Annotated in this window: 103 protein-coding genes and 1 pseudogene (2 of these 104 cut by a window edge); 56 read left to right on the forward strand and 48 right to left on the reverse strand. The window is 70.6% G+C overall.

Annotated features, from left to right (window positions below; translation table 11 throughout):
* Positions 1-239 carry the start of an NAD(P)/FAD-dependent oxidoreductase gene (locus tag OG246_RS27550; protein WP_266469246.1) on the reverse strand. 979 nt of this gene lie to the left of the window's left edge, so 239 of the gene's 1,218 nt are visible here — the first part of the coding sequence; it begins with the start codon at positions 237-239; its stop codon lies off the left edge, out of view.
* A gap of 224 nt (positions 240-463) precedes the next feature.
* Here OG246_RS27550 and OG246_RS27555 point away from each other — a divergent pair, with 224 nt between their 5' ends.
* The 6 genes from OG246_RS27555 (at position 464) to fabG (OG246_RS27580) (ending at position 4,722) form a co-directional block, all read left to right on the forward strand.
* Positions 464-1,333: a 4'-phosphopantetheinyl transferase superfamily protein gene (locus OG246_RS27555; protein WP_266469248.1), complete on the forward strand. Its 870-nt coding sequence runs from the start codon at positions 464-466 to the stop codon at positions 1,331-1,333.
* Positions 1,314-2,036 carry a response regulator transcription factor gene (locus OG246_RS27560; protein WP_266469250.1) on the forward strand — a complete coding sequence of 241 codons (723 nt, stop codon included), beginning with the start codon at positions 1,314-1,316 and terminating at the stop codon, positions 2,034-2,036. Before OG246_RS27555 ends, OG246_RS27560 begins: the two co-directional genes overlap by 20 nt.
* 18 nt (positions 2,037-2,054) lie before the next feature.
* Complete coding sequence (locus OG246_RS27565) at positions 2,055-2,657, forward strand: TetR-like C-terminal domain-containing protein (protein WP_266469252.1); 603 nt, start codon at positions 2,055-2,057, stop codon at positions 2,655-2,657.
* A 321-nt stretch (positions 2,658-2,978) separates the two neighbouring features.
* On the forward strand, positions 2,979-3,371 hold the full coding sequence (locus OG246_RS27570) for a PaaI family thioesterase (RefSeq protein WP_266470948.1): 393 nt from the start codon (positions 2,979-2,981) through the stop codon (positions 3,369-3,371).
* A 15-nt stretch (positions 3,372-3,386) separates the two neighbouring features.
* Positions 3,387-3,920 carry a flavin reductase family protein gene (locus OG246_RS27575; protein ID WP_266469255.1) on the forward strand — a complete coding sequence of 178 codons (534 nt, stop codon included), beginning with the start codon at positions 3,387-3,389 and terminating at the stop codon, positions 3,918-3,920.
* Positions 3,921-4,017: 97 nt separating this feature from the next.
* Positions 4,018-4,722 carry a 3-oxoacyl-ACP reductase FabG gene (gene fabG, locus OG246_RS27580; protein ID WP_266469258.1) on the forward strand — a complete coding sequence of 235 codons (705 nt, stop codon included), beginning with the start codon at positions 4,018-4,020 and terminating at the stop codon, positions 4,720-4,722.
* A gap of 81 nt (positions 4,723-4,803) precedes the next feature.
* On the opposite strand, the gene OG246_RS27585 is transcribed toward fabG (OG246_RS27580), so the two are convergent.
* The 6 genes from OG246_RS27585 to OG246_RS27610 all read right to left on the reverse strand — a co-directional run bounded on the left by OG246_RS27585 (position 4,804) and on the right by OG246_RS27610 (position 9,381).
* Entirely contained in the window at positions 4,804-5,919 is a 1,116-nt protein-coding gene (locus OG246_RS27585; RefSeq protein ID WP_266470952.1) for an LLM class flavin-dependent oxidoreductase, read from the reverse strand.
* Between the two features lie 19 nt (positions 5,920-5,938).
* Positions 5,939-6,676, reverse strand: coding sequence for a beta-ketoacyl synthase chain length factor (locus tag OG246_RS27590; protein ID WP_266469261.1), 738 nt, complete (start codon positions 6,674-6,676; stop codon positions 5,939-5,941).
* Between the two features lie 54 nt (positions 6,677-6,730).
* On the reverse strand, positions 6,731-7,924 hold the full coding sequence (locus OG246_RS27595; protein ID WP_266469264.1) for a beta-ketoacyl synthase: 1,194 nt from the start codon (positions 7,922-7,924) through the stop codon (positions 6,731-6,733).
* Positions 7,914-8,195 carry a hypothetical protein gene (locus OG246_RS27600; protein WP_266469267.1) on the reverse strand — a complete coding sequence of 94 codons (282 nt, stop codon included), beginning with the start codon at positions 8,193-8,195 and terminating at the stop codon, positions 7,914-7,916. Before OG246_RS27600 ends, OG246_RS27595 begins: the two co-directional genes overlap by 11 nt.
* Positions 8,192-8,470, reverse strand: coding sequence for an acyl carrier protein (locus tag OG246_RS27605; protein WP_266469270.1), 279 nt, complete (start codon positions 8,468-8,470; stop codon positions 8,192-8,194). The genes OG246_RS27600 and OG246_RS27605 overlap by 4 nt, the downstream gene beginning before the upstream one ends.
* A gap of 95 nt (positions 8,471-8,565) precedes the next feature.
* Positions 8,566-9,381 carry a 2-amino-3,7-dideoxy-D-threo-hept-6-ulosonate synthase gene (locus OG246_RS27610; RefSeq protein WP_266469278.1) on the reverse strand — a complete coding sequence of 272 codons (816 nt, stop codon included), beginning with the start codon at positions 9,379-9,381 and terminating at the stop codon, positions 8,566-8,568.
* Between the two features lie 303 nt (positions 9,382-9,684).
* On the opposite strand from OG246_RS27610, the gene OG246_RS27615 reads away from it, so the two are divergent.
* The 14 genes from OG246_RS27615 to OG246_RS27680 all read left to right on the forward strand — a co-directional run bounded on the left by OG246_RS27615 (position 9,685) and on the right by OG246_RS27680 (position 23,140).
* On the forward strand, positions 9,685-10,803 hold the full coding sequence (locus OG246_RS27615; RefSeq protein ID WP_266469282.1) for a 3-dehydroquinate synthase II: 1,119 nt from the start codon (positions 9,685-9,687) through the stop codon (positions 10,801-10,803).
* A gap of 17 nt (positions 10,804-10,820) precedes the next feature.
* Positions 10,821-12,230 carry a class I adenylate-forming enzyme family protein gene (locus OG246_RS27620; protein WP_266469291.1) on the forward strand — a complete coding sequence of 470 codons (1,410 nt, stop codon included), beginning with the start codon at positions 10,821-10,823 and terminating at the stop codon, positions 12,228-12,230.
* Positions 12,227-12,661: a MaoC family dehydratase N-terminal domain-containing protein gene (locus OG246_RS27625; RefSeq protein ID WP_266469294.1), complete on the forward strand. Its 435-nt coding sequence runs from the start codon at positions 12,227-12,229 to the stop codon at positions 12,659-12,661. Before OG246_RS27620 ends, OG246_RS27625 begins: the two co-directional genes overlap by 4 nt.
* A complete protein-coding gene (locus OG246_RS27630) occupies positions 12,661-13,458 on the forward strand; it encodes a MaoC/PaaZ C-terminal domain-containing protein (protein WP_266469297.1) in 798 nt (265 codons plus the stop codon). The genes OG246_RS27625 and OG246_RS27630 overlap by 1 nt, the downstream gene beginning before the upstream one ends.
* Positions 13,455-14,234, forward strand: coding sequence for a thioesterase II family protein (locus OG246_RS27635; RefSeq protein WP_266469300.1), 780 nt, complete (start codon positions 13,455-13,457; stop codon positions 14,232-14,234). The genes OG246_RS27630 and OG246_RS27635 overlap by 4 nt, the downstream gene beginning before the upstream one ends.
* 93 nt (positions 14,235-14,327) lie before the next feature.
* Positions 14,328-15,854: a DHA2 family efflux MFS transporter permease subunit gene (locus tag OG246_RS27640; protein WP_266469303.1), complete on the forward strand. Its 1,527-nt coding sequence runs from the start codon at positions 14,328-14,330 to the stop codon at positions 15,852-15,854.
* A gap of 290 nt (positions 15,855-16,144) precedes the next feature.
* A complete protein-coding gene (locus OG246_RS27645) occupies positions 16,145-17,002 on the forward strand; it encodes an arylamine N-acetyltransferase (RefSeq protein ID WP_266469306.1) in 858 nt (285 codons plus the stop codon).
* Positions 17,002-17,742: a 3-oxoacyl-[acyl-carrier-protein] reductase gene (gene fabG / locus OG246_RS27650; protein WP_266469308.1), complete on the forward strand. Its 741-nt coding sequence runs from the start codon at positions 17,002-17,004 to the stop codon at positions 17,740-17,742. Before OG246_RS27645 ends, fabG (OG246_RS27650) begins: the two co-directional genes overlap by 1 nt.
* 59 nt (positions 17,743-17,801) lie before the next feature.
* Positions 17,802-18,056 (forward strand): acyl carrier protein, encoded by a 255-nt coding sequence (locus OG246_RS27655; RefSeq protein WP_266469311.1) that lies wholly within the window; start codon positions 17,802-17,804, stop codon positions 18,054-18,056.
* Between the two features lies 1 nt (position 18,057).
* The gene (locus tag OG246_RS27660) at positions 18,058-19,266 is read left to right on the forward strand and encodes a beta-ketoacyl synthase (protein WP_266469314.1); all 1,209 of its coding nucleotides are present in this window, start codon (positions 18,058-18,060) and stop codon (positions 19,264-19,266) included.
* Positions 19,263-20,402 carry a beta-ketoacyl synthase N-terminal-like domain-containing protein gene (locus tag OG246_RS27665; RefSeq protein ID WP_266469317.1) on the forward strand — a complete coding sequence of 380 codons (1,140 nt, stop codon included), beginning with the start codon at positions 19,263-19,265 and terminating at the stop codon, positions 20,400-20,402. The genes OG246_RS27660 and OG246_RS27665 overlap by 4 nt, the downstream gene beginning before the upstream one ends.
* The gene (locus OG246_RS27670; protein ID WP_266469319.1) at positions 20,399-21,124 is read left to right on the forward strand and encodes a 2-hydroxychromene-2-carboxylate isomerase; all 726 of its coding nucleotides are present in this window, start codon (positions 20,399-20,401) and stop codon (positions 21,122-21,124) included. Before OG246_RS27665 ends, OG246_RS27670 begins: the two co-directional genes overlap by 4 nt.
* Before the next feature lie 236 nt (positions 21,125-21,360).
* Complete coding sequence (locus OG246_RS27675; protein ID WP_266469320.1) at positions 21,361-22,113, forward strand: AfsR/SARP family transcriptional regulator; 753 nt, start codon at positions 21,361-21,363, stop codon at positions 22,111-22,113.
* Positions 22,114-22,324: 211 nt separating this feature from the next.
* Entirely contained in the window at positions 22,325-23,140 is an 816-nt protein-coding gene (locus OG246_RS27680; protein ID WP_266469322.1) for a DUF899 family protein, read from the forward strand.
* A 49-nt stretch (positions 23,141-23,189) separates the two neighbouring features.
* Here OG246_RS27680 and OG246_RS27685 read toward each other — a convergent pair whose 3' ends face one another.
* On the reverse strand, positions 23,190-25,175 hold the full coding sequence (locus OG246_RS27685) for a serine/threonine-protein kinase (RefSeq protein WP_266469324.1): 1,986 nt from the start codon (positions 25,173-25,175) through the stop codon (positions 23,190-23,192).
* 186 nt (positions 25,176-25,361) lie between these two features.
* On the opposite strand from OG246_RS27685, the gene OG246_RS27690 reads away from it, so the two are divergent.
* A complete protein-coding gene (locus tag OG246_RS27690; RefSeq protein ID WP_266469326.1) occupies positions 25,362-26,537 on the forward strand; it encodes a cytochrome P450 in 1,176 nt (391 codons plus the stop codon).
* 13 nt (positions 26,538-26,550) lie between these two features.
* On the opposite strand, the gene OG246_RS27695 is transcribed toward OG246_RS27690, so the two are convergent.
* Positions 26,551-27,525, reverse strand: a complete 975-nt coding sequence (locus OG246_RS27695) for an ABC transporter substrate-binding protein (RefSeq protein WP_266469330.1) — start codon at positions 27,523-27,525, stop codon at positions 26,551-26,553.
* Positions 27,526-28,065: 540 nt separating this feature from the next.
* On the opposite strand from OG246_RS27695, the pseudogene OG246_RS27700 reads away from it, so the two are divergent.
* Positions 28,066-29,531 (forward strand): annotated as a pseudogene (locus OG246_RS27700) (tannase/feruloyl esterase family alpha/beta hydrolase).
* A gap of 22 nt (positions 29,532-29,553) precedes the next feature.
* On the opposite strand, the gene OG246_RS27705 reads toward OG246_RS27700, so the two are convergent.
* The 6 genes from OG246_RS27705 to OG246_RS27730 form a co-directional block, all read right to left on the reverse strand.
* Complete coding sequence (locus OG246_RS27705; protein ID WP_266469335.1) at positions 29,554-30,519, reverse strand: PDR/VanB family oxidoreductase; 966 nt, start codon at positions 30,517-30,519, stop codon at positions 29,554-29,556.
* Positions 30,520-30,562: 43 nt separating this feature from the next.
* Positions 30,563-31,999, reverse strand: a complete 1,437-nt coding sequence (locus OG246_RS27710) for a glutamine synthetase family protein (RefSeq protein ID WP_266469337.1) — start codon at positions 31,997-31,999, stop codon at positions 30,563-30,565.
* Between the two features lie 5 nt (positions 32,000-32,004).
* Positions 32,005-33,357: an aromatic ring-hydroxylating dioxygenase subunit alpha gene (locus tag OG246_RS27715; RefSeq protein WP_266469339.1), complete on the reverse strand. Its 1,353-nt coding sequence runs from the start codon at positions 33,355-33,357 to the stop codon at positions 32,005-32,007.
* Positions 33,358-33,429: 72 nt separating this feature from the next.
* The gene (locus tag OG246_RS27720) at positions 33,430-35,376 is read right to left on the reverse strand and encodes a primary-amine oxidase (RefSeq protein WP_266469342.1); all 1,947 of its coding nucleotides are present in this window, start codon (positions 35,374-35,376) and stop codon (positions 33,430-33,432) included.
* Positions 35,373-36,926, reverse strand: a complete 1,554-nt coding sequence (locus OG246_RS27725) for a gamma-glutamyltransferase (RefSeq protein ID WP_266469345.1) — start codon at positions 36,924-36,926, stop codon at positions 35,373-35,375. The genes OG246_RS27720 and OG246_RS27725 overlap by 4 nt, the downstream gene beginning before the upstream one ends.
* Complete coding sequence (locus OG246_RS27730; protein WP_266469349.1) at positions 36,923-37,576, reverse strand: cyclase family protein; 654 nt, start codon at positions 37,574-37,576, stop codon at positions 36,923-36,925. The genes OG246_RS27725 and OG246_RS27730 overlap by 4 nt, the downstream gene beginning before the upstream one ends.
* A 137-nt stretch (positions 37,577-37,713) precedes the next feature.
* On the opposite strand from OG246_RS27730, the gene OG246_RS27735 reads away from it, so the two are divergent.
* On the forward strand, positions 37,714-38,418 hold the full coding sequence (locus tag OG246_RS27735) for a GntR family transcriptional regulator (RefSeq protein ID WP_266469353.1): 705 nt from the start codon (positions 37,714-37,716) through the stop codon (positions 38,416-38,418).
* Between the two features lie 32 nt (positions 38,419-38,450).
* Here the strand turns inward: OG246_RS27735 and solA are convergent, their stop codons facing one another.
* The 17 genes from solA to OG246_RS27820 form a co-directional block, all read right to left on the reverse strand.
* Positions 38,451-40,886 (reverse strand): N-methyl-L-tryptophan oxidase, encoded by a 2,436-nt coding sequence (solA, locus tag OG246_RS27740; protein ID WP_266469356.1) that lies wholly within the window; start codon positions 40,884-40,886, stop codon positions 38,451-38,453.
* Complete coding sequence (locus OG246_RS27745) at positions 40,883-42,340, reverse strand: aldehyde dehydrogenase (protein WP_266469360.1); 1,458 nt, start codon at positions 42,338-42,340, stop codon at positions 40,883-40,885. The genes solA and OG246_RS27745 overlap by 4 nt, the downstream gene beginning before the upstream one ends.
* A gap of 176 nt (positions 42,341-42,516) precedes the next feature.
* Positions 42,517-43,365 carry a creatininase family protein gene (locus tag OG246_RS27750; protein ID WP_266469363.1) on the reverse strand — a complete coding sequence of 283 codons (849 nt, stop codon included), beginning with the start codon at positions 43,363-43,365 and terminating at the stop codon, positions 42,517-42,519.
* 29 nt (positions 43,366-43,394) lie between these two features.
* Positions 43,395-43,853 carry a cytidine deaminase gene (locus tag OG246_RS27755; RefSeq protein ID WP_266469366.1) on the reverse strand — a complete coding sequence of 153 codons (459 nt, stop codon included), beginning with the start codon at positions 43,851-43,853 and terminating at the stop codon, positions 43,395-43,397.
* Positions 43,850-44,614 (reverse strand): amidohydrolase family protein, encoded by a 765-nt coding sequence (locus OG246_RS27760; protein WP_266469368.1) that lies wholly within the window; start codon positions 44,612-44,614, stop codon positions 43,850-43,852. The genes OG246_RS27755 and OG246_RS27760 overlap by 4 nt, the downstream gene beginning before the upstream one ends.
* Positions 44,611-45,615 (reverse strand): ABC transporter ATP-binding protein, encoded by a 1,005-nt coding sequence (locus OG246_RS27765; protein WP_266469370.1) that lies wholly within the window; start codon positions 45,613-45,615, stop codon positions 44,611-44,613. Before OG246_RS27765 ends, OG246_RS27760 begins: the two co-directional genes overlap by 4 nt.
* Positions 45,612-46,664, reverse strand: coding sequence for an ABC transporter ATP-binding protein (locus OG246_RS27770; RefSeq protein ID WP_266469373.1), 1,053 nt, complete (start codon positions 46,662-46,664; stop codon positions 45,612-45,614). The genes OG246_RS27765 and OG246_RS27770 overlap by 4 nt, the downstream gene beginning before the upstream one ends.
* Entirely contained in the window at positions 46,661-47,350 is a 690-nt protein-coding gene (locus tag OG246_RS27775; protein WP_266469375.1) for an alpha/beta hydrolase, read from the reverse strand. Before OG246_RS27775 ends, OG246_RS27770 begins: the two co-directional genes overlap by 4 nt.
* Positions 47,351-47,355: 5 nt before the next feature.
* The gene (locus OG246_RS27780) at positions 47,356-48,438 is read right to left on the reverse strand and encodes an ABC transporter permease (RefSeq protein WP_266469377.1); all 1,083 of its coding nucleotides are present in this window, start codon (positions 48,436-48,438) and stop codon (positions 47,356-47,358) included.
* Complete coding sequence (locus tag OG246_RS27785) at positions 48,435-49,343, reverse strand: ABC transporter permease (RefSeq protein ID WP_266469379.1); 909 nt, start codon at positions 49,341-49,343, stop codon at positions 48,435-48,437. The genes OG246_RS27780 and OG246_RS27785 overlap by 4 nt, the downstream gene beginning before the upstream one ends.
* On the reverse strand, positions 49,336-50,979 hold the full coding sequence (locus OG246_RS27790) for an ABC transporter substrate-binding protein (RefSeq protein WP_266469381.1): 1,644 nt from the start codon (positions 50,977-50,979) through the stop codon (positions 49,336-49,338). Before OG246_RS27790 ends, OG246_RS27785 begins: the two co-directional genes overlap by 8 nt.
* Positions 50,980-51,124: 145 nt before the next feature.
* Positions 51,125-51,919 carry an N-acyl homoserine lactonase family protein gene (locus OG246_RS27795; RefSeq protein WP_266469383.1) on the reverse strand — a complete coding sequence of 265 codons (795 nt, stop codon included), beginning with the start codon at positions 51,917-51,919 and terminating at the stop codon, positions 51,125-51,127.
* A 167-nt stretch (positions 51,920-52,086) separates the two neighbouring features.
* A complete protein-coding gene (locus OG246_RS27800; protein WP_266469385.1) occupies positions 52,087-54,144 on the reverse strand; it encodes an RICIN domain-containing protein in 2,058 nt (685 codons plus the stop codon).
* Between the two features lie 90 nt (positions 54,145-54,234).
* A complete protein-coding gene (locus tag OG246_RS27805; protein WP_266469387.1) occupies positions 54,235-56,277 on the reverse strand; it encodes a beta-galactosidase in 2,043 nt (680 codons plus the stop codon).
* Between the two features lie 50 nt (positions 56,278-56,327).
* Positions 56,328-57,665, reverse strand: coding sequence for an ABC transporter substrate-binding protein (locus tag OG246_RS27810; protein WP_266469388.1), 1,338 nt, complete (start codon positions 57,663-57,665; stop codon positions 56,328-56,330).
* 79 nt (positions 57,666-57,744) lie between these two features.
* Positions 57,745-58,701, reverse strand: a complete 957-nt coding sequence (locus tag OG246_RS27815; RefSeq protein ID WP_266469390.1) for a carbohydrate ABC transporter permease — start codon at positions 58,699-58,701, stop codon at positions 57,745-57,747.
* 4 nt (positions 58,702-58,705) lie between these two features.
* Positions 58,706-59,629, reverse strand: a complete 924-nt coding sequence (locus OG246_RS27820) for a carbohydrate ABC transporter permease (RefSeq protein ID WP_266469392.1) — start codon at positions 59,627-59,629, stop codon at positions 58,706-58,708.
* 199 nt (positions 59,630-59,828) lie between these two features.
* Here OG246_RS27820 and OG246_RS27825 point away from each other — a divergent pair, with 199 nt between their 5' ends.
* The 13 genes from OG246_RS27825 (at position 59,829) to OG246_RS27885 (ending at position 74,612) form a co-directional block, all read left to right on the forward strand.
* Positions 59,829-60,914: a LacI family DNA-binding transcriptional regulator gene (locus OG246_RS27825; protein WP_266469393.1), complete on the forward strand. Its 1,086-nt coding sequence runs from the start codon at positions 59,829-59,831 to the stop codon at positions 60,912-60,914.
* Between the two features lie 620 nt (positions 60,915-61,534).
* Entirely contained in the window at positions 61,535-62,386 is an 852-nt protein-coding gene (locus OG246_RS27830; RefSeq protein WP_266469395.1) for a hypothetical protein, read from the forward strand.
* A gap of 183 nt (positions 62,387-62,569) precedes the next feature.
* Complete coding sequence (locus tag OG246_RS27835) at positions 62,570-63,001, forward strand: heme-binding protein (RefSeq protein ID WP_266469397.1); 432 nt, start codon at positions 62,570-62,572, stop codon at positions 62,999-63,001.
* Positions 63,002-63,305: 304 nt separating this feature from the next.
* Positions 63,306-64,316, forward strand: coding sequence for an ABC transporter substrate-binding protein (locus tag OG246_RS27840; protein ID WP_266469399.1), 1,011 nt, complete (start codon positions 63,306-63,308; stop codon positions 64,314-64,316).
* Between the two features lie 60 nt (positions 64,317-64,376).
* On the forward strand, positions 64,377-65,183 hold the full coding sequence (locus OG246_RS27845) for an ABC transporter ATP-binding protein (RefSeq protein ID WP_266469401.1): 807 nt from the start codon (positions 64,377-64,379) through the stop codon (positions 65,181-65,183).
* 16 nt (positions 65,184-65,199) lie between these two features.
* Positions 65,200-66,039 (forward strand): ABC transporter permease, encoded by an 840-nt coding sequence (locus tag OG246_RS27850; protein WP_266469403.1) that lies wholly within the window; start codon positions 65,200-65,202, stop codon positions 66,037-66,039.
* A 135-nt stretch (positions 66,040-66,174) separates the two neighbouring features.
* A complete protein-coding gene (locus tag OG246_RS27855; protein ID WP_266469405.1) occupies positions 66,175-67,623 on the forward strand; it encodes an MDR family MFS transporter in 1,449 nt (482 codons plus the stop codon).
* A gap of 284 nt (positions 67,624-67,907) precedes the next feature.
* Positions 67,908-68,978: a substrate-binding domain-containing protein gene (locus OG246_RS27860; protein WP_266469406.1), complete on the forward strand. Its 1,071-nt coding sequence runs from the start codon at positions 67,908-67,910 to the stop codon at positions 68,976-68,978.
* A gap of 78 nt (positions 68,979-69,056) precedes the next feature.
* A complete protein-coding gene (locus OG246_RS27865; RefSeq protein WP_266469407.1) occupies positions 69,057-70,145 on the forward strand; it encodes a mandelate racemase/muconate lactonizing enzyme family protein in 1,089 nt (362 codons plus the stop codon).
* Positions 70,142-71,215 carry an ABC transporter permease gene (locus OG246_RS27870; protein WP_266469408.1) on the forward strand — a complete coding sequence of 358 codons (1,074 nt, stop codon included), beginning with the start codon at positions 70,142-70,144 and terminating at the stop codon, positions 71,213-71,215. The genes OG246_RS27865 and OG246_RS27870 overlap by 4 nt, the downstream gene beginning before the upstream one ends.
* Positions 71,212-72,291 (forward strand): ABC transporter permease, encoded by a 1,080-nt coding sequence (locus OG246_RS27875; RefSeq protein WP_266469410.1) that lies wholly within the window; start codon positions 71,212-71,214, stop codon positions 72,289-72,291. The genes OG246_RS27870 and OG246_RS27875 overlap by 4 nt, the downstream gene beginning before the upstream one ends.
* Positions 72,288-73,841, forward strand: coding sequence for a sugar ABC transporter ATP-binding protein (locus tag OG246_RS27880; protein WP_266469412.1), 1,554 nt, complete (start codon positions 72,288-72,290; stop codon positions 73,839-73,841). The genes OG246_RS27875 and OG246_RS27880 overlap by 4 nt, the downstream gene beginning before the upstream one ends.
* Positions 73,842-73,886: 45 nt before the next feature.
* Entirely contained in the window at positions 73,887-74,612 is a 726-nt protein-coding gene (locus OG246_RS27885; protein WP_266469414.1) for a GntR family transcriptional regulator, read from the forward strand.
* Positions 74,613-74,656: 44 nt separating this feature from the next.
* Here OG246_RS27885 and OG246_RS27890 read toward each other — a convergent pair whose 3' ends face one another.
* Genes OG246_RS27890 through OG246_RS27915 form a run of 6 tightly spaced genes read right to left on the reverse strand, consistent with a single transcriptional unit; the run spans position 74,657 to position 81,401 of the window.
* Positions 74,657-75,859, reverse strand: a complete 1,203-nt coding sequence (locus tag OG246_RS27890; protein WP_266469416.1) for a VWA domain-containing protein — start codon at positions 75,857-75,859, stop codon at positions 74,657-74,659.
* Entirely contained in the window at positions 75,856-76,755 is a 900-nt protein-coding gene (locus OG246_RS27895) for a MoxR family ATPase (protein WP_266469418.1), read from the reverse strand. Before OG246_RS27895 ends, OG246_RS27890 begins: the two co-directional genes overlap by 4 nt.
* On the reverse strand, positions 76,752-77,675 hold the full coding sequence (locus tag OG246_RS27900) for an XdhC family protein (RefSeq protein WP_266469421.1): 924 nt from the start codon (positions 77,673-77,675) through the stop codon (positions 76,752-76,754). Before OG246_RS27900 ends, OG246_RS27895 begins: the two co-directional genes overlap by 4 nt.
* Positions 77,672-80,026 carry an aerobic carbon-monoxide dehydrogenase large subunit gene (locus tag OG246_RS27905; protein ID WP_266469423.1) on the reverse strand — a complete coding sequence of 785 codons (2,355 nt, stop codon included), beginning with the start codon at positions 80,024-80,026 and terminating at the stop codon, positions 77,672-77,674. Before OG246_RS27905 ends, OG246_RS27900 begins: the two co-directional genes overlap by 4 nt.
* Positions 80,023-80,505 carry a (2Fe-2S)-binding protein gene (locus tag OG246_RS27910; protein ID WP_266469424.1) on the reverse strand — a complete coding sequence of 161 codons (483 nt, stop codon included), beginning with the start codon at positions 80,503-80,505 and terminating at the stop codon, positions 80,023-80,025. The genes OG246_RS27905 and OG246_RS27910 overlap by 4 nt, the downstream gene beginning before the upstream one ends.
* 5 nt (positions 80,506-80,510) lie before the next feature.
* Positions 80,511-81,401 carry a xanthine dehydrogenase family protein subunit M gene (locus tag OG246_RS27915; protein WP_266469425.1) on the reverse strand — a complete coding sequence of 297 codons (891 nt, stop codon included), beginning with the start codon at positions 81,399-81,401 and terminating at the stop codon, positions 80,511-80,513.
* Positions 81,402-81,626: 225 nt separating this feature from the next.
* Here OG246_RS27915 and OG246_RS27920 point away from each other — a divergent pair, with 225 nt between their 5' ends.
* The 5 genes from OG246_RS27920 to OG246_RS27940 all read left to right on the forward strand — a co-directional run bounded on the left by OG246_RS27920 (position 81,627) and on the right by OG246_RS27940 (position 86,967).
* On the forward strand, positions 81,627-82,586 hold the full coding sequence (locus OG246_RS27920; protein WP_266469426.1) for a LysR family transcriptional regulator: 960 nt from the start codon (positions 81,627-81,629) through the stop codon (positions 82,584-82,586).
* Between the two features lie 117 nt (positions 82,587-82,703).
* Positions 82,704-83,435, forward strand: a complete 732-nt coding sequence (locus OG246_RS27925; RefSeq protein ID WP_266469427.1) for an SRPBCC family protein — start codon at positions 82,704-82,706, stop codon at positions 83,433-83,435.
* Between the two features lie 158 nt (positions 83,436-83,593).
* Positions 83,594-84,961: an FAD-dependent oxidoreductase gene (locus tag OG246_RS27930; RefSeq protein WP_266469428.1), complete on the forward strand. Its 1,368-nt coding sequence runs from the start codon at positions 83,594-83,596 to the stop codon at positions 84,959-84,961.
* An 84-nt stretch (positions 84,962-85,045) separates the two neighbouring features.
* Entirely contained in the window at positions 85,046-86,296 is a 1,251-nt protein-coding gene (locus OG246_RS27935; protein ID WP_266469434.1) for an MFS transporter, read from the forward strand.
* A 38-nt stretch (positions 86,297-86,334) separates the two neighbouring features.
* Entirely contained in the window at positions 86,335-86,967 is a 633-nt protein-coding gene (locus OG246_RS27940; RefSeq protein ID WP_266469436.1) for a dihydrofolate reductase family protein, read from the forward strand.
* A 60-nt stretch (positions 86,968-87,027) separates the two neighbouring features.
* Here OG246_RS27940 and OG246_RS27945 read toward each other — a convergent pair whose 3' ends face one another.
* The gene (locus OG246_RS27945; RefSeq protein WP_266469438.1) at positions 87,028-87,639 is read right to left on the reverse strand and encodes a TetR/AcrR family transcriptional regulator; all 612 of its coding nucleotides are present in this window, start codon (positions 87,637-87,639) and stop codon (positions 87,028-87,030) included.
* A gap of 174 nt (positions 87,640-87,813) precedes the next feature.
* Between OG246_RS27945 and OG246_RS27950 the strand changes: the two genes are divergently transcribed.
* From OG246_RS27950 to OG246_RS27965, 4 genes are read left to right on the forward strand one after another with little or no spacing between them, the layout of a single operon-like run.
* Positions 87,814-88,371, forward strand: coding sequence for a 2Fe-2S iron-sulfur cluster-binding protein (locus OG246_RS27950; protein ID WP_266469441.1), 558 nt, complete (start codon positions 87,814-87,816; stop codon positions 88,369-88,371).
* A complete protein-coding gene (locus tag OG246_RS27955) occupies positions 88,368-89,360 on the forward strand; it encodes a xanthine dehydrogenase family protein subunit M (protein ID WP_266469443.1) in 993 nt (330 codons plus the stop codon). The genes OG246_RS27950 and OG246_RS27955 overlap by 4 nt, the downstream gene beginning before the upstream one ends.
* A complete protein-coding gene (locus OG246_RS27960; protein ID WP_266469445.1) occupies positions 89,357-91,486 on the forward strand; it encodes a xanthine dehydrogenase family protein molybdopterin-binding subunit in 2,130 nt (709 codons plus the stop codon). The genes OG246_RS27955 and OG246_RS27960 overlap by 4 nt, the downstream gene beginning before the upstream one ends.
* On the forward strand, positions 91,479-92,678 hold the full coding sequence (locus tag OG246_RS27965) for an XdhC family protein (RefSeq protein WP_266469447.1): 1,200 nt from the start codon (positions 91,479-91,481) through the stop codon (positions 92,676-92,678). Before OG246_RS27960 ends, OG246_RS27965 begins: the two co-directional genes overlap by 8 nt.
* A gap of 39 nt (positions 92,679-92,717) precedes the next feature.
* On the opposite strand, the gene OG246_RS27970 is transcribed toward OG246_RS27965, so the two are convergent.
* The 4 genes from OG246_RS27970 to OG246_RS27985 all read right to left on the reverse strand — a co-directional run bounded on the left by OG246_RS27970 (position 92,718) and on the right by OG246_RS27985 (position 95,430).
* The gene (locus tag OG246_RS27970; protein WP_266469449.1) at positions 92,718-93,413 is read right to left on the reverse strand and encodes an HAD family phosphatase; all 696 of its coding nucleotides are present in this window, start codon (positions 93,411-93,413) and stop codon (positions 92,718-92,720) included.
* A 66-nt stretch (positions 93,414-93,479) separates the two neighbouring features.
* Positions 93,480-93,956 (reverse strand): Lrp/AsnC family transcriptional regulator, encoded by a 477-nt coding sequence (locus tag OG246_RS27975; RefSeq protein WP_266469452.1) that lies wholly within the window; start codon positions 93,954-93,956, stop codon positions 93,480-93,482.
* 97 nt (positions 93,957-94,053) lie between these two features.
* Positions 94,054-94,488: an ATP-binding protein gene (locus OG246_RS27980; RefSeq protein WP_266469455.1), complete on the reverse strand. Its 435-nt coding sequence runs from the start codon at positions 94,486-94,488 to the stop codon at positions 94,054-94,056.
* A 51-nt stretch (positions 94,489-94,539) separates the two neighbouring features.
* Positions 94,540-95,430, reverse strand: a complete 891-nt coding sequence (locus OG246_RS27985; protein WP_266469456.1) for an RNA polymerase sigma factor SigF — start codon at positions 95,428-95,430, stop codon at positions 94,540-94,542.
* Between the two features lie 221 nt (positions 95,431-95,651).
* Between OG246_RS27985 and OG246_RS27990 the strand changes: the two genes are divergently transcribed.
* The 5 genes from OG246_RS27990 (at position 95,652) to OG246_RS28010 (ending at position 102,048) form a co-directional block, all read left to right on the forward strand.
* Positions 95,652-96,017, forward strand: a complete 366-nt coding sequence (locus OG246_RS27990) for an STAS domain-containing protein (RefSeq protein WP_266469458.1) — start codon at positions 95,652-95,654, stop codon at positions 96,015-96,017.
* Positions 96,014-96,949 carry an anti-sigma factor RsbA family regulatory protein gene (locus OG246_RS27995; RefSeq protein ID WP_266469460.1) on the forward strand — a complete coding sequence of 312 codons (936 nt, stop codon included), beginning with the start codon at positions 96,014-96,016 and terminating at the stop codon, positions 96,947-96,949. Before OG246_RS27990 ends, OG246_RS27995 begins: the two co-directional genes overlap by 4 nt.
* A gap of 369 nt (positions 96,950-97,318) precedes the next feature.
* Positions 97,319-98,827 carry an FUSC family protein gene (locus tag OG246_RS28000; RefSeq protein ID WP_266470954.1) on the forward strand — a complete coding sequence of 503 codons (1,509 nt, stop codon included), beginning with the start codon at positions 97,319-97,321 and terminating at the stop codon, positions 98,825-98,827.
* A 983-nt stretch (positions 98,828-99,810) separates the two neighbouring features.
* Entirely contained in the window at positions 99,811-100,941 is a 1,131-nt protein-coding gene (locus OG246_RS28005; protein ID WP_266470956.1) for a nitric oxide synthase oxygenase, read from the forward strand.
* A gap of 60 nt (positions 100,942-101,001) precedes the next feature.
* Positions 101,002-102,048, forward strand: coding sequence for a lactonase family protein (locus tag OG246_RS28010; RefSeq protein ID WP_266469463.1), 1,047 nt, complete (start codon positions 101,002-101,004; stop codon positions 102,046-102,048).
* Positions 102,049-102,125: 77 nt separating this feature from the next.
* Here the strand turns inward: OG246_RS28010 and OG246_RS28015 are convergent, their stop codons facing one another.
* The 4 genes from OG246_RS28015 to OG246_RS28030 form a co-directional block, all read right to left on the reverse strand.
* Complete coding sequence (locus OG246_RS28015; RefSeq protein WP_266469464.1) at positions 102,126-103,049, reverse strand: sirohydrochlorin chelatase; 924 nt, start codon at positions 103,047-103,049, stop codon at positions 102,126-102,128.
* A gap of 95 nt (positions 103,050-103,144) precedes the next feature.
* Entirely contained in the window at positions 103,145-104,158 is a 1,014-nt protein-coding gene (locus OG246_RS28020) for an N-acetylglucosamine kinase (RefSeq protein WP_266469465.1), read from the reverse strand.
* Complete coding sequence (locus OG246_RS28025) at positions 104,155-104,832, reverse strand: uracil-DNA glycosylase (RefSeq protein ID WP_266469466.1); 678 nt, start codon at positions 104,830-104,832, stop codon at positions 104,155-104,157. The genes OG246_RS28020 and OG246_RS28025 overlap by 4 nt, the downstream gene beginning before the upstream one ends.
* Before the next feature lie 181 nt (positions 104,833-105,013).
* Positions 105,014-106,099 carry a sialidase family protein gene (locus OG246_RS28030; protein WP_266469468.1) on the reverse strand — a complete coding sequence of 362 codons (1,086 nt, stop codon included), beginning with the start codon at positions 106,097-106,099 and terminating at the stop codon, positions 105,014-105,016.
* Positions 106,100-106,370: 271 nt separating this feature from the next.
* Here OG246_RS28030 and OG246_RS28035 point away from each other — a divergent pair, with 271 nt between their 5' ends.
* The 6 genes from OG246_RS28035 to OG246_RS28060 all read left to right on the forward strand — a co-directional run bounded on the left by OG246_RS28035 (position 106,371) and on the right by OG246_RS28060 (position 114,655).
* Positions 106,371-106,958 (forward strand): DUF3592 domain-containing protein, encoded by a 588-nt coding sequence (locus OG246_RS28035; RefSeq protein WP_266469470.1) that lies wholly within the window; start codon positions 106,371-106,373, stop codon positions 106,956-106,958.
* 348 nt (positions 106,959-107,306) lie between these two features.
* A complete protein-coding gene (gene efeU, locus OG246_RS28040) occupies positions 107,307-109,370 on the forward strand; it encodes an iron uptake transporter permease EfeU (RefSeq protein ID WP_266470958.1) in 2,064 nt (687 codons plus the stop codon).
* A 73-nt stretch (positions 109,371-109,443) separates the two neighbouring features.
* Positions 109,444-110,727, forward strand: a complete 1,284-nt coding sequence (gene efeB, locus OG246_RS28045; protein WP_266469472.1) for an iron uptake transporter deferrochelatase/peroxidase subunit — start codon at positions 109,444-109,446, stop codon at positions 110,725-110,727.
* 58 nt (positions 110,728-110,785) lie between these two features.
* Positions 110,786-111,322 carry a GNAT family N-acetyltransferase gene (locus tag OG246_RS28050; RefSeq protein WP_266469474.1) on the forward strand — a complete coding sequence of 179 codons (537 nt, stop codon included), beginning with the start codon at positions 110,786-110,788 and terminating at the stop codon, positions 111,320-111,322.
* Positions 111,323-111,384: 62 nt separating this feature from the next.
* A complete protein-coding gene (locus OG246_RS28055) occupies positions 111,385-112,884 on the forward strand; it encodes an ABC transporter substrate-binding protein (RefSeq protein WP_266469476.1) in 1,500 nt (499 codons plus the stop codon).
* A gap of 7 nt (positions 112,885-112,891) precedes the next feature.
* Entirely contained in the window at positions 112,892-114,655 is a 1,764-nt protein-coding gene (locus OG246_RS28060; RefSeq protein WP_266469477.1) for an ABC transporter permease subunit, read from the forward strand.
* A 32-nt stretch (positions 114,656-114,687) separates the two neighbouring features.
* On the opposite strand, the gene OG246_RS28065 is transcribed toward OG246_RS28060, so the two are convergent.
* A protein-coding gene (locus tag OG246_RS28065; RefSeq protein WP_266469479.1) for an NADH:flavin oxidoreductase/NADH oxidase crosses the window boundary here: on the reverse strand, positions 114,688-115,343 show its 3' portion. It continues 424 nt past the right edge of the window; 656 of the gene's 1,080 nt are visible here — the last part of the coding sequence; its start codon lies off the right edge, out of view; it ends in the stop codon at positions 114,688-114,690.

Here is a 115,343-nt window from a genome sequence, read left to right on the forward strand (position 1 = left end):
TGGCCGTCCTGGACGAGAGCGTCCTCGATGCCCTCGTCGGCGAGCAGACCGAGCGTCGGAGGGGCCAGCAGGGGAGAGATTCCCGCCCCCGCGGGCTCGAACTCCGCCTGGGGCGAGACCAGTACGACCGACTGGCCGGAGCGTGCGCACAGCAGCGCCGCGAAGAGTGCCGTGGCGCCGCTGCCGACCACGCACACGTCCGCCTCGATGTCAGGCCTGGGCCGACCGTCTGTAGTCACTGCTGCTCCTCCTGCTTGCTTCAACAGAGTCAGCAGCATCCTCACGCCGCCCGATCACCTGCCGGGTGTCCGCCCGGACCGTCCGTTCGGAGTCGGCGCGCGGAACCGTTCGGGCTGCCCGTTCGGGTACGGCAGCGGGAAAGGGCTTTCGATGAGGTTCCGCTTTACCGGCGTCGATCGACGCGGCGGTCGGCTACAGAGAAAGTACAGCGACGCCGTGTTGCATGGAGCACGAGCCGCAGTGGATCGGAATCCTTTCAGCGCGGAGGGGCTTCCGATGGACCCGCGGCCCGAACGGGGAGGTAAGTGATCTTGAATTTGACGTCCGCAAGACCCGCACCGATGAATTGCCCACTGCTCACATGCGGCTGTCCATAGCCGAAAAGGTGGCAGTGTGGTCCGGGCGGGCCACTGGACACCTTGTCCCAGATGACATCGATATCCTTTCGCCGGAAGAAAGGCAGAGATTCTCTGCCTTCCGTGATCCGGTGCGTGCCGCGAACTTTGCCACCGCGCACGCCGAAGTGCGGCGCTGCCTCGCTCAGGTGCTGGACCTCGACCCGGGCGCGATCCGGTTCGGCCGGCACCCGTGCGCCGGCTGCGGCCGGTCCGTGCACGGACGCCCCTACATTCAACACCCGCATACCGACTGGGAGTTCAGCCTCTCACGGTCCGGTCCCTACTGGCTCTGCGCGGCCGCCGCCGGGATGCGGGTGGGCGTCGATCTCGAATGCGTGCGCCGGACGGACTTCGGCTCGCTCGCATCCGTCGTGCTGAGTGAAAATGAACGGACGTACTTCCAGGGTGTCCCCGCGGGGCGCCGCGACGCGGAGTTCATCCGTTGCTGGACCAGGAAAGAAGCAGTTGTCAAGGCGAGTGGAATCGGAGTCGAGGCCACTCTCGGAAATATCGACGTGGGGCCGGGCCGCCGAGCCGCAGTGGTCTCGCACAGTGCCGCCGGATGCGAGGTCGACACCTGGCTGGTGACGGACCTGCCGACCGGGTCCGATTACTTCTCGGCCCTCGCCGTTCCGGCTTTCGAAGAATTTACTTTCTTTTTGGGGGAGAAATCAAGTGTCCACCCGATTGGATGAGAGCGACCTGAAGATCGCGCTGATTCTGGAGAACGAAGTCCGCCGGTACGGGGTCGAGGGGATGCTCCGCTGTCTCGGGGGCATCAGCGGCGTCACCTGCTTCGGCAGTGGCGACGAGGCCCTACGGGCGGGCGGAGCCGCCGCGTTCGACCTGGTCGTGATCTCCGCCGCCGAACTCGCGGCGACGGAGGACCCTGCCGTCGCGGAGCAGCTGAGCGCGCACGACGTACGGCTGCTGCTGCTCGTCGACGGGGCCGACGGCGTCGAGGTACCGCAGAGCACCCACTCCTGTGTCCATGCGCTGGTCGACTGGTCAGGGCTGACTCCGAGGGTCTTCGGTGACGCCGTCTCCGACATCATGGCGGGCAAGTTCTATGTGTCGGCCACTCTCGCCCGGCGGGTGCTGCGGCAGGCGGGGCCCCTGCCGGCCGAGTCACGCCCCTGGGGGCCACCGGGCACGATGCTCACCCCCCGCGAACTCCAGGTGCTGCACCTGGTGGCCGAGGGGCTGAGCAACAAGCAGGCGGCCAGGCGGCTGCAGATCTCGGAGCACGGGGTGAAGCGGCTGGTGGGCAATGTGCTGGCCAAGCTGAACTGCCCCAACCGCACGCTCGCCGTGGTCCGGGCCATCGAGGACGGCCTGTTGGCGGGGCCGAGCCGGGACGCGGGCCGAGGGGTCCACTCCGCAACATCTGTTGCCTAAGCGGTGTAGGCTGGGCAGATGTCCGAATCGACCGCAGAGATTGTGGCGAGGCGCACCGACCCCAGGGTCCTGCGGACCCGCGCGCTGTTGCGGGCCGCAGCGTTGGAGCTCGCCGCCGAGCGGGAACTGCACAGCATCACCATCGCCAACGTCGCCGAACGGGCGACGGTCAACCGCGCCACGGTCTATCAGCACTACCAGGACCTGGACGAGTTGATGCTCGACGCGATGGAGGACGAGCTGGCGGGCCTGATCGGCCTGGCGGCCCGCTGCCCCCTCGTCGTACTGCCGGCCGAGATGCCGCAGGGTTTCCTCGACATGTTCCGGCACGTCGAGACCGAGGCCACGCTCTACCGGCGGATGCTCGGGCCCTGCGGCTCGCCCCGCTTCGTCAACCGGCTGCGCCAGCTGGTCGCCGAGCAGGTCGCTCTCCAGCTGGTGGAGGCCGGAGCCGGACGGGCCGACGAGGCAGGTGTCGAACTGCGGGCGCACTGCTCCGCCGGGGCGTTCATCGGCCTGGTCACCTGCTGGCTGCTCAGGCCCGACTGGCTGCCCGCCGAGGAAGCCGCGGCGCACGCCTGGCAGGGACTGCACCTGGGCGGCGGCAAGACCGCCGGGTAGCACCGTCGGAAGCGGATCGCGGGCAGCGGGCAGCACCGTCAGAAGCAGACAGGAATCCCACCTCTGGGCCAGAGGTGGGATTCCTGCATTTCCGGCACTCCACAAGTCGGCTCACCCTGGCCGAACGGTCAGCCCCGCACGCGCCGATCGGGCGGAAAACGGCTACCTGGAAGGGGCCTTGGCCTGTCGTCCGGCTGCCGAGATCGTGGTGGTCAGCACCGCTGAGATCCGGTGCCGACCACCACAGGAGAGGGACACATGGAGAGCAAGCGTCTGACGGCCGACGAGCCCGGCTCGGCAGCGGACGTGCCCGTTCGCAACATGCTGTCCGCGCCACCGTCGCTGGTCGACGAGCAACTGGCCACGCGGATGGGCATCGAGGTCATCTCCATCGAACCCGAGCGGGTGGTCGCGACCATGCCCGTACGGGGCAACATGCAGCCCTTCGGCTGGCTGCACGGAGGAGCGAACGCGGTACTGGCGGAGACGCTGGGTTCGGTTGCGGCCGGCCTCTGGGTGGCGCCGCGGGGCGCCGTGGCAGGGCTCGAACTGTCCTGCACCCACCACAAGTCGGTGCGCTCGGGTCTGGTCACCGGGGTCTGCACGCCGCTGCATCTCGGCAGCCGGGTGGCCACCTACCAGATCGAGATCACCGACGAGAAGGGGCGGCCCACCTGCACGGCACGCCTGACCTGCCTGGTGCACAAGCGCTGAAGGAGGCGTGGACCAATGTCTACGGACGTAGTTGGAGCGGACGGTGTCACGGTCTGGGACAGCCCGAACGCGGAGGCGTTCCGGGGGGCCATGGGCCTCTTCCCGACGGGCATCGCCGTCATCACCGTCGGCCAGGGACCCGGTACGGAGGCGATGACCGCCAGCTCGGTCACCTCCATCTCGCTGGAACCGACCCTCGTCCTGGTGAGCGTCAACGCCGCCGGCCGGCTGGTCGCCGCCATCGACAGCGCCGGGGGCTTCGCGGTGAACGTCCTTGCCCAGGACCAGACGGAGCTCTCGCAGCGGTTCGCCGCACGTGACCGGCCGAGCGGCCTGGTCGCGCAGGAACTGCTCGGCTCCGTCGCCGGGCGCAGCGGCCACCTGGTGGTGCCCGACGCTCTGGTGTCCCTGGAGTGCACCACCGAGTACCGGTACCCGGGCGGGGACCATGTGCTCTACCTGGGCCTGGTGCGGGGGATGAGGGTGGCGGACCCGGTACGGCCCCCGCTGGTGTTCCACCGCGGGGCGTACACCCGGCTGCCGGGCTGAACCGAAGCCTTCCGATGCCCGGCCGGCGGATACCCGCACGACCGACCGACGACTGATGCCCGGCCGATCGGCCGGGCCCACAAATGAGGTGTGTTTCATGGCACGTTCGGTGCTGGTCACCGGCGGAAACCGGGGCATCGGCCTGGCCGTCGCCCGGGCGTTCCAGGCGCAGGGCGATGCGGTGGCTGTCACCCACCGCGGCTCCGGTGCGCCCGAAGGGCTGCTGGGAGTGGAGTGCGACGTCACCGATCCGGACCAGGTGGCGCGGGCGTTCGGTGAGGTGGAGGCCGTACAGGGGCCGGTCGACGTGCTGGTGTCGAACGCCGGGATCACCGACGACCGGCTGATGCTGCGGATGACCGACCCGCAGTTCCTGCGGGTGCTCGACACCAACCTGGGCGGTGCGTTCAGGACCAGCCGGAAGGCGGCCGCGGCAATGCTGCGCAAGCGGCAGGGGCGGGTCGTCTTCATCTCCTCGGTCGCCGGACTGCGCGGCTCCGAGGGGCAGGCCAACTACGCGGCGAGCAAGGCCGGGCTGGTCGGCCTTGCCCGATCGCTGGCGCGCGAGCTCGGCTCGCGGGGCATCACCGTCAACGTGGTCGCGCCGGGTCTGGTGGAGACCGACATGACCGCGAAGCTGCCCGAGGCACGGCGGGCACAGATGATCGGGGACGTACCGCTGGGCCGGATCGCCGACCCCGCAGAGATCGCGTCCGCGGTGGTCTGGCTCGCCTCGCCCGGGGCGTCCTATGTGACCGGCGCCGTCATCCCCGTCGACGGAGGCCTCGGCATGGGGCACTGACCCCGGCCACCGTGACCGCAAACAGCTGATCCGCCGTCAGGAGGCCTCTCCTGGCGGCGGATCAGTCTTGTCGGGGCCGTGCTACTGGCCCGCGCCCTGCCTGGCGAAGAACGCCCGGGCCTGCTCGCCCGTCCACTCGTAGGAGTCGGTGACGCCGCGGAGCGCGCCGTTGAAATGGGGAGCCACAAAGCGGGCGAGCAGCTCGAAGCTCCGCTTCATCTGCTCCCGCTGCGCCCAGTCCATGACGGTGACAAGGAGCCGGCCGAAGCCACCAGTGGCCTCCTGGATGTCCCGGACGGCCTGGACGCACTCGTCGACCGAGCCGATGATCGCGCTGCGCCGGTCGATCGCCTCCTCCAGCGCCTTGCGGGCCTCCGCACGGGAGTGCACCGGCGGTGCGCCGACCAGAGCCCAGTACTCGTTGCGGTAGCGCATCCAGCCGTCGACGATCTCGTCCAGTGCCTGGGAACGGCTCTCCGACACGTGCACGGCCAGCGTCACCCGCCAGTCGGCCCGGTCGATCGTGCGGCCGTGCTCGGCCGCCGCCTCCTCCGCGTGCTGCCACTGGCCGACGAGGTCGCCGATCTGGCTGCCAGGGCGGGGCGGGATACCGAAGGAGATCGGGCTGATCCCGTGCTGGCCCGCAAGGCGCATACCGAACGGGGAGGTGGCACTGGACACCGCCAGCGGCAGCCCGGTCTTCGCGTACGGACGCAACTGGAGCCGTGCGTCGCGGAGTTCGAACCAGTCGGTGCGGGCGGTGACCGGCTTCTCGCCGTCCAGCAGCTGAAGGATCACCTCCAGCGACTCCGCCGTGCGCCGACGCGTGTCCGCCGGGTCGATGCCGAGGAAGTGCATGTCCGAGGGGATGGAGCCGGCTCCGACGCCGAGGGTGAACCGTCCCCGGGTCAGCTGGTCCAGCTGTACGGCCCGCGAGGCGACCATGAACGGGTGGTGGTACGGCAGGCTGACCACCCCGGTGCCGAGCCTGATGTGCCGGGTGCGCTCGGCCGCGGTGGCGATGAACAACTCGGGCGAGCTGACGGTTCCCCAGCCGGCCGAGTGGTGCTCGCCGACCCAGAGTTCGTCGAAGCCGAGTTGGTCGAGCCACTCGGCCAGCTCGAGGTCCCGCCACAGCGACAGGGCCGGGTCCTCGCCCAGCGGGTGAAGGGGTGAAAGGAAGGCGCCGAAGCCCATCCGGTCCAATTGAGGCTCCTCACAAGGTCGTTGACGTACTCGATGACAGGTCGCAGGCGGTGCAGAGCTCGACCAGCGGGGCCAGCCAGCCGTACGCGGGCCACTGCGGCACGGTCGGCTCCGCGGCGGGCAACCCCGGCGAACCGTCCGCGCTCCCGCGGCGCAGCAGCAGCGCCACGGCGGCGTCGCCCTGCGGCAGCGGCCCGAACAGCCGTGCCGAGCCCACGCGTTCGCGCACCCAGTCGACGCGCTCATTGGCCGCGGTCTCGACGCCGATCACCAGCACCTGCTCCACCTCCTCCTCGTCCAGCAGGAGGTCCGCCAGCTGCAGCGCCTCGGCGGCCGGGTCCGTGCCCGCCGAGATACAGCTGATGGGGCCGGTGATGCCGTACCGCTTGGTCAGATGGCCGAGGATCGACGTGGTCACCGACTGGAAGAACAGCAGCGGGCTGTGCACCTGGCCCGCGACCAGCCGCTGGGTCGCGACGTCGGACGTGGTGGTGTCGCCGTAGGTGGTGGCCAGCACGATGGCGGTCCGCCCGGGGCGGCCCGCGGTCAGATCGTGCTCGGTCCCCGGATCGCCGAGACAGGCGCCGGCGACCTCGGCGACCAGCGGGCTGAACCGCGACAGCACAAAGCCCGGAACATTGGGCAGTTCGGCGGGCGCGGCGCCGGGCAGGCCGTCGGCGGCCTCCCCCCAGGGCGCCCGGCAGGCCGCCGCCACGATCGAGCGCGGCTGTGCGAGCAGCGTGGTCATGCGATTCCTTTCAGGGTGCGGACGCGGAACACGGCGGTGACGTGGAGACGCCGCTCACGCCCGCTTCAGGACAAGTGCCGCGTTCACCCCGCCGAACGCGGCGTTGAGGGAGAGCGCGTGCGTGACGGCAGCACGGCGGGCCTCGCGCGGCACGTAGTCCAGGTCGCAGCCGGGGTCCGGCTCCTGGTAGCCGACCGTGGGCGGCAGGATGCCGTCGCGGAGCGCGAGCAGCGTGATCACCGCCTCCACGGCCCCGGTGGCCTCGAGCATGTGTCCGGTGCTGCCCTTCGTCGAGCTCACCGGGACGGCCGGCGCGTGCGCGCCGAAGATCCCGTGCAGCGCCGCCGTTTCCGCGACATCGTTCAGCGGGGTGCCGGTGCCGTGCGCGTTGACGTACCCGATCCGCTCGGGCGCCAGCCCCGCGCTGCGCAGCGCGGCGCGGGCGGCCCGGGCCAGCCCCTCACCCCGCGGGTGCGGCTTGATGACGTGGTACGCGTCGGCGGCCATGCCCCAGCCCGCCACCTCGGCGAGCACCTCGGCACCGCGTGCCCGTGCGCGCTCGGCCGACTCCAGGACCAGCACGGCCGCGCCGTCGCCCTGGAGAAGACCCGCCCGGCCCGCCGCGAACGGCCGGACGACACCCTTCCGGCTCAGCGCCTTGCCGGAGTCGAACTTCGCGAACACATCCTCGGTGACCAGGTACGCGCCGCCGCAGACCACCGTGTCGGCCGCCCCACGCCTGATCAGCGCGGCGCCGTGCGCGATCGCGTTGGTCGAGGCGACGCAGGCGTTGACGAAGGCGAGCCGCGGACCGTCCAGGCCGAAGGCCTCGCCGATGCCGTGCGGCAGCCGGGCAGGCATGCTGTCCAGCGTCCGCCGGTCCCCGGGGTCCCGGCCCGCCGCCATGTCCGTCCAGAAGGACCGGCTCGCGGAGTGATCGCCGTTGGTGCCGAGGAGCACCGGCGCACCCGTCGCCTCGGTGCCCGCCATCCGCAGCGCCTCCGCGGTGCACGCGTGCAGCACTTCGGCCTGCGTGGGGGTGTAGCCGGGCTTGACCGGTACCCCGGGGATCTCGGGCCCGTGGCCTTCGTAGGTGGCGGCTTGCTTCGCGTGGAAGGGGGTGGTGTCGAAGCGGGTGACCGGGACGAACCCCGGCCGGCCCGCGAAGACGCCCTCGCGCAGTGCCTCGGCGCCGAAGCCGAAGGCGGTGAGTACTCCGTAACCGGTGATCGCCACCTCAGGACGCATGCCGGGCCTCCGTCCCACTGGCCGCGCTCGCCCCGCCGGCCCCGTCCGGCAGCAGCCGGACCAGGTTGCGGTGCAGCGAGCCGATCGTGTCGCTCGCGGCCAGCTCGTCCTCGTCCTCGGGACCGACGACGATCCCGTGGCGTTCGTCGAGCAGGTGGACCAGCCAGACGAAGGTCAGGGAATCGAGGGCGAGTTCGGTCCCGGTGTCCCAGTCCTCGAGCAGCTGACCGCTGTCGCGCAGCAGCTGTGCCACATCGGTTTCGGTGATCACTGGGCCGCGCTGCCCGCCGCAAGCGCCGACCGCCGGTCGACGACCGCGTCCACGAACCGGCCGAGGTTCGGGACCAGTTGCGGTTCGAGGTCCTCCTCGGGCAGGTCGATGCCGTACTCACCCTCGAGCTGCAGCACCAGCTCGATCATGGCGAGCGACTCGAGCCCCAGCCCTTCCTCGCCGAGCGGGAGGCCGTCCTCGACCTGCGCGGGCAGCGGGAGATTGATGACGTCCCTGATCACCGTCAGGATGAACTCTCGGGTCTCTTCATGCATGGCGTCTCCGTACGTGGTTGTCCGGCCCGATGGGCCGGGCATGGCTGTTGATCCTGCTCACCGCGGTCCGCCTGACGGCAGGCCCGCAGGGCCGCTCAGCGGACCGGGACCCGCTGGACCGCGCCGAGCCGCTCGGTGAGCCGCGGGGTCTCGTGCACCGCGGCCGACAGGGTGCGGATCACGCTTGCGGGCGTGCTGCTCTCGAAGAAGCTGCGTCCGACCGCGAGACCGCTGCAGCCCGCCGCGATCACACCGGCGGCGTAGTTGGCCAGGTCGGCGTCGCTCCTGCTCGGGCCGCCGGCGACCAGTACCGGGATCGGGCAGCTCTCGACGACCTCCGACATCCGCTCCAGCGGCGCCGACCAGGTGGTCTTCACCATGGAAGCGCCAAGGTCCGCCGCCACGTTGACGACGTGCGAGAGCAGCCGGGGGTCGTGCGGGTCGGTGATCCGCGGCCCCCTCGGGTACACCATGGCCAGCAGCGGCATACCCCACCGCCGGCAGGCGTCGGCCACCGAGCTGAGATCCGTCAGCTGCCGGCTCTCGGTGTCGGAGCCGATGTTGACGTGCACACTCACCGCGTCCGCGCCGAGCTGGATCGCCTCTTCGACGTCGCCGACCAGAACCTTGGCGTCGACGTCGGTGGCGTGGGACGTGCTCGCGCTCAGATGCACGATCAGTGCGCAGTCGCGGAGCAGCCCCGGATCGACGGTTGCCGCGCGCCCCTTGTGCACCACGATGGCGTCCGCGCCGCCCGCCACCGCCGTGCGGACCAGCCCGTTGAAGTCTCTGGCGGCGACGATGGGACCGTCTCCCACCGAATGGTCCATCGGCACGAACAGATAACGCCCGTCGCTGTGCCGGGACAGCCGTGACAGGCGCAGCGCCATACCACCGGACCTTGCTGTCATGATCCACCCCTCGTCACCTGGAAGTCTGATTCGGTGACCGAGTCTCACCCCGCGCGCGGCCGCCGCTACCCCTCGAACGGAGTGCCTCTGCGAGTGCGCGCGGCGGCGCCGATCGAGGTACCCGACCGGCCAGCCCCCGCCCTCCGTCCGACCGCCCATCGAGCAGCCCTTTCGCGGCTGTTGGGCCGTGGGTCCGCGCTGACATCGTGCTGATCGGGAAGTCCGGCCGGGGTACGCCGCCGGCCCGGTACGCCTCCGGCAGCGGTACGCCGGAAACAGCCACTCAGCGTAGGGATGGTCAACGTGAAGTTCGCCTGGATCGACATCCGTTCCGTCGAGAAGAACCAGCGGGAGGCGGTGGTGGACGCGGCGATCCACGCCGGTCTCGCCGGGTTCGTCGACGACCGCCTGGAGCTGCTGGCCACTCTGCCGCCGACCGTGCAGAAGGTACTGCTCGCCGCTCCGGACGCGACACTGCCCCCGGAGGCGGCCGATGTCGCCGACGTCGTCCTCACCGCGGTCCGCACGACCGCCGAGCTGGACAAGCTGAAGCTGGTGGCTGCCGAGGCCCCGGCGCGGCACGGCGCGTTCGTCGACGTCGTCGACGACCCGTCGCTCCGGCTCGCCTGCGCGGCCGCACAGGAGCTGGAGCACACGGTGGTGAAGTTCCGCGACCCCACCAAGATCCCGCTGGAGATCGTGATCGCCGCCGCCGACAAGAGCCCCGGCCGGCTCATCTGCGAGGCCGGTGACCTGGAAGAGGCCGGCATCATCGTGGACGTACTGGAGAAGGGCTCGGACGGGCTGCTGCTCGCGCCCAAGGACGCCAACGACATCTTCGGTCTGAACGCCCTGCTCCAGTCCTCGACCCAGGACCTCGAACTGTCCACGCTGACAGTGGAGTCGATCGAGCACAACGGTCTCGGCGACCGGGTGTGCGTCGACACCTGCACCCACTTCGAGAAGGACGAGGGCATCCTGGTCGGCTCGTACGCCCACGGCTTCGTGCTGTGCGTCAGCGAGACCCACCCGCTGCCCTACATGCCCACGCGGCCCTTCCGGGTGAACGCCGGTGCGCTGCACTCGTACGTCATGGGCGCCGACAACCGCACCAACTACCTCAGTGAGCTCAAGGCCGGCAGCACCGTCCTCGGTGTGACGGCGGACGGCCGCACCCGGCGGATCGTGGTCGGCCGGGTCAAGCTCGAATCCCGCCCGCTGCTGACCGTCAGGGCCAAGTCCGAGGAGGGCGTCGAGGTCAGCCTGACGCTGCAGGACGACTGGCACGTGCGGGTGCTCGGTCCCGGCGCCGCCGTACTGAACTGCACCGAGCTCAAGCCCGGCGACAAGCTGCTCGGCTACATCGCCACCGACAAGCGTCATGTCGGCTGGCCTGTGGGCGAGTTCTGCATCGAGAAGTGACGGAGGCGGACAGCGCAATGGCTTCACCGACGGATTTCGACTCCTGGCTCGCGGCATGCCTGTCCGACACCGACCGCGACGCCGAGCTCTGGGCCCATGGCGAACAGGAGGTGACACGCGAGCGGTTGCGGTACGAGACCGGTCGCGCGGCCGGCCGGCTGGCAGCCCACGGCATCCGCGCAGGCAGTACCGTGGCCGTTCAACTGCCGCCCGGTTTCACCCTGTTGTGGTCGGTGTTCGCCCTGTGGAGTTCGGGCGCGCAGGTCATGCTGCTCGATCCGCGGCTGACCCGGGCGGAGACCACCCGGCTGATCGAGGTGTGCGAGCCGCAGTTCCATCTCACCTCGGGCGAGGAACCCCTGCGGGTGGCCGCGTTCCGGGACGAGTGCGAGGTGGTGGTGGAGTCCCGCCCGCAGGGGCGTGCGGCCACCACCGGGCACCGGCTCGTGCAGTTCAGCTCCGGTTCCACGGGTCTGCCCAAGGTGATCGGCCGCACCGGGAAATCGCTGCTGGCCGAGATCGACCGCTTCGCCCACCTCGCGGACATGCCTCGGCCCGGCGAGAGCGTGTTGCTGCTCAGCTCCCTGGTGCACTCCTTCGGGCTGATCGGCGGCGTGCTGCACGCGCTGAACACCGGCGTGGCCCTGCACTTCGCCCGCCGGCCGCACCGCAACGAGCTGCTCCGGATCCTGGTGGACCGTCATGTCGCCGCGGTGTTCGGCGTCCCGGCGCACTTCGATCTGCTGAGCCGGATCGAGGGGCCCGCCGTGCCGGCCACGCTGCGGCTCGCGGTCTCCGGCGGGGAGATCCTGCCCGCCGAGATCTACCAGCGCTTCGAGGAGCGGTATGGCGTACGCATAGGCCAGGCGTACGGCATGACCGAGACGGGCATCATCGCGACCGATCTGACCGGGGCGTACCCGCCGCCGGCCGTCGGTGTTCCGGCGCCGGGGGTCCGCACCGTGATCAAGGACGGCACCCTTCGGGTCAGCCTTCCGGAGAACCCCTATCTGCACGGGGACCACGAAAGCCGTTTCGTGGGCGGCTGGCTCAACACCCATGACCTGTGCACGGCCGGGCCGGACACCGGAGTCCTGGAGATCACCGGCCGCGTCGACTCGGTGGTCGCGATCGGCGGGCTGAAGGTCGATCTGACCGAGGTGGAGTCGGTTCTGACCTCACACGCGGCCGTCACCGAGGCGGTGGTGGTCTACGGGGACGCGATCGAGGCCCATCTGGTCGTGTCCGGCCGGGTGTCCAACGCCGAGCTGCTCGCCTGGTGCCGCGAACAGCTCAGCCCGTACAAGATCCCCAAGGCCTTCCACTTCCCGGCCGTGCTGCCGCGCACCTCCAACGGCAAGCTGATCCGCAACCGTGAACTGCTGCACGCGGCAAGGGAACGGCAGCGGCAGGTGGTGGCCCGGTGATCGACCGCGACTTCGTGGGTGCCGTCCTGGCCCCGTACACCGTCGCGGTGGAGCGCGACCGGCTGCGCCGCTATGCCGCAGCGGTCGGGCTCCCCGGCGCGGTGTTCACCGACGAGACGGCGGCGCGGGCGGCCGGGCACCCCGATCTGCCCGTGCCGCCCGCGCTCCTCGCCGGTCTCGAGCGGCAGGAGCCGGGTGACTTCCTGGCCGACCTGGGGGTGCGGCTGAGCGATGTGCGCCATGTCGAGCAGGGGTTCGTCCATCACCGGACGGTGTACGCCGGAGATCTGCTCACCTTCGCGCCGGTGATCACCGACATCCGTACGCGGCGCGGGCTCGACTTCGTCGTCCGTGACACGGCGGTCACCCGCGACGACGGGCTGGTCGCCGAGCTCCACCAGGTCATCCTCGTACAGCCAGGAGGGAAGTGATGAGCGGGTTCTCGCTCGCGGCGGCGGAGGTCGGCGCGGAGCTGCCCGAACTGCTGCCGGAACAGATCGACCGGGCCACACTGGCGGCCTTCGCCGAGTCGTACGGCGACCTCAACCCGATCCACCTGGACCCGCAGGCGGCCCGCGCGGCGGGACTGGACGATGTGATCGCCCACGGCATGCTCTCCATGGCACTGCTGGGACGGCTCCTCGTCGAATGGGCGCCGGTGGAGGACGTGTTGTCCTTCCGGGTGTCCTTCACCGCCGTCACCACGGTGCCCGCACGGCTCCGCTGCACGGCGCGCGTCAAGGCGATCGAGACGGTCGCCGGGGGGCGGGCGGCGAGGCTGGCACTGGCGGTGCGCCGGGTGGACGGACCGCTGACGGTGCGGGGGGAGGCGCTGGTGCGGATCCCGGCGGTGCCGGCTCCGGGAGCGCGGGCGTCGAGTGTGCGGGCGCCGGGTGTGTCGGCTGTGGCCTCGGGTCCGGCCTCGGGCTCGGCCCCGGTTGCGTCGGCCGCGGTCTCCGTTCCGGCTACCGCCTCGGTGTCGGCTCCGGGCTCCGTGTTGGCCCCGGTTCCGGGCTCCGTGGCGGGTGGACCGGCTGCGGGTCCCGCCTCGGTTGCGTCGGTCCCGGCTTCCGTTTCGACCCCGGCCGTGGTCTCTGTTCCGGCTCCCGCCTCGGCCTTGGTTCCGGGCTCCGTGGCGGCGCCGGTTCCGGGCTCCGTGGCGGCCGTTCCGGCTGCGGGCGCCGCCCCGGTTGTCCCGGCCCCGGCCCCCGCCGCGTGGTCCGTATGAACCGGCCGCGCGATCCATGGATCCGGCCTGCTGCCAAGGGGGAGTCGGAGGCGCCGGTCCGGCTGTTCTGTCTGCCGTACGCGGGTGGTGGTGCGACCGTTTTCCGTGACTGGCTGCGCGATCGTGATCTCGGGCGGCGCGTCGAGGTTCTCGCCGTGCAGCTGCCGGGGCGCGGGAACCGGATCGCCGAGCCGGCGTTCGACGACGCGCGGCTGCTCGCCAAGGAACTGACCGGGGTGCTCGCGCCGTACCTGGACCGTCCCTATGGCATCTACGGGCACAGCATGGGCGGACTCGCCGGACTGGCCCTAGCGCGCGAGCTGGCCCGGTCGCCCGGGCTGAGGCAGCCGGCCGGACTCTTCGTAGGGGCGAGCGTGGCGCCGGGCTCGGTGCGGCCGCAGGCGGTGTGGCGGGGATCGGACGCCGAGCTCACGGAGTGGCTCCGGCGGACCGGTGGCACCCCGGCCTCCGTACTGGCCAAGCCCGCGCTGCTGGAGCTCCTGCTGCCCGCGCTGCGGGCCGACCTCGCGCTGGTGGCGGGCTACCGCCGCCAGCCGTCCGAGGAACTCGCCGTCCCCATCAGGGGGTTCGCGGGCGCCTCGGACCTGCTGACGCCCAGCGGGGCGATGCGCGGCTGGGCCGCGGAGACCGCGGCCGGCTTCACCCTGTCCCAGGTGCCCGGTGGCCACTTCTTCCTCGCCGAATCGAGCCGGGCCGTACTCGAGGCCATCACCGGGCAGTTGCTCGCCGCGGACGGACCCGGCCGGGGCCGGTGAACGTTCCCCAGTTTCCGACACCTGTTGTACAAGCAACACTTGTTGTGGAACGATTGCGCTGCTGAGTTCAAGAGCGAAGGGGAACGAGCAGCTGTGAGTACTGACCAGGCGCCGGCCGAGACGGATGACTCCGGCCGCATTACGCCCGAACTGTGGTGGCTGAGCGGGATCATGGCGTTGGGCGGTTTCGCCAGCCTGCTCGACAGCACCATCGTCAATGTCGCGGTCGGACCGCTCGCCAGGAACTTCGACGCCGAGATCTCCACCGTGCAATGGGTGGTGACGGGCTATCTGCTCGCGCTGTCGGTGTCGATCCCGCTCAGCGGATGGTCTGCCGCCCGCTTCGGCGCGAAGCAGATGCTGATCTTCTCGCAGGTGGTGTTCCTGGTCGGTTCGCTGCTTGCGGGGCTGGCCTGGTCGGCGCCCAGCCTGATCGCCTTCCGACTGCTCCAGGGCATCGGAGGCGGCCTCCTCGTACCGATCGGGCAGGCGCTGCTGGCCCAGGCGGCCGGGCCGAAGCGGCTCGGCCGCCTGATGGGCATCGTCTCGATTCCGGCGATGTTCGCCCCGCTCATCGCCCCCTCGCTCGGCGGTGTGATGGTCGACTACCTGAGCTGGCGGTGGCTCTTCTTCATCAACGTGCCGCTCTGCCTGATCACCGTCGTGCTGGTCCTGCTGAAGGTGCGGAACGTCGTTGAGCCCTCCAAGGACGCCAAGCTCGACGTGCTGGGCATGGTGCTGCTGATGCCCGGTCTGGCCGCGCTGCTCTACGGCCTGTCCGAGGCCGGCTCGGCGGGCGGCTTCGGCGACGGGAAGACGGTCGGCGGCCTGGTGATCGGAGTCGCATTCCTGGCGGCCTTCGCGGTGCGTGCCCTGCGCACCCGGCTGGAACCGCTGGTGGATCTGCGGCTGTTCCGCCGCAGCGGCTTCAGGAACGGCACGCTGGCGAACATGCTGCTGAGCATGGCGATGTACGGCGTGATGATCCCGCTGCCGCTCTACTTCCAACTGGTGCACGGCGCGAGCGTGCTGGAGTCCGCGCTCCTGCTGCTGCCGCAGAGTCTCGGCTTCTTCGCCGGGGTCGTCATGATGAACCAGCTGACGGCGATGCTGGGCGTACGGAACCTGACCCTGCTCGGCATCCTGCTCGCCGTGCTCGGCACCATTCCGTACGCCCTCATCGACGCCGATCCGAACGCGGTCGTGCTCGGACTCGCGATGGTCGTACGCGGCTTCGGCCTCGGCGCCTCGATGCTGCCGACCATGACGGTTGCCTTCGGCAGTGTGCCCAAGGAACTCGCGCCGAGCGCCACCAGCGCCTTCAACGTCTTCCAGCGGGTCAGCGCCTCCCTGGGCACGGCGGTACTCGCGGTGGTCCTGCAACAGCAGATCGAGGACCGGCTGCCCACGGGCGTCGGATCGGTCGTCCAGGTGCTGCCCGGCAGCGATGTCGCCAAGGACCTCGCGACGTCCTTCGGTCCCCCCTTCTGGTGGGCGCTGGTGATCACCGCGCTCGCGGTGCTGCCGAGCCTCTTCCTGCCCGGACGCGAGCCGGCTCCCGTACAGGCGCCGGACGCCGCGCCGTCCAGGGAGGGGGAGTCGGCGCTCAAGCCCGGCTGACGCTTCCCTCCCACTGGCCCCTTCCCATCGGTCCCTCCCACTGACGCCCCATCAGCCGTGTGGCGGCGCATGGTCAACCATGCGCCGCCACACGGCTTTTCGGTCTGTCCATGACGTCTGCCCGCGACGACGGCCGGCGCGGCGGGCCGCTGCCTCGGGCCGCTGCGTCGGGGTGGACTTTCGAGCAGGGCGGTCGGGCCTCCTGAGACCGCCCGGGACCGCCGAGAATTCAAGCCGGATCGAAAGCCGGGACCTGCCCGGGCCCCCATCGCAGCAATCCGGAGGATGTCTTGGAGACGGAGTCACTGCCGTGGCGGGAATATCTGGAACGCATTGGTTATCAAGGCTTGTTGAATAACTCCCTTGAATGCCTGCGCGAGCTTTACACGGCACATCTGCGGTCCGTCCCCTACGAGATGCTCGACTCCTTCGACGGAACGCCGCCGGTGCTCGGCCACGCGGAATCGTTCGCCAAGCTGGTGCACCGGCGGAGGGGTGGCAATTGCCTTGAATCGACGCCCTTGTTCGGTGAATTCCTGCGTCAGGCCGGCTTCGAGGTCCGGTTGGTCCCGGCGCAGATCTGGAAGGTCAGCGGCGAGTGGTGGGACGCCTGGGACCATCTGCTGCTGATCGTGACCGTGGACGGCGAGGACTGGCTGCTCGACGTGGGCTTCCTGATGCTGACCTTCGCCGAGCCGCTGAAGGTCACCGAGGGGCCGCAGGAGCAGTCCGGCTGGCGGTTCCGGGTCGCCGCGGAGGAGGGCTTCCCAACCGTTTCGCACCAAGGGCCGGACGGCACCTGGACGGCGGTCTACCGGTACCGGGACGAGCCGCAGCAGCGCGCCGACTACGAATGGATCATCGATTTCCACAAGTCGGCCGAGGATTCGCCGCTGGTCGGGACGCTGCTGTGCTCCCGGAACGTACCGGACGGAAAGCTGATCATGATCGGCGAGAACCTTCTGCACGCGCGGAACGGTCGTGTGAGCGCCGAGTTCATCGAGACCACGAGCCGTGCCGAAGAACTCCTCCGCGTGATCTTCGCAGGCCATGAACACATGGTGGAAAGCGCGGTGCGGACCTGGGAGAAGGCACGCGCCGACCGGTCGACGCGACGAAGCCTGGTATATCGAAAGGCGGAACAGTGATGCCGGACAAGCCGATTGCGCTGGTCACGGGCGCTTCCCGGGGGATAGGCCGCGGTATCGCCGTGCGGCTCGCCGAGGAGGGATACGACGTCGCCTTCTGCTTCCGGTCCGGCAAGGAGGCGGCCGACGAGACCCGCGAGGCGGTGGAGCGGGCCGGGGCGCGCTGCTTCCACGACCGCTGCGACGTGACGGACATCGCCGACGTCAAGGCGTTCGTCAGCAACGCGGAAGCCGCCCTGGGCCCGGTCGAGGTGCTGGTGAACAACGCCGGGATCACCCGGGACAACCCGCTGGTGCTCATGCCGCCCGAGGACTGGAACGAGGTCATCGGGACCAACCTCACCGGCACCTACAACTTCAGCCACTGCGTGGCCTTCGGCCAGCTGAAGCGCCGCAGCGGCGTCATCGTCAACATCTCGTCCGTGGCCGGTGTGTACGGCAACGCGACACAGTCCAACTACGCCGCCTCCAAGGCCGGCGTCAACATCCTGACCAGGTCCCTTTCGCGGGAGCTGGGGCCCTACGGGATCCGCGTCAACGCCGTGGCACCGGGCTTCATCGAGACCGACATGACCGGCCACCTCTCCGAGAAGGTGCGCAAGAAGGCCCTGACGACCATCCCGCTGCGCGAGTTCGGGGCCGTCTCGCACGTCGCCGACCTGGTCTCCTTCCTCGTCTCGGACAAGGCCTCGTACATCACCGGCCAGATCGTCCAGGTGGACGGCGGGTTCTCGCAGTGAGCCCGACAGCCCGGCCCGACCCGACAGCACAGATCAATCGCCCGACCGGAGGAGACACCATGCCCGTTACGCAGCAGTACATAGACGAGATCCGCGAGATCGTCGCAGAGGCGCTGGAGATCGAGCCCGAGGAGATGACCGAGACGAGTTCCTTCGTCGACGACCACGACGGCGACTCGCTCCGCGCGATCGAGATCCTGGCCCGGCTGGAGAAGAGGTACGGCGTCGAGATCCCGCAGTCGGAGCTGCCGAAGATGGGCAATCTGCGCGCCGTGTACGACGTGGTCGCCGAGCGCGCCAACTGGGACTCCTGACATGAAGCGCAGGGTCGTCATCACGGGGCTCGGCCCCGTCTCGAGCATCGGCACCGGGGTCGAGGCCTTCGCCGAGGCGCTCCAGCAGGGGCGCAGCGGCATCTCGCCGATCTCCTCCTTCGACGCCTCGGGCTTCCCGTACAGGATGGCCGGTGAGGTGCCGGGCTTCTCGCCGCACGACATGCTGCAGGCCATCAAGCCCGAGGAGTGGGGGCGCAGCAGCCAGTTCGCCGCCGCGGCGGCCCGCCTCGCGGTGGCGGACGCGGGGATCGACCCGGAGCTGCTGGCTGCGGCGCGGTCCGGCTCCGTGATCGGTACCACCGGGGGCGAGGCCGGCGCGGTCGAGCAGCTCTCCGAGCAGGAGGTGGCGGGCGGCTTCGAGAGCTGGCAGGCGGACCTCGCACAGCAGGTCCCGTCCTCCCGGCTGGCGGTCGCGGTCAACCGCGAACTCGGCCTCACCGGCGAGGCGGTGACCATCTCCACCGCGTGCTCGGCCAGCAACTACGCGCTGGGCTACGCGTATGCGGCGATCGCGGCCGACGAAGCCGACTACATGATCGCCGGTGGCTCGGAGGGCGTCTACCGCTGGGCGCACGCCGGCTTCTACCGGCTCGGGGCGATGGCCGAGGACCACTGCTCGCCGTTCGACCGCGACCGGCAGGGGATGCTCACCGGTGAGGGCGGGGCCGCGCTCTTCCTGGAGCCGCTCGAGAGCGCCGAGCGCCGCGGTGCCGAGATCTATGCCGAGGTGCTCGGGTACGGACTCAACTGCGATGCCGGGCACATGGTGGCGCCGGATCCGGTGAGCATCGCCGAGTGCATGCGCAGGGCGCACAGCAGGGCCGGCGTCACGGCCGACCAGGTCGACTACATCTGCGCGCACGGCACCGGCACGCCGGCCAACGACGCGGCGGAGACCCGTGCGGTCCGGGAGGTCTTCGGCGATTCCCCGCCGCCCATCAGCTCCATCAAGTCGATGCTCGGTCACACGATGGGGGCCGCGAGCGGCTTCGGCGCCATCGCCTCCGCCCTCGGTATCGCCCGCCAGTTCATGCCGCCGACGATCAACTTCCGGAACATCGACCCGGACATGCCGGGGATCGATCCGGTGGCCAACCAGGCACGCCCGGCGCGTCTGCGGGTGGTGCAGAACAACGGGTTCGCCTTCGGCGGGAACAACGCCATCACCATTCTGGGGGAGGTCTCATGACGACACGTCAGACACATCTCGCGACGACACGTCAGACGCCTGAGGTCGCTCCTGACGCGGTCTACGTCACGGGCTGGGGAGTCGCCTCGCCGCTCGGTATGGGGGCGGCCGACTTCAGCAAGGCGTTCGTCGAGGAGCGTGACGCCCTCGCCGATGTCACCGCGATGTTCGAGGAGAAGCTGCCCGCCGACCGGGCCTTCGCCATCCCGGACTTTCAGGTCCGCGACCATCTCGGCCGCAAGGGAACCCGCTTCTTCGACCGCTCCACCGCCCTGGCCCTGGTCGCCTGCGACCAGACGCTGCAGGACACCGGGTTCGCGGTGACGGACGAGAACCGCGGTCAGGTCGGTCTGATCCTCGGCACCACCAGCGGCAGCGTGAAGTCGACCAGCGACTTCAGCCGCGAGACCATCACCGAGGATCGCCCCTACCTGGTCAACCCGGTGCTCTTCCCGAACGCGGTGATGAACTGCGCCGCGGGCCAGGCCGCGATCTGGTACGGCCTGAAAGGCGTCAACACCACCATCGCAGGCGGCCGGATGGCCGGTATCGCCGCTCTGCGGTACGCCTCCCGCAGCCTGCGCTGGGGAGACGCGGACGCCCTGCTGGTCGGCGCGGTCGAGGAGTTCAGCCCGCACAACGCCTGGCTGACGCACCTGCCCGGCGGTTCGGCCCCCGCCGGCGAGGGAGCCGCCCTCTTCATGCTGGAGAGGGGGGAGGCCCTGCTTGCGTCGGGCCGTCGTCCCGATGCCGAGATCATGGCCGTGGCCTCCGCCTCGGCCGACCCGGCCGACCGCCCTGCCTTCGTCGAGGCGTTCGCCGACTGCGTGCGCCAGGCCCTACGGGAGGCCGGCGTCGGTCCGGGCGACCTGTGGGCGGTGGCGCCCGGGTCCGGCCCGGAGTCCGCGATCGAGACCGCGACTCTGGAGGCCGGACTGGGCGGGGACACCGTCCGGCGGCTCCCCGTGGCGCGACTGGTCGGTGAATGCCACGCCGCCCAGGGGGCGTTGCAGCTGGCCGCCGTGCTCGCCCACCACCGGCAGGACGCCGCACTGGACGGCAGGCCCGCCCTCATCACCTCCTTCACCCCGGAGGGCGGGGTCGGCGCCGCCGTGGTCAGGGGGTGGCAGCGGTGAGCCGTAAGCCCGCGAAGCCCGTCCTGTACTTCTCCTTCCGCAGCCCGTACAGCTGGCTGGCGCTGCGGCAGTTGGAGGCGCGCTTTCCCGAGGCGCCCGAAACCGTCGAGTACCGCCCGTGGTGGGAACCCGACGAGCGGACGCGGAAGGCGCTGGACGGGCGCGGGGCGCCCTTCCCGTACATCCCGATGAGCAAGGCCAAGCACCTGTACATCCTCCAGGACGTCAAGCGGCTGTCCGAGGGCATGGGTTACAAGGTGGCCTGGCCCATCGACATCGACCCGTGGTGGGAGGTGCCGCATCTGGGCTGGCTGGCGGCCCGCCGGAGCGGGCAGGACCGGCAGCTGCTGGCCGCGCTCATGTCGGCCCGGTGGGAGCGCGGCGCCGACATCTGCGATCAGGACGTGCTCCGCGCGGTCGCCGAGGACGCGGGGCTCGATCCGCTGCCGATCGTGTCCGCGGTGGACGACCCGGACATCAGGGCCGAGGGGCTGGAAGCTCTTGTCCGGGTGTACGAGGACGACGCCTTCGGCATCCCGTACTTCAAGATCGGCCGTTTTCGGTACTGGGGTCTGGACCGGCTTGACGGGTTCCTCCAGGAGCTGTCGGCGGCGGGGCTGCGGACGGACGACGCCGCAGCCGCGGAGGACGACGTAATTCCCGTTGCCATTGCGGACCGAATCGGCGCCTACGATCACGACACAGCCGGAGGATGCGGATGAATGTAGGGTACACATGTTGCATCCTGTACTTCCGTGAAAGCCCTTTCAATGCAGGGCTGTAAGGGGCCGCTGGAGCGCTGACTATCGGACAAATATCCGCCGTGACTTCCGATGGCGACTTCCTCTTGCGAAGATCGCTATACGGGGGTCAACGGGGGGAAGTCGCTGAGCATGGCCGCGCTCAGATGCCGCCCGACAACCGCGAACACCAAGAGCTGCGAGCGGAGTCGAGACAGTTGAACGAATTCAGGATGCTCGGGACGTTGGAGATCTTCGACGGACACAATTGGAAACCGGTTGAAGCGCCCAAGATTCGGACCGTACTGGCAGTCCTGCTGACCGCCAACGGCCGTGTCGTCTCGCTGGCGCGGCTCATCGACGAGCTCTGGTACAACGGCCCGCAGCAGAAGAGAGACCAGCGCAATCTGGTGCAGCAGTACGTGATGAAGCTGCGGCGCAGGCTCGGCGACCGGAACCACAGCGTGCTCGTGACCAAGGCGCCCGGCTACTGCCTGAACTTCGAGCCGGCCCAGCTCGATGCGCGCAGGTTCGAGGAGCTGCACGCCGAGGGCCAGGAGCTGTTCGCCGCGGGAGTCTACGAGCGGGCGTTCAACGTACTCGGCGACGCGCTGGACCTGTGGCGCGGTGCCCCTCTGGAGGGCGTCCCGGCCTCGCCGACCGTGCTCGCCGAGGCGGAGCGCCTGGAGGAGGCCCGGCTGGCCGCGGCCGAGATGCGGATAGACGCCAGCCACCACAACGGCGGATACGCCGCGACGCTGGCCGAACTCCGCACGCTCCGCGACGCCAACCCGCTCAGGGAGGGGCTCTGGATGAAGGAGATGATCGCCCTCCGCGAGTGCGGCCGCCGCGCCGACGCCCTCGAGGTCTACCAGCGGGCCCGCCGCACGCTCCGGGAGGAGCTCGGCCTCGAGCCCAGCGTCGACCTCAGAGACCTCCAGCAGCGCATCCTCGTCGGATTCCACGGCTGAATCGACGTAAACAGCGCCGAAGAGGCCGCCGCACCTCGGGTGCGGCGGCCACTTCCTACTGCCCGGCCGCCCTTCTTGGGGCGGACTGTCGTATCGCGGCGGGATCTCTCAGCGCGCCGCGATGAGTTCCGGCCGGGCCGTGAGTCTGTTCTGGTGGGCGTCGCAGCACGTCGTGCGACGCTGCCCGGCACGAGACATCACGGAGGACAACATGACGACCACGTCCGGCCACGCGAGCAGCGACCTCCCCGGCAAGCCGCCGGTCGTCGACCTGGCCACCTGGCAGGCGGCGCGCGAGAAGTTGCTGGTCCGCGAGAAGGCGCACACCCATGAGGGCGACGCGATCGCCGCGGCCCGGCGACGGCTGCCGATGGTGGAGCTCGACGGAACGGTCGAGGTCGTCGGACCCGAGGGCCCGGTCCCGTTCCTGGACCTGTTCCAGGGCCGCGACGAGCTCGTGGTCTACCAGCACATGTGGTACGACGGCGCGCCGCACCAGGGGCAGTGCGAGGGCTGCACCACCACGGCCTGGCATGTGAAGGACGCCGTCTACCTCAACGCCCGTGGCGTCTCGTTCGCCGTCCTGACCTCGGGCTCATGGGACGAGGTGGCTCCCTACGTCGAGTTCATGGGTTACACCCAGCCCTGGTACTCGGTACGGGGCGTGGAGGCGCCGGTCGGCGGAGGAATGGGCCACCTCGCCTGTTTCCTGCGCGACGGCGACCGCGCGTTCCTCACCTACTCCACGACGGGCCGTGGCAACGAGCCGGTCAACGGGTCCCTCAGCCTGCTCGACATGACGCCCTACGGCCGCGGCGAGGCGTGGGAGGACAACCCCGAGGGCCGGCCCGTGATCGGCGATGTCCGCGAGGGGCATCCGTCCGTGGGCGGCCAGGCCTGCTGGTACTGGCGCGCGGACGCCGACGGCGTAGCCGACTGGGGCCCGACCAGCCGCCCCGTGCCGCAGTGGACCCGCCCCGGCGCGACCCCCGTGAACACCCTCGGCCGACAGGGCCACCACCACTGACGGCGTACTGATCCGCGCGGCGACCCGGCAACGCCTGTGCCTGCGTGGGCTATTGGGCCGCGTTGCGCCATACCTTCACGTCCAAGGTGGCGTACGTCGTCCCGGACGAACCCTGGTACGTCACGAGCCCCACGTGCCCCGTCCCGCTGATGACGCACATCTGCTGGCCGACGGTGAGGTCCTTGACCCAGATGTAGCTCTTGTAGCCGGTCGCCGCCTTGCACGCGTCCAGGCTTCCCTGCCGGCCCGCCGGCAGCAGGGCGAGGGAGCTGCCGGAGTCGGTGCCGGGGGCGAGGACCGCGCCCGAGGAGTAGACGGCGTAGGTCAGGTCCTCGTCGGAGGTCCCGGTGTCCGCCTTGGACCGCACCGGAGTGTCCGCCAGATACAGGTCGTGGCTCTTGGTCATCTGGATCCCGGAGTACGTCACCGGGACAGGGGTCGTCGGAGCCGCGGGCTCGCTGGACGCGGCGGTCGGGGGCGCCGAGGTCGCGGTCCGCGTGGGCGTCGGGGGCCCCGAAGGGCTCGCGGGCAGAGCGGACTTGACGGGCTTGGGCTTCTCCGAGGCCCGGGCGGACGGGGAGCCGGACGTCGACGGCGACGCCTTCTCGGCAGTGGCCGACTGTGAAGCGGCCACCTCCTGCGCCTGGGGGTCGCTCTTGTCGCCGTCCCCCGGAACGAGCAGCAGGGCGGCGGTCGCCCCACCGGCGACGAGCACGACGGCGGCTGCCGACAACACCCAGCCCCGGGCCTTGCGGCCCTGGCCGCCCGAGTCGGCCGAGTCGACCGAGGAGGTCTGCGCGGCGGCAGACGACTGAGGCTGCGGCTGCGACCAGGGAGGCGGGGCGCCGTACGGACCTGGCGTGGGCCCTGCCCCCATCACGAAGGGCCCGGGCAGCGCGGCGTGGGACGGGGAGGTGGGGGAGTAGGGCGTCGGGTACCCGTAGCCGCCGGAGCCGGCCGGTCCGAAGCCGCCGGATCCCGCGGACTCCGCAGCGCTGGAGCCGGCAGGCCCGAAACCACCGGAACCCGCAGACCCAAAACCACCCGAACCCACAGGCCCGAAGCCGCCGGAAGCGTGAGCGCCCGGAGCCGCCCCCGCCCGGGCCTGATCGGCGCCTTCGGCGCGAGCCGCGATGCCCGCCGCCAGTTCACCCGGCAGCCACGCGCCGGACGTGAACCGCGCTTCGTCACCGCGGTTCGTCTGGATCGTCGATACGGAGCGTATGACCTCCTCGACGGAGGGCCGCTCGGCGGCGGGCTTGCGCAGACACCGGGCCACCAACTCCCGTATCTCCATGGGCACACGGCTGAGATCGGGCTCCTCGTGCACCACCCGATAGAGCACCGCGTGCGGGTCGCCTTCGCCGAAAGCCGCGACGCCGGTTGCCGCGAAGACGGCGGTCTGCCCAAGCGCGAACACGTCGGCCGAGGCGAGGGCCTCGCCACCGAGCACCTGCTCAGGCGCCATATAGGCGATGGTGCCGAGGGCCGTGCCGCTCTGCGTCACCGACGTGGTGTCCGCGGCCCGCGCGACACCGAAGTCGATGACCCGCGGGCCGTCCGCGGCGAGCAGCACGTTCGAGGGCTTGAGGTCCCGGTGCACGATGCCCTCGCGGTGTACCGCCTGCAGGGCCTCCGCGACACCGGCGATCAGCCGCAACACGGTGTCGACGGGCAGCGGCCCGTGGTCGCGCACCGCGTCGGCGAGGGACGGCCCCGGTACGTAGGCGGTCGCACACCACGGCATGGATCCCTCGGTGTCGCTGTCCACGACCGGCGCCGTGTAGAGCCCGTGCACCCGGCTCGCGGAGGCCACCTCGGCCCGGAACCGCTTGCGGAACTCGGGGTTCTCGGCCAGCTCCGGCCGGATCACCTTGACCGCGACGGCCCGCCCACCCGGCGTGTGCGAGAGGTACACGCGCCCCATGCCGCCGGCCCCGAGCCGCGCCACCAGCCGGTATCCGCCGACGACTTGAGGATCACCGTCCTCCAGTGGCTGGAAACTCCCCGTATCGGGCCCACCGTTGCTCAACACGCGCCACTCCACCCCGTGATCCGCTCTCTGGTTCCCCATTGCATCACGGGCCCCTCGCGTCGCGCCCGCTGGTGGAGTACTCGTGGAACCCGCGGAGACCCGGACCGCCCCGCCCTTGGCGGGATTGTTAGCCTTGACCGTGATCGATTTCCTCATAGACGGTCGGATACACGGCCAAGGCTCGCGATGAGCGTCGTCGACTCCTTCCCGCTCGGTGCCGCGACCACGCTTGCCGAACTCGCCCGGGACCCGCATCCACGACTGGCACTTCTCCGCGTGCAGGAGCCCGTCTCCTGGCTGCCCGAACTGAACGGCTGGCTGGTGACCCGCCGCGACCTCGCGTTGGGCGTGATGCGGGACGCCGAGACCTTCACCGTCGACGACCCCCGGTTCTCCACCGCACAGGTCGTCGGCCCGAGCATGCTGTCCCTGGACGGTGACCAGCACGCCCGCCACCGCGAGCCCTTCACCGCTCCCTTCCGCCCCCGGGAAGTGCGTGAGGGTTTCGCCTCGTTCATCGAGCGGGAGACCGACCGGCTCATCACCGCACTGGAACCCGCGGGCGCCGTCGAACTGCGACGTGCCTTCGCCGGCCCGCTGGCGGTCGCCGTCGTGACCGAGGCACTCGGTCTTGTCGGCACCACCGCGGCCACGGTGCTCGCCTGGTACGACTCCATCGTGGGGGCGGTCTCGGACATCACCGCCGGACACGAGGTGGGACCGGCCGGCCCGGCGGCGTACGCGCAACTGCGGGCCGCGGTGGAAGCCACCGTCGCGGACCGGGGCGCCGCCTCGCTCCTTGGTTCCGCCGCCGGGCGGCTGACGCTGCCGGAGGTGGCGTCCAATGCCGCGGTGCTGATGTTCGGCGGCATAGAGACCACCGAGGCGATGATTACCAACGCGCTGCTGCACCTGCTGCAACGCCCCGATCAACTCGTCCTTGTCCGGGCCGACTTCGGTCTGCTGGACGGCGCGATCGAGGAATCCCTGCGCCTCGAACCCGGGGCGGCGGTCGTCGACCGCTACGCCACCCGTGACACCGTCCTCGGCCCGGCCACGATCCGCCGAGGCGAACTGGTCACCGTCTCCCTGACGGGCGCCAACCGCGACCCGGCCGTCTTCCCCGACCCCGACCGGTTCGATGTCCGCCGTGAGAACGCGCGCCTCCAACTGGCCTTCGCACACGGCCCGCACTACTGCCTCGCCGCGCACCTCGCCCGCCTGGAGACCCGCATAGCTCTGCAGCGACTGCTCGAACGCCTCCCGGCCCTGCGCCTCGACCCGGACCGCCCCGCCGCTGCGCACGGACTGGTCTTCCGAAAGCCCCCGACTCTGCATGTGCTGTGGGACGGTCCTGCCTGACCGGCCGGCGGTGTCATTGGAACAGGGCGTCCAGGTCCGGCTTCTTGTCGCCGAAGATCCCGTCCTGCTCACCCAGGGAGGCCAGCTTTTCCAGAGAGGGCATGTCGATCTGTGTCGGCCAGTCGGGCAGCGTCAGCTTCTCCATCACCTCGCTGTCGATCTTGGTGTAGACGGTGAGGATCTGGCGTGCTTCCTCCGGGTGTTCGGAGGCGTACTCCAGTGACTCGGTCATCGCCTCGGTGAACTTCTTCACCAGGTCGGGGTTTTCCTTCGTCAGCCTGGTCGTCGTGAAGTACGTCGCGAGAGTGAGCCGGGGGTCGGTCTCGGCGAACGGTGACGCCACGACGCGCGCGCCTTGGGACTTGGCGATCGTCTGTGCCGGTTCGCCCATCCAGGCGGCGTCCACCCGGCCGCCGTCCAGAGCGGCAGGCATCTGGTCGAACGGTAGCTCCACGAACTTGACCTTCGAGGGGTCGCCGCCGTCCTTGCGTACCGACTCGCGCACCGTGGTGTCCCCGATGTTCTTCAGGGTGTTCACCGCCACTGTCCTCCCCGCGAGGTCCTTGGCCGACCTGATCGGGCTGTCCTTCCTGACGGCGACACCGGTGACGTCGGTGGTGGTGTTTCCGGTGGTTGTCGCCCCGTTGACCACCGACTTGACCGGCACTCCCCGGGTCTGAGCGACCATCAACGACGTGGTGTTGCTGAACCCGAACTGGAACTGACCGCTCACCACACCCGGAATGATCGCGGCACCGCCCTGGGCGCTCTCCATCTCCAGCTCGATGCCGCGGCTGCTGAAGAAGCCCTTCTTCTGGCCCAGGTAGAGCGGTGCCACATCGACGATCGGGATGATGCCGACCTTGACCTGTGCCGTCTTGTTCCCGCCCGAGGACGACGAACCATCGGTCCCGGATGAGGATCCGCATCCGGCCGCACAGGCGACCGTCAACACTGCTGTCACAAACCCGAGAATGCGCCTTTGCATGGGGCCCCTCCTGACAAGTCCTGACAAGAACGAGGATGAGTGTGTGCGTGTCGCGCCAACACGTATGCAGAGCAAGGGAGTTGAGCGGAAAGCTGCTCCCTGAAGGTGCAATGGGGCGATCACCCGCGGTGGTCGCCCGAGCGGCTCGCTGATCGCGACGACCCATGTTGTGCAGCATGTTGACGGCAGTAACGTACACGCCTACTTTCGCGGTGTCATGCCCCCGGACACAACGGCGGACGAGAGGCACCCCATGGCACCCTTCCCCCTTCGTGCGGCGAGAGGCGGTACCACGTGAACCGCACCAGACAGTCCTTACGAAGGCGCCGGCCGACCCTGGTCACGGTCGCGGCGCTCCTGCTGACACTGACCGGCCTGAGCCCCGCCGCCGGTGGCACGGCCGCCGCCGCGGAAGCACGGCAGGCGAACGGCGGCCCCATCCTGCCGGTGACAGCCTGCGCCGATCTCGCCACCGACGGCGCGACGGCAAGCGACCTGTCGGCCGTCCCGGACGCACCGACCCGGATCACCTCCGCGACGGTGGTCGAGGCCACCGCGACCGTACCGGCGTACTGCTTCGTCAAGGGCTATGTCGCCCCCCAGGTCAACTTCGAGCTCAAGCTGCCGCTCAGTACCTGGCAGGGCCGCTACCTGCAACAAGGCTGCGGCGGGCTCTGCGGGTACATCTCCGCGACCACCTTCCCGACCGCGCCCGACCCGGCCTGCGAGGCCCAGGCCGGCGGGGACTTCGCCCTCGCCGCGACGGACGACGGCCACACCTCTCCGGGCCCCTTCAGCGCCGAGGGGTGGGGTCAGGACCGGCAGCTGCGGATCGACTTCGGGTACCGGGCGGTCCACGTGGTCTCCGTTGCCGCAAAGGCGGTCATGAAGGAGTACTACGGGACGCCTCCGAGGTACTCGTACTTCAACGGCTGTTCGGACGGCGGCCGCGAGGGACTGATGGAGGCCCAGCGCTACCCGGAGGACTTCGACGGGATCATCGCCGGTGCCCCGGCCGCCTACATGCCCTTCCTCGCGAGCGAACACACCGCCTGGGTCGCCCGCGCCAACACCGGTGCGGACGGCCGCCCCGTCCTCACCGCGGACAAGCTCCCGGGTCTGCACTCCGCCGTCCTCACCGCCTGTGACGGCGACGACGGCCTGGTCGACGGCCAGATCGACGACCCGCGCACCTGCGACTTCGACCCCGCGTCGATCCAGTGCCCCACCGGCGTCGACCGGACCGACTGCCTCACCCCCGCCCAGGTCACCGCTGCCCAGAAGCTGTACGCGCCGCCGACGGACGAGAACGGCCAACTGCTCTACCCCGGAAGGGAGGAGCCGGGCTCGGAGATCTCCTGGGCCGGCCCGCCGGTTCCGTGGATCACCGCGCCCCCGGGCACCCCCACCTTCGCCCCCGTCACCGCGGACAACTACCTGCGCTACCTGGCGTTTCCCGTCGGACAGCCCGGAGTGCCGTTGGCCGACTGGGAGTTCACGTCGCAGAACTTCGCCGAGCTCCTGCCGGAGCAGCGCACCATCGCCGCGCTCGACCCCGATCTGAGCGAGTTCCGGGACGCGGGCGGCAAGTTGATCCTCTATCACGGGTGGGCCGACACCCTGATCCCGCCGACCGGCACCACCAACTACTACCGGGCAGTCCAGGGCACCATGGGCGGACCGGCGGCCACCAACCGCTTCGCCCGTCTCTTCAGTTCCCCGGCCTCTACCACTGCACGGGGGGCGGGCCAGGACCCGACAACTCCGACCTGGTCCACCAACTGGTCGGGTGGACCGAGCGAGGAGCGGCACCCCAGAAGATCATCGCCACCCGGGCCGAAGCCAACGGCGACACCACCCGCACCCGGCCCGTGTACCCCTATCCCATCGTCGCCAGGTACAAGGGCACCGGCAGCATCGACGACGCCGCCAACTTCGCCCCGGCGCCGCCGACTACCCGGCCCGACGACCACGTCGACTGGCTCGGCAACGACCTGCTGAAGTAACCGTCCCGACCCGTTCGGATGCCTACAGATCGAGCGTCAGCACCCCGGAAGCCGATCGGCTCACGCAGATCATCATGGTGGTGGCGGTGGGGCGTTCGGACGGGTCGATCACCGTGTCGCGGTGGTCGGGGAGCCCTGCTGTCACCGGTGTCTCGCAGCTGCCGCAGTAGCCCTCCTCGCAGGAGTAGGGCACGTCCGGCAGCTTCTCCCGGACGACCTCCAGCACTGAGCGGTCCGCGGGCACCGTCATCCGCAGCCCCGAACGGCTGAGCACCACCTCGAACTCGCCACCCCGCGCACCGAGTTGATCCGGTGGACCGGAGGCGGCGGTGAAGCGTTCCAGGTACGGGGTCCTGGGCCGGCCGGCCGTGCGGCACAGGGCCGTCACCGCGTCGAGCATCGGCTGCGGGCCGCACGCGTAGACGGCGTGCGCGGGCGGGGCGGCCGAGATCTCGGCCGCCAGGTCAGGCAGACCCGCCTCGTCCTGCGGCACGAGCAGCACCCGGTCCCCGCCCAGCGCCACCAACTCCTCCGCGTACGCCAGACGCGACCGGTCGCGGGCGCCCAGGACCAGCCGCCAGGGCAGACCGCGGGCGGTGAGTTCACGGGCCATCGGCAGCAGCGGGGTGACGCCGATACCGCCTGCCAGCAGCAGATAGCCCGCCGCAGGGACCAGGGGGAAGCGATTGACCGGCCCGGTGACCTCCAACTCCCGCCCCACAAGCGCGGTTTCGTGGATCTCCCGCGACCCGCCGCGCCCATCGGGCACCCGATGCACGGCGACCGTCCATGCCTCGGTGTCCGCCGCCTCTCCGCACAGCGAGTAGGCCCGCCGCAGCCCCGACGGCAGGGTCAGCTCCACATGCGCCCCGGGCTCCCAGGACGGCAGGGCGCCGCTGCGGGGCCGCGTCAGCCGCAGTTCCAGCACGTCATGGGCGACCCAGCGGGCCTGCCGGACGAGCAGACGGTGAGTGGCCGACGACGTCATGGGCCCTCCGTGGGCGTCCGCTGTCATGGGCCCTTCGTAAGCGTCAGAAGACACGGAAGTACTCCCGCTGTTCCCAGTCGGTGACCTCCTGGCCGAAGCGGGCGAGCTCGGCACGCTTGATGCTCGCGTAGTACGCCACGAAGTCCTTGCCCAGCCGGTCGGCCAGCGCCTGGTCCGCCTCCAGTGCGTCAAGGGCCTCGCCCAGCGAACGCGGCAACGGTTCGGCCCGGGTGGCATACGGCTCGTCGGCTGCCGGGCCGGGGTCGAGATCGCCGGCCACGCCCTCGAGCCCGGCGGCGAGCTGGGAGGCGAGATAGAGGTACGGATTGGCGGCGGGCTCCCCGATCCGGTTCTCCAGCCGTGTCGATGACGGACCGTCACCGACCACGCGCACCATCGCCCCGCGGTTGTCGCGCCCCCACACCGCGCGGTCCGGGGCCAGCGACAGCGAGCGGAACCGTTTGAAGCCGTTGAGGGTCGGCGTGGAGAACGCGCTCGTGGCACGCGCGTGCCGGAGCAGCCCGCCCAGGAAGGCGGTCCCGAAGGGCGACAGCGGTGGGCCGGACTCCGAACTTCCCGCGTGCTCGGGGGCGAAGAGCGCTACGCCCTCCCGCAGCACGCTCTGGTGCAGATGCCAGCCGCTGGAGAAGACCCCGGTCAGATGGGGGCGGCACATGAAGGTGGCGTGGTGGCCATGGCGGGCGGCGACCTGCTTGACGGCACTGCGCAGCAGCACCATCGCGTCGGCCGTGCCCAGCCCGTCGGCCGGCTGAAGGGTCAACTCGACCTGGCTCGGACCGAATTCGACCTCCATGCTGCGCAGCGGCAGCCCCAGGCCCTCGATGTTCGAGCGCAGGACGTCGAGCATGGGGTCGAGTTCGTCGTAGCGCAGCTCGCTGAGGTACTGGTAGCCGTGATTGAGCATGCCGACCTCGGGCGCGGCGCCGGGCTGGCCGAGATCGCCGGGACCCAGGCGGGGGTCGTCGAGCCGGAAGAGGTGGAACTCCACCTCCAGGCCGGTGCGGTAGGTCAGCCCGCCCGCCTGGTCGAGGACCGAGCGCAGCAGCCCGCGTGTGCACAGCGGGACCGGCCCTCCGGAGGTGAAGCGCAGGTCGCAGAGCAGCCAGCCCGTCCCCGGCGACCAGGGCAGCATCCGGAAGGTGAGCGGGTCGGGCACCATGACCATGTCGGCGGCGCCGCGCAGTTCGGGCAGTCCGAGCGGCGTCTCCTTGGTGAACAGCGGGAACACGGTCCGCCCGGAGGTGTCCTTGGCGAGGAGTGACGAGGCGATGCCGGTGCCCTCGCGCAGCACGTTGGGCAGTTCGCCGACGGTGACGGTCTTGCCGCGCAGCAGACCATGCTGATCGGCGAAGACCACCCGTACCGCTGTCATCCCGCCGGACTCGGCGCGAGCGAGTATCTCGCCCGCCGCAGCGGTCTGTTCGGCGCTCCACAGGCCATGGCGTTCGATGAATCCCATGCCGTTCAGCCGTCCGTTCCCAGGGGGTGCGCCCAACTGCTTTCGGCGCGCTGCTTGGCGGTGACGGTCGTCCAGTGCTCCTGCCAGGCGTCCGTGGGGCCGATGCCGTCGAGGGTGACCGGACCCTGGATCCGCCCGGCCTCCTCGGGGGGCAGCACCAAGGGCGGGTCCTCGCCGCGTTCGACGGCGGAGACGGCCTCGCCGAGCATCCGGCGGTACATCACGATGACCTTGTCGGAGCGGCCCAGGTGCTCGCGGGTGCGGTCCTGGATCGAGCCCTGCCCCTCCACCGCCCACTGGTCGTGCACGTTGATGTCGGTGCCGAGACCGGTGTACGTGGTCGTGCGCTGTTCCGCCGGGTCGTAGCCGTAGTTGTTCGCGCGGCCGAAACGCGGCCGGTAGTCGGGCAGGGTGACCGCGTCGACCCGCTGGCGGCGCATCTCCTCCCGGTCCACCGGACCGCCGACGCTGGTGAACGACGCGAACCAGTAGCAGGAGGTGTCGTCGATGGGCACGTGCCACTGGGTGATCGCCGTCTCCGCGTCGAGCGGGATGTGGAAGGCGTGCGGGAACACCTGGTGGGTGATGCGGACATGGGTGCGGCTGCCGTCCATCGGCAGGCCCTGGGTGTCGGTGCCGTCGAGGGTGCGCAGCGCGGTGATGCGGATGCCGTACGGGGTGCGGACGGCGTCGATGTCGGGCCGGCCGTACTCGCGAAGGATCTTCGTCATCGGCAGGTCGGTGCCCTGCGAGGCGGCGCGGAACTGCTTGCCGTAGCCGTCCTCGGGATCCTCGTCCTGGAAGAAGCGGTGGAGGTAGGAGGCGTGGGCCGGGTCGATGCCGACTTCCAGGGCCTGGAGCCAGTTGCAGTCAAGGAGGCCCTTCCAGGCGAAGGCGTGGTCGGCTGGCGCGCGGAAGCAGTCCAGGGCGGGCAGTTCGGGTGGTTCGCCGGGACCGAGGTAGCCCCAGACGATGCCGTTGATCTCGCGCACCGGGTAACTGCCCAGCCGGACACGGGACTTGAGCGGGCTGCCCAGAGGCTCGGCGGGCGTGTCCAGGCAGGAGCCGTCGCGGCCGAAGAGCCAGCCGTGGAAGCAGCAGCGCAGTCCGCCGTCCTCCAGCCGGCCGAGCGCCAGATCGGCGCCGCGGTGCGGGCAGCCGCGGTCGACCAAGCCGAGCTCGCCGCTGTCGTCACGGAACAGGACCAGGTCCTGGCCCATGACTTTGGGCGCCACCAGGGGCCGTACGCCTGCCAGTTCCTCGGTCAGGGCGATGGGCTGCCAGTAGCGGCGCATCCATTCGCCTGCCGGGGTGCCTGGCCCGGTCCGGGTGAGCCGTATGTTCTCTTCCTCGCGCATGGGACGCCCTTCTTTCGCCGGGAGAGGTTGATCAGCCGCAGCAGTGGTCCGGGCTTTCGCCTGGAGAGGTGTTCAGCCGCAGCAGTGGTCCGGCGCGTTGGGCACCGGCGTGTGACAGGAGACGGGCGCCGGCACATCCAGCGCCGGATTGCGGTCGAAGAACCCGTCGGGCTCGAGCCGGAGCCGCGCCCTGGCCACCGGCATCACCGGCCACTCCTCGGGGCGCGGGAAGTGGTGCGAGCCGACCGTGGCCCACAGCACCAGATCCGTGCCGTCCAGCGAGCGGTCCTCCTCCTGCCACTTGTGCACACCGTCCGCGCCGGGTTCGGCCTGGTTGGGGTACTCACCGGCGACGAACCGCCGGTCCGCGTCGTAGGCGGTCGCCCACAACTGCCGTCCCACGAACGGGGCTCGGCGGGCGCACACGCTGTCCTCGCGCACCGGCAGCACCGCCGTGTTCTCCAAGTGGACGCGGTAGGCGGTCGGTTCGCCCATCCGGTTGCGCGCCTCGGTGCTCTCGACCCGCCAGTGCAGCGCGCGCGACGGATCGGTGCGCCGGCCGCCCTCCGCCTCGCTGAGGATCGGACGGAGAACCGTCCGGGCGGCGTTGCCGTACGGGTCGAGCTCAGGGTCGGTCTCGTGCTCGGCGGTGACCTCGACGAGCCGGTTGCGGGGGCCGTCCACCGCCATGTCGAGGCGGACGCTGAAGAAGTGCTGGTGGTTGGTGACCGCGACGTTCGGGGCGACCCGCCGGGCGTACGGGGTCTCCTCGCCCTCCGCCACACCGGTGGCGGAGAGGATGCCGGTCATCTTGATCTCCAGCATCACCGAACCGTCCTGGTACAGCGACCAGTAGAAGCCGTAGTCGTAGTTGGCCACGGTGGCGAACGCGGAGATGATCAGACGGCGGGAGCGGCGCACCTCGGTGCGGCCGGTGCGGCCGTCGTGGTGCTTCCACAGGATCCCGTCGTCCTCCTCGTGCACGCAGACGGCGTTCGGAATGAGCCGGGGGACACCGTCGCCGCCGAGCACCGCGGCATCGAAGTACTGGATGACGCCCAGACAGTCGCAGCCCAGGGCAAGGGAGTTGGTGAGCGGGCCCGCGCCGTACTCGCCCCAGTCGAAGAAGTTCTTGCGGTACTGAGTGGAGGCGGTGTCGAAGTAGGGGACGTACATCTCGTTGACGGCGGCGCGCCGGATCACCTGGCGCGGGCCCTTCCCGGCCGCCTCGAAGGCCAGGTCGTGCAGCACGAGGCCCTCGCGGTGGCTGAAGCCGACCCGCACCGACCAGCCCTGCCAGTCGATCCGCTGACCGGTGACGGTGAAGCTCGGCCCCTCGGGCTGGACGACCTCCAGCGGCTTCAGGCCCGCCCGCTCGGGCACCACTCCCGCGGCGAACACCCCGGACTCCTCCGACAGCGGGACCACACCGTGGTCCTCGATGTGCAGGATCTCCATGGTCTCCATGTCGATGATCGGCACCACGCCCTGCACCGGGCGGGCGTAACCGTTGTCGTCCTCGGAGGTGCGGTGCCAGACGCTGCCCCAGGTCAGCCGGCGGCCCGCGTACTCGGGCGGTTCGAAACCGCCGATCGACTCCGGGTCCACCATCACCAGCGACACGTCGTGGATGCCGCGCAGGGCCAGCGCTTCCCGGAAGCGCGGGTCCGCCCGGCAGGCGGCCGCGGCCTGCCGCGCCTCCTCGGAGGAACAGCCCGGACTGCGCACGTCCAGCTCGAGCCAAGTGGTGCTCCTCGCCTTGTCGCCGAGTTCGAGGCCGACCTCGTAGGCGATGCGCGCGGAGGGGCAGATCACGACCGCGCGAGCGCGCCGGGCCTCCCCGGGGGCGGCGACACGGGCGTGGTCCTCGTCGAGGGTCACGCCCCAGAAGCGCGCGTCCTCGGTGACCCGGGCGTCGGACCTCAACACCTTTGCCGCGGTGGCGAGTTCGGCTGTGGTGAGGGGGTCGAGCTGGTGCGGCGCGTCGGCGGGTACGGGTTCGGGGGCGAGAGTGCTCACAGGGTGTTTCCTTCCGGGAGGTGGAGCTCGGTTCCGCCGTCGGCGCGTGGATCGGCGGCACCGTCGAGGCGGCCGTCGGCGGTCAGCCGTACGGCCTGGGTGTGACCGGCGAGATCGGTGCGGCCGGGCGCGACCACGACCGGCACCGCCGACGGGAACGCGGTCGTGGCGGCCGGGACGGACCCGGGCTCGGCCAGCAGGGTCCCCGTCTCGTGGCCGATGTCGCGGGCGCCGGTCACCCAGCGCGGGCGGTCGAGGACGGAGGACGGGTCGGCGTCGGGATCCATCAGGTCGGGCACCGTCTGGGCGAGGATCTGCGGCTGGGCCCGGCCACCCTGGCAGCCGGCCGCAAGGAGCAGGCCGGCGGACCGGCCGAGGACGGGGCACAGCGTGTGCGGGGGCCGCAGCCCGGGCCCGATGAGGGCCGGATGACCGGGCAGCAGGCTGAACGCCGAACCCCGGTTGTGGAGCACGATGCCGGTGCCCGGATCGCAGATGCCGGAGCCGAAGGTCTGGTAGACGCTCTGGATCAGGGAGACGGCCAGTCCGGTCGAGTCCACGGCGGTGATCGCGACGGTGTCCCCGGCCGGCCGGAAGGGCGGTTCGGGTGGCTGCGCGCCCGCGAGCGGCGCCGGGTGGAGCAGCCCGTCCAGGTCGGGCGTGCCACGGCGTGGATCGCCCAGCAGCCGGTCACGGGCCGCCGAGGCGTCCTGGCAGCGGGCCACCAGGACACCGGTCCGCTCCGGCTCGGGGAGTTTTGCGGCGGCGTTCGCGGCCTCCAGTACGGCCAGCAGGCTCGCGCCCTGGCTCGGCGGGGGCGCGGCCCACCAACGGGTACCGGCCACGTCGAGCACCAACGCCTCGACGCTCTCCGCGCGGTGGGCCGCGAGGTCGCCCGCGGTCAGCGGGCTGCCGGCCCGGCGCAGCCCGTCCGCCAGGGCCTCGGCGACCGCTCCCCGGTAGAAGGACGACGGATCGTCCGCGAGTTCTCGCAGTACGGTGGCCAGGCGCGGTTGCGGGAGTGGATCACCCTCGTCGAGCGGCGCCCCGCCGGGGCCGGTCAGCAGTGCGTCGAGCCCGGGATCCTCGCCGATCCGCCCGGCCCGCTCGCGTACGGCGCGCGCCAGACCCGCCGAGACGGTGGCACCCTCGTCCGCCAGTGCGGCGGCGTCCCGCAGGGCAGCGGCCAGGGCGCCCGGTGTGCCGTACGCCTCGGCGAGCGCGGTCCAGCCGGCCACCACGCCCGGCACGGTGACCGTCTGCGGGCCCTGCGCGGGCATCCGTCCGTCAGCCGCGCGCAACGCGTCGACGTCCACGTCCTGTGCGGCGGCCCCCGCCGACAGCACCGCCCGCACGCTGCCGTCGGGGGAGTGGACGAGGGCGATCAAGTCGCCGCCCAGGGAGCACTGGTGGGGGTAGACGACGGTGAGGGCGGCGGCCGCCGCGAGTGCCGCGTCCACCGCGTTGCCGCCCCGCCGCGCCGCCTGCCGGGCGGCCGTCAGTGCCGCCGGGTGCGGTGCGGCCACGATCAGCCCGGAAGGGGTGGTCATGCCTCGTCCCTCGGCAGGAGCACGGTGCGCGAGGGGGCGGCCTCGGCGCCCTGCAACGGCAGGGGGAGGGAGAGCATGTCGTACACCCCGGCCGGTGTGTGCAGCAGGTCGACCACTTCAAGGATCAACACGTCCGCGCCGCACAGCAGTTGGTGGGTCTCCCAGTGGGTGGTGTAGGCCACTGCCTCTATGCTCAGGTAGTCGATGCCCGCGGTGCGCACCCCGGCCTCGATGAGGCGTTCCGCGCCGTCCGGGGCCAGTCCGACCCACTGCCGGGCCTTCCACGGGCTGCGCAGTACGCCCTCGGAGTTGCTGGTGCGCAGCAGTACCCGTTCCTCGTCGCCGAGACCGGCCGCGTCGAGGTCGGCGGCAGTGATCTGCTCTTTCACATGGGTGAGGTCCAGCACTCGTGCGGTGCCGTTGAGCGCGGACAGGTCGAGCCGGTCGACCGTTTTTCCGCCGTCGATGAAGTGGGCGGGGGCGTCGATGTGGGTGCCCGTGTGGGCGCCGATGCGCCAGCGGCTCACGTTGGAGGCGTCGCCGGCGGTGCGGGACTCGACGATCTCCACCTCGGGGCGGCGGCCCCAGTGCAGCATGCCGGGGTGGATCGGGACCGACACGTCGATGGCCTTGGAGAAGTCAAGAGTCATGCATTGCTCCCATTGGATGCGGATATCATGGAAGTGGATCCAAAATTGAACGGCTCAGGATGCCGGCGGGCGCGTGGCAAACTGCTCCACCACCGCGCACCCTCCGACCGACCCCGAGAAGGGCTTGACCGACTCCGATGACCCCCCAGACTGACGACGGCGCCCTCGTCGACGACATCGCGGCCCGTATCCGCGCGCGGATCATGAACGGTGAGCTGGCGATCGGCAAACCGCTGCGCCAGGCGGCGCTGGCCACCGAGTTCGGGGTCAGCCGCACGCCGGTGCGCGAGGCGCTGCGTCAGCTGCAGAACGGCGGGCTGATCGAGATGCAGCCCAACCGCGGCGCGGTGGTCCGGGTGCCCGCCCCCTGGGAGGTGCGCCAGGCCTACGAGGTGCGCGCCGAGCTGGAGGCACTGGCGGCCCGGCGCGCAGCTTCGCGTGTGACGGAGCGTCAGCTCACGGCGCTGCGCGAGCACAACGCCGTCCTGCGCGAGGCCGCCGAGCGTGCCGTCGGCGAGCAGACGGCCGGTGGCAGTCCCGCCACCACGGCTGCCAACGACTGCTTCCACACGGTCGTCTGCGAGGCGGCCGACAACCCCTGGCTCAGCCGGATGATCGACCGGATCAACGAGACCTTCCCGCGCAATGTGTCCTCGCTCGCCCTCGCCGGTGACGAGCGCCACCGCCAGCTGAACATCCGTGAACACGAGGCGCTCATCGACGCGTTGACCGCCCACGACGCCGACCGCGCCCAGGAGGTCATGCGCGAGCACGTCATCAACGCCGGCGAGCATCTGACGGCCTGGTACGAGCGCCGCTCCCAGACCGTCTTCCACGGCTGAGCGGAGTCCCGGTGACCCCCCGGTGGTGCCCTTCACCGGGCGCTCCCGGGAAACAGCCGGGCCGGGGACAGGAAGTCCAGGTCCGGGCGAGCGGTCCCGCACACGAGATCGGCCAGCGCCTCGCCGAGCGCAGGACCGAACTTGAAACCGTGCCCCGAGCAGGCCGAAGCCACCAACACCTGGGGCACGCCCGGTACTTCGCCGACCACGAAACGCCGGTCGGCCGTCATCGTGTAGAGACACGTCAGGCTCTCGGTCACCGGACCGGCCCCGGGCAGCACCTGTGCCACCGCCTCGGCGAGCAGGGCGAGTTCGTCCCCGGTCGCGGGTGGGCGCGTGGCGTCCGGATCCCAGGCCGGGCCGCTGTCAAGGCCCGCCTTGAGACCGCGGCCGTCGGCCGCCGGGAAGCCGTACAGCAGCCCCTGCGGCAGATCCACCGAGAAACTGCCCAGGCCGGACCTGCCCAGCCGGCCCGCCGGGTCGGCGGCGAAGTAGGCGTTGATGATCCGAGTGACCGTCAGATGTGGTGCGAGCGACGGGACTTGGGCAGCCATCCAGGGACCGGTGCACAGCACGAGACGCCGGGTACGCAGCACACCGTCGGCGGTGCGCACCACGACCTGATCGCCGTCGGGCTCCCAGCCGATGACCGGGGTGCTGTCCCAGATGGCGGCTCCTGACCGTTCAGCCAGGGCGAGTTGGGCCCGCAGCGCCTCCTGTGCGTCGATGATCCCGGCCCGCGGATCGTGCACCGCACCGAATCCGGCGGGCAGCCGCAGCCCCGGGAAGACCCGTGCCGCCTCCTCGGGACCGACCAGCCGGCAGCCGGGGCCGCGCAGCGGATCGGGACGGTCCACCGGCGCCGCGTACAACCCCCCGGTGATGTCGACCAGTTGGGTCTTCGCGGCCTTCTCGAGTTCCTCCCAGGCCTGGTACGCGGTGTCCACCAGACCGTCCCAGTCGGGGTGCGGATAGGCGCGCCGGATCATCCGGGTCGCCCCGTGCGAGGAACCCAGATCGTGGCCCAGGGCGTACTGCTCCAGGCCCAGGACGTCGAGTCCGCGCGCCGCAAGACCGCGCAGGGCGGCACCGCCGTGCACCCCGAGACCGACCACGATCGCGTCATGGAGCCGGGATTCGGGGCGCGCCGAACGGGGTGTGGGGGCGTCCGCGGGCGACGCCGTTGCGGAACCGCTGCTCTGCGAGGCGGTGCCGTGACGGTTGGCGATCTCGTGCACCGCCTCGACCAGGGCGTCCACGTCGGCGTCGTCGTTGTAGACGTGCACCGAGGCCCGTACCACCTTGGTCAGGCCCCGGGGGTCCATGTCCCAGCGGCCGTGCGCCGCCGGTACGGCGATCAAATGGACCCGACGGCGGGCGAGTTCGCGCTGTACGTCGGTGGGGTCAAGGCCGTCGACCACGAAGGTGACGATGGCGCCGCCGGCGGCCGGCGGGTCGGTGACGTGGACGCCCGGCAGCGCGGCGAGGCGTTCCCGCAGTGCCGCGGTGACCGTCGCCAGGTGCCGGGCGACGGTGTCGACGCCCAGGGCGCTCAGGTCGGCGAGCGCTGCCCCCAGGCCCAGGCGCAGGGCGTGCGCGGCTTCCCACAGCTCGAACCGTTTGGCGTCCGGCACCAGTTCCCAGCTGCGCTCGGCGATCCACCGGGCACCCCGGACATCGGGCGCCTCGGGGGCGAGCCGGTCCAGGAGGGGACGGCGGACCGCGAGCACCCCGGTGCCGCGCGGAGCGCGCAGGAACTTGCGGCCGGTCCCGACGAGCAGGTCGCAGCCGAGGGCGTCCATGTCGACCGGCAGCTGGCCGAGCGACTGCGTCGCGTCCAGCAGGAAGGGCACTCCGTGGGCCTGGGTCAACGCACCGATTCCGGCGGCGGGTTCGACAAGACCGGAAGAGGTGGGCACATGGGCCGCGGTCACCAGGGCGGCGGGACCGGTGCGCAGCGCCGTCTCCAGCGCCTCCAGATCCACCGCGCCGTCCGGGCCGTTGGGCAGCAGCTCGACCCGGACACCGTGGTCGCGTTCGGCCGACAGCAGGTGCAGCGCGCTGCTGACGTAGCTGGAGCGGGCCGCCAGCACCCGGTCCCCGGGGCGGAGCCGCAGCGCCGACACCGCGCGCTGCCAGCCGGCCGTCGCGCTCTCGACGAGGGCGACCTCCTCGGGCCGGGCGCCGAGGAGTTCGGCGACACGCGCGTAGACGGCGGCCAGGGCGGGAGCGGCGTGCTGTGCGGCCTCGTAGCCCCCGGACAGGCTCTCGGCCCTGAGGTGGTCGATGACCGCCTCGACCGTGCCGGTGGCGAGCAGGGCCGCGCCGGCGGCGTTGAAGTGGTGGCCGGTGAAGGAGCCCGGCGTGCGAGCGCGCTCGGCCGCGACGTCCAAGGGGCGGGACGCCGGGAGAAGGGGCCCCGATGCCGGGTGCGAGGAGGTGGTCCGGGTCGTCACAGGGGCGCTCACAGGGCGATGGTGATGCTCTTGAGCTCGGTGAACCCGTCGACGGCGGCGTCACCGAGGTCCCTGCCGAGGCCTGACTGCTTCATCCCACCGAAGGCCACGGCGGGGTCGAACTCGTTGTACGTGTTCACCCACACGGTCCCGGCCTCCAACGCGGCGGCGGTGCGGTGGGCGCGGGCCAGGCTGCCCGTCCACACACCGGCGGCGAGCCCGTACTCGCTGTCGTTGGCCAGCGCGATCGCCTCCTCCTCGCTGTCGAAGGGGATGACCATGACGACCGGGCCGAAGATCTCCTCCCGGGCGATCCGCATGTCGGGGGTGACCCCCGTGAACACCGTCGGTTGCACGAACCAGCCGGGACCGGTGAGCGGTTCGCCGCCGGCGGCCACCTCGGCGCCCTCGGCGCGGCCCAGTTCGACATAGCCGGTGACCCGGTCGTACTGCTCCTGGGACACCAGCGGACCGATGTTGATGCCGCCCTCCAGACCCGGGCCGATTCGCAGCGCCTCCACCGCCGGAACGAGCCGGTCGAGCAACTCCTTCACGACCGTGCGCTCCACGAGCAGCCTGCTCCCCGCCGTGCACATCTGCCCGGAGTGGCCGAACACCGCGCGTACCGCGGCCGGGACCACCGCGTCCAGATCGGCGTCCGCGAAGATGATGTTGGGCGACTTGCCGCCCAGTTCGAGGGTGAGCCGCTTCACCGAAGGCGCCGCCGCGGCCATGATCAGCCGCCCGACCTCGGTGGACCCGGTGAAGGACACCTTGGCGACATCGGGATGCGCGACCAGTTCCGCACCCGTACGCCCGTCACCGGTCACCACGTTGACCACCCCCTCGGGAACGCCCGCCTCCAGGCAGAGCGCGGCCAGCCGCAGCGCGGTCAGCGGAGTCTGCTCGGCCGGCTTGACCACGACCGTGCAGCCGGCGGCCAGGGCGGGGGCGACCTTCCACGCGGCGATCATGAAGGGGAAGTTCCACGGCAGGACGGCGGCGACCACGCCGACCGGCTCACGCACGCTGTAGACGTGCCGGTCCGCGGCGGCGGCATGCACGGTGCCCGTCAACCGGGTCGGGGTGCCGGCGAAATGGCGGATGGCCTGCAGGCCCAGCTCCACGTCGCCGCGCGCCCGCTCGATGGCCTTGCCGTTGTCCAGGGTGTCCAGGACCGCCAGTTGTTCGGCGTCACGCTCCACCAGGTCGGCGAGACGCAGCAACACGTCGCGGCGCTGGCGGGGCGGCAGCCCGCGCCAGCGGCGGTCGCGGTGCGCGGCGGTGGCGGCGGCGACCGCCGCGGACACCTCCTCGGGTCCGGCCTGGGCGATGGTGGTGAGCTGCTTCCGGGTGGCGGGGTCGAGCACCGGGATGCGCTCCCGCGCGCTGCCCGTGGTCCACTCGCCGCTGATGAGCATGGGCTCGCAGTCCGGCAGGTCGGGGAGCGTGTTGCTGGGGTCCAAGATGTTCTCCTTCTGGGTCGGATCGCCGCCCTGCGCCGGGGAGTTGAGCCGAACCGTTGCCTGGGGAGCAGCGACGGACGGCCGGCCGGAACCGACGATCGCGCCCGGCGCCGTGGACTCGAGCCGTGGCGTCGCGCCCGGCGCCGTGGACTCGGCTGTCGTTTCCGGTCCCGCCGTCACGCGTGGCGGCCGGGACGGTGGGCCGGATCCGGCCACGGTTCGCGGACCGCCGCGGAGACCGCCCGGGCGGTGGTGAGGACGCAGCGGTCGAACTCCGCCTCGCCGTGCTTCGCGTCGGCGTCGGTCACGTCCCGGCCCCAGACCCCGGTTTCGCTGACCTGGTCCATGCGGTAGTCCCAGAAGGAGTCGACGTCGACATGGGAGGTGGCCCGTTCCATCCGGACCAGCTCCGGCGCCAGATGCAGCATCACGGAGGTCTCGAAGAAGTTGGCGTGCATCAACGCCCGCCCGTAGGTGACGTGTCCGTCGACCTCGGGCCCCGGGTACATCGTCACGTACCCCAACGCCCGGACCCTGGCGTCGCGGTGACGGACCCTCAGTTTCTCGGCCGAGACATCGAGCGCGCCGTTGTTCCAGATGTGTCCGTTGAGCAGGATGAACTGCCGTACCCCGGAGGCGTACAAGGAGTCGATGACGTCCTCCACCACGGCGATCATGGTCTCCGGGCGCAGCGCAACCGTCCCGGCGAAGCCGCCGTGGGACGCGGACACCCCGAAGCTCAGGGGCGGCAGGACGGGTACGCCGGTCAGGGCGGACACCCCCAGGGCGACTGCCTCACCGATCCGGGTGTCCACCGAGAGCGGAAGATGGGGGCCGTGCTGCTCGGTGGCGCCGACGGGGATGATGACGGCGTCCTGGGCGGCGGCGGTCGACTCGGCCTCGGGCCAGGTCAGCTCCTCCCACAGCACCGGGGAGCCGGTTCCGCCCAACTGGGCGGTGAGTCCGGGGACGTCGAGGCCAGTGGGTACGGTGCGACCGTAGGGCCCGGGAATGGTTGCGGGCATGGTTCTCCTCTCCTGGGGGCCGGTGGCGCTCACCACTGGCGTCGGCTCTTCTCGGGCAGCAGGTCGAGGGCGCGCAACGGGACGGGTTCGTCGCCGTCGACCGTGGTGACCCACACGGTGGCGTCCGGGCAGTAGTCACTGATCAGCTCGCGGCACACCCCGCACGGTGCGATGATCCGGAACCGGCCCGCCGGCTTGATCTGCACCGAGACCACCGAGGTGATGCTCAACGGCTCCCCGGCGGGCAGGGCACCGCGGGCGGTCCCCATGGCCACCCCTTCGGCACAGATCGAACTGCGCCGGCAGGAGCCCTCCACATGGACGCCGGTGTGCACACTCCCGTCCGCCGTCCGCAGCGCGGTCGCCACCTCGTGACGGCCCGACTGCCAGACCCGGGTCAACAACTCCTGGGCAATGGCGAGGAGTTCGGCGTCCGCCGCGCTCATCGACAGCGGAGTGGGCACGGGCCGGACGTCCGTGGCGCTCATGCCGGCAGGCCCAGCAGCCGGGCCATGTTGCCGCCCTCGATCAGCGCCCGGTCCTTCTCGTCCACGACCGCCTTCGCGATCTTCATACGCTCCAGGTCGAAGTCCGAACCGGGCCACTCACTGCCCATCAGGATCTTCTCGGGCCCAAGGCGTGCGTAGGCCCGCTTCACATCGCTCATCAGGGTCGCCGAAGTCTCCAGGTACACGTGCGGCTGCCGCTCGGCCACGATGATCGCCTCCGGCACGTTCCACACCGCCCCCATGTGCGCGATGATCGTCGGCACCTCCGGGTGGTCCCGGGCGATCTCCTCGATGGCCAGCGGCGCGCAGAACGCGTCGTCGAGCGCGTTGATCAGGACCAGCAGTCCGCGCCGGGCACACGCCTCGAACACCGGATCCAGGAGCCCGTGGTCGGCGACGTGGTAGCCGTGCAGACTCGGGTGCAGCTTCAGCCCCACCAGGCCCGCGTCGGCCATCCGGTCGATCTCGTCGAGCGCGTCGTCGGCCTGCGGCATCACCTGCCCGAAGCCGAAGAACCGGTCCGGGTACGCGGCCACCAGCGAGGCGATGAAGTCGTTCTCGATGCGCTGGGCGAGCGAGCACACCATCGCCATGTCCACCCCCGCGGCGTCCATCCGGTCGAGGATGCGCCGGGGCTCGAAGGGCGTGTACGGCGGCGGGGCCTGGCCCTTGCGCGCTCCGGTCAGGTAGTCCGAGCGACCGCGGACGTCCTGCGTGGTGTTGTACGCGTCGATGATCAAAGCGTTTCGACCTCACTCACTGGACTCGGGGACCGGGTGGACTCACCGGTCACCAGGGGCAGATGGCAGCGCACGCTGCGCCCGGGCGCGATCTCGCGCAGCTCGGGCCTGCTGATCCGGCACTCCTCCGTCGCGAAGGGGCACCGGGTACGGAACAGACAGCCCTCCGGCGGATTCGCCGGATCGGGCAACTCGCCCTCCAGGACCCGCTGTTCACGGGGCGCTCCCGGCCGCAGCACGGGAACGGAGGACAGCAGAGCGCTGCTGTAGGGGTGCGCGGGCCCGGAGAAGAACGCGTCCCGGGAGGCGATCTCCACGATCTGGCCCAGATACATGACGGCGATCCGGTCGGCGATGTGCCGTACGACGCCCAGGTCGTGCGAGATGAACAGCATCGTCAGGCCCCGGTCCCGCACCAGGTCCGACAACAGGTTCAGCACCTGCGCCTGGATCGACACGTCCAGCGCCGAGACGGCCTCGTCGGCCACCACGAACTGCGGAGAGGAGGCGAGCGCCCGTGCGATGCCGATGCGTTGACGCTGACCGCCGGAGAACTCGTGCGGCCTGCGCCGGCCAGCTTCCGCGCCGAGCCCGACGAGATCGAGCAGCTCGGCCACCGCCTTCGCAGCCTCGGCCCGGGTGGCGCCCCGAGCCCGCAGCAGCGGTTCGGCGACGATGTCGGCGGTCCTGCGGCGCGGATTGAGCGAACCGAACGGATCCTGGAAGACCATCGCCAGCTCGGCTCGCGTACGGCGCAGCCCTCGTCCCCGCAGCCGGGTGAGATCCAGGCCGCCGAACTCGATCCGCCCCGAGGTGGGTTCGATCACCCGCAGCAGGGCCCTGCCCAGCGTGGACTTGCCGCACCCCGACTCGCCGACCAGACCGAGGGTCTCGCCCTGGAGGATGTCGAGGTCGATGTCGCGCAGCGCCCTGACGCGGCCGCCGGCCCGCCCCGGGTACTCGACGCGCAGCCCGCGGGCCTTGACGAGCGCGGCGGTCATGCGCTGCCTCCCTGGGAACGAGCCGTGGCACGGCCGGCGGCGGGCAGCGCGCAGGCGTCGAGATGCCCGTCGGCGCCGTGCCGCTGCCGCAGCTCAGGGCGTTCGGCGCACGCGGCGTGGACGAACGGACACCGGGGCGCGAACGCGCAGCCTGTAGGACGGTCCACGCCGGTCAGCGGACTGCCAGGGATGGTGGGCAGCCGTCGCAGGACCGGCCCGTCGATCGGTGGCACCGAACCGAGCAGCCCCATCGTGTAAGGGTGCTGAGGACGGAACAGCACCTCCTCCCGGGGCCCCTGTTCCACGATCCGCCCCGCGTACATGACGGCCACCCGGTCGGCGACCTCGGCCACGACTCCCAGGTCATGGGTGATCAGCAGTACGGCGGTGCCGTGGTCGCGCTGGACCCGCTTGAGGACCGCGAGGACCTGGGCCTGGATCGTGACGTCGAGTGCGGTGGTGGGTTCGTCGGCGATCAGCAGCGCCGGGTCGTTGGCCAGGCCCATCGCGATCATCACGCGCTGCCGCATGCCACCGGACAACTGGTGCGGGTAGGCGCGCGACGCGCGCTCCGGGCCGGCGATGCCGACCTCGCCGAGCAGTTCCACGGCACGGGCCGTCGCCTGCGCGCGCGGCACGTCGCGGTGGGCGCGGATCATCTCGGAGACCTGGGCGCCCGCCCGGTGCAGGGGGTTGAGAGCGGCCAGCGCGTCCTGGAAGACGACCGCGATCTCCTTGCCCCGCACGCCACGCAACTCCCGCTCCGACGCCGCGACGAGGTCGCGTCCGCCGAAGTCCGCCGTGCCGCTGATGTGGGTGCGCGGGCCGCGGTTCAGTCCGACCAGACTCATCGCCAGGGCCGACTTGCCGGACCCCGACTCGCCGACCAGCGCCAGGACTTCGCCCTGCCGCAGGGTCAGATCCACTCCGTCCACGGCCGGCAGACGGCCGGCCCCGACCTCGAACTGGACGTGCAGACCGCGGATTTCCAGCACGGGCGCGGACTCGGGGGTGGTCGCGTCCGGGGTGTGCTGCAGAGCGGCCGTCACGAGTCGGCACCCACGGCGACAGCCGCCGTGTGGATCAGGTCGGCCACGCGCCGCGGCCACACCAGAGTCGTGTAGTGACTGCCCGGCACATGCTCGACGGTCGCCTTCATCCGCGTCGCCATGTCGTTCTGGATCTCCGGGCGCAGCGTGCGGTCGTCGTCGGCGACCAGGTACCAGCTGGGCAGGGTGCGCCAGGCCGGGGGACCGGACGGCTCGGTGAAGATCAGGTTCTCCGCCTTGCGGCCCTCCGCCTCGACGACGGCCCGCTGTTCGGCGGAGAGGTCGGACCCGATCTCGGCCCAGAACTCCTCGCTCGGCTCCGACTTCCACTCACCGTTCGGGCCGCGCCGCATGTACTTGGAGATCTCGGCCGGCTCGTACCGCTCGACGATCTCGTTGACGGTCTCGCCCTCGTCGGGACCGAACGCGGCGATGTACACCAGGCCCTTGACCCGCGGGTCGCGGCCGACGTTGCTGATGACCGCGCCGCCGTAGGAGTGCCCGGCCAGCAGCACGGGACCCGTTGTCTCCGCCAGGGCGGCCGCGGTGTTGGTGACGTCGTCCGACAGCGAGGTCATCGGGTTGGTGACGGTGTACAGCCGGTGGCCGAGGGCGGTGAGCAGGGGCGCCACCGCCGACCAGGTCGTCGGCCGTCCGCCGGCACCGTGGACCAGCACGATGTCCATACGGGTCATCCTTTCCGTAGCCGCGGGTCGAGGACCGTGTAGAGCAGGTCCACCGCGTGGTTGACCAGGGTGAACAGCAGGGCGATGGCGAGTGCGGCGCCCTGGACGACGGGGTAGTCGCGCTGGAGCACGCCCTGCACCAGCAGGCGGCCGACACCGGCGTACGAGAAGACCGTCTCGGTGATCACCGAACCGCCGAGCAGGGACCCGAACTGGAGCCCCAGGACGGTCACGATGGGCAGCCAGGAGTTGCGCAGCACGTGATGGCGGATCACCACGCCCTCGCTCAGGCCCTTCATCCGGGCGGTCCTGACGAAGTCGTCGTCGAGCACCTCCAAGACCGAGGCGCGCACGATCCGCGTGATGAACCCGGCCATCGACAGCGCGAGGGTGACGGCGGGCAGGATCAGATGCTGAATCCAGGGCCACACCAGCTCGGGGCGGTCCTGCAGGATCGCGTCGAGCAGCACGAAGTTGGTCGTCGGGTGGTAGTCGAGCGAACTGGGCAGCCGGCCCAGGACCGGCAGCCAGCGCAGCCAGACACCGAACACGACGATGCCGAGCACCCCGAGGGCGAACCAGGGCAGCGAGAAGCTGACCGTGGCCACGGCCCGGGTCGCGGTGTCGACCCAACTGCCCTTGCGCAGCGCGGCGATCACACCTGTGACGACTCCGAGCAGGACGGCGATCGTCATCGCCGCGAGTGTCAGCTCGATCGTGGCCGGAAGGGCGTCCCCGAGCAGCCCCAGAACACTGTTGGACCCGAAGAACGAGGTGCCGAGCCGCAGATGGACCAGATCGTTGAGGAAGGTGCCGTACTGGGTGAGCAGCGGCTGGTCGAGCCCGAGTGCCTGGTTGACGCGCTCCTCGTTCGCGGACACCTCGGCCGCGGACAGACCGTTCCCGCCGCCCGCCGCGAGCGAGGTGGCGGGCGAGCCCGGCAGCAGGCGCATGGCGAGGAACACCAGGCTGGCCAGCGCGAACAGCACGAGGGGGATGACCGCGAGGCGCCGCAGGACCAGCATGGTGACGCCCGTGGCCCACTTGGGCATGTGCAGAAACGGGGCGGCGCTCGTGGAGGCGCTCATGCGGCCCCCCGCGGGTCGAGCGCGTCACGCAGGTCGTCGCCGACGAAGTTGCAGGCGACGACGAACAGCAGGGTGAACGCCGCGGGCAGGATGACCAGTCGGGGCGCGGAGTAGAGGAACTCCTGTCCCGCCTGGACCATGTATCCCCAGTCGGGCTGCGGCGGCTGGATGCCCAGGCCGAGATAGGACAGGCCCGCCGCGAAGCCGGCCGCCACCGAGAGTGTCATGACGACCTGGGCGAGCATCGGTCCTGCGATGTTCGGCAGCAGCTCCCGCGCCAGGATGCGCGGGGTGCGGGTGCCGCCGAGCCGGCAGGCGACGACGTAGTCGCGGGCCGCCTCGCGTGCCGTCAGCGCGCGGGCCAGCCGGGCCAGACCGGGTGCGAGGGAGACGCCGATGCCGAAGACCAGGCTGACCGTGCCGGGACCGGCCACCGCCACCAGCAGGATGACGAGCAGGATGGACGGGAAGGCGAGGGCGAGATCCACGAGGCGCATCAGGATCTGTTCGACGACACCGCCGGCGTACCCGGCGATGAGCCCGATCCCGGTGCCCGCGACGGCGGCCAGCGCGGTCGCCGCGAACGACACGAGCAGCAGCGGGCGGGCGCCGTGCACGAGCCGGGCCAGCTCGTCGCGGCCCAGGTCGTCCGTGCCGAGCGGATGGCCCGAGGAACCCAGGGGCAGCAGCGCGGACGGGGTCTGACGCAGCGGGTCGGCCTGGACCAGGAGAGGGCCGATGGCCGCCACGAGGACCAGAGCGATCAGGACGAACCACGCCAGCATGGCCGGCCAGGACCGCGCCACCCGGCGACGGCGCAGTACGGCGAGGACGGCACGCCGCGGCGCGGGGGACGGGGGCTCGGGAGGTGGCACGACCCTGGTCGGAGCCGCGGTGTCAGACACTCGCTTTCTCCATGTAACAGCGGTGGTTGGACAGCGCGCTGGTGTTCATGTTCTTCACGTTCGAGCCGCTCACCACGAGGTTGGCGAAGCAGGCCAGCATCGAGAGCACCATGTAGTCCTCCGCCCAGCGACGCTGGATCCTGGTGTAGGCGGCCGTGCGCTGCTTGCCGTTGGGGAGGTTCTTGGCCGTCTCCAGGTCCGCCGCGAGCGAGTCGACACCGTCGAGGGTGTCCATGCCGGTGATCGTCGCGCCGTACAGCCCGGTGGGGCTGGCCATGGCGCCGACCATGTCGTTGGCGTCGGGCACGTAGGTGTTGCGCTCCCAGATCATCAGGTCGTGGTAGTCGTCGTCGCCGTCGAGCAGACGGGTGAAGTAGGTCGCCGGGTCGACGGAGGTGGTGGACACCTTGAACCCGACGTCGGTGAGGTTCTGGGCGACGATCTGCGCGGCCTTCGGGTGCCAGGAGTCGCTGGCCGCCATCAGCCGGATGCTCCGGCCCCCCGCGCCCGCCTCGGCGATGAGCTTCTTGGCCTGGGCGGTGTCCTGGGCGCTCAGGTCGGCGAGGCTGGCGTCGTAGTCGCTCTGCGCGGGCGGGATGGCGTAGCCCCCGGGCAGGGCGCCGACGCCGTAGAACGCCTGGCTGAGGATGGCCTTACGGTCGATGGCGAGGTTGATGGCCTTGCGGACCTTGAGCTCGGGGATGCGCCGGGCGTCGATCATCATGATGGCGTTGGCGCTGTACGGCGTCTTGTAGACGGTCACCGAGTCGTCCGCGCGCAGCTGGGAGGCCGCGGAGTACGGGGTGAACTGGGTGGCCGATATGTCGCCGCTGAGCAGCGAGCTGACGATGGTCGACGGGTCCTGGACCTGGCGCAGCACCAGCCGGTCTACGGGCGGTCTGCCGAGCCGGAAGCCGTCGAAGGCCTCCAGGGTGATGGACTGGCCGGAGGTGGCGGCGGAGAAGGCGAAGGGGCCGGTGCCGACGAGGTGCTTGCCGATGTCGGCGCCGTACTTCTTCAGCGCGGCCTTGGAGATGATGCGGCCACCGATGTCGGACAGCTGGCCGAGCGTCGTCCGGTCCGGCTTCTTGAGGACCATCTTGACGGTGAGGTCGTCCGGGGCGGTCAGCGAGGCCACGTTCGCGCCGAGGTCGGACAGCGGCCGGGTGGCGCCCTTGGGAAGTGTCTTGTCGTTCTCGTCGAACTGCCGGCCCAGGCTGGCCAGGACGTCGGCGGAGGTCAGCGTGGTGCCGTCGTGGAACTTGACGCCCTCGCGCAGGGTGAAGGTGTAGGTCAGCTGGTCGCCGGAGATCGTCCAGCTCTTGGCCAGGTCCGGGGTGGGCTCGTTGGTCTCGAAGGAAATGAAGGTCAGGCCCCGGCAGATGCAGTCGACGGCCATCCAGTCGCCCAACGAGGTGTAGAACGCGGGGTCGTTGACGGCGCTGGTGGCGTCGATGGCGAGCGTCAGGGTGCCGCCCTCGCCGCTTCCCCCGGCGTCGTCGGCCGCGGCACCGCAGGCGCTCAGCAGGGCGGGGAGCCCGAAACCGACTCCCACTCCGAGGAGCCCCGCACCGCGGAGCATGGTGCGGCGGGACACCGCGGGTGATCCATGTGACTGGTCCGGCTGGTCCGGCATGTGGCCCTCCTTGGGCACCGATCCTCAAAGAGTGGATCTCATATTCGCGAAATTGGATCCAATGTCATGCTCGGTGGTCGCAGATTCCTTCTCGTGTCCCACGCGTTAAAGGCGTGTGAACCGAGCTGTGGGAGCGCGCCGCCCGTCAGCGGTCGTGGCGGCGCATCAACTCCGGCCAGACCACGGGGTCATGACCGGGAACGAGTTCGTAGCCCCGTGCGGCGGCGATGCTCTTGAGCCTGCGGATGGGCTCCACCGTCCGCGCAGGATCGACCCCGATGGATGCGCCGATGGCACGCTCGTGCTCGATGTTCTCGGTCAGGTCGGCGGCGTCGAAGGCGAACACGAAGCCGCCGCCGTCCGCGAGGTCCACCACGAAACTCTGATGTCCAGGTGTGTGCCCGGCGGTCAGTACGGCGGTCACCCCGGGGGCGATCTCCACGTCCCCGTCGGCCTGTTGCCAGTCGATACGGGGATCGTCGAAGTCGACCCGGAAGATCGAGTGGCGCTCCACCTCCGGCTGCCCCGAGAGCCCGTAGGCCAGCTCCGCGCGCTGCACGTGCACCGGCACCCGGCCCGCGAAGTGCTTCAGCCCGCCCGCATGGTCGGCGTGCAGGTGGCTGACGGCGACCGCGTGGATCGAGTCCATCGCGATGCCGGCCGCGTCAAGGGCTTCCTCCAGCGGCTCGCCCGGGCCGGGCAGGATGGGCCGGTAGGCGGGGGAGCCGTAGAAGCGGCGCCGCAGCGCGGGGTCCCGGATCAGCGCCGTGTTGAACCCGGTGTCGAGCAGCAGCCAGCCGCCGTCGCACTCCAGGAGAACGGCGGGCACCGGTTCGCGCAGCCGCTCCTCGTACGGGGCGCCGTGCACCGAAACCGACTTGGGGAGTTCCTCCCAGCCGAGCAGCAGCGGCACGATCCGCCGCACACCTCGTAGTGTCACGTGTAACTCCCTGCTGGTAGACAGGATCAGGCACCAGGAGAACTGGACTTCAGGATCCATAATCTAGATATTTGGATCCCAAAATGGGTTGCCGACAAGTAACAACGCCCGCACACGGCAAACGCCTCCGTGCCCCGGGGGAGCGGGGGCACGGAGGCGAGCGATGACTACGACGCGGTCTGGCCGCTCACGTCGGTGATCCTCCACCGTTGGTTGGACCCGGAGTTCGGGATCCACATCGTGACGGCGGATCCGTCGGCGGTGGCCTGTCCGCCCACTTCAAGGAGCCTGCCGGTGGCGGCGTTGACCAGGGTGAAGGTGCCGTCGCCGGTTGTCGACGCGATCCACTGGACGGCCTTGTCGCACGGGCCGGTATCCGCTTCCAGTACCGGGGCGCCGTCACGAACCGCCAGGCGCTTTCCTTCCGTCGGGTTGGTGACCACGTACCGCTGCCGGTTGCCGGTGTCGCCGCCGATCGGGCGCAGCTGCCACTGCTGACCGGTGCCGGCCGCATCCGAGCCCGCGGTCCTGATGACCAACTTGGTGCCGTCGGCCGCCACGGTGAGCGCCTTGCCGCTCTGCACGCCGGTCAGCTCGTAGGTGTGGCCCTTCCGCAGCAGGGCGGCATCCTTCGCCACGCCCGACACGCCCTTGACGAGGAAGGAGGTCACGGACTGCGCGGGCACGGTGATGGTGGCCTGCCGGCCGCTGACCGCGACGGGGGTCTGCCGCGCGAGCTTGCCGTCGGCGCTCGTCACGACGGGCGTCACGGTGGCGTTGCGGGCGATGTGACCGAACTTGGACAGGTCGATCGTGACCGCGCGGGACTCCGTGGTGCTGTTGACGTGGACGACGGTCGCCGCGTTGCCCTTCTTGGCGACCGCGGCGGTGCTGGAGGTGTCGTCGGTCTTGATCAGCCGGTCGCCGGGCTTGATGAAGTGCGTGAAGTTGCGGGCGGTGTCGAACTTCGTGTTGGTGTAGATCGGGCAGGTGGCCAGGGTGTCCGCGGAGGTGCAGCTGAACGACAGCTGGACGCTGCCCCAGTTGCCGCCCTTGGCCGACTCCCCGCCGGGCTTCATGTTGTCGTAGTCCTCGACGGGCTGCCAGAACACCCAGGCCTTGGGCTCGAGTTCACGCAGGTCGTTGACCATCTGCTGGGCAAGGCCGAGACCCGGCCGCATGTCCGTGAAGCTCTGCCCGTCGCCCCAGTCGCCCTCGACCTCGCTCATCCACAGCGGCTTGTCCGCCGCCTTGGCCAGGTCGCGCACGGTGGTGCGCTGACCGGTGCCGTAGGTGTGGACGTTCATCTGGCCGACGAGATCGCGTACTTCCTGGGGGTAGCTGTTCCAGTTCTGCGCGAAGAGGCTGGAGTTGGTCTCGTCCATCGCGGAGATGTCCGTGCCGGTCTTCGCCTTCTTGAGGGCGGGAGCCAGCGCGTCGATGACCTTCTGCTGGAGCTCGGGGCCGATGTGAGCCCCTTCCTGACGGCCGCCGACGGGCCGGCCGTCGGCACCCAGACGCGTGCTCCAGTAACCCGTGTTGGGCTCGTTGAACGGGTCGAGGGTGTCGACCTTGATGCCGTGCGCCTTCTCCAGCAGTTTGGTCGCGCCCGCCAGATAGGCGGCGAAGTCGTCGACGGAGTCGGCCTTGAGCTGGTCGGCGTTGGCGTTGAACCCGCCTGACACATAACCGCTGTTGGTCATGAACCAGGGCGGCGAGTTGCTGAACGTCTCCCAGTGGGTGATGTCCTTCTTGATCCGGTCCACCCACCAGCGCTGCGTGGCATCGGCGTCCGGGTTCCAGTCGGCCGCGTCGTCCGCGCTCCACCAGTCGGTGTCCTCACGCGTGGTGCCCGCCGGGGCCTGCCACCAGCCCTCGACCGCTCCGCCGGCGCGCAGGTAGTCCTGCACGTCCGGTGCGTTGCCGCCGCCTATGTTGTAGCGGGCGATGTTGAGCGCGAGGCCGTCGTCGCCGAAGAGGAGGTCGGCCAGCTTCTCCCGGATCTCCGGCGGGTAGTCGCCGGTCGCGTTGGCGAACCAGACCAGGCTGGTGCCCCAGCCCTCGAAGCTCTCCGCCTTGTACGAGGGGTCGGGCTGGACGGTGACGGCGGCCGCCGCCACCGTCTCCGCGCTCGTCGGTGGGGCGGTGACCAGGGCGGCCCCGGTGGCCAGTGCGGTGACTCCGATGGTTCCCAGTAGCCGTCTTGTGCGGGTACGGCGTGCCAAGGTGTGCTCCCAACTCATAGATGGTCGCTTCAACGGACCGCCGTGCCCCACGGGCACAGGGCACGACGGTGTGCCCCTCGGATCAGGGGGTCAGAGGGCGGGCTGTCGCAGTACGGCGACCTCCCGCGGCGGCAGAACGAGCGCACCGTCGGCATCCGCGCGGCCGACCAGCACGTCCCCGGCGAGCCCGGGCAGCGGCACCGGCTCGTCGGTCCGGTTGACCAGGAAGAGATAGCGGCTGCCGCTGCCGCTCCGTACGGCCAACTCGACGCGTCCTTGGGCGACTTCGGGCAGTTCGCTGTGCACGCCCGCGTGGGCGAGCAGCCCCGGCAGCAGGCCGGTCAGGCCGTCCGCGCCGAGCCGGGTGGAGATGTACGCGGCCGAACCCCCGCCCACCGCACGGCGGGTGATCGCGGGGCGCCCGGCGTACGTACCGCTGCGGTAGTGGGCCAGCACCTCCGCCTCGGGGTCGGTGACGCTGATCCGGTCGGTCCACAGGGTGCCGGTGGCAGCGCTGTCGAGTTCGACCGATTCGCCGTCGAGCAGCGGACCGAACTCCTCGATGCGGATGCCGAGCAGGTCGCGCAGGGCTCCGGGGTAACCGCCGAGCCAGATGTGGTCGTTCTCGTCGACGACGCCGGAGAAGTACGTGGTGACCAGGTGGCCGCCGTGCTCGACGTACCGCGTGAGTTCCTTGGCCAGCGCCGCGGGGACCATGTGCAGCACGGGTGCGATCAGCAGCTCGTAGCGGCCGAGGTCGGCCTGCGCGGTGACGACGTCGGCCCGGATGCCGAGGGCGAGGAGGGCGGAGTACCAGTCGAGCCCCTCCCGGCGGTAGTCGAGGAGGGCGGTGGGGTGGGAGTCCTGCTCGCTCGCCCACCACGACTCCCAGTCGAAGACGATTCCGACGCGGGCCGGCTCACGCTCGGTCCCGGCGACCGGAGCCAGCGTCCGCAGGGTCTGCCCGAGGCCGGTCACCGCGCGGAAGACGTCGCTGTCGGATCCGGCGTGGGGCACCATCGCCGAGTGGTACTTCTCGGCGCCGGCCGCCGACTGGCGCCACTGGAAGAAGCACACGGCGTCGGCGCCGTGCGCGACGTGCACCAGCGAGTCACGGGCCAGGTCGCCCGGGCGCTTGGCCACGTTGACGGGCTGCCAGTTGACGGCGCTGGTGGAGTGCTCCATGAGGAACCACGGGTGTCCGCCGGAGATGCCGCTGACGAGGTTGGCGGAGAAGGAGAGCTCGTCCCGGTCCTGGGGGCCGGGCATGACGTAGTGGTCGTTGGAGACGAAGTCGATCTCGCCCGCCCAGTCGGCGTAGTTCATGCCCTTCGTGCCGCCCATCACCATGAAGTTCGTGGTGACCGGAACCCCGGGCGTGATCTCGCGCAGCAGGTCCCGCTCCGCGCGCAGATGCTCCTTCAGCGCGTCGGAGGAGAAGCGCTTGAAGTCCAGCTGCTGCGTGGGGTTCGGGTGGGAGGCGGCAAGACGGGGCGGCAGTATCTGCTCCCAGTCGCTGTACTTCTGGGACCAGAACGCGGTGCCCCAGGCGTGGTTGAGGCCTTCGAGCGTGGTGTAGCGGGCGCGCAGCCAGTCGCGGAAGGCGCGGGCCGCGTCGTCGGAGTAGTCGTAGACGTTGTGGCAGCCCAGCTCGTTGGAGACGTGCCAGGCCACCAGCGCGGGATGGTTCGCGTACCGCTCGGCCATCTTCCGCACCAGGCGCAGCGCGTGGGTGCGGAAGACGGGCGAGGTGGGACGCCAGTGCTGCCGCGCCCCCGGCCACACCGTCTCACCGGAGGCGGTCACCGGGAGTATCTCCGGGTGTGCCGTGGTGAGCCAGGGCGGCGGGGACGCGGTGGCGGTGGCCAGATCGACCCCGATGCCGCCCGCGTGCAGCAGGTCCATGACCTCGTCGAGCCACCCGAAGTCCCACTCGTCCTGGGCCGGCTGGATGCGGGCCCAGGAGAAGATCCCCACGGAGACGACGTTGACGCCGGCTTCGCGCATCAGCCGTACGTCCTCCTCCCACACCTCACGAGGCCACTGCTCGGGGTTGTAGTCGGCGCCGTAGGCGAGGCGGGGGGTGGCGTCACCGTCCGGCCCGTGCAGCTGGGACAGGAGGGTGGAGATCATGGTGGTCCTTCCGGTGTTTCGCGCGGGGGAGGCGTGCGGGCGTACGTCGACTACTCGACGGTGAAGCCCTGCTCCTTGCCGTACTTGATGGAGGCGTCCTGCCAGGACTTCAGGCCGTCGATGAGCTTCGTGTCGGAGATGTACGCCTTGCCGACGGTGTCATTGAAGATCGAGTTGGCGTACTGCTGGAAGGGCAGGTACGACCAGTCGGCGGCGACGTTGGCCGCGGAGTCGGCGAAGATCTCGTTGGCCTTCTGCCCGCCGAAGTACTCGAACTCCTTGTTCTGGAACGCGGAGGCCTGCAGTTCCGCCTTGGTCGCCGGGAAGGCGCCCTCGTCGATGCGGGTCTGCACGCCGGCGCCGGAGTTGGCGTACTCGACGAAGGCGTAGGCGAGTTCCTTGTTCTTGCCCAGCGTGGGCAGGGCCAGGGAGCTGCCGCCGTTCTCCGCGCTCGCCTTGTCGCCCTTGGTCCACTGCGGCATCGGAGCCGCGCGCCAGTCGCCGGCGGCGTTCGGCACGCCGGTGACGAAGTTGGCGGGCATCCAGGCGCCCGTGGTCAGGGTGGCGATGGTGCCGTCACCGAGACCCTTGTACCAGTCGTCGGTCCAGCCGTTGATCGGCGAGACGAGCTTCTCGTCGATGAGCTGCTGCCAGGTGTCGGTGTACTTCTTGGCGCCCGCGTCGTCGAAGTTGATCGTCACCTTGGTGCCGTCGACCTTGTAGGGGCGCGAACCGGCCTGCCACAGCATGCTGGTGGTGAAGCCCGCGTCGCCGGCGTCGTTGGCGATGTAGACCTTGGGGTCGGCCTTGTGCAGCTTGCGGGCCGCGTCGACGTACTCGTCCCAGGTGGTCGGGACCGCGATCTTGTACTTGTCGAAGACCTTCTTGTTGTAGAACATCGCCATCGGGCCGGAGTCCATCGGCAGGCCATAGACCTTGTCACCGTCGCTCACGGCGTTCCACGGACCCGGGGTGTACTTGGAGGCGAGCTTGTCGGCGCCGTACGGGGCCAGGTCGCTGAGGCCCTTGGTGAGGGAGTACTGGCTCAGCGCGAAGTACTCGACCTGCGCGATGTCGGGCACGCCCTTCCCGGCCGAGATGGCGTTCGACAGGGCGGTGTAGTGCTTGTCGCCGGACCGCTCGCTGACGAGGTTGATCTTGACCTTGGGGTACTTCTTCTGGAAGTCGGCGGCAACCGTCTTGAGCGTGGGCTCCCAGGCCCAGACCGTGACCGTGCCGCCCTTCTTGAGGGCCGCCTGGATGTCCGAGGCGGAGACCGGCCCCTGGCTGGAGCTGTCGTCGTCGGAGCCGCCGCAGGCGGTCGCTCCCAGGGCGAGGACGGAGAGGAGGGCGATGCCGCGCATCAGGCGGCGAGTCGTTCTGCGCATGGTGCTTCCACTTCTTCGTGGGCGGGACAGGGCGAGGGTGAATGAGGTGCGGTTGAAGCGGTGTGGGGCCTGAGGGTGGTTATTCCTTGACGCTTCCGGCGGCGAGCCCGGACTGCCAGAACCTCTGCAGCAGCAGGAACGCGGCGATCAGCGGCACGATGGTGAGCAGCGAACCGGTGATCACCAGGTTGAAGATCACGTCGCCGCCGATCGTCTGGGCCTGGTTGTTCCAGGCGTCCAGGCCCAGGGTCAGGGGGTACCAGTTCGGATCCTTGAGCATGATCAGCGGCAGGAAGTAGTTGTTCCAGGTCGCGACCGTGGTGAACAGCAGGACGGTCACGGTGCCTGGGGCGAGCAGCGGCATGGCGACCTGGAAGAAGGTGCGCACCTCGCCCGCTCCGTCGATGCGGGCGGCCTCGAGCAGTTCGACGGGGATGGCCTCGGTCGCGAAGACCCACATGAGGTACAGGCCGAAGGGCGAGACCAGCGAGGGGATGATGACCGCCCACGGGGTGTCGGTCAGGCCCATCTTGCTGAACATCAGGAAGGTGGGCACCGCGAGGGCGGTTCCCGGGACGGCGACGGCACCGATGACCACGGCGAAGACGGCGCGCTTTCCGGGGAAGTTGAACTTCGCGAGTGCGTAACCGCCCAGGATCGCCAGGAGGGTTGCGCCGCCGGCGCCGAGTACGACGTACAGCAGGGTGTTCAGCAGCCAGCGGACGAAGATGCCGTCGTGGTACGTGAACGTCTGGCTGATGTTGTCCCAGAGGGCGAAGTCGTTGCTGAACCACAGTCCGGAGGAGTTGGCCAGTCCGTCCATGGTCTTGGTGGCGCTGATGACCAGCCACACCAGGGGCACCACGGTGTAGAGCAGGATCAGGCCGGTGAGCACGGTCAGCAGCACACTGCGCTTGCGGCGCCCGGGGGTGTGCTTGCGGGGCGTGCGCAGTCGGGGCGCGCTCTTGGTGGCGCCGGCGGCCGGGACGGATGCGGACTGGGAAGCGGTGGTGACAGGGCTGCTCGTGCTGCTCATTGGGTCACGCTCCCTTGCGCATGCCGCGGAGCTGCACGACATAGGCGATGACCATGGTGATCAGCCCCATGATGATGGCGACCGCCGCGGAGTAGTTGTGCTGCTGGCCGTTGAATGACAGCGAGTACGTGTAGTAGTTCGGCGTGAAGTCCGTGGTGATGGCGTTGCGCGCCAGCGGCCGCAGGATGCTCGGCTCGTTGAAGAGCTGGAAGCTGCCGATGATCGAGAAGATCGTCGCGATGACGAGGGCGCCGCGGATGGCCGGGAGCTTGATCGCGCTGATGATGCGGAACTGCCCGGCGCCGTCGATCTCCGCGGCCTCGTACAGCGAGTTCGGGATGACCCGCAGCGCGGAGTAGAAGATCAGCATGTTGTAGCCGATGAACTCCCAGGTGACGATGTTGCCGATCGACGCCAGGACCAGGTCGGAGGAGAGCGGGTCGGGCAGGCTGACGTCGAAGGCCGAGTTGATGTCGCCCACCAGCCCGTACTTCGTGCCGTACATGAAGCCCCACATCAGGGTGGCGACCACGGCGGGCACGGCGTACGGCAGGAAGATCGTGATGCGGAAGAAGTCCGTGCCGTACAGGCGCCCGCTGTCCAGGGCGAGGGCGATCAGCAGGGCGATGCCGAGCATGATCGGCACCTGCACGGCCAGGAACAGCGCCACCCGTGTGAGGGAGGACCAGAACTGGTCGTCCTGCAGGGCCTGTTGGTAGTTGTCCAGACCGACGAAGCTCGTGCCGCCGATCAACTGGTCCCTGAAGAGGCTGAGGTAGATCGAGTACACGATCGGCGCCAGGAACACCAGGGCGAACACGGCCACGAAGGGCCCGATGAACCCCCACCCCGTCCAGGAACGGCGGTCCCGTTTCGCCGGCGGCCGGTCGTGTCCTGATACCGCCGCAGGGGGCTGAAGCGTCGTCATGTCGTTCCTCGCTCGTCCATCTCGGAACCGGCGTCGCACGGCGCCGCGATGTTTGCGTAAACATCTCGCCCCGGGATGAGCCGTGGGCTGTTATGTTTACGTAAACATCTGATGGCGGCATGTCTACACTGCCCCAATGTCGGTGGTCAAGAGTCGTCTGATGTAACGGCAATTGCGACTTGGGTAACAAGGGAGACAGGTGGATACCGCGGACAGCGCCTCGGCGAGTACGGATCGGATACGCGTGCGCGCGGAGCAGCGGGCCGGGCGTCGCACTCAGCGGGTGTCCATGGCTGATGTCGCCCAGCTGGCAGGCGTCTCCTCGCAGACCGTCTCCCGGGTGTCCAACGGTTACGCGGGCGTCAACGAAGAGACCCGGCGCCAGGTGCTCGCGGCCATGAAGGAGCTGGGCTACCGGCCCAACAGCGCCGCCCGGGCCCTCAAGCGCGGCGAATTCCGCACCATCGGTGTCATCACCTTCAACCTCTCCACCACGGGCAACATGCGCACCCTGGAGGCGATCGCCACCTCCGCGGCGCAGGAGGGCTACGCCGTCACGCTCCTGCCCGTCGCCGTGCCCACCCAGGACGAGGTGCGCGGCGCCTTCTCCCGGCTGGGCGAGCTCGCCGTCGACGCCGTCATCGCCATCATGGAGGTGCACCTCCTCGACGCGGCGACCATCTCCTTGCCACCCCACGTCCAGGTCGTGGTCGCGGACTCGGACGCCGGTGACCGCTACAGCGTGGTCGACACCGACCAGGCCGGGGGAGCGCGTGCGGCCGTACGACACCTCCTGGACCTCGGGCACAGCACGATCTGGCATCTCGCCGGCCCCGAGGAGTCCTTCGCGGCGCAACGCCGTGAGGATGCCTGGCGCGCCGGACTCACCGAGGCGGGCTGTGTGCTGCCGCCCGTCGTGCGAGGCGACTGGTCGGCGGAGTCCGGCTACCGCGCGGGACTGCGGCTCGCCGACGAGAAGGCCTGTACGGCGGTTTTCGCCGCCAACGACCAGATGGCACTGGGCCTCTTGCGGGCCTTGCACGAGCGCGGCCGGAGAATCCCCGAAGACGTCAGCGTCATCGGCTTCGACGACATCCCCGAGGCCGGCTCCTTCCTGCCTCCCCTGACCACCGTCCACCAGGACTTCGCCGAAGTGGGACGTCTGTGTGTCGAGGGTGTTCTGCGGCGGATGCGGCACAAGGGGGCGGAGCACGGCACCACGCTCGTACCCACGAAACTCGTGGTGCGCGACAGTACGGCGCCGGCTCCCGCTCCCGCTCCTTAGTGTGGGGTGCGCCGCCGCGACGCTGAAGTGACGCTCGTGGCGGCTGTTTTGATGGAGTGTCAGGGCGGCTGGGGTCGGTCTTGGGCGTTGTGCCGGCCGGAGCCCGCGAAGGGGGCGAAGCGGCTGACGGTCGTCCGGAAGTTGTCCGGAGGCCGAGCGGAACGGGTGCGGGGCGGCGGTGCGTCGACATTGCCGCTGCCCCTGCCGCGGCTCTGACGTGGCGGTGAGCCCGCCGCTCCTTCCGCCGCGGTGAATCCCCGGCTCGCACCGTCGCCCGCTATCTGAAGCCGGTCATCGCTCGGTCGCCCATCGCCGCGAGGGCGGTGGCCGGTTCGGGGGCGCCCCTATGCCGCGAGCCCCTTCAGGCGTGCCTGACAGTGTCCGCCGCCCCCGGGTAAAGAGCCCGTCATGAAATACGCGTCACCTACCTTGACACCATACCTACTAAGAAGGTTTCTTGGTCTCAAGGGCGACCGGACGTGAAAAGGGAACATTCCGCAACGGGACCGCGGAAGAGCCTCGCTTCGGCCGATCGCACACATCCTTCACGCCCCGCTCCGCACCAGCCCGTCGACCGGGCGGTCGTGCACGGTTGGGCACCGGACAACGGAGGACCCGCGATGAAGATCGCTCCGTTCGACGAGAACGCGTTCAAGATGGACCACCCCAGGGGGACGGTCTCGTTCAACTACCTGCTCATGGGCGACCGGAGCAGGCCCATGGACAACTACCGCTACATCCTGGGCCGTCAGGAGGCCGATTTCCTGATGCCCCGGCACTGCCACACCTTCGAGCAGATCCGTCTGCCGCTGGTCGGCGACATGAACCTGGGCGAGCAGGGCATCCTGCGCGAGGGCGAGGTCGGCTACTTCCCCGAGGGCCAGACCTACGGCCCGCAGGACGACCCGCTGACCGACCCCAAGCAGCTGCAGCTCGTGCTCCAGTTCGCCGGCGCCTCCGCGCTCGGCATGGGCGCCGGCCGGGGACGCGGCCCGGACAACAAGGAGGCCCAGGCCGAACACCGCGCGGTCCGCGAGCAGCGGTTCCCCAAGCCGCGCTACAACGGCGTGGTCATCAGCAACCCGGACCACCTCAACTGGCTGCCGCTGGCGGGCTGGCCGGGCGTCAAGCGCAAGCCCGTCGGCACCTACACCGAGCGGGAGTTCTGGATCGAGTTCCTCAAGATCGACGCCGGCGCCGAATGGGTGTCGCAGAGTGAGGACGCCCGCCGTCTGACAGTCGTCCTGTCGGGCGCGGGCACCATCGAGGACACCCCGGTCGCCAAGCTCGGCGCGGTGGACGCCGACCCCGGGGACAAGGTCCGCTTCACGGCCACCGAGGAACTGATCCTCTTCACCGTCGGCCTGCCCCCGATCCAGCAGCCCGTCGAGCCCGACGACGACAAGTTCGTCACCTCCTACACCGACGGCGGCATCCGGTTCGAGAACCCGAAGGACGCCGCCGACGGCTGAGTCCGGCCGCACGCCGACGCAGGCCGAAGGCACTTTCACCGCCTCTTGAGAACCCACCTCCGATGTGGCGAACACCGTCCTCCCCCGGTGCGCGCGTCGGGAAGGCGCTCGCCTCCCACGCGAAGAGCGCCCCTGCTCGATCCCACCACTCCCCTCACCGGCAAGACACAAGGAGCGACAGACATGAGTGGACTGAGCGTGACCCAGGCTTCGGAAATCGTGGACGCGGCACTGAGCCACGCACGTGAGCTGGGCCTGCGTCCCCTGACGGTCACCGTGCTCGACCTGGGCGGTCACCCGAAGGTCGTCAAGCGCGAGGACGGTGCGGGCATCCTGCGCCCGCAGATCGCCCACGCCAAGGCATGGGGCTCCCTGGGCACCGGCCAAGGCGGCGCCGTCGGAGCCCGCCACGCCACCCGCGACCCGGCCTTCTTCGCGGCGCTGGCCTCGATCTCCGAGGGGCGGATCGCCTCGTCCAAAGGCGGCGTGCTGATCCGGGACGAGCACGGCGAACTGCTCGGCGCGGTCGGTGTCAGTGGCGACCGGCCCGACAACGACGAGGCCGTCGCCGTCTTCGGCGTGGAGAAGGCCGGCCTGGTCGCCGACGCGGGCTGACCGCACTGCCCCTGGCCGGGCGCCCCATATCCCGACGGCATCGAACTCGCCGTACGAACCACGCCTTTCGGCAGTGAAGAGAAGTTCTAACCGCCTCTTGCTCGGCCCACAGGGCACCACTGGCTTCCATGACCGGCAATTTCAGGGGAAGTGCCGCAGGTCGGGGTTCCGAATTCCTCGAATTCCGAACCAAGCCGTGTGGGAGTCCGAGAGCCGCGAGACCGGGACCTGAAGAGTCGCGAGATAGGGACCTGAAATGAACAACCGAAGCAGCGTCGCTTCATCGAAAGTACTGTCCGGCACCGTGAGACGGCGCATGGGCGGGATCACGGCGGCGATCGCGCTGACGGCGGCCGCGGGTTGCGCGGGCAACACCAATCCCGGTGCGGGTGAACAGATCACCGTGTCGGTCTCGATAGCGGCGCCTGCGAATGCCCCGATCTTCCTTGCCGACGAACTCGGCTATTTCGAGGACGAGGGCCTCGACGTCAAGGTGCAGATCATCGCGAACGCCAGCCTGCAGATCGCCACCGGCAAGGTGCAGTACGGCGCCGTCAACACTTCCACGGTGATCCAGGCGGCGGCGCAGGACACCAAACTGCAGCAGATCTGTGTGACCCAGGTGGACCCCTCCTACATCCTCGCGGTGAGCGACGTGGCATGGGAGCGGAACAACATGAACGACTCCATGTCGCTCAAGGAGATGCTGGCGGCCCTGGAGGGCGAGAACATCACGGCGATCGGCGGCCGCACCGTCAATCCCGGTGCGAAATTGCTGGAGAGCCTGCTGAAGAAGGAGGGCCTCCCCGCGGAGTCGATCGGCGTGCTCTCGCAGGCCAGCACCGCCGCGTCGACAGCCGCGTTCCAGAAGGGCCAAGTGGGCCTGGTCTTCCAGCCGCAGCCGATCCCCGACCAGGTTCTCTCGGTGGCGCCCGGCCGCATCATCTACGACACCGGGAGCTCCGATCTCTTCTCCGAACTGAACGGGGTCTCCTGGTCGGGAATCGGTTCCTCGACGACCTACGCCGCCGAGCATCCCGACATCAGCGAGAAGATCTGCAACGCCATCGGCAAGGCCAACAACTACCTGGACGAGAAGCCCGAAGAGGCCGCGAAGACCCTGCACAAGGACATGAACTCCTTCGACGAGAAAGTCCTCGCGGACAGCATGGAGACCTACAAGTGGGCCAAGGACGCGGCCATGAGCGAGGAGCAGTTCGCCAAGAGCGTCGAAGTCCTCGCCGAACTCGGCATGTTCGAGCAGCCGTCCGCGGAAGTGCTCGACGGTGCCTACACGGCGGACTACCAGAAGTGAACCGGTGCGGAACGTCCGCACAGTTTGTGCTGACGCCGGGACAGGGACGAGTCGGAGGAAATGATGCAGGATCTCGGTACTGAGCGGCCGGCGGTGATCCTCGGAGATCTCACGCACCGGTTCGTGACTCCGGGTGGAGAGATGATGGACGTCCTCCAGGACGTGTCCGTCACGGTCCGCGAGAAAGAGTTCTTCACGGTCGTCGGACCCAGCGGATGCGGAAAGAGCACCCTGCTGAACATCGCGTCCGGTCTGCTCCAGCCGACCGACGGGACCATACGGTGCCTCAAGGGCGACCGGGAGTTGCAGAAGCTGGAGATCGGATACATCACCCAGGACTCCAATCTCTTCCCCTGGTTCACCGTGATCGAGAACATCATGATGCCGCTGGAGATCCGCAGGATTCCCAAACCGGAGCGGGTCGAGCGCGCCAGGGAATGGATCAAGATCGTCGGCCTGGAAGGCTTCGAGAACCACTATCCGCGGCAGTTGTCCGGCGGTATGCAGAAACGCTGCTCCATCGCCCGCACCATGGTCTACGAGCCCGAAGTACTGCTCATGGACGAACCCTTCGGCGCGCTCGACGCGATCACGAAGCAGACGATGCAGAAGACCGTTCTGGACCTGTGGCAGCGCCGTCAGACCTCGGTCATCTTCATCACCCACGACCTGACCGAGGCGATCGCCCTCTCGGACCGCGTCGCCGTCATGACGGGCCGCCCCGGCCGGATCCGGCGGACGGTGGACATTCCCCTCGCACGGCCCAGGGACGTCTACAACATCACGGACCAGACGGGCTTTCAGGAACTGCGGCAGGAGCTGTGGAGCCTCCTCGAATCCGACATCGAGACCGACCTCAAGGCCTGAGCAGAAGGAGAGCACGATGGCTGTCGTCGGCGATCACGAACCACTCACCATGCGAGGGGGCCGGGTGGTCCGGCCGAAGAATTCCAAGGGGCGTCCTCGCGGACGTCACGGCACGAAGATCATGCTCGGGCAGTTCGGCATCGTGCTGCTGTTCCTGGGGGTCTGGCAGCTCCTCAGCGGCCGCGTGATCGACTACTTCCTCATCAGCAACCCGGTCGACGTCGTGGTCAAGCTGTACAACGTCCTCGGGGACAGTGCGATGCACGGCCACATCATGGCCACCGCCCAGGAGTTGGTGCTGGGGTGGGCGCTCGGCGCGTCCGCGGGTGCCGTGGTGGGCTGGGCCCTCGGCGCGGCCAAGACCGCCGGCGAGATCATGGAGCCGATCCTCAACGCGATCAACGGGATCCCCAAGGTCGCCCTCGCACCGATGATGCTGCTCTGGTTCGGTCTCGGCATGGGGTCGAAGATCGCGATCGCCAGCATGATCGTGTTCTTCCTCGTCTTCTTCAACGTTTACGCGGGCATGCGTAATGTGCCGAAACCGCTGGTCGAGGTGGCTCGCGCCATGGGCGCGTCGCGCATGTTCGTGGTGCGCAAGGTGGTTCTGCCCTCCGTCAGCGTTCCGCTGTTCGCCGGGCTGAAGGCCGGTGTGTCGTTCGCGATGATCGGCGTCATCGCCGGCGAGTTCATCTCGGCGGACAAGGGCCTCGGCTACTACTCCATGACCTCGACCCAGCAGTTCGACCCGTCCGGACTGTTCGCCGCGCTGGTGATCATCGTGGCGATGGTGGTGTTCGGGAGTTCGCTGATCGGTGTCTTCGAGCGCCGGGCGCTGAAGTGGCAGCGCGACTGACCGGGTGACGCAGCCGAGGGAGCCCGGGGGCCGTGGAGCGGCCTGCCGGGCTCCGACAGGGCCCGTAGGGAAGAACACAGAGACACTGGGAGAGGGTCGTATGCCTTCCTGGGCGCCGAGTTGCGGGGGCGCGGAATGAGTGGCCGCGGCATCGTCGTCAAACAGACGACGGCCGTCAGCGTGGTCTACGTCGCCGCTGTCTTTCTCAACGTGATGGACACGACGATCGTCAATGTCGCCCTGCCGAGCGTCGGCCGCGCGTTCTCGGTCCCGTCCACCTCCGTCGACGCCGTCTCCATCTCCTACCTCGTCAGCCTCGCGGTGTTCATTCCGGCGTCCGGCTGGCTCGGTGACCGGTTCGGCGGGAAGCGGATCCTGCTGACGGCCCTGACTGTGTTCACACTGGGGTCGGCTCTGTCCGGGCTCGCGACGAGCCTCGGCGAACTCATCGCCTTCAGACTGCTCCAGGGGGCGGGGGGCGGCATGCTCGTTCCGGTCGGCATGGCCATGATGCTGCGCAGTTTCCCGCCGGGGGAGCGCGTGCGCGTCTTCGCCGTACTCAGCATGGCGAACGCCGTCGCCCCGACGATCGGTCCGTCGCTCGGTGGTCTGCTGGTGACGGAGTTGTCGTGGCGCTGGGTGTTCTTCGTCAATGTCCCGGTCGGCTGCGCGGCGCTCGTGTTCGGTGCGCTGTTCCTCCGCAACTCCGTCCAGGAGGAGCTGGGACGGTTCGACCTCCTGGGGTTCCTGCTCGCGGCGGCGGGTCTGGGCCTGGCGATGTACGGGCTGTCGCAGGGACCCGATCTGGGGTGGACCGCCCGGCCTGTTCTGGTCGGCCTCGTGGTCGGTGCGGCGCTGCTGGGAGTTCTGGTGGTCGTCGAGTTGCGTTCCCGCGCGCCGCTGATCGACATCCGCCTGTTCCAGGACCGGCTGTTCCGCTCGGGGAGCGTCGTCATGGCGCTGGAATCGGTCGCGTTCCTCGGTGTGATCTACACGGTGTCGCTGTATCTCCAGGACGGGCGGGGACTCAGCCCGCTGGCCTCCGGCCTGAGCATCCTGCCGCAGGCCCTGGGCGTCATGACCGGTTCCCAGGTTGCCAGCCGGTTGCTGTACCGGCGGCTCGGACCGCGCCGGCACCTTGTGGTCGGCGTGCTCGGGTCGAGCCTGTCCATGGCCTTGCTGGCGGTGTTGAGCGTCCACGGCCCCCTGTGGCAGGTGTGGGTCACCCTCTACCTCGTGGGTTTCGGGGTGGGCCAGGTGTTCGTGGCGACCCAGGCGGCGTCGTTCGCGACGGTCTCGGCCGCCGCGTCCGGACGGGCGGCGACGCTGTTCAACGCCGGTCGGAGGCTCGGCGGTGCGGTGGGTATCGCCGTGGCCACCACCGCCCTCGTTCTCGTGGGCGTGGACTCGCCCGCCGACGGGCAGCCGGCCGGCGACGGCGCCGCCTACCGGGTGGGGTTCCTCGTTGCCGCGGCGGTCAACCTGCTTGCCCTTCGGGCGGCTTGGGTGGTCCGCGACGCCGATGCGGCGAGCACCGTACCGGAGGCGCGTCCGCGGCGCCCACGCCGAGCCAGGTCGGGGTGAAGGACAGCCGGGACCACACGTGACCTCTGCCGCGCTGGTCAGGCAGCAGCCCAATTTCCTATGGGATTGTGACCGTTGAGCCTCGGTCCGCTCGCGCGGCAACCGTGCCGGGCTGCGCCGTCAAAAGTCTCTGGACGTGCCAAGACAGGCCCTCGAAAGCCCTCAAGTCGCCTACTTTTGTCGGATGTCTTGACGCGGATCGGTGCCTGAAGGAGCATCTCAGCGCCAATATCCTATGGAATTCGGGTGGAGTTGTGACGCCATACCTCCGTATCGGGCCCCTCTTGTCCAGTACCGTCGCCGCGGCGGTGCTCGCCGGTGCCTTGACGGGATGCACCCTGAAGAACTCCGGGGAACCGGCCGCCGGGAGCACGGCCACCGCGGCGGGTACGGGGAACGGGTCGGCCGAACTGGCCGACGGATCCGCAGTCAAGGTCGCACTCGTCCCCGGTGGCGCCCACCCGTACTTCCAGGTGTGGAAGACGACGGGAGCCACCGCGGAGAAGGAGTACGGGCTCGGGGACCTGACGTTCAACGAGACCGCCGAGTGGGACCAGCAGAAGCAGAACAACCTCCTGTCCACGCTCGCGGCACGCGGGTACAACGCGTTCGGCGTCTTCGGTGTCTCGCCGACCGACATCAACAGCACCTTCGCCGACCTCAAGTCCCAGGGTTTCGCGGTGGCTTCACTCGCCTCGTGCCCGGCCGGTGACGTGAACGAGGCGGACTTCTGTCTGTCCACGGACGTCGAGGTCGCGGCCTACAAGGCCACCCAGGCCACGATCGAGGCCATGGGCGGCAAAGGCGCACTGGTCCACCTGACCGGCAACAACGTCGACGCCAACACCCAACTCCGCATCAAGGGCGTGGAGAAGGCGGTGCAGGAGACCAAGGGCAAGGTCACACTCCTGCAGACGGTCACCGACATCGACAAGGACCTGCAGACCGCTCAGAAGGCGGTGTCCGACCTGCTGGCCGCCAAGGGCAACGAGATCCAGGGCATCGTCACCACCGCGTACAACCCCGCGGTCGCCGCGGCCGGAGCGGTCCAGAGTTCGGGATCGAAGGCGAAGGTCGTGGCCATCGACGACGACGCCAAGATCATCGGTGCGATCAAGGACGGCTCCGTCAGCGCCACGGTCGTACAGAACCCGGTGGGGCAGGCGGACGTGGGCACTTGGGTGCTCGCGCTGCTGCAGAGCAAGCAGTGCGTGATGCGTGATCCGGGCGTGGTCGTCGACTCCGGATCCTTCGTGGTCACCAAGGCGAATGTCGTCGGCTACGACAAGGAGCGGCAGAGCAAGACCGCCGACCTCAAGAAGCAGTTCGCCGACGAGCTCCTCAACTGCGGCTGACCCGAACGTCGCCACTCAGCCGCTGTGCCAACACGGCCACCGACCAAGGCCTTTGACCAGGGAGACCCGGACACCCCCATGAGCATCATCACGACCGCCACGGCCAGGCTGGCCGACATCCCCGTGGAGCAGAACCGCACCGACGCGGTCCAGGCGTTCATCAAGCAGGAGACGATATTCGTCGACCTCGCCACCGACGACGGCCTGGCCGGCATGGGCTACAGCTACACCATCGGCACCGGCGGCTCCTCGGTCCTGGCGCTGCTGAACGACCATCTGCTCCCCGCCCTGCCCGGCCAGGACGCCCGTAACGTCGAGGCCCTGTGGCAGCGGCTGTTCGCCCGGACACGGGCGACCGCCGTCGGAGCCATCACCTCGCTGGCCCTCGCCGCGGTCGACACCGCCCTGTGGGACCTGCGATGCAAGCGGGCCGGCGAGCCCTTGTGGCGGCTGGCGGGCGGCCACCGCCAGGAGATACCGCTGTACGACACCGAAGGCGGCTGGCTGCATCTGAGCACCGAGGACCTGGTCAAGTCGGCCGTGGCCGCCCGCGACGCCGGGTGGGCCGGAGTAAAGATCAAGGTGGGCAAGCCGCACCCGGCGGAGGACGTCGAACGGCTGCGCGCGGTCCGCGAGGCCGTCGGGCCCGCGCTGCACATCATGACGGACGCCAACCAGTCCCAGACGCTGTCCTCGGCCGTGCGACTGGCCTCGGCGCTCGAACCCCATGGACCGTTCTGGTTCGAGGAACCGATGCCGGCGGACGACGTGAGCGGCCATGCGCGCCTCGCCCGTGCCACCAACGTGCCGATCGCGGTGGGGGAGACCCTCTACTCGCTGGGGCAGTTCCGCCAGTACCTGGAGGCCGGAGCCGCCTCCGTGGTGCAGGTCGACGCGGCCCGCGTCGGCGGCATCACCCCCTGGCTGAAGGTCGCCCACCTGGCAGAGGCGTACAACGTCATGGTCTGCCCGCACTTCCTGATGGAACTGCACGTGAGCCTCGCGGCGGCCGTGCCCAACGGCATGTACGTCGAGTACATCCCGCAGCTGAGGGCGATCACCCGCACCGAACTGACCGTGCGCGACGGCCGAGCGGTGGCGTCCGACGAACCGGGCATCGGCATCGACTGGGACCACGACGCGATCGACGACCGGAGGGTGGCATGACCACGACCTCGTCACCTCCCGCGGACACCGACCGGCCACCGGTGTCACAGCGCCGGACTCCCCGGCGCCGCATCCTGGCCCCCCAGCAACTGGGCCTGCTCGGGCTCGTCGTCGCGCTCGTCATCGTCTTCGGCCTGCTGCGCCCGGCCTTCTTCGACGCCAGGCTCGTCCTCTTCCCGCTGCTGCGCGACATCTCGACGCTGACCGTGGTGGCACTGGCCCAGATGGTCGTCCTGTCCGTCGGGCACATGAACCTGGCCGTGGGCCGCATGGCCGCGTTCGGCGCCCTGTTCGCCGGGTTCGGCTATGACCGGCTCGGACTGCCGCTGTCCGTGGGCCTGTTGGTCTGCCTGGTGGCGGGAGCCCTGATCGGTGCCCTGACCGGATGGATCATCGCCCGTACCGGCGTGAGCTCCTTCGTCGTGACGCTCGCCATGGACTTCGCCCTCCTCGGGCTGGTGTCCCTGCTGTACTCCGCGCTCACCGAGAACGCCGCCTTCACCAGCACACCGTCCGGGATGACGGAGCTTCGCCAGTACTCGCTTGCCGACATCTGCGTCGGTCCCGTCTGCGGTTCACCGGCGATTCCGCAGCTGGCCCAGTTCACCGTCCTGGCCCTCGTCGGACTCGGCTTCCTCTACCGCTACACCCGTACTGGCAGGGAACTCCTGCTGACGGGCGCCAACCCGGCCGCCGCGGAATTGTCGGGCATCCCCACCGCCCGCCGCGTCATCACCGCACACATGCTGTCGGGCCTGCTGGCCGCGCTCGCCGGATTCATGGCCGCCGTCAGCACGGGAACCTTCCGCGCCTCCATCGGGGACGACTTCATGCTGCCGTCGTTCCTCGGAGCCGTGCTCGGCGGCACCCTGCTCACCGGCGGCGTCGTCTCGGTCATCGGCGCTCTGCTGGGCACCTCGCTGGTCGGCGTCATCCGCAAGGGCCTCGACCTGCTCGGCGTGGGGTTGGAGAGCCTCAACATCTACCTCGGCTGTGTGCTGCTGCTCGCCCTGTCCGCCGACCGGGTGCGCCACATCGTCAGCTACCGAAAGGTGGTGCGCTCGACATGACGACCTCCGCAACTCCCCCTGCCTGGAAGGCCGAAGCCCTCTCCTCGCTGCGACGCTTCTCCCGCTCCACCTCCCTGACCCTGCTCTGCGTCGTCGTGGCCGGGTACATCGGTCTGGGTGTGGCGTCGTCGGGTTCCTTCTTCGAGGGCAACTCGGTCCGGACCTTCCTGCAGTACCTGGCGACCCCCATCCTCATCGGTCTCGCGCAGATGGTCTGCCTGTGCGTCGGACAGCTCAACCTCGCGGTCGGCGCCCTGGGCGGATTCACCGCCTGCGCCATGGGCGTCCTCATGGCCGACGCGGGTATGCCGGCCGGCCTGGCCGTCCTGATCGGCGTGCTGATGGCCACGGCGATCGGCGCTCTCACCGGTGCGTTCATCGTGGTGACCCAGATCAACGGGTTCATCGTCACCCTCGGCACCATGACCATCCTGCTGGGCGCGCAGTACCGGCTGGCCGGGACCCGTACCGTCGACGGCTACTCCGCCACCTTGCGCGATCTGGGCACGGCCGCGCCCGCGAACATCCCGCTCGTCCTCGTCACGGCACTGGTCGTGGCCGCTCTCCTCGCCGTGTTCATGCACCGGGGGATCGCGGGACGGCGACTGCTCGCGGCGGGCGGCAATCCGCTGGCCGCACGGCTCTCGGGCATTTCCACCGACCGCCAGATCGTCCTGGCGCACACGCTGTCCGGCCTGCTGATCGGAGTGGCCGCACTGATCGCGACCGCGTCGCTGCCCGGCGTCAACCGCAGCGTCGGCGGCGACTGGCTCCTGCCCAGCTTCGCGGCCCCCATCATCGGCGGTGTGGCCCTGACCGGCGGGTCGGTGGCGATTCTCGGGACCGTGCTGGCCGCCTTCGTCATGCGGCTCATCGACAGCGCACGTGCCGAGTTCTCGCTCGATCCGAGCTGGGTCAACTTCCTGATCGGCGTCGTCGTCCTCGCCACGGTCGTCGGAGGCCGCCTCCACCAGTCGCACCTCAGCACCGCACGCCCGCACAAGGATGGGCAACCACCCACCGACAACCGGGCGGCGCCCGCCACCGCCCTGCCGAGCACCGGGGGTGCCCAGTGAGCGACGTACTGCTGGAGTGCGAGGACATCGTCAAGGTCTTCCCCGGGGTGCGCGCCCTGGACCAGGTGGCCCTGCGCCTGACGGCGGGAACCGTGCACGCCCTTCTCGGTGAGAACGGCGCGGGCAAATCGACCCTGATCAAGGTTCTGACCGGGGTCCACGCCCCGGACGGCGGTCGTCTGCTGCTGCGCGGCAGCGAGGTGCATCTGCGGACCCCACTGGACGCCACCCGCGCCGGCATCGGAGTGGTGCACCAGGAGCGCAATCTGATTCCCGCCTTCTCCGTGGCGGAGAACATCACGCTCCTGAAGCCCCCCTCACGCCGCGGCCTCATCGACCGCGGGGCCATGACCGGCCCGGTGGAACACTGTCTCCGGGAGGTCGGGCTCGACCTGGACCCGCACACGGTCGTCAGTGAACTCTCCGTCGCCCAGCAGCAGTTGGTCGAGATCGCCAAGGCGCTGCACACCGACAGCCGGGTACTCCTGCTGGACGAACCGACCGCGTCCCTCTCGCCGCAGGAGGCCGAGCGGCTCTTCGAGGTGATCCGGCGGCTGACGGCCCGCGGCACCTGCGTCGTCTTCGTCAGCCACAAGCTGGAGGAGGTGTTCGCGGTCTGCGACACCGTCACCGTGCTGCGCGACGGGCACTCCGTCCTGCGGTCGGTCCCGCTCGCCGAGCACACGCACGACGAGATCGTGAGCCTGATGGTGGGCCGCACCCACGAGGCCTCCGCACTCTCCCCGCGGACGGTGGACCGGACCGCGGAGCCGGCGCTCTCCCTCACGGGTGTCGCCACCGCGGCGGGCCACGCCGACATCAATCTTGATGTCAGGCCCGGAGAGATCGTCGGGCTGTACGGTCTCGTCGGCGCCGGCCGCAGCGAACTGGTCCGGGCCGTCCTCGGCCTCGAACGCGTCACGGCCGGCGAAGTCCGTGTGTACGGCGAGCCGGCGAAGATCTCCTCCCCACGGCAGGCACTCCACGAGTACGGAATCGGCTATCTCACCGAGAACCGCAAGGAGGAAGGCGTCTTCCTGGAACAGCCGATTCTGCGGAACATCACCGTCACCGTGTGGAAGAAGCTGGCGCAGGCCCTGGGGTACGTCTCCGACAAGCGGGAAAGAAGCGTCGCCGAAGACCTTGTCGAGCGGCTCGGCATCCGCATCGCCTCACTGGAACAGAACGCCGGTGAACTGTCCGGCGGCAACCAGCAGAAGGTGAGCCTCGCCAAATGGCTCGCGGCGGACACCCGGCTGCTCGTCGTCGACGAACCGACCGTCGGTGTCGACGTCCGCACCAAGCACGCCTTCCACGAACTGATCTGGGAGCTCGCCCGTGACGGCCTGCCCATCCTGCTGATCAGCAGCGACCTCGGAGAGATGGTGACGCTGGCCGACCGCATCGTCGTCATGGCGGACTACCGGATCCGGGGAGAGACCAGGAACGAACACGACTACGAGCGGATGAGCGGCCAGGTCATCCGCCTCATCCACGGACAGGGGAACGCGACGAGGGACTCGGACCGCGACTCGCAAATCCCTATATGATTCACAAGCGTTACCTGGACCGGAATGCTCAAGGGGAGGCGGGACATGCTGTCGGAAGAGCCTCACGCGCCGGACGGTGCGGCCACCGAAGCGGTCCCGCCGCCCCGGGTCCCGCCTCAGCGCCAGGTCCTGGCGGACAGTGTGTACGAGGCCATCAAGGCGATGGTGATGGACCACAAGATCAAGCCGGGGGCCCGGGTGGGCATCGAGGCGCTCGCCCGCTACCTCGAGGTGTCACCCACGCCGGTACGCGAGGCCCTCGCCCGGCTGGAGGCGGACGGCCTGGTTACCAAGCGGTCCCTCGCCGGCTATCGCACCACCGACCTCCTCACCGTCGAGGGCATCGAGGAGCTCTTCGAGATGCGGCTGCTGCTGGAACCGCACGCCGCGGCGCTGGCGGCCGAGAGGGCCGATGAAGCCCAACTGGACCGGATAGAAGCGCTCATGGACGAGATGCGGGGCGAACCCGAGGAGGGCGGGAGCTATGCCGTGTACGGCCGGTTCGCCTCCCTCGACCAGCAGTTCCACGACGCGCTCGCAGCGGCGTCCGGGCACGGTCTGCTCGCGGACGCCGTCGAGCGGCTCCACGCGCATCTCCACATCTTCCGCCTCAGCGCCATCGCGGGTGCGGGCCCGGCGACGGTCGCCGAACACGACCGGATCCTGCGAGCCGTACTCAGGCGCAACGCCGACCGCGCCGCACAGTCCATGCGGGAACACCTGCAGAGCAGCCTGGAGCGCCAGCTGATCTGCTTCCGCGAAGGCAACTGAGCCGGCGGAGGCCCTTCTGCGAACAGGCACCCCATCAGTACGCGTCAGTCCGCGATCGCCGCGGCCACCTCGGTGAGAGCCGCGAGGCTGTGGCCGCTCACGAACGTGTCGCAGTAGGGGAGCGCGGCGGCCATGCCACCGGCGCGCGGGGCGTAACCGGGCGCAGCCTTGCGGGGGTTGACCCAGACGATCCGATGCGCGAGCCGCGCGAGACGGGCCATCTCACGTCCGACGGCTGCGGGATCCTCGCCCTCCCAGCCGTCGGAGAAGATCACCACCACGGCGCCGCGCGCCATGCCCCGGCGGCCGAACCGGTTGTTGAACTCGGCCAGCGCGTGGCCGATCCGCGTGCCGCCCGACCAGTCGGACACGGTGGCGCCCGCTCGTCGCAGTGCGGCGTCCACGCCGGCCGGGCCGGTGTGCCGCAGCAGCGGAGTGAGCCGGGTGAGCCGGGTGGCGAAGACGAACGCCTCGGCGGCCACCCCGGCCGCCGCGCGAGGGAAGAGACGCAGATAGGCGCGGGTGTACGGCTCCATGGAGCGGGAGATGTCGCACAGCAGCACCAGCCGTCGCCGCCGCATACGGTTGCGGCTGCGGGCCAGCGGCACCGCCTCACCGCCGGTGCGCTGCCCGGCGCGCAGGGTGCGGCGCAGGTCGATGCGGCGACCCCGGCGGTCCGCCTCCCGGCGGCGGCTGCGGCGCAGCGGCGCGTTCACCACCAACAGGGCGAGCAGCCGGTTCAGTTCGGCCAGTTCGCCGGGTTCGAGGGCGGCGAAGTCCTTGTGCGCGAGGACCTCGGCCGCGCTGCCCGCCGTACGCAGCTCCTCGGTTCGCCGGTCCTTCGTACGGTCGCGGTCCGACACTCCGCCGAAACTGCCGTGCGGCACCCGCGAGTTGGCCGGATCCCGGCCGATTCCCGACGGCACCGAGACCCGCCCGGGCTCGGGACCGTACTCGGCTCCGGGCAACGGCCGGGGTTCCCGGCGGACGGCGACCGAACGCGGAACCCCTGCGAAGAGCGCATCGAAGACCCGGTCGAACGGCGCGATCTGCTCACGACCCGTCACGAAGGCCAGGCGTGCCGCCCAGTACAACGCCGTACGGTCGACCGGCGGCAGCAGCCGCAACGCCTCCAGGAACCGCACCGACCGCTCCGGCGTCACCGCCACCCCGGCGCGCCGCAGTTCCTCGCCCAGCCGGCCGCCGAACTCGGCCCGGTCGAAGAGCGGAACGGCACCGGGGTTCACGGGTGCCGGTCCGCGACCAGCCAGTCCAGGCCGCGTTCCCGTGCCAGCTCCTGGTCCTCCCGGTACTTGAGCAGGGAACCGAGGGTGCTCCGGGCGACATCGGCGTCGAGGCGGGGCACGCCAAGGAGGTTCAGCGCGGAGATCCAGTCGATGGTCTCGGCGATGCCCGGAGCCTTCTGCAGCTCCAGAGTCCGCAGCCTTCGTACGGCGGCCGCGACCGCGGCCGCCAACTCCCGCGAGGTCCCGGGCACCCGGCGGCGCACGATCTCGACCAGCCGCTCGGTGTCCGGATAGTCGATCCAGTGGTACAGGCACCGGCGCTTGAGCGCGTCGTGCAGATCACGGGTGCGGTTGGAGGTGAGCACCACGACGGGCGGCACGGTGGCCCGGATGGTGCCGATCTCGGGGATGGTCACGGCCGCTTCGGCGAGCACCTCCAGGAGGAACGCCTCGAAGTCGTCGTCGGCGCGGTCGATCTCGTCGATGAGGAGGACGGCGGGTGCGGGCCCGGGGTGGGTGAGCGCGGCGAGCACGGGGCGTCGGAGGAGGTAGTCCTCGCTGAACAGGTCCGCCTCGGAGAGCTGTTCGTGCCGGGCCTCGGCGAGGCGGATACCGAGCAGCTGGCGTGGATAGTTCCACTCGTACAGCGCCTCGGCGGCGTCCAGACCGTCGTAGCACTGAAGCCGGATCAGCGGGCTGCCCAGTATTCCGGCCACCGCCTTGGCCGCCTCCGTCTTTCCGACGCCCGCCTCGCCCTCCAGAAGCAGCGGTTGGGGGAGCCGCAGGGCGAGGAAGAGGGCGGTGACCAGACCGTCGTCGGCGAGATAGCCCAGTGAGTCCAGCGCGGCGCGCAGACTTCCCACGCCCGGCAGACAGCGCTCGACGAATTCGCTCACGAGGCGTCGGCCTCCGGGTAACGGGAGGGGTCCTTCTCGTACGTGGCGCGGCAACCGGTGCAGCAGAACCAGCGGCGGTCGCCGCCGGCTTCGGAGTACGGGGTGTTGTCCGCGACGGCGACCGTCATGCCGCACACGGGGTCGACGGCCGTCAGAGCCTCCTCCGCCTCCGGAGACCGACCGCCCACCGCCTGGATGACCTCCGCCAGGATCGACACGGCGACCTCGCCCGGTGTGCGGGCGCCGATCCACAGTCCCGCCGGGGTGCGGATCCGCGCGCGCTGCCCAGGGTCGAGATCAAGCCCGGCCAGCACCGCGGCCCCACGCCTGGGGCTGGCGACAAGACCGATGTACGGCACCTCCGCCCGCACCGCCGACAGCAACACCGGCTCCTCGTCCCGGCCGTGCGAGGCGATCACCACCGCCTGGGTCCCGGCCAGCGAGTCCGGGGTGATCCCGTCGACGCCGGCCGACGTGATGTCGTAGCCGAGCGCCGGCCCGAAGGCAGCCACGGAACGGGCGATGGGCGAGTCACCCACCACGACCACGCGCGGCGCGGGCCGCAGCGGCTCCAGGAAGATCTCCAACTCCCCTCCGGACAGGCATGGGTTGGCGACGAGCAACGCCCCCTCCTCGACAACCGGCTCCCCGGTGCCGTCCGTTGTTGCCTCCGGCGAGATGCGGAGCAGCAGCGACTCGCCGCTCCGCAGGGTCCGCAGCGCCTGGACCCGGACCGTTGCCTCCGCGCAGACGCCTCCGACGAAGCCCTCGATACGGCCGTCCGCGAGGACCAGCGCGATGTCGCCCGGCCGCGCGCTCGCCGGACGGCGGGCACGCACCACGGTGGCTTTGACGAACGGCACATGACGTCCCGTCAGCTCGGCCATGCGTGCCTCGAGCAGTGTTGCGACGGGGCTCATTGGGGCGCCTCCACCTCGCCGTGCCGCATCGCCTGCCACACTCGGCCCGGCGTCAGCGGCATGTCGGCGTGGCGTACGCCGATGGCGTCGAGGACCGCGTTGACGACGGCCGGCGGTGAGCCGACGGTCGCGGACTCGCCGATGCCCTTGGCGCCGATCGGATGGTGCGGGGAGGGGGTGACGGTGTGGTCGAGTTCCCAGGCGGGGACCTCAAGGGCGGTCGGCAGCAGATAGTCCATGAAGGAGCCGGAGAGGCAGTTGCCGTCCTCGTCGAAGCTGATGAGCTCCATCAGCGCCATGCCGACCCCGTCGGCCAGACCGCCGTGCACCTGCCCCTCGATGATCATGGGGTTGATACGGGTGCCGCAGTCGTCCACGGCGATGAAGCGCCGCACCTTCACCGCGCCCGTGCCGGAATCGACGTCGACCACACAGACGTACGCGCCGAAGGGGTATGTCAGATTGGGCGGGTTGTAGACGGTCGTCGCCTCCAGATGACCCTCCATCCCGTCCGGCAGCTCCAGCGAGCCGTGCGCGGCGAGTGCGATCTCCTGGATCGTCTTCGTCACCGCCGGGTCGCCCGCGACCGACCAGCGGCCCTTGGTCCATTCGAGGTCGTCAGGACTGACCTCCAGCATGGCGCCCGCGATGATCCGCGCCTTGTCCCGCACCTTCCGCGCCACCACGGCAGCGGCCGCTCCTGACACGGGAGTTGAGCGGCTTCCGTAGGTGCCGAGCCCGAACGGCGTCTGGTCGGTGTCACCGTGCACGACGTCGATGTCCTCGGGCGGGATGCCCAACTCCTCGGCGATGATCTGCGCGAACGTCGTCTCGTGGCCCTGCCCCTGCGTCTGCACGCTCAGCCGGACCACCGCCTTGCCGGTCGGGTGGACCCGCAGCTCGCAGCCGTCGGCCATGCCGAGGCCCAGGATGTCCATGTGCTTGCGCGGCCCGGCGCCGACCGTCTCGGTGAAGAACGAAAGGCCGATGCCCATGAGTTCACCGCGGGCGCGCTTCTCGCTCTGCTCCTTGCGCAGTTCCTCGTACCCCGCGAGATCCAGGGCCTTGCGCAGACAGGTGGGGTAGTCGCCGGAGTCGTACGTCCAGCCGGTCTTGTTCTCGTACGGGAACTGCTCCGGACGCAGCAGGTTCCGCATCCTCAACTCGGCAGGATCGGCGCCGAGTTCGGCGGCAAGGCAGTCCACCATGCGCTCGATCAGGTACACCGCCTCGGTGACCCGGAAGGAACAGGCGTAGGCGACGCCGCCGGGGGCCTTGTTGGTGTAGACGCCGGTGACATGGCAGTGCGCGGCCTCGATGTCGTACGAGCCGGTGAAGATGTGGAAGAAGCCGGCCGGGTACTTGGTGGGCTGCGCGGTGGAGTTGAACGCGCCGTGGTCGGCGAGGACCTTGACCCGTACACCCAGGATCTTGCCGTCCCGGGTCGCGGCGATCTCGCCGGTCATGTGGTAGTCGCGGGCGAAGGAGGTGCTCATCAGGTTCTCGGAGCGGTCCTCCATCCACTTCACTGGCCGTCCGGTCACGATCGATCCGACGATCGCGCAGACGTATCCCGGATAGATGCCGACCTTGTTGCCGAAACCGCCGCCGATATCAGGTGAGACGACCCGGATCTTGTGTTCGGGGATGCCGGCCACCATCGCGTAGAGGGTGCGGTGGGCGTGCGGGGCTTGGGTGGTGGAGTAGAGGGTGAGCTTGCCGTCGACCGGATCCATGGAGGCGACCGCCCCGCAGGTCTCCAGCGGGGCGGGGTGGACACGCGGGTAGAGCATGGTCTGCTCGACGACGACGTCGGCCCGCTCGAACACCTCGTCGGTGGCGGCCTTGTCGCCCGCCTCCCAGTCGAAGATGTGGTTGTTCGTACGGCCTTCCAGGTCGTCCCGGATGACGGGCGCGTCCGCGTCGAGGGCGCGGCGGGCGTTGACGACCGGGTCCAGCGGCTCGTACTCGACGTCGATCAGCTCGATCGCGTCGCGCGCCGCGTAGTGGTCCTCGGCGACGACGAACGCGACCTCCTGGCCCTGGAAGCGCACCTTGTCGGTGGCGAGCACGGCCTGGGTGTCCATCGACAGGGTCGGCATCCAGGCGAGGCCGAGGCCGGCCAGGGTCTCGCCGGTGATCACGGCCTTGACCTTGGGGTGGGCCTCGGCGGCCGAGGTGTCGATGGAGACGATGCGGGCGTGCGCGAACGGGCTGCGCAGCACGGCCCCGTGCAGCATTCCGGGCAGGTGGATGTCGTCCACGTAGTGGCCCTTGCCGCGGACGAAGCGCGGGTCCTCCTTGCGCTTCATCCGGCCGAAGCCGATGGGCCTTTCCTCGGTCGTGGTCATGACTGACTCCCCGCGGCCTCGGCCTCGTTGCGTGCTGCCCACTGGATGGACTTGACGATGTTCAGATAGCCGGTGCACCGGCACAGCTGGCCGGAGATGGCCTCGCGGATCTCCTGCTCGGACGGATCCGGGTTGCGGTCGAGCAGCGCCCGGCCGGTGAGCATCATGCCCGGGGTGCAGAACCCGCACTGGAGGCCGTGCTGCTCGATGAAACCCTGCTGTACAGGGTCGAGTTCGGCGCCGTCCGCCAAGTCCTCGACCGTACGGATCTCGTGTCCGGCCGCCATGACCGCCAGGACCGTACAGCTCTTGACGGGCTCCCCGTCCATCAGCACCACGCACGTACCGCAGTTGCTGGTGTCGCAGCCCCAGTGGGTGCCGGTCAGTTCCAGATCGTCGCGGAGGAAGCGCACGAGCAGATGCCGGGGCTCCACCTCCCGGGTGTGGTCCTCGCCGTTGACGCTGACGGTGATCCGCATGTACGTCACGCCTCCCCTGCCGTGGATCCGGCGGCACGGGCCCGGGCGACCGCCCGCCGCAGTGCCCGCCTGGTGAGTTCGCCGGCCAGATGCCGCTTGTACTCCGCGCTGCCCCGGCCGTCGGTGACCGGCGAACAGCTCTCGGACGCGATCCGGCCCGCCTCCTGGTACAGCGCCTCGGACGGTTCGCTGCCGTTCAGGAGGGTCTGGACGGTGTGGAGGTTCAGGGCCCCGGCGCCGACAGCGGCCAGGCCCACGCCCGAGTCCTCGATCCGTCCCTCGCGCAGGGTCAGGGCGGCGCCCGCGGCGGCGACGGCCCAGTCACCGGCCTTCCGCTCGACCTTCTCGTACGCGCTGCCCGCCCCCGGCAGAACCGGGATCCGCACCTCGACGAGCATCTCCCCGACGCCCACCGCCGTTTCGTACGGTCCCTGGTGGAAGTCGGCCATGGCGACGATCCGTTCACCGGCCGACCCGCGGATCACGGCGCGGGCGTGCAGCGCGCCGCACACCGCGGACAGGTCCTCCGAGGGGTCCGCCTGGCACAGGGAGCCGCCGATGGTGCCGCGATTGCGGACCGGCGGGTCGGCGATCACCTTCTCCGCGTCGTGGACGATGGGGAAGTGCCGGCCGACCAGCTCCGATTCAAGCAGCGTGCGGTGCCGGGTCAGCGCACCGATGCGCAGTTCGCCCCCGGCCAGGTCGATGTGGTCGAGTTCGTGCAGGTCGTTGATGTCGATCAGGACCTCGGGGCCGGCAAGACGCAGCTTCATCATGGGCAGCAGGCTGTGCCCGCCGGCCAGCACCCGTGCCTCCTCGCCGTAGCGCCGCAGCAACTCCAGGGCCTCGTCCACGCTTTCCGCACGCTGATAGTCGAACGAAGCGGGTACCTGCACGGCACGCTCCCTCCCGGACCGAGCCCGCCCGGCAGGCCCCGGGATGGATGTCCGGGGCCCGCGCGCGAGGAACCATCCGTCGATTGAGGACCCGAACCGGTGTTCGGTGGTCCGGGGGAACTTTCGCGCCACCGGACGCGGCGGTCAACGGCGACTGAAGCGAATGCTTAAGAGACCTGCGCAGCGGGGGGTCCAACCGGTCGGACAACGGTTGTAATGGCGGTCATGACGCTGACTCAGCTCCGCGCGTTCGTCACAGTGGCCCGCCTCGGCTCGGTCAAGGCGGCCGCGGTGTCGCTCGGTGTCACGGAGGCAGCGGTCTCCGGTGCGGTCGCGGCCCTCCGTCGCGAACTCGGCGATCTGCTCTTCATCCGGGCCTCCGGCGGGATCAGTCTCACGCCGGGCGGCAGACGCCTCGCGGCCGGTGCCGCCGAGATCGTCGGCCTCGCCGAGGAGACCCGCCACCGGGTGCGGCAGGCGAGCTCCAGTACCGCCCACCTGCGGGTGGCGTCCACCGAGGCCGGCGCCGAGCAGGTGCTCCCCGCGCTGCTCGCGGCGTTCGGGCGGCGCCAGCCCGACCTGGACGCCGACACCCTCGCCGTGCCGGTTGCGGTCTTCGGCGACCTGCTCCGCGACCGCCGGGCCGATGTCACGATCGGTCCGGCCCCGCACCCGGAACCGGCCATCGAGTCGATACCGTTCCTGCGCTTCCAGCTGGTGGTCGTGGCGGCACCGGATCACCCGCTGCGACACCGCCAGCGGCTGACACCCGGCCAACTCGCCCACGAACCATGGTTACTCGGGCCGGCCGGACTGGACCCGGACACCCTGTCCGGCACTTTCCTCTCCCACATCGGCGTCGAGGCGAAGAAGGCCAAGGCCTTCCCCAGCGTCACGGCCTCGCTGAACGCGGTGGCCGGCGGGGCGGGGCTGTCCCTCGCCTTCCTGCACGTGGTGCGCGACGAACTGCGGCGCGGGTCGCTGGCGTTGCTCGATGTCTCCGGCGCCCGGCTCGGCGGCATGCTGTACGCGAGCGCGCTCGCCGGTGAACGGAGATCGACGACCGCCGCCGCGCTGTGCCGGTTCGTCACGACGCCGGCCGCGACGCAGGCGGTGCTGACCCGGTCCAAGGGGGTTCCCATGAACGAGTTCCGTCCGCCGGTCCATGTCACGATCTGGAGCTGACGGCCTCTCACGGGTCCGATGGTCTCCCACCGGGCCCGACGGTCTCTCGGCGTGTCTTAAGCAAACCCTGAAGAACGCATTGACGCCCTGGCGGGGCGTGCCCATCGTGTGTCCGTCATGGACTTCACCAACGAGTTCCGAGTGAACCTCCCCGCCGACCAGGCCTGGGTGCTGCTGACGGACGTGGAGCGGATCGCTCCCTGCATGCCAGGCGCCCAGCTCACCGGCGTGGACGGCGACGCCTACAACGGCCTCGTGAAGGTCAAGGTCGGTCCCATGACCGTCCAGTACAAGGGCGTTGTCTCCTTCGAGGAGAAGGACGACGCAGGGCGGACGGCGGTCCTTCACGCGCGCGGCCGCGACACCCGCGGCCAGGGCAACGCCGACGCCCGCGTCACCGCCCGGCTGACCCCGGACGGCGACGGAACACGGGTGACGGTGCACACCCGGCTCACCATCACGGGCAAGATCGCGCAGTTCGGGAAAGGGATGATCGAGGAGGTCAGCGGGAAACTGCTGACACAGTTCGTCGACAACCTGGAGGGGCAGCTCGCGGCCGAGAAGCAGGAGCCGTTGCCCGAGGTCGAGGTCGAGGTCAAGGCCGAGCCGGAGACCGGGCCCGAGTCCGGATCGGGGGCCTCGGCGGAGACCGCTCCAGCCGCCCCCGCGTCGGAGGGCGTCCGCCCCACGGAAGCCCCCTCCGTCCCCCGCCCCTCCGCCACGGCCGCGCCGGAACCCCTCGACCTGATGAGTGTCGCCCGGGGCGCCCTCCTGAAGCGCGCGCTCCCGGCCGTGATCGTCATCGCCGTGATCGTCATCGTGCTCGTTGTCTGGCTCACCGCAGGCTGAAGCCCGGCTGAAGCCCACACACATCAGGTTTTTGAGAGCCCCGACAGCCCATAAGCCGAGCTTATGAGGTCATAGATCGAACCCGGCTACTGACTTAGGCTTGCCTTAGTTTAGGCTTCCCGCGAGTTCGTCTGTTGTCGCTCGAAGGGAACCTGAACATGCCTCGCCCTCTGCGGGTAGCCATTGTCGGAGCCGGCCCCGCCGGGATCTACGCTGCCGACGCGCTGCTGAAGTCCGCAGTGGCGGCGGCCGAGCCCGGTGTCTCCATCGACCTCTTCGAGCGCATGCCGGCCCCCTTCGGCCTGATCCGCTACGGCGTGGCCCCCGACCACCCGCGTATCAAGGGCATCGTCAAGGCCCTGAACCAGGTGCTCGACAAGCCCCAGGTCCGCCTCTTCGGCAACGTCGACTACCCGGGCGACATCAACCTCGACGACCTGCGCGCCTTCTACGACGCGGTGGTCTTCTCCACGGGCGCGACGGCCGACCGGGCGCTCGACATACCCGGCATCGACCTCGACGGCTCGTACGGCGCGGCGGACTTCGTCTCCTGGTACGACGGGCACCCGGACGTACCGCGGACCTGGCCGCTGGAAGCGGAGAAGGTCGCCGTCCTCGGCGTCGGCAACGTCGCGCTCGACGTGGCACGCATCCTCGCCAAGACCGCGGACGAGCTGCTGCCGACCGAGATCCCGGCGAACGTCTACGACGGCCTCAAGGCCAACAAGGCCCTGGAGGTCCACGTCTTCGGCCGCCGCGGCCCGGCGCAGGCGAAGTTCAGCCCGATGGAGCTCCGCGAGCTGGACCACTCCCCGAACATCGAGGTCATCGTCGACCCCGAGGACATCGACTACGACGAGGGCTCGATCGCGGCCCGGCGCAGCGAGAAGCAGACCGACATGGTCGCCAAGACCCTCGAGAACTGGGCCATCCGCGACGTCGGCAACCGGCAGCACAAGCTGTTCCTGCACTTCTTCGAGTCGCCCACCGAGATTCTCGGCGAGGACGGCAAGGTCGTCGGCCTGCGCACCGAGCGCACCGCCCTCGACGGCACCGGCAACGTCAAGGGCACCGGCGAGTTCAAGGACTGGGACCTCGGCGCCGTCTACCGCGCCGTCGGCTACCTCTCCGACAAGCTGCCCAAGCTGCCCTGGGACGTCGACTCCGGCACGGTTCCGGACAAGGGCGGCCGGGTGATCCAGGAGACCGGCGAGCACCTGCAGTCGACGTACGTCACCGGCTGGATCAGGCGCGGCCCGGTCGGTCTGATCGGCCACACCAAGGGCGACGCCAACGAGACGGTCGCCAGCCTCCTCGACGACCACGAGAACGGCCGCCTGCACACCCCCGACGCACCCGCCCCGGAGGCCGTGGACGCGTTCCTGGCCGAGCGCAACGTCCGCTACACCACGTGGGAGGGCTGGTACCGCCTCGACGCCGCGGAGAAGGCGCTCGGTGAACCGCAGGGCCGCGAGCGCGTGAAGCTCGTCGAGCGCGAGGAGATGCTCGACGCGAGCGGCGCGTAGGACCTCGGCACCCCGAGTGTCAGTGCCGGACCGTAAGGTGCCGACGGCATTGAGGTCGGCGGGACGGCGAGGGGTGTGCGGGGCATGGGGGCCAGGCGGTCACTGGGACGGAACTTCGGGTGGCTGTGGGCGGCGTACGCGGTCAGTACGTGCGGTACGTGGCTCGCGTTCGACGCGTTCCCACTGATCGCGATCCTTGTGCTGCACGCCGGGCCGACGCAGGTGTCGGCGCTGGCCGCGGTGGGGCTGGCGGTGGGTGCGGCGGTGGCCGTGCCGCTCGGTCCGTGGGTGGAGTTCCGTCGCAAGCGGCCGGTGATGGTCGGGATGGACCTGGCGCGGTTCGCGGCGCTGCTGACCATCCCCGCCGCGTTCGCGCTCGGCCTGCTCAGTTTCGTCCAGCTCCTGGTGGTGTCGGTCGTCGTCGCGGCGGCCGACCTCACCTTCACGGCGGCAAGTGGCGCGTACCTGAAGTCACTTGTCCCGAGGCAGGACCTGCTCGTCGCGAACGGACGCTTCGAGTCCACGAACTGGACCGCCAGCATGGTCGGACCGCCGCTCGGAGGCGCCGCGATCGGGCTGCTCGGACCGGTGATGACCGTGGTGGCCAATGCCGTCAGCTTCCTGCTCTCGGCCGCGGGGATCCGTGCGATCGGCGGCGAGGAGCCGCGCCCCGTCCGCACCGGCGCACCGCCGCGGCTGCGGGCCGGTGACCTGCTCGACGGGTGGCGTTACATCCTGGCCGACCCGGCGCTGCGTCCACTGTTCTTCAACACGGTGCTGTTCAACAGCCTGCTCATGGCGACCTCACCGGTGCTCGCCGTCCTCATGCTCGGCCACCTCGGGTTCGCGCCTTGGCAGTACGGACTCGCCTTCGCGGTGCCCTGCGTCGGAGGCCTGATCGGCTCCCGGCTGGCCCGCCCGCTCGTCGCCCGGTTCGGACAGCACAAGATCCTGCTCACCGCGGGTGCCCTGCGGGCGTGCTGGTTGCCCGGGCTGGCCTTCATCCGCCCCGGCACCGCCGGGCTCCTGCTCGTCATGGGAGTCGAGCTCGGGCTGATCACCTGCTGCGGCGTCTTCAACCCGGTGTACGCCACCTACCGGCTCGACCGGACCCCGATCGACCGCGTTGCCCGCACCCTGTCCGCGTGGTCGGTCACCGGCAAAGCCGCCACCGCGGCCATGACCGGCCTGTGGGGGCTGCTCGCAGCTGTCACCGGCCCCCGCACCGCGATCGCGATCGCCGGGCTCCTCATCCTCGTCACCCCGCTCTTTCTCCTCAGGATCCGCGAGGCGCCACTGAAGGCTGTCGATCCGGGTGTTTCTTGTTCGACGTAGGAGTGAGAGCAGGAAACGACGGACGAAGGAGTACGACCATGCCGAAGCTGCGCGTACACAACATCACGATCTCGCTGGACGGCTACGCCGCCGGCCACGACCAGCGACTGGAGTACCCGCTGGGCGAGGGCTTCTCCGAGGACATGCACGCATGGATGTTCGCCGCGATGCGCGACCTCGCCGAGGGGAAGACGGGGATCGACGTCGACCACGTCGCCCGCAGTGAGGAGAACATCGGGGCCACCATCATGGGGCGCAACATGTTCGGGCCCCAGCGGGGACCGTGGCCGGACGAGACCTGGCGCGGGTGGTGGGGCGAGAACCCGCCGTACCACAACGACGTGTTCGTGCACACGCACCACCTGCGGCCCGCGCTGGTGATGGAGGGCGGGACCACGTTCCACTTCACCGACGAGCCCGTCGAGAAGGTGTTGGAGCGGGCGTTCGAGGCGGCGGCGGGCAAGGATGTGCGGATCGGCGGAGGGGCGGCCACCGTTCAGCAGTATCTGCGCGCCGGTCTGATCGACGAGCTGCACTTCGCCATCTTCCCGAATCTCCTCGGGAGGGGTGAGCGCCTGTTCGACAACCTGGGGGACGGGGTCGACGGCTACCGGGTCGCGGAGCTGGTCAGCTCGCCGGCCGTCACGCACGCCGTGCTGGTGCGTCGCTGACGAGCTCCAACGGAGTCCAGTCGCCCGGGTCGGGGTAGAGGAACGCGATCGGGGCCTCGATCAGGACCCGGGTGCGCCCGCCCGCAAGCCGTCCATGACCAGGTCGAGGAGCCGCCGGGCGCGCGGCTGCCACTCTCCGTGCGGGTCGATCTGCCAGAGGCCGGCGATGGCGAGCACGAAGTCGTCGGGGGTGACTCCCGGGCGGATGGTGCCCGCTTCCTCGTTCGCCTTGAGCAGGAGTGTGACGGCCGAGGTCACCGGGCCGTACCCCAGCTTGGTCAGGGTGCCGTGCGGCGCGCCGGTGGTCTTGCGCAACGCGTCGGCCAGGCCGGCCTTTGCCATGGCGTACTGGGCGAGGCGGTCCATCCACTCCCGCAGTGCCCGGTCGGGAGCGCGGGTCTCCAGCAGCTGGACCGCGGTGTCGGCGACCTGCTGCATCTCGTAGCGGTACACCTCGAGGACGAGGGCCTCGCGGTTGGGGAAGTTGCGGTAGAACGTCCCCTGCCCGACGCCGGCCATCTTCGCGATCGCGCTCAGCGGGGCGTCCGCCGAGCGCGTCAGCTCCGTCAGCGCCACCTCGAGGATGCGCTCGCGATTCCGCTGCGCGTCCGAGCGCAGGGGAGCGCCCTTGTCGTTCGTGTCCGTGTCGTTCGTGTCCTCGTCGGGCCGCACTCGTCCTCCTTCCGGCCGGGTCTTGCTAAGCGGACAGCTGTCCGTTAGGTTCGCGGTTACCGGACAGCTGTCCGCTTAGAGTCCACTGTAGCGGCAGATCAGACCAGTGCGGCCGGTCGATGTCCATAGCCACCGACTCCTTCACCCGTATCGCTACGCGAAAGAAGGCCGATCATGGCCCCCTCGGCGTCGAGCGCCATCACCCTGAACGTCAACGGGGAGAAATACACGCTGCCAGTCGACCACCGCACCACCCTGCTCGACGCCTTGCGCGAGCGTCTCGATCTGACCGGCACCAAGAAGGGCTGCGACCAGGGCCAGTGCGGCGCCTGCACGGTGCTGCTCGACGGACGCCGGGCGCTGTCCTGCCTCCAGCTCGCGGTCGCCGCCGAGGGGCGTGCGATCACCACCATCGAAGGGGTGGCGGACGGCGAGCGGCTGCACCCGGTGCAGCAGGCATTCCTCGACCTCGACGGCTACCAGTGCGGCTACTGCACACCGGGGCAGATCTGTTCAGCCCTCGCGGTGATCGAGGAGCACGCGGCGGGCTGGCCGAGCGCCGTGACCGCCGACGTCCGGCCCGAAGCGGGAGTTCCGCAGCTGACGGCCGACGAGATCCGCGAGCGGATGAGCGGCAACCTGTGCCGCTGCGGTGCCTATGTGTCGATCGTGCAGGCGGTCGCGCGGGCGGCAGAGGCTCAAGCGGCCGAGGTCGAGGAGGCGGCGGCATGAGGGAGTTCGACTATCAGCGCGTGTTCGACGTCTCCGGCGCGGTCGCCCTGCTGGGCGCCGATCCCGAGGCGCGCTTCCTCGGCGGCGGCACCAACCTCGTGGACCTGATGAAGGCCGGCGTGGAACGGCCCGCCCGGCTCGTCGACGTACGCGAACTGCCCCTCGACCGGATCGAGTTCACACCGGACGACGGCCTGCGCATCGGCGCCACCGCCACCAACAGCGACCTGGCCGCCCATCCCGAAGTCCGGCGCCACTACCCGGCGTTGGCGCAAGCCGTCCTGGCCGGAGCCTCCGGTCAACTGCGCAACATGGCCACGGTCGGCGGGAACCTGCTCCAGCGCACCCGTTGCGGCTACTTCACCGACCTGGCGAAACCGTGCAACAAGCGTGCCCCCGGCAGCGGTTGCCCCGCCATCGAGGGTGAACACCACAACCACGCGATCCTCGGCGCCTCCGAGCACTGCGTGGCCACCCACCCCTCGGACATGGCGGTCGCACTCGCCGCCTTCGACGCCGTCGTCCATTACGAAACGGCGGACGGTCCGGGCGAGTTGCCGCTCGCGGAGTTCTATCTCCCGGTGGGAGACACCCCGCACCTGGAGACAGCCCTGCCGCCCGGCGCACTGATCACCGGCGTCACCCTGCCGCCGGCGCCGGTTGCGGCCAACTCCCGCTACCGGAAGGTGCGCGAGCGTGCCTCGTACGCCTTCGCGATCGGTTCCGTCGCCGCCGCTCTCGACGTCCGGGGCGATGTCGTACGTGAAGTGCGGCTGGCCTTCGGGGCGGTGGCGTCGCGGCCGTGGCGGGCCCGGGAAGCGGAGCGGGTGCTGACCGGGGGACCGGTGAGCGCCGAGGCGTTCGCGGCCGCCGCCGACGCCGAACTGGCCGCCGCCGAAGCGCTGCCGCACAACGGATACAAGGTGACCTTGATGCGCAACCTCGTCGTGGCCGTGCTGACCGAACTCGCCGAGGAGGCGACCCGATGACGACGCCGACCACGACGACCGGAACCACCGCCGCGACCCGAGCCATCGGCACCGCCCACACGCGTGTGGAGGGCCGGGCGAAGGTCACCGGAGCGGCCCGCTACGCCGGAGAGATCCCGTACGCCGAACTCGCCCACGGCTGGCTGGTGTTGTCGACCGTGGCCCGCGGCCGTATCCGCTCGGTGGAGGACACCTCCGTCCTCGGGATGCCCGGCGTCCTCACCGTCCTGCACCACGCGAACGCCCCGCGCCTCGACGGGAACTACATGAGCGCGTTCGGGCCGCCCGACCCGGTGCTCCAGCTCTTCCAGCATGACCGCGTTCCCTTCGTCGGCTGGCCGGTGGCGCTGGTCGTCGCCGAAACGCCCGAGCAGGCGAGGGAGGCCGCCGAGGCGCTGGTGGTCCGGTACGAGGAGGAGGCGCACGACGCCGCGTTCTTCGCCGGGCGTCCGGGGATGTATACGCCCGAGGACGCGGAGACGGCGAAGGGGGACCTGGAGTCCGAACTCGCCGCGTCCGCCGTCGTGGTGGACGCCGAGTACAGCACCCCCGAGGAACACCACAGCCCCATGGAGCCGCACGCGGCGATGGCGCGCTGGGACAACGGCCGACTCGAAGTGGTCGACTCCAACCAGGGCAGCGCGTTCGTGGCCGGCGAGCTCGCGAATCTGTTCTCGCTCGACCCGGACTCGGTACGCGTGCGGTCCGAGCACGTCGGCGGCGGCTTCGGATCCAAGGGGACCCGCCCGCACTCGGTCCTCGCGGCGATGGCGGCGACCGTCCTGCACCGCCCGGTGAGAGTCGTACTGACCCGCCGTCAGATGTTCTCGCTCGTCGGCTACCGGAGCCCCACGGCGCAGCGCGTCAGGCTCGGTGCCGACACCGACGGGCGGCTGCGCGCGTTCGACCACCAGGCGGAGTCGTTGACCTCGACCGTCCATGAATTCGTCGAGCGGAGTGCGAACTACGGGCATGCGATGTACGACGCCGACGCGCACCACACGGTGAACCGCGTCGTACGGCTCGACGTGCCGACCCCGAGCTGGATGCGCGCGCCGGGCGAGGCACCGGGCTCGTTCGCCGTGGAGTCCGCGCTCGACGAACTCGCCGAGAAGAGCGGCATCGACCCGATAGCCCTGCGCGTACGGAACGAACCGGTCGTGGGGCCGGTCTCCGGGATGCCGTTCAGCAGCCGCAACGTCCTCGCCTGCTACCGGGAGGGCGCCCGCAGGTTCGGCTGGGCGGACCGCGACCCGCGTCCCGGCATCCGCCGCGAAGGGCGCTGGCTGCTCGGTACCGGTATGGCGGCCTCGGCGTTCCCGACGCTCTCCGCCCCTTCGACGGCGGCCGTGACGGCGGATGCGGACGGCACCTTCACCGTACGGATCACCGCGGCGGACATCGGGACCGGAGCCCGCACCGCGCTGACCCAGATAGCCGCGGACGCGCTGGAAGTGGAACCGGAGCGGGTCCGAGTGCGCATCGCCGACAGTGACTTCGGCCCCGCGATGATCGCCGGCGGCTCCATGGGGACACGCTCCTGGGCCTGGGCGATCAACGTCGCGGCGAGCGAGCTGCGGGCTCAACTGGCCCTGGGCGGCAGCATTCCGCCCGAGGGGATCACCGCACGGTCCGACACCTCCGAGGCCGTCCGCGCGCTGACGAAGAAGGAACGGAACGCCTTCGGGGCGCAGTTCGCCGAGGTCGCCGTGGATGTCACGAGCGGTGAGGTACGCGTACGGCGGCTGCTCGGCATCTTCGCCGCGGGCCGGATCGTCAACCCGCTCACCGCACGCGGCCAGTTCATCGGCGGGATGGTCTGGGGGCTGTCCATGGCGCTGCACGAGGAGGCGATCAGGGACCAGGCCTCGGGCGGCCATGTCGGCGCCGACCTCGCGGGCTACCACTTCGCCGCGCACGCCGACATCCCGCCCATCGAGGCGGACTGGGTGGACGACCCGGACCCCGACGACCCCGTCGGTATCAAGGGCATCGGCGAGATCGGGGTCGTGGGCACCGCCGCGGCGATCGCCAACGCGGTCTGGCACGCGACCGGCGTACGCCACCGGAACCTGCCGATCCGGCCCGACCGCGTGCTGACGGCGACTGCGGGCGGACATGCTTGACCTCGCCGACGAGTTGCACCGGTGGGCCGAGGAGGGCCGGGACTTCGCCGTCGCCACCGTGGTGTCCGTCGGCGGCAGCGCGCCGCGCGGTCCCGGTGCAGCCCTCGCCGTCGACAGCCACGGCACGGTCATCGGCTCGGTCTCCGGCGGCTGCGTCGAGGGGGCGGTGTACGACCTCTGCGTCGAGGCGCTGCAGGACGGCCGCACGGTGCTCGAACGGTTCGGCTACAGCGACGAGGACGCCTTCGCGGTGGGCCTCACCTGCGGCGGGGTCATCGAGGTCCTGGTCACCCCGGTGCGCGCGGACGCGCCGGACGTGGGGGTGTTCACGGCGGCCTTGTCGGCGGCCGCACGAGGGGAGGCCGCGGCGGTCGCCCGGGTGATCCGGGGCCCGGGTGAACTCCTTGGCAGGGCGCTCCTGGTGCACGCCGACGGGTCGTACGACGGGGGACTCGGCGGTTTGTACGAGGGCGGTCCCGGAGGCCCCCGTACAGCCGATCGCGACGAACTCCCGGATCTGGACCGGGCTGCGGTGGCGGAGGCCCGCGCGATGCTGGACACCGGTCGCACCGGCACGGTCGAGATCTCGGAGGACGGATCGAGCTGCCCCGGCGGAGTGACGCTGTTCGTCGAGACGAGGGTGCCGCCGCCCCGCATGATCGTGTTCGGTGCCGTGGACTTCGCGGCGGCGCTGGTGCGGGCCGGCAAGTTCCTCGGCTACCACGTGACCGTGTGCGACGCCCGACCCGTCTTCGCCACGCGCCTGCGCTTCCCCGAGGCCGACGACATCGTGGTCGACTGGCCGCACCGCTACCTCCGGAGCACCGGGACCGACGGCCGCACAGTGCTGTGCGTACTCACGCACGACGCCAAGTTCGACATCCCGCTGCTGGAGACAGCCCTGCGGCTGCCGGTCGCCTTCGTCGGCGCGATGGGCTCGCGCCGGACCCACCAGGACCGGGACCGCCGACTGCGCGAAGTCGGCCTCACCGACGGCGAGTTGGCACGCCTTCGGTCCCCGATCGGGCTCGACCTCGGCGCCCGTACGCCCGAGGAGACCGCCCTGTCCATCGCGGCGGAGATCGTCGCGGCCCGCCGGGGAGGCACGGGCGTTCCGCTGACCGACTCGGGGACGCCCATTCACCGTGACGTGGACGGGAGGCAGGCCGGTACCACTGAGGAAGCCGCGTGACCCGGTGTCGGAAGGCGCCGGACGCCGAAGGCGGGGAGTTCAGGAAGCCGGAGCCGAGGCCACGAGCCAGTCGTACGCTGCCCGTGCGGTGAACTCGGCCTGGCCGCCACGCAGCAGCAGGTCGGCCGTGGCGAACCCCGGGTCGTCGGACTGTGCGGCGACGTAGGGGATGGCGATGCAGCGCATCCCGGCCGCGTGCGCGGCGGCGGCGCCCGGGGCGGCGTCCTCCAGGACCACGCAGTCGGCCGCGGCAGCCTCCAAGCGGCGCGCCGCCTCCAGGAAGACGTCGGGCGCGGGTTTGCCATGGGCGACCTCGTCGGACGAGACGACGGTCGGCAGGTGGGCGGCCAGGCCCGTGCCCGTCAGGATCGCCTCGATGGCCTCCGGTGAGGAACCCGAGGCCACGGCCATCGGGACGCCGTCGCCGGCCAGCAGTTCCACGAACTTCCGCATCTCCGGGTACACGCGTGTGGAGGCGCGGGCCAGCTCCAGATAGCGGCGGTTGGTGTCGGCGAGCAGGGTGTCGAGCGGGGCCGTCAGACCGTAGCGCTCCTTCCAGAGGGCGAGCGTCTCCCGGGTGCTGATGCCGACGTAGCTCTCGTGGTCGGACCAGGTGAAATCGGTGATGCCGTACTCGGCGAGCGTCCGCCGGCCCGCCTCGAAGTAGTTCGGCTCGCTGTCCACGAGTGTTCCGTCGAGATCGAAGACGACCGCGGTGCCGGTGAGAGTGCTCATGGGGTCCAGGATGCCAATGATCAGCTCCGTGCCGGGCAGCCGCGTGGGTACGCCCCGCGCGGCCGGTCAGTTCTTCGCGGCGCGCCCGATCGACTCCACCAGCGGCAGCAGCCGCTGCGGGACGCGCTCGCGCAGGGCCACCTCCGTGCGGGTGCGGACGACGCCCGGCAGGCTGATCAGCGCCTGGATCACGTCCTCGAGGTGCGCGTTGTCACGCGCCACGACCCGGGTCAGCAGATCACCGCCGCCCGTGATCGAGAACGCCTCGATGATCTCCGGTACGGCGGCCAACGCGTCGCCCACGTCGTCGAGATGGCCCTGTGTGACCTCGATGTGCACGAAGGCGAGCACGGGGTGGCCGAGTGCCGCGGGGGACAGGGTCGGGCTCGTACCGGTGATCACTCCGTCCCGCTCCAGCCGGTCGAGGCGGGCCTGAAGGGTGCCGCGGGCGACGCCGAGCATGCGGGCGTACTCGCGCACGCTGGTGCGCGGCTGCTCAAGCAGCAGCCGCAGGATACGGGTGTCGAGCTCGTCCACGGCCATGGTCCGTCGGCCTCCCGTCGCCTCGGGTGATCATTACCGACTGTACCAATGGCTCAGCTTCAGGCGAGTCCGCTGAGCCAGGACCGGGCGCGGAAGGTCACCAGGGCAGGAAGGTGTGCACGTCCTTGCCGTCGGGACGCAGCACCACACTGACCTGGTCGCACAGGGTGTGAATGAGGTGCCAGCCGATTCCGCCCCCGCCGTGCAGCGGCAGGCAGGGGCGGGGTGCGGGCGGGGTGGTGCTGCTGTCCCGCACGGTCACATGGACGCCGTCGAAGGTGCGGCGCATACGGAGTTCGAAGGGGCCGGGAGCGTACTGGACCGAGTTGGCGACCAGTTCCGTGACCACCAGCAGGATGTCGTCCCAGTGCTCGGCCGCGCTGGGCGGTGACGCCCGGGCGAGCGCACTCAGATAGCTCTCCGCCGTGAGACGCGCATCGGTCACGTCGCACAACTGGCCGGCAAAGGAGCTGGAGAGCGTCTCGATCGCCTCCTGTGAAGGTTTCCTGTTCCCACTCGGATCGCTTGCCATCTGGCCCTCCCGGACCTTGCCGCCGGGATCGGCACCATGGAGGGCGGCGCCTCAGGCGACCGCCGGGTCAAGCAGCCCCGTGCGGAGACGCTTGATGATGCGGGTGATCAGCCGGGAGACGTGCATCTGGGAGATGCCGAGCTCTTTGCCGATCTGGGCCTGGGTGCGCTCCTCGACGAAGCGCAGATGGACGATCAGGCGCTCGCGTGTGTCGAGTTCGGCGATCAGCGGAGCCAGGGAGTGGAAGTCCTCCACGAGCTCGAGCGAGGGATCCTCCGCGCCGATCAAGTCGGCCAGCACGCCTTCGCCTTCAGCCGCGCCGGTCCCGGCCAGGGCCGCGTCGAGCGACGTGGAGGCGTACGCGTTCGAGGCCTTGCGGGCCTCGATGACGTCTTCCTCGGACAGGGACATCAGCTCGGAGAGCTCGCGGGTGGTGGGCATGCGGCCCAGCCGCGTCCGCAGTTCCTCCGTGGCCTTGGCGAGCTCGACGCGGGCTTCCTGCAGACGGCGGGGTACGTGCACCGCCCAACTGGTGTCGCGGAAGAAGCGCTTGATCTCGCCGACGATGTAGGGGACGGCGAAGGAGGTGAACTCGACCTCTCGGGTGAGCTCGAAGCGGTCGATGGCCTTGATCAGACCGATGGTGCCGACCTGGACGATGTCCTCCATCGAGTCGCCGCGGCTGCGGAAGCGGGAGGCGGCGTAGCGGACCAGCGAGAGGTTCATCTCGATCAAGGTGTTGCGCGCGTACTGGTATTCGTGCGTGCCCTCTTCGAGCATGGTGAGCCGGTCGAAGAACTGGCGGGAGAGCTCGCGCGCGTCCTTCGGGTTGACCTTCGAGGGGTCGTCGATGACCGGAAGCTCCGACTCGCCGCCCACCTCGCCCGCTTCGGCCGTCCGCTGTGCCGTGGCCGTTGTTTCCAGCGCCCTCACGGCTGCCATGCAGTCCACCCCAAATCCCCGAAGGTTTTGATGACATAGCCCGGATGCCCCGGTTGGCGGACCTCACACCCCCCACGCCGCTGAAATGTCGGAACGGCCCGCAGCGGCACGGTCGGCCCTTCGGTCAACCGGTCGTGGTCCGGAGCGGCCGAGTACCCTGGGGCGCCGAAAGCCGGGGTTGACACGGCGTACGACGGGCGCGGAGAGGTGGGGGTGGAGAAATGGCGTACGGCGATGACGAGTTGGCGGCGGGAGCAGCCGCCCCGTCCGACCTCGGTGGAGCCGCCCTCCGTCTGTACACCCTCCATGAGCGCCCGGGTGTACGGCTCGTCGGCGAGATCAGCCCGTCCACACGCCTCGTCTGGCGGCAGGCCCTCGATCAGCTGGCCGGCCGACACGATCACGTCTGCTTTCTGGAACTGTCCGCGATCACCTTCGTCGACGTCGCCGGTGCCTCCGAACTCGCGCGCACCGCGCAGGCGTTGAACGAGAGACGGCGTCTGGTCCTGGAACGGCCGCCGCCCGAACTCCCGCGGATCCTTGAGCTGTTCTGGCCGGAACTCCGGGCCATCGAGGTGGCGGCATGACGAATGCGGCCACCCGGACCGAGCCGTTCGCCCATCCGGCACTGCTGTACCGCAGCGACCGGGAGTACCTGGCCGGGACCGTGCCGTTCCTCCTGGACGGCATGGCCGCCGCGGAGCCCGTCGCCGTGGCCGCCCCCGCCCCGCGGCTGGAGCTGATCCGAGCGGAACTCGGCGCGACCGCCGCCGAGGTGCACTTCGTCGACATGACGCGGGCCGGGCGGAACCCCGGACGCATCATCCCGTCGGTCCTGCGGTCGTTCGCCGACGCCCGGACCGCCGGCCGCGTCCGCATCATCGGGGAGCCGATCTGGCCCGGCCGCACCGCGGTGGAGTACCCGGCCTGCGTTCAGCACGAGGCACTGATCAACGTGGCCTTCCAAGGCCGCGACGTGACGATCCTGTGCCCCTACGACGCGCGGGCCCTCCCCTCCGACGTGATCGCCGACGCGCACGCCACGCATCCCGTCGTCATCGACGCGGGCCGGGAGCGGGCCAGCACCGCCTACGCGCTCGAGCGGGTGCTCGCGCGCTGCAACGAGAGGTTGCTTCATCCGCCAGGAGCGGCGACGGTCCACTTCGACTCCGATGCCCTGCCGACCTCTCGCGACTTCGCGGTGCGCGAGGCGCGCGAGCGGGGGATGAGCGATGCCCGCGTGCAGGACCTGGCTCTGGTCGTCGCGGAGCTGACCACCAACAGCGTCGTGCACGGCGGCGGTTCGGGAACGCTGCGGATCTGGGCCGAGAGCGAGCAGATCGTCTGCGAGGTGCAGGACAACGGGCACCTGGCCGACCCACTGGCCGGCCGGCACCCGGTGCGGATCGAACAGCTCGGCGGACGTGGCCTGTTCCTCGTGCACTTCCTCTCCGACCTCGTCCGCGTACACACCGGCGAGGATGGCACGACGGTCCGCAGTTACGTTGCCCGCACGTGACCCTCGCTGCCCGATGAGCGTTCGCCACCGCGGCGTGCCGTCCGGCTGAGCGTCCCTGTTCGTTCGAGCCACGCCGAGGGGCGACTGCCTGCGCCGGGCGCCGCCATGGTCCGTTGGCCGACTGCTGGACCGCGATCACCCTTCTGGAGTGGGCCAATGGCCCAGTGATTCGGGCATGGGTTGAGCCGTTGTGCCTGCGGATGCTTACCTGGGGGTATCCATGCGTAGATCGGCGCCGCGCAGCGCCGGACCGGCAACGAGGCCGGACCGGACCGCGGCGCTTCGTCGTGTCCGCGAGTTCCCGCCACCCAGGGGCGCTCGCGCTGCGGCGGAAGTTGTTGAGGGGGGCGGCGTTCCGCCGTGAAGAGGATGCTCGTGGCTCCGGATCCGGGGCGTGTCAGGCTGAGGAACTCGTGCCGTGCCGTCGTCGGCATCGGCCTCGCCGTAGCCGTGGCGGAACTCGCCGGACTGTCCCTGACGGCTTCCATCACCGGGGGACTGGCGGCCCTGCTCGCTCTCTTCACGGTCGCCGACGCGACGGTGCGCGCCCAGCGGGTGACCACTGCCCTGCTCCCGGCCGCCGGATTCCCCGTACTGGCCGTGGCCACCCTCCTGCACGGTGTGCCCCTGGCCCGGGACGCCGCCTTCCTGCTGGTCGTCTTCGGCGGGGTGTACGCCCGACGCTGGGGCCCGCGTGGTCATGCGCTCGGGATCTTCGCGTTCATGAACTTCTTCGTCACGCAGTTCCTGCACGCCGTCCCGGCGCAGCTGCCCGAGCTGTACGCCGCCGTGGGCCTGGCTCTCGGCGTCGCCGGCCTCGTACGTTTCGTGCTCTGGCCCCTGGAGCGCGGTGCGGCTCCGCCCGCCCCCGCGCCTCGGCCGCTGCCCGGCACCGGACTGGCTCGCCCCACCACCCGGCAGGCCTTCCAGGCCACGGCGGCCTGCGTCTTCGCCCTGGTCGCCGGACAGGCGCTGTCCCAGGAGCGCTGGTACTGGGCCGTCGGCACCGCCTGGTGGATCTTCGTCAACACGGTCTCGCGCGGCGAGACGCTCGTCCGGGGATTCCGCCGGGTGCTGGGCACGGTCGTGGGCATTGTCGTCGGCGTGCTGGTGGCCATCCCGCTGCACGGGGCGCCGGTCCCGACTGCCGCCCTGGTCGCGGTCTGTGTCTTCGGGATCTTCTACACGGCCTCGGTCTCGTACAGCTGGATGGTGCTGGCGGTGACGGTGATGGCGGGGTTGCTCTACGGCCTGCTGGGAGTTCTGGACCCCGGCCTTCTCGTACTGCGCCTGGAAGAGACCGCCATCGGCGCGGTGGGAGCCACGCTCGCCGTGATTCTCGTGCTGCCGGTCACCACCCACGCCACGAACGACGCATGGATCCAGCGCGCACTGCGGTGCGTCCACGCGGCAACCGCCGAAGCCGCCGCCCGTCTCGCGGGCTCGCCGACAGCGGATCCCGCGCCGCACGCGGCCGAACTCGAAGTGCTGCTGGCCCGCGTCCGGATGGCGCTCGCTCCACTGGTACATCCACTCAACCCGTTCCGCGCACGCAAGGCCCGGGCCGCCCAGGTCATCACGCTGCTGGACGGCTGCGCCCGCGAGGTGCGCGGCCTGGTGGCCGTCGCCGCGGACCCGGATGCGAGCCACGACGTCCGTCTCGCGGCAGCCTGCAGCCGCGTCAAGTCGGCCGTGGAAGCCCTGACCATCAGCGAGAAGGGCAGCCGCGGGCCCACAAGGACCCTCGGCACGCCGGCGCACCCCGCTGCCACCGAGCAGCAGCCCGCCCTCGCCCACCTGCACAGCCTGGAGCGGGCCCTCGCCGAACTCGAGGTGCCCCTGCGCAGCTCCCGGCACTCGCCCCTGGTCGGCGCCTGAACAACGGCCGGCGAGCACCACGGCACCGCACCGCGACGGCGGTCGGGCGGCACGCGGGCCGCACATGTGCGGACCCAGCGCCGTGCGACACAGCGCTTGAGGCACTGATGGGGCGCGTACGTATGGCTTTCGCGCCCCTGAGGTAATCCGCTACCCCGAGGAGGCGCGCAAAACGGCCGGCGCCCCCAGATCCTGGCCGCGCTCGGTGGCTTCCGCGCGCGGTACGCGATCTCGCGACCCCGCCGTCACCCCTGGCGCCCGCGCAACGCGTGCCTGAGGGCCGTGTGCCGCCACATCGAGGCGGCGGTGGGGAAACCTGGTCGGCGTCGCGCCGGAACGCGCGCAGGCGGCCCACGCAGGCGCCCTCGGCTCGCACCCTCAGCGCTCGCCAACGTCCACGCTCCGGAGCGCGCGCTCCGGCGCACTGGTGATTCCCCCCGCGCGCCTCCCCGCTCCATCACGCCTGACGTCGGGACATGGACACCAAACCCCGGAATGGGGCACTTTTCCGGCCACAAAGAGGGTGGATCAGCCCACCGGCCGGGTAACTCCGCGGCTATCAGACGCACAGAGCCCGCGGACCGTGCGGGAGCGGCCTGCGGGCGGAACCCCTTGGGGGTGGCGCCATGCGGAATTTCCCGCGCGGAACCGGACACGGGGAGCGTCTCGTCAACGACGGGAACACGGGGCTCCGGGCGCCGAGGGGCGAGGAACCGGGCGGGTGGCTCGAGCGGGCTCAGGGCGGCCCCGCGGGAGAGGACACGGTCCCAGGCGGCCGTGGGCCCGAGAGCACGCATCCGGGCGGCCACAGGGGAGAAGGCACGGATACGGGCGCGCAATACGTGCAGGTCGGCGCCGAGACCTGCCCCTGGCCGACGTCCGGCCGGCCTGCTCCGCCAACAGGCCTGCGCGAGCGGCAGGTGACCGGCGGTTTCGCCGAGAGCTCCCAGGATTCCGGCGACGCCACCGGCCCACCCGCACGGATCCCTTCCCGACACGCGCCCGCCCTGTACGAACTCCACCGCGCCGCGAGCGAGTTCCTCACCCTCCGCCACTCCGAGGAACGCCTCGGGGACCCGGCCCGGCGGATCGCCGCCGCGCACAAGGAGATCGCGGAGACTGGGACGTACCGCCACACCACCGAGGAACTCGTCTTCGGCGCGCGCGTCGCCTGGCGCAACGCCAACCGGTGCATAGGGCGGCTCTACTGGCACTCCCTGTGCGTACGAGACCGCCGGGACGTGCGGGACACGCGGGACGTCGCCGAGGCCTCGGCGGACCATCTGCGGGAGGCGACCCGCGATGGCCGGATCCGCGCGCTCATCACGGTCTTCGCGCCCGACGAGCCAGGGCGCCCCGGGCCGCGGATCTGGAACGAACAGCTCATCCGGTACGCCGGCTACGCACGCTCGGACGGCGGTGTGACCGGCGATCCGCGCAACGAGGGCCTCACCACGCTCGCCCTGCGACTCGGCTGGCCCGGCGGCCCCGGCACCCCCTTCGACGTACTGCCGTTGGTGATCCAGGGCGCCGACGACCGGCCCCGCTGGTTCGCGCTGCCGCAGGACGCGGTGCTCGAAGTGGAGCTGGGGCACCCCGAGTACACCTGGTGGCGCGCGCTCGGACTGCGCTGGCACGCGGTGCCCGCGCTCGCCAACATGTGCCTGGAGATCGGCGGTGTCTGCTACCCGGCCGCGCCCTTCAACGGCTGGTACATGGGCACCGAGATCGGCGCCCGCAACCTCGCCGACACCGACCGCTACGACCTCCTGCCGCACATCGCCGACCGCCTCGGCCTCGACACCCGCACCGACCGCTCCCTGTGGAAGGACCGCGCGCTCGTCGAACTCAACCGCTCCGTCCTGCACTCCTTCGACCGCGCGGGCGTCACGGTCACCGACCACCACACCGAGTCCCGGCGCTTCCTCACCCACCTCGGCCGTGAGGAGCGCAAGGGCCGCCGGGTCGGCGCCGACTGGTCCTGGATCGTGCCGCCCATCTCGGGCAGCGCCACACCCGTCTTCCACCGCACCTACGAGGCGGTGGAGCGGAGCCCCGCGTACGTTCACCACCCCGAAGCACACGAAAGAGCCCGCGGCGCAGTCCTGGTCTAGACCGCCGATCATGGACTGCTACCGTCGCCCCGGACAACGCGGGAGCGAGAGGGGTCAGCAGTGGCAGACGGCTTCAGGCGGCAACAACGGGCGTTCATCGGCTCGTTCACGGCGGCGGGAGGCCTCGGCGTCCTCACCGCGGCAGTGGACCCTGGCAGCGGCGCGCTGACCGTCCTGAGCGCGGTGGACGGCGTCCCCGACCCGTCGTACCTCGCCCTGTCGCCCGCGCGGGACATGCTGTACGCGGTCAGCGAGACGGCTGACGGAGCGGTGGCCGCGTACCGCGTGACCGGCGACAAGCCGGAGCTGACGGGGACACTCGTGACGGTCGGCGGCAGCGGCCCGACACACCTGAGTGTCTTCGACGGACACGTCCTGACCGCCAACTACGGCTCCGGCAGCGTCACCGCCGTCCCCGTCCGCACAGACGGAGGGCTCGCGGGCGCCGCCTCCAGCGTGCTCCAGCACACGGGCTCGGGCCCGCACACCCCGCGCCAGCACGGCCCGCACGCCCACCAGGTGCAGCCCGACCCGAGCGGGCGATGGGCGGTCAGCGTCGACCTCGGCACGGACTCCGTGCGGGTGTGCGCGCTGGACGGCGGAAAGCTCACGCTGCACCGCGAGTTCGCGCTGCGCCCCGGCTCCGGACCCCGCCACCTGGCCTTCCATCCACGCGGCGAACACGCGTACGTGCTCAACGAACTCGCGCCCACCGTCACCGTCTGCCGCTGGGACGCCGCCGAAGGCGCGCTGCGGCCCGTCGGGGAGACGCCGGTGCTGTCCGGTGTCCGGGGCGGCGACGCGTACCCGTCGGGCATCGTCGTGTCGCCCGACGGCCGCTTCGTCTGGACCGCCACGCGCGGCCAGGACGTCGTCTCCGTGCTCACGCCGGACACGGTGGGCGAGGGGCTGCGGCTGGTCGCCACGGTGCCCTGCGGAGGCACCTGGCCGCGCGCGCTGGCCCTCGACCCCTCGGGGCGCTTCCTGTACGCCGCCAACGAGCGCTCCGGTGACGTGACCTGGTTCGTGGTCGACCCCGACACGGGCGTACCGAGGCGGGGCGGCTCGGTCGACGCTCCCGCGGCGTCCTGCGTGGTCTTCGGCTGACCTCACGGCGGCACCCACGCGAAGGGCCCGCTCCTGCCGCAGGAGCGGGCCCTTTCGCGTTCTCTGGAGTGCCGGGCTCAGCGCACCGGCGCGCCCTGCGGCTGCTGCGGCGCGATGCCCAGCGCCGCCGTGTACTTGGCAAGGGCCAGCTTGCCGATCGCCGGGTACGGGCCGAGCGCCTCGGCGGCGGCGCAGCCCGCCTCCTTGGCCGCCGCGTCGAGCAGACCCGCGTCGAGCTCCGGACCGATCAGATACGGCGCGAGCGCCAGCTGCTGGGAGCCCGAGTTGCGCAGCTGCTCGGCGGTGGCCGCGATCGCGCCCTCCTCGTCGAGCGCCGCCGCCATCACCGGTACGGCGAGCCGCGCGGCCAGCAGCATGCCGGTGATCCCGGCCGCCTGCACGGCCTCCTCGCCGCCCACAGAGGCCAGGATGATGCCGTCGGCGGCGGTCGCCACGGTGAACAGCCGGGCACGGTCGGCACGCGCCAGACCCGCCTCGGACAGGCGTACGTGCAGCCCCTCGGCGAGCAGCGGGTGCGGGCCGAGCACATCGGCCAGGTCGGCCGCGACACGGCTGTCCATGACGGCCTGGCGGATCCGGCGCAGCAGCGCGTTGTCAGGACCGGCGAGCAGGGGCACCACGACGGCCACGGGCCCGTCGGGCGCGGTCACGTCCGCACCGGCGGCGCGGGACTGCTCGAAGCGGGCGGTGCGCTCCTCGGCGGCGCGGACCAGCACGGACTGCAGCGTGGGGAACTCGGCGTCGTCCCCGTCGAGGTACCCGATCCGGGCGTCGAGACCGGGGAGCTCGGAGCGCGCGATGCTCACGACCTCCTCGGTGAGGCTGCGTATGGCCGCGCTGGGGGTGCCCGGCACCGCGAGGACGAGCGCGGGCGCGCCCTCGGGAGCCACCAGGGCTTCCGGGCGGCGGTGCCGCCCGGGCTGGCGGGGTCGCGGCATTCGTACTGGCAGGCCGGACGCGGGCCCAGTGGGGGAGCTCATGGCGCCGCATGTTACTGGTTTCTTGGGTTCCCCTGTTCGGGGAGGGTGCAGGTGAGCGGTATCCGTCCGCTTTTGTCTGATGAGTTACGTATAGATCAGAGGTGATCAGTATGGCGGGACTGTCCCCCCGCCTCTTTGGTCACCACATGCAACATCCGCCGGTCACGGGGGAGCGTGAGCTGGTCGTTCGCCAGGTCGACCGCGATGAGCACGGCTCCGTGCAGCGGGTCTCCGGCGGCCGGTACCTGCCGGGCTTGCGGTAGTTGCTCCGCCAGTGCCTCCGTCAGTGGTACGAGGAGGGCGGCGCCCATCTTGAACAGGCCGCCGGTGAGGGCGACTTGGGGCTCTCCCGAGGGCGGGCAGACAGCGGCCGCCGACTCGGCGATGTTCCGCGCGGCCGAGCGCAGGATGTCCGCCGCCACCTGGTCGCTCTCGGCGCAGGCGGCCACTTCGGGTGCGAAGGAGGCGAGCACGGCGGGCCGGTCGGTCCGCGGATACAGCTTGCCCGGCAGGCCCGGAATCGGACCGAACATCTCCTCGGCGCGCGCCCGCAGCGCCGCCGATCCGCCAGGGCGCCCGTCGAAGGCCCGGACGGCCGCGTCGAGACCGGCCCGGCCGATCCAGGCCCCGCCGCCGCAGTCGCCGAGCAGATGGCCCCAGCCGTCGGCCCTCCGCCAGCTCTCCAGATCCGTGCCGACCGCGATCATGCCGGTGCCCGCGGCGACGACCACTCCCGGCCGCCGGCCGAGCGCGCCCATGTACGCGGTCACCGCGTCGGCGGCCAAGGCGAGCCGCGTCACTCCCAGTTCACGCTCGAGCGCGGACGGCAGCTCGGTGCGCAGCTCGTCGCCGAGCGTGGCCAGGCCCGCGGCTCCCACGGCGACCGCCCCGAGTTCACCGACCCCCGCGTCGGCCATCAGCTGCCGGGCCAGAGGCAGCAGTTGCTCCAGCAGATGACCGGCGTCGATGCCGCGCGGGCCGGTGCGCACCGGCTCCTCCGACGTCAGCGGAACCCCCTGGACCTCCCCGCGTACGGCGAGCGCCACCCGCAGCCCCGAACCTCCCGAGTCCACAGCCAGCACACCGGGCGGCGGGTCCGCGCCCGTCACGGCAGGCGCCAGTCCACCGGCTCGGCTCCCTGCCCGGTCAGCAGGTCGTTGGCCCGGCTGAAGGGCCGGGAACCGAAGAAGCCGCGGTCCGCGGACATGGGGGAGGGGTGGGCGGATTCGACCGAGGGCAGTTCGCCGAGGATCGGGCGCAGATTGCGGGCGTCGCGGCCCCACAGGATCGACACCAGCGGGCGTCCGCGCCCGGCCAGCGCGCGTATCGCCTGCTCGGTGACCTCTTCCCAGCCCTTGCCGCGATGCGCCGCGGGACTGCGCGGGGCCGTGGTGAGCGCTCTGTTGAGCAACAGCACGCCCTGCCGTGTCCAGGGCGTGAGGTCGCCGTTGGACGGCTGGGGCAGGCCCAGGTCGGTGTTGAGCTCCCGGAAGATGTTGATCAGGCTGCCCGGCAGCGGTCTCACCTCGGGCGCCACGGAGAACGACAGACCCACCGCGTGCCCCGGCGTGGGGTACGGGTCCTGCCCGACGATGAGGACGCGGACCTCGTCGAAGGGCTGCTGGAAGGCCCGTAGGACGTTCGCCCCTGCCGGTAGATAGGTGCGTCCCGCGGCGATCTCCGCGCGCAGGAAGTCGCCCATCTCGGCGATCCGTCCGGCGACGGGTTCCAGGGCTTTCGCCCAGCCCGGTTCGACGATTTCATGCAACGGTCGTGGTGCCACGGGCGTCACCCTACTGCCGTACAGGCGGCGGAGATCAACCGGTGGCCGGAGCACGACCGAGGATGACCGTTCATGGGACGAACAAGGCGCCTCCTGGGCGGGGTTGTGCGCGGAACGCGAGTGAGCGTCCTGGACGTTGCGGGTGTGCTCATGGTCATGGTGGTGCGGGACCTCCGGAGTCTCAGTCGATGACCGCGGCGCGCACGCAGAGGACGTCCGGCAGATGCGAGGTCAACTGCTGCCAGCTGTCCCCGTCGTCCGCCGACGCGTACACCTCGCCGTTGCGGTTGCCGAAGTACACGCCCGCCGGGTCCGCGCCGTCCGTGCACAGGGCGTCACGCAGCACCGTGCCGTAGTGGTCCTCCGTCGGGAGGCCGGCGGTCAGCGGCTCCCAGCTCTTGCCCGCGTCGGCCGTGCGGAAGACGCGGCATCGGTGCTCCGCGGGGACGCGGTCCGCGTCGGCGTTGATCGGGAAGACGTACGCCGTGTCACCGCGGTGCGGATGCGTGGCGGCGGCGAACCCGAAGGTGGAGGGCAGGCCTTCGCCGATGTCGGTCCACTGCCCGCCCGCGTCGTCGCTGCGGTACACACCCCAGTGGTTCTGCAGATACAGGCGGTCGGGAGTCACCGGGTCCTGAGCGACCTTGTGCACGCACTGGCCGAACTCCGGGTTCGGATCGGGCAGGAACACCGCGGACACACCGGAGTTGGACGGCCTCCAGCTCGCGCCGCCGTCGTCCGTGCGGAACACTCCGGCCGTGGAGACGGCGACCGTCACCGCGCGCGGGTCCCGCTTGTCGGTGAGGACGGTGTGCAGTCCCTCCCCGCCACCGCCCGGCACCCACTGCGACCGCGTCGGGTGCTCCCACAGCGGACGCACGAGCTCGAAGGACTCGCCCCGGTCCTCCGAGCGGTACAGCGCGGCCGGTTCCGTGCCCGCGTACACCACGTCCGGCTCCGCCGCGGCCGGGTGCAGCTGCCACACCCGCTCGAGCGAAGCCCCCGTGTCCTTGGGGAACTTGACGGCGGGCTGCGCCGGCTCCGCCCATGTACGGCCCAGGTCGTCGGAGTGGAAGACGGACGGACCCCAGTGCGCGCTGTCCCCTCCGGCCAGCAGCCGCGGTGTCTCGCCCCGCGTGTCGATCGCGACCGAGTACACGGCCTGCGCGTTGAAGTACGGACTCTCGTCGAACTCCCAGGCGCCACCGCGCCTTCGACCGATGAAGAGCCCCTTGCGAGTGCCCACCGTGAGCATTACGTCGGCCATGCCGACCACCTCCGCGACGTCGTTGTCTCAGATACGGGCCAGTCTGCACCTCGGCACTGACAGTCACCTCTGGACTTCGTGTTTCCGCAGGTCAGAACGGCCTCCTCGGCGTTCGGCCAGGTTTCTCGGCGGTCCTCGCCGGGCGCGGACGGGAGGTGGGGGAGATCCTGAAACGGACGGGTCGAGGGAGCCGGCGTGAGCATCGCGGGGACCGGTCGCGTATGGGAGGGGGATGTGGCGTGTCCGTGCGGTCGTGAGGAGGATGCCGACGATGCCAGTCAAGGCGGCCTTGCGTGTTCCGAGGGTGTGGCTGTGGCGATGGCGGCGCAATCCGCTGCGGCGTCGCAGTGACACCCTGGAAGCATGGATCGTGCTCATCGCCTGGGCGCTCACCGTGTTCGGCGGGGTGTTCATCGGCCTGGCCGCGACGCAGTCCGTGGAGCACGGTCTCGCCCAGCAACGCGCCGAGTGGCACTCCGTCCCGGCGCGGCTCACCGCGGACGCGCCGGACTCGACTCCCACGGAAAGCGACGCCGACCGGGTCTGGGCGAAGGTCAGCTGGACGGCGCCGGACGGCTCCGTACGCGCAGGTCAGGCACGGGTGTCCACCGGCACCACCGCGGGCACCCCGGTCACCGTCTGGACGGACTCCGACGGCCGCCTCGTCACCAAGCCCGCCACCGAGTCCCAGGCCCAGCTGCGGGCCTCTCTGGTGGGGGTCCTGGTCGGCATGAGCGCGTCAGTCGTGCCCTTCGTCTGCGGGCGGCTCGTGCGCGGCCGGCTGGAACGGCGGCGCATGGACCAGTGGGACGAGGAGTGGGAGCGGTTCGGGCCGCTTTGGGGGCGGAGGACCACCTGACCTGGCGGGGGAGGTAAGGGGGTGGTGAGAATCGGCGCGCTCCGGGGTGGTGGCCCGAGTGTGTCGCGGTGCAGCCGGTTCGCGCGCGGCGCGTGGGTGCGGGCGTCAGGTACGTCGACGCCTTGTGCTGCTATTTATGCAGGTCACAGCTGTGATCTCAGGTTCGATCGGGTGTTTTGCCGTAGCCGCGATGTGACCGAGCGCGGCTCGGGTGGCGCCCCCGGGGCAGATCGCGCACGCCCATTGCGTCCGGCTATGTCCGCCCCCTGGCATCTAACTTAGGCATGCCTACACTAAGCCCGCTTCTGGCCGTCCGGCCGTGAACTCGCTGCTGTGGAGAGGCCTGTGGTGTGGGACGACGCGTTTCCCAGCTTTCTGATCGGTCTGCGTGAGGGCCTGGAAGCGGGACTGATCGTCTCGGTGCTGGTCGCCACGCTCGTGCGGTCCGGCGAGCGCGCCCGGCTTCCTCATGTGTGGACCGGGGTTGCCGCCGCCATCGGGCTCTCCATGAGCTTCGGCGCGATCCTGACCTTCACCGCGGCGAACCTGTCCGGGACCGGGCAGGAGGCGTTCGGCGGCACGCTCAGTCTGATCGCGGTCGTGTTCGTCACCGCGATGGTGTTCTGGATGCGCCGCTCGGCCCGGACCTTCGTCGGCGAGATCAAGGAGAAGGTCACCGCCGCGCTGGGCATGGGCGCGGGCGTACTGATCGTCACCTCGTTCCTCGCGGTCGGGCGCGAGGGTCTTGAGACCGCGCTGTTCCTGTGGACCACGGCGCAGGCCGCGGGGAGTTCGTCGGGCCCGCTGACCGGTGCGGCGGCCGGTCTGCTGATCGCCGCCGCCCTGTGCTGGGGCCTGTACCGACGGGCCCTGCACATCAATCTCACGCGGTTCTTCACGATCACCGGGGCCGTGCTGATCGTCATCGCCGCGGGCGTCCTCGGGTACGGGATGCGCGACCTTCAAGAAGGCGGCGTCCTGCCGGGCTCCACGGCGTACGCCTTCGACCTGTCGGCGCACCTCGATCCCGGATCCTGGTACGTCACCGTCGTACAGGGCACGCTCAACCTCACCCCGCAGATGACCTGGCTTCAGGTCGCGGCCTACGGCGCCTACCTGGTCGCCGTGATGACACTCTTCGTACGGGGCGTACGGGGCACTGCCTCCCCGCAGCCGCAGCCGCAGCCGCAGCCGCAGCCGCAGCCGCAGCCCGTGCCCACGAAATCCGCACCCGCGAATCCCGCGCCCCGCATCCCCCGCTGGACCCTCCCCGCCGCCCTCGTCTGCCTCCCGGCCCTCGTCGCCGGCATTGCCGTGGCGGTGAGCGACGGAAAGCCCGCCTCGGGCACGCCCGTCATCGAGGTCTCGGCGGCGGACTGCGGCAAGGGATTCACCGCGCCGAAGCCGGGCCGCCAGGCTTTCCAGGTACGCAACAGCGGCAGCCGTACCTCCGAGATCTATCTCATCGACCCGGTCAGCGACGCCGTCTACGGCGAGGTCGAGGGCATCGCCCCCGGCACCACCCGCGCCCTGATCGCCACCGTCGGGACCGGTTCGTACGCCTGGCGTTGTGTTCCGAGCGGCGGGAAGGCGGTCACCTCGGCCGCCGTCACCGTCAGCGGCGGCGGCTCCACCAAGGCCGTACTGCCGGTCTCGGAGAAGGACCTCGCCGCGCCACTGGCTGCCTACCGGAAATACGTCGACCAGGGCCTGGCCGACCTGCTGGCCAAGACACGCACCCTGCAACGCGACATCGACGCCAAGAAGCTCGACAAGGCCCGCAGCGACTGGCTGCCCGCACACGAGCAGTACGCCTCGCTCGGTGCCGCGTACGGCACGTTCGGCGACTGGGACGCGAAGATCAACGGCCGTACGGCGGGACTCGCGGGCGGGGTCGACGACCCGGCCTTCACCGGGTTCCACCGGATCGAATACGGCCTGTGGCACGGCGAATCGGCCGCCGCCCTCGCGCCGTACGCCGAGCGGCTCACCTCCGATGTCGCCGCCCTGCGCGAGGACTTCCCGAAGGAGGAATTCGACCCCGGCGACCTGCCGCTGCGCACCCACGAGATCCTCGAGAACACCCTGCACCGCGAGTTGAGCGGCTCCGCCGACTATGGCAGCGGCACCGAACTCGCCACCACCGAGGCCAACCTCGACGGCACCCGCGAACTGCTGAGCCTGCTCAGCCCGTTGATCGACAAGCGCGACGCCGAGCTCACCTCCGACGTCGACACCTGGATGCGGCGCACCGAGCGCCTGGTCCTCGCCCAGCACGGCAAGGACGGCAGCTGGACGCCGCTGGGCAAGTTGTCCACCGTCGACAGGCAGCGCCTCGACGGCTCCCTCGGCCAGCTGCTCGAGGAACTCGCCCCGATCCCGGACCTCCTGGAGATCCGCAAGGCCGCATGAGCAGCGCCCCGCCGGCGCCGACCGCCACCACCGCAGCACCGGGACCCATGCGCCCGCAGGAGAGGACCTCCCGATGACCAACCCGAGCCAGGACCAGGACCAAGCCGCGCTGGGCGGCTGCCCCTTCGGCCGTCGTACGTTCGCCAAGTCCGCGCTCGGCGTCGGCGCGGCCGGAGCAGCCCTCGCGGGCGCCGGCCTCGCAGGGGCGGCAATCGTTGGCGGAGCCACCCCAGCGGCGGCGGCGACCGACGGCGGCAAGGTGGCGTTCCACGGCGTCCACCAGGCCGGAATCACCACCACCGCGCCCAAGGCCGCCGCCTTCGTCTCCTTCGACGTCATCGCCGAGAACCGAGCCGAACTCACCGACCTGCTGCGCACGATCACCGGACGGGCCCGCTTCCTCACCACCGGCGGCACCCCCGACGACCTCGGCGTCGGCGCACCGCCCTCCGACAGCGGCCTGCTCGGTCCCGACCTGCCCGCCGACGACCTCACCGTCACCGTGGGCGTCGGCGCCTCGCTCTTCGACGACCGCTATGGGCTCGCCGACCGGAAGCCGCGCCACCTCAAGCCGATGCGCACCTTCCCCAACGACAACCTGGACGCCGCCGCATGCCACGGCGACCTGTCGCTCCAGCTCTGCGCCGCCAACTCCGACACCGTGCTGCACGCCCTGCGCGACATCGCCCGCCACACCCGCGGTGCGATGCAGATCAAGTGGCGTGTCGACGGCTTCCAGAACCCGTCCCGACCCACTGGCACGCAGCGCAACTTCCTCGGCTTCAAGGACGGCATCGCCAACCCCGACACCGCCTCCGCCCGCGAGATGGACAAGCTGGTCTGGGTCACCGACACCGCGGGCGAGCCGGACTGGGCGGTCGGCGGCAGCTACCAGGTCGTCCGCGTCATCCGCATGCTGGTGGAGTTCTGGGACCGGGTCTCGCTCACCGAGCAGGAGAAGATGATCGGCCGCCGCCGCGACACCGGCGCCCCGCTCGACGGCGCACGTGAGACGGACATCCTGCACTACAACAAGGACCCGCAGGGCCAGGCGATCCCGCTCGACGCGCACATCCGGCTGGCCAACCCCCGTACGGGGAAGACAGACACGACCCGCATCCTGCGCCGCGGCTACAACTACGACCGGGGCGTCGACATGGCCGGCAACCTCGACATGGGGCTGGTCTTCTGCTGCTACCAGCAGGACGTGGTACGCCAATTCGAGGCGACCCAGGAGCGGTTGATCGACGAGCCGCTGGTCGACTACATCACCCCCACCGGCGGCGGCTACTTCTTCGCCCTGCCCGGCGTGCGGAACCACTCGGACTGGCTGGGCCGCACACTCCTCACGGGCTGATTTCGAGGCGAGCCGACCCGGCAGCGAACGCAGACCCCTTAATGCATATGATGTGCAGGTGCGTGATTACTGCATAAGAACGGCCACCTCCGACGACCTGGACAGCGCACGTGCCGTGATGCTCGACACCGTCTACCGCGACTTCGGTACGGGGTATGTCCCGCGCTGGCACGGCGACATCATCGACCCGTGGGGCGCCTATCTCGCGCCCGCGCGGCACACGCTGCTGGTCGCGGTCGACGAGCGGGACGGCACGGTCGTCGCGACGGCCGCGCTGGACTCCCGGGGGCCGGCTCATCCCCCCAACCCCCGCCACCTCGCCGAGCGTTACCCCTCGGGCCGGACTGCTCAGCTGCGGCGCGTGTACGTGCGTCCCGAACACCGGCGGCGCGGGCTGGCCAGGCGTCTGGTCGGTGAGCTGCTCGACTTCGCGGCCGCGGACGGCGACTATCGCGCGGTGTATCTGCACACGGACCCGGCTGTGCCGGGCGCGGAGGCGTTCTGGCGTTCGCTGGGCAAGGTCGTGTGGGACGAGCGTGCGGAGCGGGGGCAGGGCGACGGGATCGTCCACTTCGAGATCCCCATGGCTACATGAAAAGCATTTTCATGTAGCCTGCCGGTCGTACCCACCCTCCGCTCCTGCGAAGAACGAGGATCATGCGCTCCGTCCCCCGCCGTCGGCTCGTCGCCGGACTGCTGCTCGCACCCCTTCTCTCCGGCTGTTTCGCCTCCTCCGGCGGCGAAACGTCGTCGTCGGCCTCCGCGGACGGCGCCCGCCTTCGGGTCGCGCTGGCCTTCCCGCCCGCCGAGAACCTCTCCCCGTACGGCGCCGACGCCACCATCCTCAGCCGGCTCGGCGTGACGGAGGGGCTGACCGCGCTGGACGCGAACGGCACCGCGATACCGGCGCTCGCGGAGTCCTGGACCCGTGAGAACGACCGCAGTTGGATGTTCACCCTGCGCGAGGCGGCCTTCCAGGACGGCACCGCCGTCACCCCGTCCGCCGTCGCCGCCGCGCTCACCCACGCCGCCGAGGCGAAGGTCGTACCGGCCGCGCTGACCGGGGTCGAACTGACCGCGAAGGCCACGGGCGACGACCGGATCCGGGTCACCACGGCCGAGCCCGACCCCGTACTGCCGCTGCGGCTGGCCGGCCCCGGCCTGGCCGTACTGTCCACCAAGGCGTACGCGAAGCAGGGCGCCGTCAGTCCGGTCGGCACCGCCACAGGCCCCTTCGAACTCACCGCGGCCACCGGCACCACCACCGCCACCCTCGACCGCTTCGACGACTACTGGGGAGGCCGCGCCCAGGCCTCCGGCATCGACGCGAAGTTCATAGCCGACGGCACGGCCCGTACGAACGCCCTGCGCACCGGGGAGGTGGATCTCGCCGAGGCGGTCCCGGTCTCCCAGGCCGCCACCCTCGACCAGGGCACCGCTCGCGAGACGGCCACGACCCGCACCACCAGCCTTTACCTCAACGCGGAGTCCGGCCCGTTCAAGGACGCGCGGGTACGGGCCGCCGCGCGTGCGGCGGTCGACACCTCGGTGCTCGCCGAGGGCGTCTACGAAGGGCACGCCGACCCCGGCGCCGGTATCTTCGGCCCGGCCGTGACCTGGGCCGAGGGCAAGCGCGTCACACCGGCCGACCGTACGAAGGCAGCGGATCCCGACGGTACTTCGGTGACCCTCGCCACCTACGACAACCGGCCCGAACTGCCCGAGGCCGCCCAGGTGCTCAAGCAGCAGCTGGAGAAGGCTGGCTTCAAGGTGAAGCTGGAGGTGCGCGAGTACGCACGCCTCGAAAGCGACGTCCTGGCCGGGAAGTTCGACGCGTTCGTCTCCGCCCGCAACACCATGCTCGACACCGGCGACCCCGTCTCGATCCTCGCGAGCGACTACACCTGCGACGGCGGCTACAACCTCGCGCTGCTCTGCGACAAGCAGGTCGACAAAGCCGTCGACCTGGCCGCGAGCGCGAGCGACACCGAGAAGCGGCAGGACGCGGCGATGGCGGCGGAGGCCGACATCCTCGCCACCGACGCGATCGTCCCGCTCGTCCACCAGCGCGTCATCACCGGCGTCGCCCCCTCCGTTCGGGGCGTGCTCTTCGACCCGTACGAGCGCCGCCTGGTCGGCACGGGCACCCGCGCCTGACGACATCGTGCGGATACGGAAGACACTGCTCGGCGGTGGCCCGGTGCTGCTCTGGCGCACCGCCCTCACCGCACTCCTGCTGTGCGGAATCGGCCTGCTGCCCTGGCTGTCGCGCACCGACCCGGCGCTCACCGTGCTCAAGGCAAGGTCGGCGGAACGCACACCGACCCCTGAGGTGCTGGCGGCCGTACGGGACGAACTCGGCCTGGACGCCGGGCCGTTGCGGCTGCTCGGGCAGTGGCTGGGCGGACTGCCGCACGGTGACGCGGGCCGTTCGTGGATCTCCGGCACCGAGGTCCTGCCCGGCGTCGGGCAGGCGCTGGGCGTCTCGCTGCTGCTGATGGCAGGGGCGCTCGCGGTCGCGGCCGTCACCGCGGGCGCGTTGTGCGCCCGCACGCTGTGGCGCGGATCGAGGGGCGGGCTCGCCGGACGCCGGTCCGGTGGTAGTGGCGCAGCGCTGCTGGCCGCGCTGCCCGAGTTCCTGACCGCGTCGGTGCTGGCCACCGTGGTGGGCGTGCAACTCGGCTGGCTGCCCGCCCTCGGCTGGTACGGGCCGCGGTGGATGGTGCTGCCCGCACTCTCACTCGGCCTGCCCGCCGGGGCGGTGCTCGGACGCCTTCTCGCCGACCTGCTGCCCGGCGCCTTCGCCGAACCCTGGGCGCTGGCCGCCGCCGCGCGGGGGGTGGGCGGCCGGAGCATCGCGCGCCAGTCGCTGCGCCGCTGCGTGCCGGGTCTGCTCCCGAACCTGGGGCTGTTCGTGGTCGGCCTGACCGGCGGCGCAGTCGCCGTGGAGCAGATCTTCGACATCCCCGGACTCGGCCGGACCACGCTCCAAGCCGCCCTCGCCCAGGATCTGCCCGTCCTCCAGGCCGGAACCTTGGCGCTCGTCCTGCTCGCCGCCACCGCCGGACTGCTCGTCCGTCTCGGCGCCCGGCTCCTGATCGGGCCCGCACTGCGGGACGGCGCCCTTCCCTCGCTCCACGGCGCGGCATCGAACAGGCCCACGCCCACGCGAGGGCCTCTCCTCTACGCCGCCGCTCTGCTCGGCGTGATCGGACTCGGTCTGCCCCGCGACCCGCTGGCTCTGGACACGGCGGCCCGCCTCCAACCCCCGTCCTGGACACGTCCGTTCGGCACCGACGCCCTGGGCCGCGACATCCTCGCCCGCGTCTGCCACGGCGCACTCGACACCCTTGCGCTCGCCCTCGCGATCAGCGCCGCCGCCCTGCTGACCGGCGTACTGCTCGGCCTGCTGCCCCGCTTCTCCGGCCCGCTCGTCGACACCGTCAACGCCCTGCCGTCCATCCTCGTCGCGCTCCTCGTCACAGCGGTCGCCGGAAGCGGCCCGGCGACGCCCGCACTGGCCGTGGCCACCGTCGCCTGGGCCCCGCTGGCAGCCCACACCTCAGCCCTGCTCCGCCAGGAGCGCGCCACCACACACCTGCTCGCCACCCGTGCGCTGGGCGCCGGCCCACTCCAGCTCCTGAGCCACGAACTCCTCCCCGCCGTCCTGGGGCCCGTGACCCGCCATGCCCTGCTCCGCCTCCCCGGCGTCGCCCTGGCCCTCGCCGCCCTGGGCTTCCTCGGCCTGGGCGCCCAACCCCCGTCCCCGGAGTGGGGCTTGCTCCTCGCCGAGAACCAGCCGTACGCCGAACGCGCCCCCTGGGCGGTCCTGGCCCCGGCCGCCGCACTCGCCCTGCTGGGCGCGCTGGCGGTGACGGCGGCGGACGGCGTGCCACGGCGTCGCGAGCGGGCCAACTCGCTTTCCTAGCACCGGTTCCGCGCCGCTTCTCGGCGGACGGATCAGACAGAGCGGTGGTACTGGTCCGGCACATGCACCTCGGCCCCGAGTTCGCGTGCCGCGAGACGGGCGAAGGACGGATTGCGGAGCAGCTCGCGGCCCAACAGCACAGCGTCCGCCTCGTCGTTGGCGAGAATCTTCTCGGCCTGTTCGGCGTCGGTGATGAGCCCGACGGCGGCCACGGACAGCGGCGTTTCGGCCTTCACCCGGGCGGCGAACGGGACTTGGTAGCCGGGCCCGACCGGGATGCGTGCGCCGGAGGCGTTGCCGCCCGTCGAGACGTCCAGCAGGTCCACGCCGTGCTCCTTGAGCTGTGCGGCGAAGCGGACCGTGTCGTCCGCGGTCCAGCCGTCCTCCTCCAGCCAGTCGGTGGCGGAGATACGGAAGAAGAGCGGCTTGTCCTCGGGCCACACCTCGCGTACGGCGTCGACGACTTCGAGGGCGAGGCGGGTGCGGTTCTCGTACGAGCCGCCGTAGGCGTCGGTGCGGTGGTTGGAGTGCGGGGAGAGGAACTCGTTGAGGAGGTAGCCGTGGGCGCCATGGATCTCGGCGATCTCGAAACCGGCGTCCAGCGCGCGCCGGGCCGCGTCGGTGAACTGCCCGACGATCTCCCGGATTTCGGCGACGGTCAGCTCGGTCGGCACCGGGTGGCCTGCGG

The sequence above is a fragment of the Streptomyces sp. NBC_00620 genome (genome assembly GCF_026341825.1).
Classification (GTDB): Bacteria; Actinomycetota; Actinomycetes; order Streptomycetales; family Streptomycetaceae; genus Streptomyces.

Excerpts from the sequence above, each read along its gene's own strand:
- OG246_RS27655 (WP_266469311.1), top strand. The coding sequence starts at position 17,802 with ATGCCCGTTACGCAGCAGTACATAGACGAGATCCGCGAGATCGTCGCA.
- OG246_RS27725 (WP_266469345.1), bottom strand. The coding sequence starts at position 36,926 with ATGACCACCCCTTCCGGGCTGATCGTGGCCGCACCGCACCCGGCGGCA.
- OG246_RS27965 (WP_266469447.1), top strand. The coding sequence starts at position 91,479 with ATGCTTGACCTCGCCGACGAGTTGCACCGGTGGGCCGAGGAGGGCCGG.
- OG246_RS27995 (WP_266469460.1), top strand. The coding sequence starts at position 96,014 with ATGACGAATGCGGCCACCCGGACCGAGCCGTTCGCCCATCCGGCACTG.
- OG246_RS27570 (WP_266470948.1), top strand. The coding sequence starts at position 2,979 with ATGCTGTCCGCGCCACCGTCGCTGGTCGACGAGCAACTGGCCACGCGG.
- OG246_RS28055 (WP_266469476.1), top strand. The coding sequence starts at position 111,385 with ATGCGCTCCGTCCCCCGCCGTCGGCTCGTCGCCGGACTGCTGCTCGCA.
- OG246_RS27830 (WP_266469395.1), top strand. The coding sequence starts at position 61,535 with ATGAAGATCGCTCCGTTCGACGAGAACGCGTTCAAGATGGACCACCCC.
- OG246_RS27690 (WP_266469326.1), top strand. The coding sequence starts at position 25,362 with ATGAGCGTCGTCGACTCCTTCCCGCTCGGTGCCGCGACCACGCTTGCC.
- OG246_RS27810 (WP_266469388.1), bottom strand. The coding sequence starts at position 57,665 with ATGCGCAGAACGACTCGCCGCCTGATGCGCGGCATCGCCCTCCTCTCC.
- OG246_RS27775 (WP_266469375.1), bottom strand. The coding sequence starts at position 47,350 with ATGGACATCGTGCTGGTCCACGGTGCCGGCGGACGGCCGACGACCTGG.
- OG246_RS27680 (WP_266469322.1), top strand. The coding sequence starts at position 22,325 with ATGACGACCACGTCCGGCCACGCGAGCAGCGACCTCCCCGGCAAGCCG.
- OG246_RS27805 (WP_266469387.1), bottom strand. The coding sequence starts at position 56,277 with ATGATCTCCACCCTCCTGTCCCAGCTGCACGGGCCGGACGGTGACGCC.
- OG246_RS27585 (WP_266470952.1), bottom strand. The coding sequence starts at position 5,919 with ATGGGCTTCGGCGCCTTCCTTTCACCCCTTCACCCGCTGGGCGAGGAC.
- OG246_RS27730 (WP_266469349.1), bottom strand. The coding sequence starts at position 37,576 with ATGACTCTTGACTTCTCCAAGGCCATCGACGTGTCGGTCCCGATCCAC.
- OG246_RS27610 (WP_266469278.1), bottom strand. The coding sequence starts at position 9,381 with ATGACAGCAAGGTCCGGTGGTATGGCGCTGCGCCTGTCACGGCTGTCC.
- OG246_RS27905 (WP_266469423.1), bottom strand. The coding sequence starts at position 80,026 with ATGACCACGACCGAGGAAAGGCCCATCGGCTTCGGCCGGATGAAGCGC.
- OG246_RS27870 (WP_266469408.1), top strand. The coding sequence starts at position 70,142 with ATGACCACGACCTCGTCACCTCCCGCGGACACCGACCGGCCACCGGTG.
- OG246_RS27885 (WP_266469414.1), top strand. The coding sequence starts at position 73,887 with ATGCTGTCGGAAGAGCCTCACGCGCCGGACGGTGCGGCCACCGAAGCG.
- OG246_RS27960 (WP_266469445.1), top strand. The coding sequence starts at position 89,357 with ATGACGACGCCGACCACGACGACCGGAACCACCGCCGCGACCCGAGCC.
- OG246_RS27865 (WP_266469407.1), top strand. The coding sequence starts at position 69,057 with ATGAGCATCATCACGACCGCCACGGCCAGGCTGGCCGACATCCCCGTG.
- OG246_RS27820 (WP_266469392.1), bottom strand. The coding sequence starts at position 59,629 with ATGACGACGCTTCAGCCCCCTGCGGCGGTATCAGGACACGACCGGCCG.
- OG246_RS27715 (WP_266469339.1), bottom strand. The coding sequence starts at position 33,357 with ATGCGCGAGGAAGAGAACATACGGCTCACCCGGACCGGGCCAGGCACC.
- OG246_RS27875 (WP_266469410.1), top strand. The coding sequence starts at position 71,212 with ATGACGACCTCCGCAACTCCCCCTGCCTGGAAGGCCGAAGCCCTCTCC.
- OG246_RS27970 (WP_266469449.1), bottom strand. The coding sequence starts at position 93,413 with ATGAGCACTCTCACCGGCACCGCGGTCGTCTTCGATCTCGACGGAACA.
- OG246_RS27925 (WP_266469427.1), top strand. The coding sequence starts at position 82,704 with ATGGACTTCACCAACGAGTTCCGAGTGAACCTCCCCGCCGACCAGGCC.
- OG246_RS27565 (WP_266469252.1), top strand. The coding sequence starts at position 2,055 with ATGTCCGAATCGACCGCAGAGATTGTGGCGAGGCGCACCGACCCCAGG.
- OG246_RS27765 (WP_266469370.1), bottom strand. The coding sequence starts at position 45,615 with ATGACCGCCGCGCTCGTCAAGGCCCGCGGGCTGCGCGTCGAGTACCCG.
- OG246_RS27845 (WP_266469401.1), top strand. The coding sequence starts at position 64,377 with ATGATGCAGGATCTCGGTACTGAGCGGCCGGCGGTGATCCTCGGAGAT.
- OG246_RS27980 (WP_266469455.1), bottom strand. The coding sequence starts at position 94,488 with ATGGCAAGCGATCCGAGTGGGAACAGGAAACCTTCACAGGAGGCGATC.
- OG246_RS27660 (WP_266469314.1), top strand. The coding sequence starts at position 18,058 with ATGAAGCGCAGGGTCGTCATCACGGGGCTCGGCCCCGTCTCGAGCATC.
- efeB (WP_266469472.1), top strand. The coding sequence starts at position 109,444 with ATGACCAACCCGAGCCAGGACCAGGACCAAGCCGCGCTGGGCGGCTGC.
- OG246_RS27780 (WP_266469377.1), bottom strand. The coding sequence starts at position 48,438 with ATGAGCGCCTCCACGAGCGCCGCCCCGTTTCTGCACATGCCCAAGTGG.
- OG246_RS27635 (WP_266469300.1), top strand. The coding sequence starts at position 13,455 with ATGAACCGGCCGCGCGATCCATGGATCCGGCCTGCTGCCAAGGGGGAG.
- OG246_RS27755 (WP_266469366.1), bottom strand. The coding sequence starts at position 43,853 with ATGAGCGCCACGGACGTCCGGCCCGTGCCCACTCCGCTGTCGATGAGC.
- OG246_RS27930 (WP_266469428.1), top strand. The coding sequence starts at position 83,594 with ATGCCTCGCCCTCTGCGGGTAGCCATTGTCGGAGCCGGCCCCGCCGGG.
- OG246_RS27735 (WP_266469353.1), top strand. The coding sequence starts at position 37,714 with ATGACCCCCCAGACTGACGACGGCGCCCTCGTCGACGACATCGCGGCC.
- OG246_RS27910 (WP_266469424.1), bottom strand. The coding sequence starts at position 80,505 with ATGCGGATCACCGTCAGCGTCAACGGCGAGGACCACACCCGGGAGGTG.
- OG246_RS27705 (WP_266469335.1), bottom strand. The coding sequence starts at position 30,519 with ATGACGTCGTCGGCCACTCACCGTCTGCTCGTCCGGCAGGCCCGCTGG.
- fabG (WP_266469308.1), top strand. The coding sequence starts at position 17,002 with ATGCCGGACAAGCCGATTGCGCTGGTCACGGGCGCTTCCCGGGGGATA.
- OG246_RS27750 (WP_266469363.1), bottom strand. The coding sequence starts at position 43,365 with ATGCCCGCAACCATTCCCGGGCCCTACGGTCGCACCGTACCCACTGGC.
- OG246_RS27575 (WP_266469255.1), top strand. The coding sequence starts at position 3,387 with ATGTCTACGGACGTAGTTGGAGCGGACGGTGTCACGGTCTGGGACAGC.
- OG246_RS27630 (WP_266469297.1), top strand. The coding sequence starts at position 12,661 with ATGAGCGGGTTCTCGCTCGCGGCGGCGGAGGTCGGCGCGGAGCTGCCC.
- fabG (WP_266469258.1), top strand. The coding sequence starts at position 4,018 with ATGGCACGTTCGGTGCTGGTCACCGGCGGAAACCGGGGCATCGGCCTG.
- OG246_RS28035 (WP_266469470.1), top strand. The coding sequence starts at position 106,371 with ATGCCAGTCAAGGCGGCCTTGCGTGTTCCGAGGGTGTGGCTGTGGCGA.
- OG246_RS28015 (WP_266469464.1), bottom strand. The coding sequence starts at position 103,049 with ATGAGCTCCCCCACTGGGCCCGCGTCCGGCCTGCCAGTACGAATGCCG.
- OG246_RS28030 (WP_266469468.1), bottom strand. The coding sequence starts at position 106,099 with ATGGCCGACGTAATGCTCACGGTGGGCACTCGCAAGGGGCTCTTCATC.
- OG246_RS27590 (WP_266469261.1), bottom strand. The coding sequence starts at position 6,676 with ATGACCACGCTGCTCGCACAGCCGCGCTCGATCGTGGCGGCGGCCTGC.
- OG246_RS27920 (WP_266469426.1), top strand. The coding sequence starts at position 81,627 with ATGACGCTGACTCAGCTCCGCGCGTTCGTCACAGTGGCCCGCCTCGGC.
- OG246_RS27900 (WP_266469421.1), bottom strand. The coding sequence starts at position 77,675 with ATGAGCCCCGTCGCAACACTGCTCGAGGCACGCATGGCCGAGCTGACG.
- OG246_RS27790 (WP_266469381.1), bottom strand. The coding sequence starts at position 50,979 with ATGCCGGACCAGCCGGACCAGTCACATGGATCACCCGCGGTGTCCCGC.
- OG246_RS27940 (WP_266469436.1), top strand. The coding sequence starts at position 86,335 with ATGCCGAAGCTGCGCGTACACAACATCACGATCTCGCTGGACGGCTAC.
- OG246_RS27975 (WP_266469452.1), bottom strand. The coding sequence starts at position 93,956 with ATGGCCGTGGACGAGCTCGACACCCGTATCCTGCGGCTGCTGCTTGAG.
- OG246_RS27855 (WP_266469405.1), top strand. The coding sequence starts at position 66,175 with ATGAGTGGCCGCGGCATCGTCGTCAAACAGACGACGGCCGTCAGCGTG.
- OG246_RS27990 (WP_266469458.1), top strand. The coding sequence starts at position 95,652 with ATGGCGTACGGCGATGACGAGTTGGCGGCGGGAGCAGCCGCCCCGTCC.
- OG246_RS27710 (WP_266469337.1), bottom strand. The coding sequence starts at position 31,999 with ATGGGATTCATCGAACGCCATGGCCTGTGGAGCGCCGAACAGACCGCT.
- OG246_RS27835 (WP_266469397.1), top strand. The coding sequence starts at position 62,570 with ATGAGTGGACTGAGCGTGACCCAGGCTTCGGAAATCGTGGACGCGGCA.
- OG246_RS27850 (WP_266469403.1), top strand. The coding sequence starts at position 65,200 with ATGGCTGTCGTCGGCGATCACGAACCACTCACCATGCGAGGGGGCCGG.
- OG246_RS27665 (WP_266469317.1), top strand. The coding sequence starts at position 19,263 with ATGACGACACGTCAGACACATCTCGCGACGACACGTCAGACGCCTGAG.
- OG246_RS27815 (WP_266469390.1), bottom strand. The coding sequence starts at position 58,701 with ATGAGCAGCACGAGCAGCCCTGTCACCACCGCTTCCCAGTCCGCATCC.
- OG246_RS27955 (WP_266469443.1), top strand. The coding sequence starts at position 88,368 with ATGAGGGAGTTCGACTATCAGCGCGTGTTCGACGTCTCCGGCGCGGTC.
- OG246_RS27620 (WP_266469291.1), top strand. The coding sequence starts at position 10,821 with ATGGCTTCACCGACGGATTTCGACTCCTGGCTCGCGGCATGCCTGTCC.
- OG246_RS27950 (WP_266469441.1), top strand. The coding sequence starts at position 87,814 with ATGGCCCCCTCGGCGTCGAGCGCCATCACCCTGAACGTCAACGGGGAG.
- OG246_RS27985 (WP_266469456.1), bottom strand. The coding sequence starts at position 95,430 with ATGGCAGCCGTGAGGGCGCTGGAAACAACGGCCACGGCACAGCGGACG.
- OG246_RS27695 (WP_266469330.1), bottom strand. The coding sequence starts at position 27,525 with ATGCAAAGGCGCATTCTCGGGTTTGTGACAGCAGTGTTGACGGTCGCC.
- OG246_RS27595 (WP_266469264.1), bottom strand. The coding sequence starts at position 7,924 with ATGCGTCCTGAGGTGGCGATCACCGGTTACGGAGTACTCACCGCCTTC.
- OG246_RS27555 (WP_266469248.1), top strand. The coding sequence starts at position 464 with ATGGAGCACGAGCCGCAGTGGATCGGAATCCTTTCAGCGCGGAGGGGC.
- OG246_RS27605 (WP_266469270.1), bottom strand. The coding sequence starts at position 8,470 with ATGCATGAAGAGACCCGAGAGTTCATCCTGACGGTGATCAGGGACGTC.
- OG246_RS28000 (WP_266470954.1), top strand. The coding sequence starts at position 97,319 with ATGCTCGTGGCTCCGGATCCGGGGCGTGTCAGGCTGAGGAACTCGTGC.
- OG246_RS27935 (WP_266469434.1), top strand. The coding sequence starts at position 85,046 with ATGGGGGCCAGGCGGTCACTGGGACGGAACTTCGGGTGGCTGTGGGCG.